The organism is Pseudomonas rhizosphaerae, from assembly GCF_000761155.1.
Classification (GTDB): domain Bacteria; phylum Pseudomonadota; class Gammaproteobacteria; order Pseudomonadales; family Pseudomonadaceae; genus Aquipseudomonas; species Aquipseudomonas rhizosphaerae.
Window position 1 is genome coordinate 3,520,001 of record NZ_CP009533.1, and the last position, 114,497, is coordinate 3,634,497.

The 114,497-nt window shown below is 60.6% G+C and carries 103 protein-coding genes and 1 pseudogene; 49 read left to right on the top strand and 55 right to left on the bottom strand.

Features of this window, described 5'->3' with window-relative positions:
* Positions 1-560 precede the first annotated feature (560 nt).
* Both LT40_RS15545 and LT40_RS15550 read right to left on the bottom strand, forming a co-directional pair.
* Entirely contained in the window at positions 561-1,781 is a 1,221-nt protein-coding gene (locus LT40_RS15545) for a CaiB/BaiF CoA transferase family protein (protein WP_043191868.1), read from the bottom strand.
* Between the two features lie 12 nt (positions 1,782-1,793).
* Complete coding sequence (locus tag LT40_RS15550; protein WP_043191870.1) at positions 1,794-2,966, bottom strand: acyl-CoA dehydrogenase; 1,173 nt, start codon at positions 2,964-2,966, stop codon at positions 1,794-1,796.
* A gap of 149 nt (positions 2,967-3,115) precedes the next feature.
* Between LT40_RS15550 and LT40_RS15555 the strand changes: the two genes are divergently transcribed.
* The 14 genes from LT40_RS15555 (at position 3,116) to LT40_RS15620 (ending at position 17,992) form a co-directional block, all read left to right on the top strand.
* Positions 3,116-4,039: a LysR family transcriptional regulator gene (locus tag LT40_RS15555; protein ID WP_043191872.1), complete on the top strand. Its 924-nt coding sequence runs from the start codon at positions 3,116-3,118 to the stop codon at positions 4,037-4,039.
* A 408-nt stretch (positions 4,040-4,447) separates the two neighbouring features.
* Positions 4,448-5,569, top strand: coding sequence for a Re/Si-specific NAD(P)(+) transhydrogenase subunit alpha (locus LT40_RS15560; protein WP_043191873.1), 1,122 nt, complete (start codon positions 4,448-4,450; stop codon positions 5,567-5,569).
* Positions 5,570-5,580: 11 nt separating this feature from the next.
* On the top strand, positions 5,581-5,907 hold the full coding sequence (locus tag LT40_RS15565) for an NAD(P) transhydrogenase subunit alpha part 2 (RefSeq protein WP_043191874.1): 327 nt from the start codon (positions 5,581-5,583) through the stop codon (positions 5,905-5,907).
* On the top strand, positions 5,904-7,337 hold the full coding sequence (locus tag LT40_RS15570) for an NAD(P)(+) transhydrogenase (Re/Si-specific) subunit beta (RefSeq protein WP_043191875.1): 1,434 nt from the start codon (positions 5,904-5,906) through the stop codon (positions 7,335-7,337). The genes LT40_RS15565 and LT40_RS15570 overlap by 4 nt, the downstream gene beginning before the upstream one ends.
* 188 nt (positions 7,338-7,525) lie before the next feature.
* A complete protein-coding gene (locus tag LT40_RS15575) occupies positions 7,526-9,019 on the top strand; it encodes an acetyl-CoA hydrolase/transferase family protein (protein WP_043191876.1) in 1,494 nt (497 codons plus the stop codon).
* 319 nt (positions 9,020-9,338) lie between these two features.
* Positions 9,339-9,551, top strand: a complete 213-nt coding sequence (locus tag LT40_RS15580) for a DUF1127 domain-containing protein (protein WP_043191878.1) — start codon at positions 9,339-9,341, stop codon at positions 9,549-9,551.
* Between the two features lie 258 nt (positions 9,552-9,809).
* Positions 9,810-10,127, top strand: a complete 318-nt coding sequence (locus tag LT40_RS15585; protein WP_043191880.1) for a DUF2388 domain-containing protein — start codon at positions 9,810-9,812, stop codon at positions 10,125-10,127.
* Between the two features lie 128 nt (positions 10,128-10,255).
* Positions 10,256-10,543, top strand: coding sequence for a DUF2388 domain-containing protein (locus LT40_RS15590; RefSeq protein WP_043191882.1), 288 nt, complete (start codon positions 10,256-10,258; stop codon positions 10,541-10,543).
* Between the two features lie 25 nt (positions 10,544-10,568).
* On the top strand, positions 10,569-10,889 hold the full coding sequence (locus LT40_RS15595; protein WP_043191885.1) for a DUF2388 domain-containing protein: 321 nt from the start codon (positions 10,569-10,571) through the stop codon (positions 10,887-10,889).
* Complete coding sequence (locus LT40_RS15600) at positions 10,886-12,847, top strand: DUF7844 domain-containing protein (RefSeq protein WP_043191887.1); 1,962 nt, start codon at positions 10,886-10,888, stop codon at positions 12,845-12,847. Before LT40_RS15595 ends, LT40_RS15600 begins: the two co-directional genes overlap by 4 nt.
* Positions 12,848-13,170: 323 nt before the next feature.
* Positions 13,171-14,478, top strand: a complete 1,308-nt coding sequence (locus LT40_RS15605; protein WP_043191890.1) for a CitMHS family transporter — start codon at positions 13,171-13,173, stop codon at positions 14,476-14,478.
* A gap of 110 nt (positions 14,479-14,588) precedes the next feature.
* Positions 14,589-15,332 carry a TerC family protein gene (locus tag LT40_RS15610; RefSeq protein ID WP_043191892.1) on the top strand — a complete coding sequence of 248 codons (744 nt, stop codon included), beginning with the start codon at positions 14,589-14,591 and terminating at the stop codon, positions 15,330-15,332.
* 130 nt (positions 15,333-15,462) lie between these two features.
* The gene (locus tag LT40_RS15615; protein ID WP_148308569.1) at positions 15,463-16,896 is read left to right on the top strand and encodes a M16 family metallopeptidase; all 1,434 of its coding nucleotides are present in this window, start codon (positions 15,463-15,465) and stop codon (positions 16,894-16,896) included.
* A gap of 55 nt (positions 16,897-16,951) precedes the next feature.
* Positions 16,952-17,992, top strand: a complete 1,041-nt coding sequence (locus tag LT40_RS15620; RefSeq protein WP_043193742.1) for a DUF5924 family protein — start codon at positions 16,952-16,954, stop codon at positions 17,990-17,992.
* Here LT40_RS15620 and LT40_RS15625 read toward each other — a convergent pair.
* From LT40_RS15625 to LT40_RS15650, 6 genes are all read right to left on the bottom strand, one after another.
* On the bottom strand, positions 17,962-19,203 hold the full coding sequence (locus LT40_RS15625; protein ID WP_043191893.1) for a nucleoside recognition domain-containing protein: 1,242 nt from the start codon (positions 19,201-19,203) through the stop codon (positions 17,962-17,964). The two genes, LT40_RS15620 and LT40_RS15625, sit on opposite strands and share 31 nt — an antisense overlap.
* A gap of 153 nt (positions 19,204-19,356) precedes the next feature.
* Positions 19,357-20,670: a glutamate/aspartate:proton symporter GltP gene (gene gltP / locus LT40_RS15630; protein ID WP_043191895.1), complete on the bottom strand. Its 1,314-nt coding sequence runs from the start codon at positions 20,668-20,670 to the stop codon at positions 19,357-19,359.
* Between the two features lie 654 nt (positions 20,671-21,324).
* Positions 21,325-21,795 carry an inhibitor of vertebrate lysozyme family protein gene (locus LT40_RS15635; protein WP_043191897.1) on the bottom strand — a complete coding sequence of 157 codons (471 nt, stop codon included), beginning with the start codon at positions 21,793-21,795 and terminating at the stop codon, positions 21,325-21,327.
* 2 nt (positions 21,796-21,797) lie between these two features.
* Entirely contained in the window at positions 21,798-21,962 is a 165-nt protein-coding gene (locus LT40_RS21360; RefSeq protein WP_043191899.1) for a DUF1328 domain-containing protein, read from the bottom strand.
* A 60-nt stretch (positions 21,963-22,022) separates the two neighbouring features.
* Entirely contained in the window at positions 22,023-22,307 is a 285-nt protein-coding gene (locus LT40_RS15645) for a hypothetical protein (protein ID WP_043191901.1), read from the bottom strand.
* 182 nt (positions 22,308-22,489) lie between these two features.
* Entirely contained in the window at positions 22,490-23,335 is an 846-nt protein-coding gene (locus LT40_RS15650; protein WP_043191903.1) for a BON domain-containing protein, read from the bottom strand.
* 210 nt (positions 23,336-23,545) lie between these two features.
* Here LT40_RS15650 and algB point away from each other — a divergent pair, with 210 nt between their 5' ends.
* Positions 23,546-24,892 carry a sigma-54-dependent response regulator transcription factor AlgB gene (gene algB / locus LT40_RS15655; protein ID WP_043191905.1) on the top strand — a complete coding sequence of 449 codons (1,347 nt, stop codon included), beginning with the start codon at positions 23,546-23,548 and terminating at the stop codon, positions 24,890-24,892.
* Complete coding sequence (locus LT40_RS15660; protein ID WP_043191908.1) at positions 24,889-26,676, top strand: KinB sensor domain-containing domain; 1,788 nt, start codon at positions 24,889-24,891, stop codon at positions 26,674-26,676. The genes algB and LT40_RS15660 overlap by 4 nt, the downstream gene beginning before the upstream one ends.
* A 41-nt stretch (positions 26,677-26,717) precedes the next feature.
* Here LT40_RS15660 and LT40_RS15665 read toward each other — a convergent pair whose 3' ends face one another.
* The 5 genes from LT40_RS15665 to LT40_RS15685 form a co-directional block, all read right to left on the bottom strand.
* On the bottom strand, positions 26,718-28,337 hold the full coding sequence (locus LT40_RS15665) for an EAL domain-containing protein (protein ID WP_043191910.1): 1,620 nt from the start codon (positions 28,335-28,337) through the stop codon (positions 26,718-26,720).
* Positions 28,338-28,425: 88 nt separating this feature from the next.
* The gene (locus LT40_RS15670) at positions 28,426-29,199 is read right to left on the bottom strand and encodes an N-acetylmuramoyl-L-alanine amidase (protein ID WP_043191911.1); all 774 of its coding nucleotides are present in this window, start codon (positions 29,197-29,199) and stop codon (positions 28,426-28,428) included.
* A 120-nt stretch (positions 29,200-29,319) separates the two neighbouring features.
* Positions 29,320-31,299: a diguanylate cyclase gene (locus LT40_RS15675; RefSeq protein ID WP_043191913.1), complete on the bottom strand. Its 1,980-nt coding sequence runs from the start codon at positions 31,297-31,299 to the stop codon at positions 29,320-29,322.
* Between the two features lie 83 nt (positions 31,300-31,382).
* Positions 31,383-32,018: a thiol:disulfide interchange protein DsbA/DsbL gene (locus LT40_RS15680; RefSeq protein WP_043191915.1), complete on the bottom strand. Its 636-nt coding sequence runs from the start codon at positions 32,016-32,018 to the stop codon at positions 31,383-31,385.
* A gap of 240 nt (positions 32,019-32,258) precedes the next feature.
* Positions 32,259-32,867 carry a c-type cytochrome gene (locus LT40_RS15685; RefSeq protein WP_043191917.1) on the bottom strand — a complete coding sequence of 203 codons (609 nt, stop codon included), beginning with the start codon at positions 32,865-32,867 and terminating at the stop codon, positions 32,259-32,261.
* Between the two features lie 178 nt (positions 32,868-33,045).
* Here LT40_RS15685 and yihA point away from each other — a divergent pair, with 178 nt between their 5' ends.
* Complete coding sequence (gene yihA / locus LT40_RS15690) at positions 33,046-33,684, top strand: ribosome biogenesis GTP-binding protein YihA/YsxC (RefSeq protein WP_043191920.1); 639 nt, start codon at positions 33,046-33,048, stop codon at positions 33,682-33,684.
* A 362-nt stretch (positions 33,685-34,046) separates the two neighbouring features.
* On the opposite strand, the gene polA is transcribed toward yihA, so the two are convergent.
* Positions 34,047-36,812, bottom strand: a complete 2,766-nt coding sequence (gene polA, locus LT40_RS15695) for a DNA polymerase I (RefSeq protein ID WP_043191922.1) — start codon at positions 36,810-36,812, stop codon at positions 34,047-34,049.
* 104 nt (positions 36,813-36,916) lie between these two features.
* Between polA and LT40_RS15700 the strand changes: the two genes are divergently transcribed.
* Positions 36,917-37,204, top strand: a complete 288-nt coding sequence (locus LT40_RS15700; RefSeq protein WP_043191924.1) for a DUF2782 domain-containing protein — start codon at positions 36,917-36,919, stop codon at positions 37,202-37,204.
* Between the two features lie 64 nt (positions 37,205-37,268).
* Positions 37,269-38,219 (top strand): homoserine kinase, encoded by a 951-nt coding sequence (locus tag LT40_RS15705; protein ID WP_043193743.1) that lies wholly within the window; start codon positions 37,269-37,271, stop codon positions 38,217-38,219.
* 16 nt (positions 38,220-38,235) lie between these two features.
* Here LT40_RS15705 and LT40_RS15710 read toward each other — a convergent pair whose 3' ends face one another.
* Entirely contained in the window at positions 38,236-39,111 is an 876-nt protein-coding gene (locus LT40_RS15710; RefSeq protein WP_420329696.1) for a zinc ABC transporter substrate-binding protein, read from the bottom strand.
* A gap of 111 nt (positions 39,112-39,222) precedes the next feature.
* On the opposite strand from LT40_RS15710, the gene zur reads away from it, so the two are divergent.
* From zur to LT40_RS15730, 4 genes are all read left to right on the top strand, one after another.
* Positions 39,223-39,705 (top strand): zinc uptake transcriptional repressor Zur, encoded by a 483-nt coding sequence (gene zur, locus LT40_RS15715; RefSeq protein ID WP_043191925.1) that lies wholly within the window; start codon positions 39,223-39,225, stop codon positions 39,703-39,705.
* On the top strand, positions 39,705-40,475 hold the full coding sequence (gene znuC / locus LT40_RS15720; RefSeq protein WP_043193745.1) for a zinc ABC transporter ATP-binding protein ZnuC: 771 nt from the start codon (positions 39,705-39,707) through the stop codon (positions 40,473-40,475). The genes zur and znuC overlap by 1 nt, the downstream gene beginning before the upstream one ends.
* Complete coding sequence (znuB, locus tag LT40_RS15725) at positions 40,468-41,250, top strand: zinc ABC transporter permease subunit ZnuB (protein ID WP_043191926.1); 783 nt, start codon at positions 40,468-40,470, stop codon at positions 41,248-41,250. The genes znuC and znuB overlap by 8 nt, the downstream gene beginning before the upstream one ends.
* Before the next feature lie 157 nt (positions 41,251-41,407).
* The gene (locus LT40_RS15730; protein ID WP_043191927.1) at positions 41,408-42,115 is read left to right on the top strand and encodes a PA5502 family lipoprotein; all 708 of its coding nucleotides are present in this window, start codon (positions 41,408-41,410) and stop codon (positions 42,113-42,115) included.
* Here LT40_RS15730 and katE read toward each other — a convergent pair.
* The gene (katE, locus tag LT40_RS15735; protein ID WP_043191928.1) at positions 42,112-44,250 is read right to left on the bottom strand and encodes a catalase HPII; all 2,139 of its coding nucleotides are present in this window, start codon (positions 44,248-44,250) and stop codon (positions 42,112-42,114) included. The two genes, LT40_RS15730 and katE, sit on opposite strands and share 4 nt — an antisense overlap.
* A gap of 285 nt (positions 44,251-44,535) precedes the next feature.
* On the opposite strand from katE, the gene LT40_RS15740 reads away from it, so the two are divergent.
* The 3 genes from LT40_RS15740 to LT40_RS15750 are packed head-to-tail and all read left to right on the top strand — an operon-like array spanning position 44,536 to position 47,026.
* Positions 44,536-45,543, top strand: coding sequence for a methionine ABC transporter ATP-binding protein (locus LT40_RS15740; RefSeq protein ID WP_043191929.1), 1,008 nt, complete (start codon positions 44,536-44,538; stop codon positions 45,541-45,543).
* A complete protein-coding gene (locus LT40_RS15745) occupies positions 45,543-46,214 on the top strand; it encodes a methionine ABC transporter permease (RefSeq protein WP_043191930.1) in 672 nt (223 codons plus the stop codon). The genes LT40_RS15740 and LT40_RS15745 overlap by 1 nt, the downstream gene beginning before the upstream one ends.
* Before the next feature lie 38 nt (positions 46,215-46,252).
* The gene (locus tag LT40_RS15750; protein ID WP_043191931.1) at positions 46,253-47,026 is read left to right on the top strand and encodes a MetQ/NlpA family ABC transporter substrate-binding protein; all 774 of its coding nucleotides are present in this window, start codon (positions 46,253-46,255) and stop codon (positions 47,024-47,026) included.
* Between the two features lie 38 nt (positions 47,027-47,064).
* Here the strand turns inward: LT40_RS15750 and LT40_RS15755 are convergent, their stop codons facing one another.
* A complete protein-coding gene (locus tag LT40_RS15755) occupies positions 47,065-47,697 on the bottom strand; it encodes an SCO family protein (protein WP_043191932.1) in 633 nt (210 codons plus the stop codon).
* Positions 47,698-47,869: 172 nt separating this feature from the next.
* Between LT40_RS15755 and LT40_RS15760 the strand changes: the two genes are divergently transcribed.
* Positions 47,870-48,541 carry a hypothetical protein gene (locus LT40_RS15760; protein ID WP_043191933.1) on the top strand — a complete coding sequence of 224 codons (672 nt, stop codon included), beginning with the start codon at positions 47,870-47,872 and terminating at the stop codon, positions 48,539-48,541.
* 31 nt (positions 48,542-48,572) lie between these two features.
* Here the strand turns inward: LT40_RS15760 and LT40_RS15765 are convergent, their stop codons facing one another.
* From LT40_RS15765 to LT40_RS15780, 4 genes are all read right to left on the bottom strand, one after another.
* Positions 48,573-50,102 (bottom strand): SulP family inorganic anion transporter, encoded by a 1,530-nt coding sequence (locus LT40_RS15765; RefSeq protein ID WP_043191934.1) that lies wholly within the window; start codon positions 50,100-50,102, stop codon positions 48,573-48,575.
* A gap of 185 nt (positions 50,103-50,287) precedes the next feature.
* Complete coding sequence (locus LT40_RS15770) at positions 50,288-50,995, bottom strand: carbonic anhydrase (RefSeq protein ID WP_043191935.1); 708 nt, start codon at positions 50,993-50,995, stop codon at positions 50,288-50,290.
* 399 nt (positions 50,996-51,394) lie between these two features.
* Positions 51,395-52,729, bottom strand: coding sequence for a glucarate dehydratase (gudD, locus tag LT40_RS15775; RefSeq protein WP_043191936.1), 1,335 nt, complete (start codon positions 52,727-52,729; stop codon positions 51,395-51,397).
* A gap of 75 nt (positions 52,730-52,804) precedes the next feature.
* Positions 52,805-54,151 (bottom strand): MFS transporter, encoded by a 1,347-nt coding sequence (locus LT40_RS15780; protein ID WP_420329697.1) that lies wholly within the window; start codon positions 54,149-54,151, stop codon positions 52,805-52,807.
* Positions 54,152-54,414: 263 nt separating this feature from the next.
* On the opposite strand from LT40_RS15780, the gene LT40_RS15785 reads away from it, so the two are divergent.
* On the top strand, positions 54,415-55,101 hold the full coding sequence (locus tag LT40_RS15785; RefSeq protein ID WP_043191938.1) for a FadR/GntR family transcriptional regulator: 687 nt from the start codon (positions 54,415-54,417) through the stop codon (positions 55,099-55,101).
* A 145-nt stretch (positions 55,102-55,246) separates the two neighbouring features.
* Here LT40_RS15785 and LT40_RS15790 read toward each other — a convergent pair whose 3' ends face one another.
* The 4 genes and pseudogenes from LT40_RS15790 to LT40_RS15805 form a co-directional block, all read right to left on the bottom strand.
* The gene (locus LT40_RS15790; RefSeq protein ID WP_043191939.1) at positions 55,247-56,560 is read right to left on the bottom strand and encodes a cytochrome c; all 1,314 of its coding nucleotides are present in this window, start codon (positions 56,558-56,560) and stop codon (positions 55,247-55,249) included.
* Positions 56,561-56,571: 11 nt separating this feature from the next.
* Positions 56,572-58,356, bottom strand: coding sequence for a GMC family oxidoreductase (locus LT40_RS15795; RefSeq protein WP_043191940.1), 1,785 nt, complete (start codon positions 58,354-58,356; stop codon positions 56,572-56,574).
* 1 nt (position 58,357) lies between these two features.
* Positions 58,358-59,089 carry a gluconate 2-dehydrogenase subunit 3 family protein gene (locus LT40_RS15800; protein WP_043193747.1) on the bottom strand — a complete coding sequence of 244 codons (732 nt, stop codon included), beginning with the start codon at positions 59,087-59,089 and terminating at the stop codon, positions 58,358-58,360.
* A 253-nt stretch (positions 59,090-59,342) separates the two neighbouring features.
* Positions 59,343-60,308: pseudogene (locus tag LT40_RS15805) on the bottom strand (M3 family metallopeptidase); the annotation flags it as partial.
* 107 nt (positions 60,309-60,415) lie between these two features.
* Here LT40_RS15805 and LT40_RS21365 point away from each other — a divergent pair.
* The gene (locus LT40_RS21365) at positions 60,416-61,459 is read left to right on the top strand and encodes a DNA cytosine methyltransferase (protein ID WP_084139828.1); all 1,044 of its coding nucleotides are present in this window, start codon (positions 60,416-60,418) and stop codon (positions 61,457-61,459) included.
* On the opposite strand, the gene LT40_RS21370 is transcribed toward LT40_RS21365, so the two are convergent.
* The 7 genes from LT40_RS21370 to prlC form a co-directional block, all read right to left on the bottom strand.
* Entirely contained in the window at positions 61,449-61,853 is a 405-nt protein-coding gene (locus LT40_RS21370) for a very short patch repair endonuclease (protein WP_084139829.1), read from the bottom strand. The two genes, LT40_RS21365 and LT40_RS21370, sit on opposite strands and share 11 nt — an antisense overlap.
* Positions 61,853-62,524 carry a hypothetical protein gene (locus LT40_RS15810; protein WP_043191941.1) on the bottom strand — a complete coding sequence of 224 codons (672 nt, stop codon included), beginning with the start codon at positions 62,522-62,524 and terminating at the stop codon, positions 61,853-61,855. The genes LT40_RS21370 and LT40_RS15810 overlap by 1 nt, the downstream gene beginning before the upstream one ends.
* A 15-nt stretch (positions 62,525-62,539) precedes the next feature.
* On the bottom strand, positions 62,540-63,745 hold the full coding sequence (locus tag LT40_RS15815) for a hypothetical protein (RefSeq protein ID WP_158497450.1): 1,206 nt from the start codon (positions 63,743-63,745) through the stop codon (positions 62,540-62,542).
* On the bottom strand, positions 63,738-65,924 hold the full coding sequence (locus tag LT40_RS15820) for an ATP-binding protein (RefSeq protein WP_158497451.1): 2,187 nt from the start codon (positions 65,922-65,924) through the stop codon (positions 63,738-63,740). The genes LT40_RS15815 and LT40_RS15820 overlap by 8 nt, the downstream gene beginning before the upstream one ends.
* A 1,339-nt stretch (positions 65,925-67,263) precedes the next feature.
* Positions 67,264-68,502: a M3 family metallopeptidase gene (locus LT40_RS15825; RefSeq protein WP_043191944.1), complete on the bottom strand. Its 1,239-nt coding sequence runs from the start codon at positions 68,500-68,502 to the stop codon at positions 67,264-67,266.
* A gap of 120 nt (positions 68,503-68,622) precedes the next feature.
* Positions 68,623-68,880 (bottom strand): YheV family putative zinc ribbon protein, encoded by a 258-nt coding sequence (locus tag LT40_RS15830; RefSeq protein WP_043191945.1) that lies wholly within the window; start codon positions 68,878-68,880, stop codon positions 68,623-68,625.
* Positions 68,877-70,925, bottom strand: coding sequence for an oligopeptidase A (prlC, locus tag LT40_RS15835; RefSeq protein ID WP_043191946.1), 2,049 nt, complete (start codon positions 70,923-70,925; stop codon positions 68,877-68,879). The genes LT40_RS15830 and prlC overlap by 4 nt, the downstream gene beginning before the upstream one ends.
* Positions 70,926-71,017: 92 nt before the next feature.
* Between prlC and LT40_RS15840 the strand changes: the two genes are divergently transcribed.
* Positions 71,018-71,563, top strand: a complete 546-nt coding sequence (locus LT40_RS15840; RefSeq protein WP_043191947.1) for a gamma carbonic anhydrase family protein — start codon at positions 71,018-71,020, stop codon at positions 71,561-71,563.
* Positions 71,564-71,567: 4 nt separating this feature from the next.
* Entirely contained in the window at positions 71,568-72,224 is a 657-nt protein-coding gene (locus tag LT40_RS15845; RefSeq protein WP_043191948.1) for an HAD family hydrolase, read from the top strand.
* Positions 72,225-72,336: 112 nt separating this feature from the next.
* Here LT40_RS15845 and LT40_RS15850 read toward each other — a convergent pair whose 3' ends face one another.
* Entirely contained in the window at positions 72,337-73,422 is a 1,086-nt protein-coding gene (locus LT40_RS15850) for an aminopeptidase (protein WP_084139831.1), read from the bottom strand.
* Positions 73,423-73,505: 83 nt separating this feature from the next.
* Here LT40_RS15850 and LT40_RS15855 point away from each other — a divergent pair, with 83 nt between their 5' ends.
* Together LT40_RS15855 and LT40_RS15860 are read left to right on the top strand one after the other, a co-directional pair.
* Complete coding sequence (locus tag LT40_RS15855; protein ID WP_043191949.1) at positions 73,506-73,919, top strand: PA0061/PA0062 family lipoprotein; 414 nt, start codon at positions 73,506-73,508, stop codon at positions 73,917-73,919.
* Positions 73,920-74,027: 108 nt separating this feature from the next.
* On the top strand, positions 74,028-74,441 hold the full coding sequence (locus LT40_RS15860) for a PA0061/PA0062 family lipoprotein (RefSeq protein ID WP_043191951.1): 414 nt from the start codon (positions 74,028-74,030) through the stop codon (positions 74,439-74,441).
* Between the two features lie 43 nt (positions 74,442-74,484).
* Here the strand turns inward: LT40_RS15860 and LT40_RS15865 are convergent, their stop codons facing one another.
* Positions 74,485-74,718, bottom strand: a complete 234-nt coding sequence (locus tag LT40_RS15865; RefSeq protein WP_043191952.1) for a DUF1161 domain-containing protein — start codon at positions 74,716-74,718, stop codon at positions 74,485-74,487.
* Positions 74,719-74,771: 53 nt separating this feature from the next.
* Positions 74,772-75,197: an OsmC family protein gene (locus LT40_RS15870; protein ID WP_043193753.1), complete on the bottom strand. Its 426-nt coding sequence runs from the start codon at positions 75,195-75,197 to the stop codon at positions 74,772-74,774.
* Positions 75,198-75,408: 211 nt separating this feature from the next.
* Here LT40_RS15870 and LT40_RS15875 point away from each other — a divergent pair, with 211 nt between their 5' ends.
* Positions 75,409-76,410: an LLM class flavin-dependent oxidoreductase gene (locus LT40_RS15875; protein WP_043191954.1), complete on the top strand. Its 1,002-nt coding sequence runs from the start codon at positions 75,409-75,411 to the stop codon at positions 76,408-76,410.
* A 152-nt stretch (positions 76,411-76,562) separates the two neighbouring features.
* Here LT40_RS15875 and LT40_RS15880 read toward each other — a convergent pair whose 3' ends face one another.
* Together LT40_RS15880 and LT40_RS15885 are read right to left on the bottom strand one after the other, a co-directional pair.
* Positions 76,563-76,787, bottom strand: coding sequence for a DUF1161 domain-containing protein (locus tag LT40_RS15880; protein ID WP_043191956.1), 225 nt, complete (start codon positions 76,785-76,787; stop codon positions 76,563-76,565).
* Positions 76,788-76,919: 132 nt separating this feature from the next.
* Positions 76,920-77,135, bottom strand: a complete 216-nt coding sequence (locus LT40_RS15885; RefSeq protein ID WP_043191958.1) for a dodecin — start codon at positions 77,133-77,135, stop codon at positions 76,920-76,922.
* Positions 77,136-77,278: 143 nt separating this feature from the next.
* Here LT40_RS15885 and LT40_RS15890 point away from each other — a divergent pair, with 143 nt between their 5' ends.
* The gene (locus tag LT40_RS15890; protein WP_043191960.1) at positions 77,279-77,602 is read left to right on the top strand and encodes an ElaB/YgaM/YqjD family protein; all 324 of its coding nucleotides are present in this window, start codon (positions 77,279-77,281) and stop codon (positions 77,600-77,602) included.
* On the opposite strand, the gene LT40_RS15895 is transcribed toward LT40_RS15890, so the two are convergent.
* Positions 77,599-78,495, bottom strand: a complete 897-nt coding sequence (locus tag LT40_RS15895) for a LysR family transcriptional regulator (RefSeq protein WP_043191962.1) — start codon at positions 78,493-78,495, stop codon at positions 77,599-77,601. The two genes, LT40_RS15890 and LT40_RS15895, sit on opposite strands and share 4 nt — an antisense overlap.
* Before the next feature lie 107 nt (positions 78,496-78,602).
* Between LT40_RS15895 and trpB the strand changes: the two genes are divergently transcribed.
* Both trpB and trpA read left to right on the top strand, forming a co-directional pair.
* The gene (gene trpB, locus LT40_RS15900) at positions 78,603-79,829 is read left to right on the top strand and encodes a tryptophan synthase subunit beta (protein WP_043191965.1); all 1,227 of its coding nucleotides are present in this window, start codon (positions 78,603-78,605) and stop codon (positions 79,827-79,829) included.
* Positions 79,826-80,638 carry a tryptophan synthase subunit alpha gene (trpA, locus tag LT40_RS15905; RefSeq protein ID WP_043191967.1) on the top strand — a complete coding sequence of 271 codons (813 nt, stop codon included), beginning with the start codon at positions 79,826-79,828 and terminating at the stop codon, positions 80,636-80,638. Before trpB ends, trpA begins: the two co-directional genes overlap by 4 nt.
* Before the next feature lie 282 nt (positions 80,639-80,920).
* On the opposite strand, the gene LT40_RS21620 is transcribed toward trpA, so the two are convergent.
* From LT40_RS21620 to LT40_RS15915, 3 genes are all read right to left on the bottom strand, one after another.
* On the bottom strand, positions 80,921-81,229 hold the full coding sequence (locus LT40_RS21620) for a hypothetical protein (protein ID WP_148308570.1): 309 nt from the start codon (positions 81,227-81,229) through the stop codon (positions 80,921-80,923).
* A gap of 313 nt (positions 81,230-81,542) precedes the next feature.
* Positions 81,543-81,902 carry a hypothetical protein gene (locus LT40_RS21625; protein ID WP_148308571.1) on the bottom strand — a complete coding sequence of 120 codons (360 nt, stop codon included), beginning with the start codon at positions 81,900-81,902 and terminating at the stop codon, positions 81,543-81,545.
* Between the two features lie 155 nt (positions 81,903-82,057).
* Positions 82,058-82,966, bottom strand: coding sequence for a choline sulfate utilization transcriptional regulator (locus LT40_RS15915; RefSeq protein ID WP_043191971.1), 909 nt, complete (start codon positions 82,964-82,966; stop codon positions 82,058-82,060).
* 114 nt (positions 82,967-83,080) lie between these two features.
* Here LT40_RS15915 and betC point away from each other — a divergent pair, with 114 nt between their 5' ends.
* Both betC and choX read left to right on the top strand, forming a co-directional pair.
* Positions 83,081-84,598: a choline-sulfatase gene (betC, locus tag LT40_RS15920; protein WP_043191973.1), complete on the top strand. Its 1,518-nt coding sequence runs from the start codon at positions 83,081-83,083 to the stop codon at positions 84,596-84,598.
* Between the two features lie 33 nt (positions 84,599-84,631).
* Positions 84,632-85,552: a choline ABC transporter substrate-binding protein gene (gene choX, locus LT40_RS15925; RefSeq protein ID WP_043193755.1), complete on the top strand. Its 921-nt coding sequence runs from the start codon at positions 84,632-84,634 to the stop codon at positions 85,550-85,552.
* A gap of 43 nt (positions 85,553-85,595) precedes the next feature.
* Here the strand turns inward: choX and aroE are convergent, their stop codons facing one another.
* Both aroE and hemF read right to left on the bottom strand, forming a co-directional pair.
* Complete coding sequence (gene aroE / locus LT40_RS15930; RefSeq protein ID WP_043191975.1) at positions 85,596-86,420, bottom strand: shikimate dehydrogenase; 825 nt, start codon at positions 86,418-86,420, stop codon at positions 85,596-85,598.
* 17 nt (positions 86,421-86,437) lie between these two features.
* A complete protein-coding gene (gene hemF / locus LT40_RS15935; protein WP_043191977.1) occupies positions 86,438-87,361 on the bottom strand; it encodes an oxygen-dependent coproporphyrinogen oxidase in 924 nt (307 codons plus the stop codon).
* Between the two features lie 165 nt (positions 87,362-87,526).
* Here hemF and LT40_RS15940 point away from each other — a divergent pair, with 165 nt between their 5' ends.
* Positions 87,527-88,501: an NADPH:quinone reductase gene (locus LT40_RS15940; RefSeq protein ID WP_043191979.1), complete on the top strand. Its 975-nt coding sequence runs from the start codon at positions 87,527-87,529 to the stop codon at positions 88,499-88,501.
* Positions 88,502-88,555: 54 nt separating this feature from the next.
* On the opposite strand, the gene tsaC is transcribed toward LT40_RS15940, so the two are convergent.
* The 3 genes from tsaC to LT40_RS15955 all read right to left on the bottom strand — a co-directional run bounded on the left by tsaC (position 88,556) and on the right by LT40_RS15955 (position 91,397).
* Positions 88,556-89,110: an L-threonylcarbamoyladenylate synthase type 1 TsaC gene (tsaC, locus tag LT40_RS15945; protein WP_043191980.1), complete on the bottom strand. Its 555-nt coding sequence runs from the start codon at positions 89,108-89,110 to the stop codon at positions 88,556-88,558.
* 37 nt (positions 89,111-89,147) lie between these two features.
* Entirely contained in the window at positions 89,148-90,254 is a 1,107-nt protein-coding gene (gene dprA / locus LT40_RS15950; protein ID WP_043191983.1) for a DNA-processing protein DprA, read from the bottom strand.
* 117 nt (positions 90,255-90,371) lie between these two features.
* Entirely contained in the window at positions 90,372-91,397 is a 1,026-nt protein-coding gene (locus LT40_RS15955) for a LysM peptidoglycan-binding domain-containing protein (RefSeq protein WP_043191984.1), read from the bottom strand.
* A gap of 71 nt (positions 91,398-91,468) precedes the next feature.
* Between LT40_RS15955 and def the strand changes: the two genes are divergently transcribed.
* The 4 genes from def (at position 91,469) to trkA (ending at position 95,732) form a co-directional block, all read left to right on the top strand.
* Complete coding sequence (gene def, locus LT40_RS15960; RefSeq protein ID WP_043191985.1) at positions 91,469-91,975, top strand: peptide deformylase; 507 nt, start codon at positions 91,469-91,471, stop codon at positions 91,973-91,975.
* A 127-nt stretch (positions 91,976-92,102) separates the two neighbouring features.
* Positions 92,103-93,035 carry a methionyl-tRNA formyltransferase gene (fmt, locus tag LT40_RS15965; protein ID WP_043191987.1) on the top strand — a complete coding sequence of 311 codons (933 nt, stop codon included), beginning with the start codon at positions 92,103-92,105 and terminating at the stop codon, positions 93,033-93,035.
* Positions 93,032-94,345 (top strand): 16S rRNA (cytosine(967)-C(5))-methyltransferase RsmB, encoded by a 1,314-nt coding sequence (gene rsmB / locus LT40_RS15970; protein ID WP_043191989.1) that lies wholly within the window; start codon positions 93,032-93,034, stop codon positions 94,343-94,345. Before fmt ends, rsmB begins: the two co-directional genes overlap by 4 nt.
* 13 nt (positions 94,346-94,358) lie before the next feature.
* Positions 94,359-95,732, top strand: a complete 1,374-nt coding sequence (gene trkA / locus LT40_RS15975; protein WP_043191990.1) for a Trk system potassium transporter TrkA — start codon at positions 94,359-94,361, stop codon at positions 95,730-95,732.
* A gap of 83 nt (positions 95,733-95,815) precedes the next feature.
* Here the strand turns inward: trkA and LT40_RS15980 are convergent, their stop codons facing one another.
* On the bottom strand, positions 95,816-96,703 hold the full coding sequence (locus LT40_RS15980) for a lysophospholipid acyltransferase (protein WP_043191993.1): 888 nt from the start codon (positions 96,701-96,703) through the stop codon (positions 95,816-95,818).
* Positions 96,704-96,740: 37 nt separating this feature from the next.
* On the bottom strand, positions 96,741-97,292 hold the full coding sequence (locus LT40_RS15985; protein ID WP_043191994.1) for a DNA-3-methyladenine glycosylase I: 552 nt from the start codon (positions 97,290-97,292) through the stop codon (positions 96,741-96,743).
* An 83-nt stretch (positions 97,293-97,375) separates the two neighbouring features.
* Between LT40_RS15985 and glyQ the strand changes: the two genes are divergently transcribed.
* The 4 genes from glyQ to LT40_RS16005 are packed head-to-tail and all read left to right on the top strand — an operon-like array spanning position 97,376 to position 101,702.
* Complete coding sequence (glyQ, locus tag LT40_RS15990; protein ID WP_043193756.1) at positions 97,376-98,329, top strand: glycine--tRNA ligase subunit alpha; 954 nt, start codon at positions 97,376-97,378, stop codon at positions 98,327-98,329.
* Positions 98,326-100,380 carry a glycine--tRNA ligase subunit beta gene (gene glyS, locus LT40_RS15995; RefSeq protein ID WP_043191996.1) on the top strand — a complete coding sequence of 685 codons (2,055 nt, stop codon included), beginning with the start codon at positions 98,326-98,328 and terminating at the stop codon, positions 100,378-100,380. Before glyQ ends, glyS begins: the two co-directional genes overlap by 4 nt.
* Positions 100,381-100,395: 15 nt before the next feature.
* The gene (gene gmhB / locus LT40_RS16000; RefSeq protein ID WP_043191998.1) at positions 100,396-100,917 is read left to right on the top strand and encodes a D-glycero-beta-D-manno-heptose 1,7-bisphosphate 7-phosphatase; all 522 of its coding nucleotides are present in this window, start codon (positions 100,396-100,398) and stop codon (positions 100,915-100,917) included.
* Between the two features lie 14 nt (positions 100,918-100,931).
* Entirely contained in the window at positions 100,932-101,702 is a 771-nt protein-coding gene (locus tag LT40_RS16005; RefSeq protein ID WP_043192000.1) for a lysophospholipid acyltransferase family protein, read from the top strand.
* Positions 101,703-101,867: 165 nt separating this feature from the next.
* Here the strand turns inward: LT40_RS16005 and LT40_RS16010 are convergent, their stop codons facing one another.
* Both LT40_RS16010 and LT40_RS16015 read right to left on the bottom strand, forming a co-directional pair.
* Positions 101,868-103,487 carry an MFS transporter gene (locus LT40_RS16010; protein ID WP_043192002.1) on the bottom strand — a complete coding sequence of 540 codons (1,620 nt, stop codon included), beginning with the start codon at positions 103,485-103,487 and terminating at the stop codon, positions 101,868-101,870.
* Between the two features lie 67 nt (positions 103,488-103,554).
* Complete coding sequence (locus LT40_RS16015; RefSeq protein ID WP_043192004.1) at positions 103,555-105,207, bottom strand: GMC family oxidoreductase; 1,653 nt, start codon at positions 105,205-105,207, stop codon at positions 103,555-103,557.
* Positions 105,208-105,345: 138 nt separating this feature from the next.
* Here LT40_RS16015 and LT40_RS16020 point away from each other — a divergent pair, with 138 nt between their 5' ends.
* The gene (locus tag LT40_RS16020) at positions 105,346-106,233 is read left to right on the top strand and encodes a LysR family transcriptional regulator (protein WP_043192006.1); all 888 of its coding nucleotides are present in this window, start codon (positions 105,346-105,348) and stop codon (positions 106,231-106,233) included.
* A 10-nt stretch (positions 106,234-106,243) separates the two neighbouring features.
* Here the strand turns inward: LT40_RS16020 and LT40_RS16025 are convergent, their stop codons facing one another.
* From LT40_RS16025 to dnaA, 5 genes are all read right to left on the bottom strand, one after another.
* Positions 106,244-107,581 (bottom strand): MFS transporter, encoded by a 1,338-nt coding sequence (locus LT40_RS16025; protein WP_043192009.1) that lies wholly within the window; start codon positions 107,579-107,581, stop codon positions 106,244-106,246.
* A 226-nt stretch (positions 107,582-107,807) separates the two neighbouring features.
* Positions 107,808-110,225, bottom strand: a complete 2,418-nt coding sequence (gyrB, locus tag LT40_RS16030) for a DNA topoisomerase (ATP-hydrolyzing) subunit B (RefSeq protein WP_043192011.1) — start codon at positions 110,223-110,225, stop codon at positions 107,808-107,810.
* A 4-nt stretch (positions 110,226-110,229) separates the two neighbouring features.
* Positions 110,230-111,333: a DNA replication/repair protein RecF gene (gene recF / locus LT40_RS16035; protein ID WP_043192013.1), complete on the bottom strand. Its 1,104-nt coding sequence runs from the start codon at positions 111,331-111,333 to the stop codon at positions 110,230-110,232.
* Between the two features lie 11 nt (positions 111,334-111,344).
* Positions 111,345-112,448, bottom strand: a complete 1,104-nt coding sequence (dnaN, locus tag LT40_RS16040) for a DNA polymerase III subunit beta (RefSeq protein ID WP_043192015.1) — start codon at positions 112,446-112,448, stop codon at positions 111,345-111,347.
* Between the two features lie 38 nt (positions 112,449-112,486).
* On the bottom strand, positions 112,487-113,995 hold the full coding sequence (gene dnaA / locus LT40_RS16045; protein WP_043192017.1) for a chromosomal replication initiator protein DnaA: 1,509 nt from the start codon (positions 113,993-113,995) through the stop codon (positions 112,487-112,489).
* Positions 113,996-114,497: the final 502 nt, after the last annotated feature.

The window sequence follows — 114,497 nt, forward strand, 5'->3', positions numbered from 1 at the left end:
TACTGCAATCGGGTTTTGAGAAAACCCTATAAACTTGGCTCAGCAATCGCAAACTCGAACCCGAAGGATCGAGGTAACTCTTTGATTTCTCGCGGAGTCTTTGTGATGCTGATAATCTTGTTGACTAACAGTCTTAACTCACAAGCACCCACACGAATTGCTTGATTCAATTGTTAAAGAGCGGTGGGTTGATTCTTTCGTCTCAACCGAGGCGCGCATTCTACGCCAGCCTCACATCCTGTCAAGCGTTTATTTCGAAGTGTTTTTCCAGAAACCTGAACAACTTCAAACACTTGACTCGCTTCGATCACTCGTCAGCGGGAGGCGAATTCTACAGCGTTTCAAACCGCTGTCAACCACCTTTTCTCACCGCTTCCGACCTACAAGACCGAAGCACTTCTTCACTGCCTGAACGACTAACTCATTGATTAACAAAGCGTTTATCGTTTCGGCTGCGCCGGAAGTGGGGCGAATTATAGACACTGGAAATCTGCCGTCAACCCCCAATTCAAAAAACCGTCACAAACTTGTCTCCGCCGTTCTTCTATATAGAAGAACGGCTACACCACGCCTGCGGCGTGGAGTTGGTTATAGGTGCGCGCGTCCATATTCAGCAGTTGCTCCAGCACTTCCTGGGTATGCTCGCCTAGCAGAGGGGGTGCATGTCGGTACTCCACAGGGCTGGCACTCAGCCGTAGTGGGCTGGCAACCATGGGAACGGTTCCGGCCAAAGGATGCTCCATGTGCAAGGCAAGCCCCCTGGCGAGCACCTGGGGATCGGCGAATACCTGAGACAAGTCGTTTATCGGACCACAGGGCACACCGACCCCTTCGAGCTCGGTCACCCACTGCTGGGTGGTCTTGAACACCGTTGCCTGCCGGATCAAAGGAATCAGTTGCGCGCGGTTGGCGACCCGCTGCCGATTGGAGACGAAGCGGGGGTCGGTGGCCCACTCGGCATGGCCGGCCACTTGGGCGAACTTGGCGAACTGGCTATCGTTGCCCACCGTCAGGATGAAGTCGCCGTCGGCTGTAGGAAAGTCCTGATAGGGCACGATGTTTGGATGGGCATTGCCCAAGCGTCCAGGCGCTACACCTGTAGTGAGGTAATTCATGGCCTGATTGGCCAGGCAGGCCACTTGGACGTCCAGCAGCGCCATGTCGATTTGTTGCCCACCGCCGCCTTCATCGCGATGCGCCAAGGCGGCCAACACGGCAACAGTGGAATACAGACCAGTAAGAATGTCGGTCAGGGCGACACCGACCTTGGCGGGCCCGGCACCCTGCTCGCCATCGGCCTTGCCCGTGAGGCTCATCAGGCCGCCCATGCCTTGCACCATGAAGTCGTACCCCGGGCGGGTCGCATAGGGGCCGGTCTGGCCGAACCCGGTGATCGAGCAGTAGATCAGTTGCGGATTCACGGCACTGAGTGATGCATAGTCCAGACCATAGGCGGCCAGACCGCCGACCTTGAAGTTCTCGATGAGAATGTCGCTGCCTGCGGCCAGCTCGCGAATCAGCTGTTGCCCCTCGGGCCGGGTGAAGTCGATGGTGACCGAGCGCTTGTTGCGATTGGCCGCCAGGTAATAGGCGGCCTCACCGGTGCTGTTGCCTACCTGGTCGGCGAGAAACGGGGGACCCCAGGCCCGGGTGTCGTCACCCCGGCCTGGACGCTCGACCTTGATGACCTCGGCGCCGAGGTCGGCGAGAATCTGGCCCGCCCATGGCCCGGCGAGTACTCGCGACAGATCGAGTACTCGAAGATGAGAAAGTGCACCCATGACCACCTCCTATCAATAGAAGGCTTGCAAGCCGGTTTGCGCACGACCCAGGATCAAGGCGTGCACGTCGTGAGTGCCCTCGTAGGTATTGACCACCTCGAGGTTGACCAGGTGGCGAGCGATGCCGAATTCATCGGAGATGCCGTTGCCGCCGAGCATGTCTCTGGCCATGCGTGCGATATCCAGGGATTTGCCGCACGAATTGCGCTTCATGATCGAGGTGATCTCCACCGCCGCTGTGCCTTCATCCTTCATACGGCCCAGGCGCAGGCAGCCTTGCAGGGCGAGGGTGATTTCGGTCTGCATGTCGGCCAGCTTTTTCTGAATGAGCTGATTGGCGGCAAGAGGGCGGCCGAATTGTTGGCGATCCAGGGTGTACTGCCTAGCGGTGTGCCAGCAGAACTCCGCTGCACCCAGCGCACCCCACGAGATGCCGTAACGCGCCGAGTTCAGACAGGTGAACGGCCCCTTCAGACCACGCACGTCGGGAAACATGTTTTCCTCCGGGACGAACACGTTGTCCATGACGATTTCACCGGTGATGGAAGCGCGCAGGCCGACCTTGCCGTGGATCGCGGGCGCGCTGAGGCCGGCCCAGCCTTTTTCCAGAATGAAGCCGCGGATGTCACCGGCGTCGTCCTTGGCCCACACCACGAACACGTCGGCAATCGGGCTGTTGGTGATCCACATCTTGCTGCCGCTCATGCGGTAGCCGCCGTCGACCTTGCGCGCCCGTGTAACCATGGCGCCCGGGTCGGAGCCATGGTCGGGCTCGGTCAGGCCGAAGCAGCCGATCCACTCGCCGCTGGCCAGTTTGGGCAGGTATTTCTGCTTTTGCGCCTGGGTACCGAATTCGTTGATAGGAACCATGACCAGCGAAGACTGCACGCTCATCATCGAGCGGTAGCCGGAATCCACCCGCTCGACCTCGCGAGCAATCAGGCCGTAGCACACGTAGTTGAGGCCGCTGCCGCCGAACTCTTCTGGAATCGTCGCACCCAGCAGACCCATCTCGCCCATTTCGCGAAAGATGGCAGGGTCGGTGGTTTCATGACGAAAGGCTTCCAGGACGCGAGGCATGAGCTTGCCCTGAGCGTATTGCTGCGCGCTGTCGCGCACCATGCGCTCTTCCTGCGTGAGTTGTTGGTCCAGAAGCAGCGGGTCGATCCAGTTGAAGCTTGCCATGTGTCCGTCCTCGTGAAATCGATATGACCGCAGACTAGGCCGCCGCGGCTCGGCAGACAAAGCAGGATTACGCATGGGCTTGTGATAATTTCTCACTTCGTAAGCGCTCGGTTTAACGCGACACTGGGACTTGAGTGAGGAACAGCCACATGCGTAGACGAATACCCAGCACAGCCGCATTGATCTGCTTCGAGGCGGCAGCACGTCACGAGAGCTTCACCAAGGCTTCTACGGAGCTGTTCCTGACACAAGGCGCGGTGTGTCGACAGATCGCCAACCTCGAGGCGTTTCTCGATGTGCGTCTGTTCCGACGTTCCAAACGTGGCGTGAAACTGACCGAGGCAGGGCTCTCCTATAGTCGTCGAGTAGCCGCGCAACTCGATGCGGTCGAGCGCGAGACGTTGGCGGTGATGGGGCAACAGGGTGCCAGCACATTGGAGCTGGCCGTGGTGCCGACTTTCGGCACCCAATGGTTGCTGCCACGGCTCAAGGACTTCCAACGGCATAACCCGCAGATCACTGTCAATTTGACCAACCGCACACGACCCTTCCTGTTTGCCGACACCGATTTCGATGCGGCGATTTACTTCGGTGACGGCGACTGGCCAGGCACACAGACCAGCAGGCTGATGGGGGAGCATCCCGTGCCGGTGTGCAGTCCCGTGCTTCTGGAGGGGGAGCGTGTGCTGACGCCTGCGCGTATTGCCGAGTTGGCGCTGCTGCAGCAGAGCACACGGCCCTATGCATGGCGGCAGTGGTTCGCCAGTCTGGATATGAATGTACCTCGCGATCTTGGCGGTCCTCGCTATGAACTGTTCTCCATGCTGGCCCAAGCCGCAGTGCATGAAATGGGGCTCGCGCTGATTCCGCCATTTCTGATCCAGCGCGAGTTGCGCGAGGGCAGCCTGGTCGTTGCCAACGCGCATGAGCTGATCAGCTCCAAGGCCTACTACCTTGCCGTTCCAGAACGGCATCGCGAGCTTGGCGCATTGCGGATTTTTCAGGACTGGCTGATGCAACAGGCGCATGAGTACCACGACCTCACAGGCCTCGCCCTGGCCAAAGTCACGTAGTGATGTTGTTTAAAACCCTACATATATACGTTTTTGGCGCGTTTATGACAGCAGGCGGCACTCCGGTTATTTTCAGCGCCAAGCACCGTATTGCCTGACTATGGCGTGTTTTTGACGCTTCTGGGGCTATGGCTCACAAATATTTCGCAAAATATTTCACTGCAGCCCGTGACCGCTCAAACGCCCGTCCTAGAAGGCCAGGAGCCCTGGCGCTGTGACATTCGGTCACAGCGTGACTTGTAGTGCTTTGCGTGTATCGCTCCACAACCTGTTGATGCCACTCGTCGGGGCCTGCAAAATGCTGCGGCCCGCCGGTTTCAGGCGGTATCGTGCTGATGGGCCATCGCAAGATGAGCCATAGCCAGTGCTCGGGTACGACCAGGAAGAAGATCCAGCAGGAGATATAACGTGCACATTGGTGTTCCTCTCGAAATGCAGCAGGGCGAGACACGTGTAGCCGCTACCCCGGAAACCATCAAGAAGCTGGTCGCTCAAGGCCATGCGGTCACGGTGGAAAGTGGTGCGGGCGTACGCGCGAGTGTGACCGACAGCGCTTATCAGGCGGTCGGCGCGACTATTGGCAGCGCGGCTCAGGTGTTTGCCACTCAGCTGGTGCTCAAGGTCAACGCCCCCAGTGACGAGGAGCTGTCGCAGATGAGCGCCGGTACGGTGCTGCTGGGCATGCTCAATCCGTTCAACAACGAATTGATCGCCAAGATGGCCGAGCGCGGGATCAGTGCCTTCGCCCTTGAGGCGGCGCCTCGCACCTCGCGTGCGCAGAGCCTGGACGTGCTGTCGTCGCAAGCCAACATCGCCGGCTACAAGTCGGTGTTGCTGGCAGCCCATCACTATCCGCGCTTCATGCCGATGCTGATGACCGCAGCTGGCACCGTGAAGGCAGCCCGCGTGCTGATTCTGGGTGCTGGCGTGGCGGGCCTGCAGGCCATTGCCACGGCCAAGCGCCTGGGCGCAGTGATCGAAGCCTCGGACGTGCGTCCGGCGGTCAAGGAGCAGATCGAATCGCTGGGTGCGAAGTTTCTTGATGTGCCGTACGAAACCGACGAGGAGCGCGAATGCGCCGTAGGCACTGGCGGTTATGCCCGGCCCATGCCTGCTAGCTGGATGCAGCGTCAGGCGCAGGCGGTTCACGAACGTGCCAAGCAGGCTGACATCGTCATCACCACCGCGCTGATTCCGGGGCGCAAGGCACCTACATTGCTCAGTGCCGAAACGGTGGCACAGATGAAGCCTGGCTCGGTGGTGATCGACCTCGCAGCCCTGCAGGGCGGTAACTGTCCGTTGACCGTGGCCGATCAGGTAGTGGTGCACAACGGCGTGACCATTGTGGGTCCGACCAATCTGCCGGCGCAGGTGGGCGCCGACGCCTCTGCGCTGTATGCCCGCAACCTGCTCGATTTCATGAAGCTGCTGTTCGACAAGGAAGGGCAGTTCACCATCAACCTGGACGACGACATCGTCGCCGCGTGCCTGATGTGCCGCGATGGCCAGATCGTGCGCAAGAACGGCTGAGGACTATAGAAATGGAAGACATGCTGATCTCCCACGGTATCTACAACCTGATCATTTTCGTGCTGGCCATCTATGTCGGCTATCACGTGGTCTGGAACGTGACACCTGCGCTGCATACCCCACTGATGGCCGTGACCAATGCCATTTCGGCCATTGTCATCGTCGGTGCCATGCTCGCCGCGGCGCTGACCGTGACGCCTCTGGGCAAGACCATGGGCACCCTGGCTGTTGCACTGGCGGCGGTGAACGTATTCGGCGGGTTCCTGGTGACCCGGCGGATGCTGGAGATGTTCAAGAAGAAAGCCCCGAAAGTGAAGGATGAGGCGTCCAAACAATGAGCATGAATTTGGTAACGCTTCTTTATCTGGTGGCATCGGTGTGCTTCATACAGGCATTGAAGGGCCTTTCGCACCCGACCACGTCGCGACGCGGCAATCTATTCGGCATGCTGGGCATGACGCTTGCGGTGCTCACCACCGTCGGCCTGATCTACAAGCTGGGCGCAGAGCTGGCAACCGCCGGTATCGGCTATGTGCTGGTCGGCCTGCTGGTCGGTGGTACTGCCGGTTCGATCATGGCCAAGCGTGTCGAGATGACCAAGATGCCGGAGCTGGTGGCCTTCATGCACAGCATGATCGGCCTAGCGGCGGTGTTCATCGCCATTGCCGCAGTGGTCGAGCCGCAATCGCTGGGCATCGTCGCGCAACTGGGTGACCCGATCCCGACCGGCAACCGCCTGGAGCTGTTCCTGGGCGCGGCCATCGGCGCCATCACTTTTTCCGGCTCGGTGATCGCCTTCGGCAAGCTGTCCGGCAAATACAAGTTCCGCCTGTTCCAAGGCGCACCCGTGCAGTTCGCCGGGCAGCACAAGCTCAACCTGCTGATCGGTCTGGGCACCTTGCTGTGCGGTCTGATCTTCATGTTCACGGGCAGCTACGCCGCCTTTGGCCTGATGCTGGCCCTGGCGTTCGTGCTGGGCGTGCTGTTGATCATCCCAATTGGCGGGGCCGACATGCCGGTGGTGGTGTCGATGCTCAACAGCTATTCGGGCTGGGCAGCGGCGGGCATCGGTTTTTCGCTGAACAACTCGATGCTGATCATCGCTGGCTCGCTGGTGGGTTCCAGCGGTGCGATTCTGTCCTACATCATGTGCAAGGCGATGAACCGTTCGTTCTTCAATGTCATCGGCGGTGGCTTCGGCGCCGTTGCGGACGCAGGCCCGGCGGGTGCCAAGGAAGCACGGCCAGTGAAATCAGGTTCGGCGGACGATGCCACGTTCCTGCTGACCAACGCCGATACCGTGATCATCGTGCCCGGCTATGGCCTGGCCGTGGCCCGCGCGCAGCATGCGCTCAAGGAGCTGACGGAGAAACTGACCCACGCCGGCGTGACCGTCAAATATGCGATCCATCCGGTGGCCGGACGTATGCCGGGGCACATGAACGTGCTGTTGGCCGAGGCCGAAGTGCCTTATGACCAGGTTTTCGAAATGGACGACATCAACTCCGAGTTCGGCCAGGCCGACGTGGTGTTGGTGCTGGGTGCCAACGATGTGGTCAACCCGGCGGCCAAGAACGATCCGAAATCGCCTATTGCCGGTATGCCTATCCTGGAGGCTTTCAAGGCCAAGACCATCATCGTCAACAAGCGCTCGATGGCCAGTGGCTACGCCGGCCTGGACAACGAGCTGTTCTACCTGGACAAGACCATGATGGTCTTTGGCGATGCCAAGAAAGTCATCGAAGACATGGTCAAAGCTGTGGAGTAAAAGCCGCGCCAAGCGCTGCGCTGTAAACTGCAAACCCCGCTCATGGCGGGGTTTTTTGCATCTACTGTAAAAGTGTTTTGCGAGAAAAGGCCCGGAATAGAGCGGTTGATGCGACTTTGGTCGCAGGACGCGACTGCCCGCATTCACTAGACTGCGCAGCACGCGTTTCGCTTCTCGGGATAATGAACATGTACGCTGACCGTATTCGCCTGGCTTCTTTGCAGGACAAGATAATGAGCGCCGCCCAAGCGGCTGAACTGATCGAAGATGGCATGACCGTGGGCATGAGTGGCTTCACCCGCGCCGGGGAGGCCAAGGCCGTTCCCCAGGCGCTGGCGGAACGCGCGCTGCGCACACCGCTCAAGATCAGCCTGATGACTGGCGCAAGCCTGGGCAATGACCTGGACAAGCAGTTGACCGAAGCCGGCGTGCTGGCTCGGCGCATGCCATTCCAGGTCGACAGCACCTTGCGCAAGGCCATCAATGCCGGCTCGGTGATGTTCATCGACCAGCATCTGTCCGATACCGTGGAACAGCTGCGCAACCGCCAGATCAAGGCCGTCGACCTGGCCGTCATCGAATGCGTCGCCATTACCGAGGAAGGGCATCTGGTGCTCAGTACATCGGTGGGCAACTCGGCAAGTTTCGCGATCCTGGCCGAACAGGTGATCGTCGAGATCAACCTGGCGCAGCCATTGGAGCTGGAAGGCCTGCACGACATCTATATTCCCAGCTATCGGCCCACACGCCTGCCGATCCCGGTGTTGAGCGCCGATACCCGCATCGGTCGCTGCGCGGTACAGATCGACCCGGCGAAGATCAGCGCCATCGTCATCAGCCAGCAGGCCGACTCACCGTCGACTGTGCTGCCACCGGACGACGATACCCAGGCGATCGCGGGCCATCTGGTGGACTTTTTCAAGAGCGAGGTCGATGCAGGGCGTTTGACCAACAGCCTCATGCCGTTGCAGGCGGGCATCGGCACCATTGCCAATGCGGTGATGCACGGCCTGCTGGATTCACCGTTCGATAACCTGACGATGTACTCTGAAGTGCTGCAGGATTCCACCTTCGACTTGTTCGATGCCGGCAAGCTGGCGTTCGCTTCGGGCAGTTCCATGACCTTGTCGGCACGCAAGCATGCGCAAGTCTTCAGCCACTTCGAACGCTACAAGTCACGTCTGGTGCTGCGTCCGCAAGAGATTTCAAACCATCCGGAAGTAATCCGGCGCCTCGGCATCATCGGTATCAACACTGCGCTGGAGTTCGACCTGTACGGCAATGTGAACTCTACCCATGTCGGCGGCACCCGGATGATGAATGGCATCGGCGGGTCTGGCGATTTCGCGCGCAATGCCCACTTGGCCATCTTCGTTACCAAATCGATTGCCAAGGGCGGGGCGATTTCAAGCGTCGTACCCATGGTCAGCCACGTCGACCATACCGAACACGACGTCGATATCCTGGTGACCGAGCAGGGCCTGGCGGATCTGCGCGGCCTGGCACCACGGGAGCGGGCGCAGGCGGTCATCGATAACTGTGTTCACCCACAGTATCGCGAAGCACTCCAATGCTATTTCGATCAGGCGTGCCTGCGTGGCGGGCACACCCCCCATGTTCTGCAAGAAGCACTGCAATGGCACATCAATCTGGAGGAGACCGGGCGCATGCTGGCGTGCTGAAGCGTACAGTTTCGCGGTGTTGCAACACAGTTTGTGCGAACGGGTTCTGCATGAGGTAGCCAAAATTATAAACTGTACTACTGTACCGGTTGCTTTGACCGTCAAAGCGCTTGGAGTGGGTGTCCTTCAACCAAAAATGCACTACTTGGGGGCAGACCCGTACAGTTGCCTCATTCGGGAGCGAGACAGTTGGGTTTGACAGTCAACTGACCGCACACAATACAGGTGAACTGTGCCTACTGTTCTGGACACCAAGCATGGAAAATGGGTACCAGATAAACCACTACTCAGCCCCGCCACAAGCGGAAGGATGTACATCATGGAACGTACCCTCAGTTCCGACCTGTTCCAGGCCAACACTCAAACCACCCAAACTTCGGCTCCTCTGCGCTTTTTCGCCAACCTGATGCTTTGGCAGCGCCGCATTGCCAGCCGTCATCAACTGGCCCGTCTGGATGCTCGTCTGCTGGCCGATGCCGGTATCAGCGAAGCCCAGCGTTGCGAAGAGTTGAGCAAGCCGTTCTGGCGTTGATGCAACGCCCTGCTGGTGACAGCGCCTGAAGGCAACGAAGCCTGAAGGTCGAACCAGCAACTGATTTCAAGAAACCCGTCGCGGTCAACGCTGACGGGTTTTTTTTCGTCCATGCAAAGGTACTTAGATACAGTTATATACTTATGAATAATGACCATAACAGTTGAGTCATTACGCACACTCGGTGGTCGGAGTGCTGGCGCCCGAGGCTTCTAGGCGCTCTAATAAGCTCACTTCGCCCTGATCTGGAGATTCATCATGTCCCGTAACCATCTGTTGGGTGCCGCCGTACTGCTGGCTCTGGCCAGCGGCGCCCAGGCCTCAAGCTTCGTCGTTACCACCGATGCGCTGGTACGTGGAGTCAATGCATCGACCAATGCAACCTCTGACCTGTCTTCCTCGTTGCGCGACAACAAGATCGTGCGTGAAGCGCGGGACGACGCGGCAAGCTTCGTCGCCAGCCAGGGCGATATCCGCGGTGCCAAGCTGGAAAGCGCTTTTGCCCATATCCGCAAGGTCGCCCCGCAGATGCAGGCCAGCGACGCGCAACTGGCCCAGGCCATTCTGGCCATCTGATGCTCTGCAACGGGTACCTCCCGCAGATGAAGAATGCGACAGGCTGCTGCAGCCTGCGCATCGCGGGTGGTTCTCGGACCCACGTTGGGCTAGCCTTGCCGGCCCAATCGCTCGACATCTGAAGCCTGATGCGTTATTTGCCACTGATTCTCGTCATCTGGGCGTCGTCGGCTGCGGCCTTCGACGTGAGTCTGCAGTCCTCGGTGATCACCCTGTATGTAACCAGCAAGGTCACGACGGCCCCCTTCGATCGCAAGTTGATCCTGTCTGCCCGTGACGATGCTGCCTGCTTCGTCGCCAGCAGCGGGCGATGCCGTGGGGCACGACTGCAGGCAGCTCTGGCGAGCATTCGCCAGAAGCACCCACAAATTGCTGCCAGTGACCTTGAACTGGCGCAGGCGATACTCGTCCAATAGATACCTTGTATTACGGAGAAGCTCCATGCGTACCCCGCTGATTGCCGCTACCCTCGGCCTGTTTCTGCTGGCCGATTTGGCCCAGGCCCAAACCGTCGTGGCCACCAGTAATATCATCGTTCGCGCGTTCGGCCGTTCGATCGATTTCACCTCAGACACCACGACCTCCATCCGTGACGCCAAGGTAGTCCGGGAAGCGCGGGACGATGCGGCCAGCTATGTAGCAAGCCAGGGCGACATCCGTGGCGCACAACTGGAGGCAGCCTTCAATACGTTGCGCGAGCGTGTTCCACAAGCTCGCAGCGCCAGTGACCAGGACCTTGCCGAAGCCATTCTCGCGCTGTGAAACGATTGGCCAGCTGGCTGCTGGCGGCAGGCTTTCTGCTGACGACGATGCAGGCCTCTGCCGGTTTACAGCTGGTCCTTGACCGCAGTGGGCTGAATGCTCGGCAGGCCGAGGCAAGCCAAGTGCTGTTGAACGACGCGATGGCTGCCTTGCCGCCGCGCTTCGTCGAGCAACTGGACCGGCGGATCGACGTCAGCTGGTCCTCGCGCATGCCCGACAATGCCTATGGCCAGGCTTCGCTGGTATCGAGCCTGGAGCTGAACCTGAATCAGTTGCAGGGGTTGGCCGACGGCTCTTCCGCGCAAAGGCGGACCAACCGACCCCATGGAACGGTACGCGAGGAACTGCTGGCCACCGTGCTTCACGAGCTGACCCATATCTATGATCGGGCGCGGTTGTGGACACCTGCCGAGCGAACGCTGGCCAATCGCTGCAGCCGGCAGAGCGCCAGCCTGGGCCAGGTCGGCTTGCCCGACGAGTGTCGTGGCCAGGTGACCCGTCGCTTCACCTTGAGCGACGATCCGCGTCTGTTGGACCTGGCCGGCTGGCAGCAATATGTCGGGCGGCGTGGCGAGCGCGAAGAGCAGAACCGTCAGATCGTGCGCAGCCCTGATATCTATGAGGTGAGCAGCCCCAAGGAATTCGTCGCGGTCAACATGGAGTATTTTCTCCTCGACCCGACCTATGCCTGCCGTCGTCCGGCACTGTTCGAATATTTCAAGGCGCGGTTCGACTGGGCGCCCGCACGCCAGCAAAGCTGTGCTCAAGGCCTGCCGTATCTGAATGCGGGCAGCGACTTTGCCAAGACGCCGCTGGGCAAGATCGATCCCGAACGGGTCTATGCGGTGGACTACCTGCTGGCCGAGGCCAATCAGAACCTGGCCAGCCGCTGGGGGCACAGCATGCTGCGCTTGGTCATCTGCGCACCGGGGCGGCCGCGCGGGCCTGACTGCCGGCTGGATCTGGAACAGCACTTGGTGCTGTCGTACCGCGCGTTCGTCAACGACGTGCAGTTGTCTACCTGGGGTGGTTTGATGGGGCAATACCCATCGCGGCTGTTCGTGCTGCCGTTGTCCCAGGTGATCGACGAATACACCAAGACCGAACTACGTAGCCTGGCTTCGGTACCACTGAAGCTGGACCGCCCCGAGATCGAGTCGCTGGTGCGCCATGCCGCCGAGATGCATTGGAGCTACGACGGCAGCTACTACTTCCTGTCCAACAATTGCGCAGTGGAAAACCTCAAGCTGTTGCGCAGCGGGACCCATGACCCGCGTTTGCAGGGCATCGACAGCATCTTGCCCAACGGCTTGCTCGAAGTGCTGGAAGGGCGCGGGCTGGCCGATGGCAGCGTACTGGATGATCCGCGTGAAGCGCTGCGCCTAGGTTATCGATTCGATTCGTATCGCGATCGTTATCAGGCGATGTTCGATGTGCTGCGCAAGCATCTGCCGATTCCGCAACAAACCGTCGAAGCGTGGTTGGAACAAAGCGCGCAGCAGCGTCAGCCTTGGTTTGCCCAAGCCGATCTGCGCACCAGCGCCGCGCTGCTGCTGCTGGAGCAAGCCAGTTACCGACGCCAGTTACTGTTGGCCCAGGAAGAGGTGAAGCAACGCTACCTGGGTGCCCGCGAGCTGGGTGACGGCAGCGTGGCCAATGCCAACCAGATGTTGCAGGAAATATTGGCCAACAGTGGATTTCTCAGCCGACCGGCGGAGTTGCTCGACAATGGTGGCTACGGGTTGCCGCAGACGGCGGAGTGGCAGCGGTTGGAATCGGAAAGCAGTCAGCGTCAGCAACAGTTGCAGCGGTTGAGCACCGACCTGGACAAGGAGGTGAGGGCGCTGCTGACACCTGAGCGGGCCAGGGAAATTGCGGCCAGCGAAGCCAACCTAAAGCAGGTGGGGGAGCATCTGCGAGAGTTGCACAAGGCGGCGGGGGGGTTGGTGTTGCCCTAGGTGGCGCAGTTGGATCTTGGGTGATCTGCCTGGCCTCTTCGCGGGCAGAGCCCGCTCCCACAAGGTCAATTGTATCGTTTTGAATGGCGAAAGGTTGTTGAAAGCTTGCCGACTTAGCATCGACTCACCCCCGGCGTAAGACCGGCCGGCCAGAAGGCAGCACTCCAGTGCGCTTTCGGCCTCTTGAACAACAACAATGGTGAAACCGATGTCCTTGATTATCCCTACCCGCAGTGCCTCCCTCTACCTACTCCCGGCTTGTGCCATTCCTCGCTGAACCTTTCGTTCTTCGTCCCTAGCCACGCCGTGCCCGGAGTATTCCCATGCTGACATTCCTTGGCTTTGCCATGGTCATCACGTTCATGTTCCTGATCATGACCAAGCGCCTTTCCGCGCTGATCGCCTTGATCATCGTGCCTATCCTGTTCGCCTTGTTCGGTGGTTTCGCACCGGAAATCGGCCCCATGATGCTTGCGGGCATCACCAAGCTGGCGCCGACCGGCGTGATGCTGATGTTCGCCATCCTGTATTTCGCCCTGATGATCGATTCGGGTTTGTTCGACCCGGCGGTGCGCAAGATCCTCAAGCTGGTCAAGGGCGACCCGCTGAAAGTCTCGGTCGGTACCGCCGTGCTTGCGCTGATCGTCTCGCTGGACGGTGACGGCGCGACCACCTACATGATCTGCGTGGCCGCCATGCTGCCGCTGTACCAGCGCATCGGCATGAGCCCGAGGATCATGGCCGGCTTGATCATTCTGGCAGGCGGGGTCATGAACATGACGCCGTGGGGTGGTCCCACCGCACGTGCCGCCAGCGCCTTGCATGTCGACCCTTCGGACATCTTCGTACCGATGATCCCGGCCATGGCCTTCGGCGTCATCGCCATCCTGGTGATTGCCTACATGTACGGCAAGCGCGAGCGCGTTCGCCTGGGCGAGCTGCATTTGCAAGGCGATGAAATAGACCACAGCGAGATCAGCGTCTCGCAGTACCCGGACGCGCGCCGGCCCAAATTGATCTGGTTCAACGGCGCTTTGACCCTGCTGTTGATGGTGACCTTGATCATGGGCCTGCTGCCGCTGCCGGTGCTGTTCATGATCGCGTTCAGTATCGCCATGATCGTCAACTACCCGTGCCTGGAAGCGCAGAAGGCACGTGTTGCCGCTCACTCCGGCAGCGTTCTGGCAGTGGTCGGGCTGATCTTCGCCGCCGGTATCTTCACCGGCATCCTGACCGGCACCGGCATGGTCGACGCCATGTCCAAGAGCCTGCTGGCGGTGATTCCCGATGCCATGGGGCCGTACCTGGCCGTGATCACAGCGCTGGTCAGCATGCCGTTCACCTTCTTCATGTCCAACGACGCGTTCTACTACGGCGTCTTGCCGGTCCTCGCCGAAGCCGCTTCGCACTACGGTATTTCGCCAGTGGAAATGGCCCGTGCCTCGATTGTCGGACAACCGGTACACTTGCTCAGCCCCCTGGTACCCTCGACTTACCTGCTGGTGGCACTGGCTGGCATCGAGTTCGGTGACCACCAGCGCTTCACCCTCAAGTGGGCAGTACTGGTTTGCCTGTGCATAATGTTCGCCGCACTGGCCATGGGGATTTTTCCTCTGTTCAGCAGTCTATAAATCTTATTCGCGAGACAGGCCGGATGTCGTCGCGCCGCTGCCATCGATGAGCAGCGGCGCCATGGCATCCGGCTTTGCGCCGCCTTGGCCTCCAACACGAAGGACTTCACATGGAATGGTTCACCAACCCGGAAATCTGGGTTGCTTTCTTGACCCTGACAGCACTGGAAATCGTGCTGGGCATCGACAACATCATCATGATCTCGATCCTGGTGAGCCGCATGCCCAAGCACATGCAGGCGCGCACACGAATCTTCGGCCTGGCGCTGGCGATGGTCACGCGCATTCTGCTGTTGCTCTCGATCACTTGGGTCATGCGCCTGACCGCCGACCTGTTCGTGGTCTTCGGCCAGGGCATCTCCGGGCGTGACCTGATTCTGTTCTTCGGTGGCCTGTTCCTGTTGTGGAAAAGCTCGCAAGAGATCTACCACGGCATGGAAGGCGAGGAAGAGGGCGGTGACGAGGTTTCGGGCAAGGGTGGCAACTTTATCTACACCATCATTCAGATCGCCATCATTGACATCGTGTTCTCGCTGGACTCGGTCATCACTGCCGTCGGCATGGTCTCCCATGTACCGGTCATGGTCGCGGCCATCGTCGTTGCGGTGCTGGTCATGATGGTCGCCTCGGGCACCATCAGTCGCTTCATCGACCAACACCCGTCGCTGAAGATGCTGGCGCTGTCGTTCCTGCTGGTGGTCGGTACCGTATTGATCGCAGAAGCCTTCGATGTGCATGTACCCAAGGGCTACGTGTATTTCGCCATGGCCTTCTCCCTGGCCGTCGAAGCCGTGAACATCAAGATGCGTACCGCCATCGCCCGCAAGCGTCGTGAGGCTCAGGAAGAGTCCTGAGCCTTCGAGCCGCGCGCTGCCGCTGTGGCTCGAACAGCGGCACGCGGTAGTGGCCAGCAATGTGCTATGAACGACTGGCGGGTCAGAGAGTCTGTTCCATTGACTTGGCCGATTTCGATGGAAGGGATTCATGCACGAGCGGGTGAAAAGCGCTCCCGGCACACAGCCCCGCCTGCTGTGCCTGTGGCTTCTGGCGGCGACGCTGTTGTGCGCCGGCCGTGAAGCCGTGGCGCTGGACCGCTTCCAGGTCGAGGGTTATCTGCTGCCCAATGGCCTGCAACTGTTGCTCAAGCCTGGCGACGAGCGCGCCCATGTGTCGATCCGCCTAGTCGTTGGAGTAGGGTTCGACGACTTCTCCTGCACCGATCAAGAACTGCCCCACCTGCTCGAGCATCTGCTGTTCAGTGGTATCGACGAGCATGGCGAAGGCGGTCTCGAAGAGCGCATGCAAGCCTTGGGCGGCGAATGGAATGCGTTCACCAGCAGTGCCGACACCACGTTCGTGATCGAAGCACCCGCGCGCAATCAGCGCAAGGTGCTCGACCTGCTGCTGGCTGCCGTCACCCAGACCGTCATCGACGAAAAAGCCCTCGCCAGTGCCAAGCGCATCATCGAGCACGAAGACGGCGGACATCACTCCCATCTGCAACGGTTGCTCGACAAGCCCACCCAGAACGACGTCAGCAGTCAGCTGGCTGTCGAACTGGGGCTCAAGTGCCCGCAGGCGGCCGAGGTCGCCGACCTGACCCTGGAGCAGGTGCGTGAGGTGCGGCAGAACTGGTATGCGCCGAACAACATGAGCCTGATCGTGGTGGGGGGCCTGGACAAACTGTTGCCGGCTTATCTGGAGCGTACCTGGGGTGCGCTGGATGCGGTCGAGCCCAGCGATCATCAAGACCTGCGTTCCGTCACCCACGAAGCCGAGCCCCAGGCCGAAGCAATACGCGGTTGGCTGGGCGACAACGCCACACTGCACCTGTATTTCCTCGAGCCAGTGCTGGACACCGCGCACCCGGCCACCCTGGACCTGCTGCAGAGCTATCTGGAGTGGGAGCTGTACCGCGAGCTGCGGCTTGCCCATGGATTGTCGTACGGGCCTTGGGTCGCACGCGAGTCGTATGGCGACAGCGGCCTGCTGAGCCTGAACGCCGATGTCGACCTGGCCGATATCGGTCAGACCGGCCTGGTCATGGGGCAGATGATCGCGCGCTTGCGCGAGGAGGGGGTGGACCCGGCGACGTTCAAGCGTCTCAAGAACCTGGCGATCACCCGGCAGGCGTGGGCGGCTCAAGGCAACATTGCCTTGGCCGACTACTATTGGGGAGCACTGGCTGACTACACCGATGGCCGCTTCGCCAGTCCCGCGCGGCAGTTGGGGCAAGTTACCCTGGACGACGCCAATACGGCTTTGCGCCAGCTGGTGAGCCAACCGGGGTATATACGGGTGGAAAAACCCCTGCTCAGCTACGACCAGCTCTATCAGATCGCCTGGGCGGTATTGATCGGCCTGGCGGCCGTGCTGGTTGGCTTGATGCTATGGCGCCGACGCGCCAGGGGACGCTGAACCCTTCAGACCAGAACCTTGGTTGTCGTTCGATTGCCTTTTCATGTGGAAGACCATGCCGTACTTCGTTCAGCGCCTCATCGACCTTATCAAACGCTACCCGGGAGTGATCGCCCTGGGCGGTTTCCTGTCCGGGATCGGCAGCTTCGTACTGGTCGATCGGCAAGCGGGGCTGGCCAGTTGGATCGCCGTGGGGATGCTGCTGACCTGGGTCTGGCTGATGCTGGAGAACACCTTCACCCAGCTGTTCACACGCGTGTTCAAGCGTGAGATACCGACGCCGGTGCTGCGCTACGCCACGCAGATGATCCACCAGGAAAGCCTGTTCTTCGTTCTGCCTTTCTTCTACATCACCACCACGTGGAACAGCGGCCAGTGGGTGTTCACCGGCTTGCTGACCCTGGCCGGACTGGTGTCGATCATCGATCCGCTGTACTACAAATGGGTCGCGCCCAGACGCTGGCTGTTCATGGCGTTGCATACCTTTACGCTGTTCGCGGCGCTGCTCACGGCGCTGCCGATCATCCTGCATCTGACCACCGATGAAAGTTTCAAGCTGGCGCTGGCCACGGCCATGTTGCTGGCGTTTCCAAGCCTCGCCGTGAGTATCCCGATCAACAATTGGCGCCGGGGCGTGGCGCTGGTACTGGCGACGCTGATGATCGGCGGCGCGGGCTGGCTGCTGCGCTCCTGGGTGCCGCCGGCCACGCTATGGCTGACCGAGGTTGCGGTGACCATCGAACTGGACAACCGCAGCCGCACCCACGGTGAAAGCCTGGAGACGGTCAGCGCGGCGCAAATGCGCAGCAGTGGCCTGTATGCCTATACCGCAATCAATGCGCCGCGTGGGCTGGATGAACGTATCTACCATGTGTGGCAGCACAACGGTAAGGAAGTCGACCGCATCGCCCTGGACATCCACGGCGGGCGCAAGGAGGGTTACCGCGCCTGGACCCACAAGCAGAATTTCCCCGGTGACGTCGCGGGGAGATGGCAGGTGCGGGTGCTGACCGAAGATGGCCAGATCGTCGGCGTGTTGCGCTTCAAGGTAACCGACGATGCCACTCAGGCGGCAGTGGCGCCGAAGAACCAGTAGCACACGATAATGGCCGCAATCACGCCGGCCAGGTCCGCCAATAGCGCACAGCCCACGGCATGGCGAGCGCGCTGGATGCCTACGGCGCCGAAATACACGGCCAGCACATAGAAGGTGGTTTCGGTACTGCCCTGGATGGTGGCCGCGACCAAGGCTGCGAAGCTGTCCACGCCGTGGGACTGCATGGTTTCGATCAGCATCGCCCGTGCTGCACTGCCGGAGAACGGCTTGACCAGTGCGGTTGGCAGGGCGTCGACGAAGCGGGTGTCCATGCCCAGCCATTGGACCAGATGGCGAATGCCGTCCAGGCCAAGCTCCAGAGCGCCGGAAGCGCGCAGCACGCCGACCGCACAGAGCATGGCGACCAGATAGGGCAGCAGGCTCTTGGCGACGTCGAAACCTTCCTTGGCGCCCTCGACGAATGCTTCGTAGACTTGCACCTTGCGCAGCGCCCCGATGGCCAGAAAGAGGATGATCAAGCCGAACAGGGTGAGGTTGCCCAGAATCGACGACAGCCCTGCCAGGGCGGTAGCCGACAGGGTGCCCAGGAATGCCATGAACAGGCCCAGCAGCAGCGCACCGGGAATCAGGTAGGCCAGCACGACTGGATCCCAGAGCCGCAGGCGCTGCATCACCGCCACTGCGAGCAGGCCGACGAGTGTGCCGGCAGAGGTGGCCAGCAGGATCGGCAGGAACACCAGGGTCGGGTCGACGGCACCTTGCTGGGCGCGGTACATGAAGATCGACACCGGCAGCAGGGTCAGCGACGAGGCGTTGAGCACCAGGAAGAGGATCTGCGCGTTGCTCGCGGTGGTGGCGCTGGGGTTGAGTTCCTGCAGCGAGCGCATGGCCTTGAGGCCAATGGGCGTCGCAGCGTTGTCCAGGCCAAGGCCGTTGGCGGCGAAGTTCATGGTGATCAGACCCAGGGCCGGATGCCCGCGCGGGACCTCGGGCATCAGCCGGCTGAACAACGGCCCGAGGATCTTGGCCAGCCAATCGACGATGCCGGCCTTTTCGGCGATCTTCAGGAAGCCCAGCCAGAGGGTGAGGGTACCGAACAACAGGACCATGACTTCCACCGACAGCTTGGCCATGGCGAACAGGCTTTCGACCATGGCTGCGAAAATGCCGGCGTTGCCCCCCACCAGCCATTGGCCAAAGGCCGAGATCGCGGCGATCAGAAAGAAGCTGAGCCACAGGCCGTTCAGCATGGGTATTCCCTCATTCGAAGATGCGCGGATGATAGCCCAAAGCGAGGTTGGATTCTGCCCCGCAGGGCAGCGTGGTGTGTCAGGGTTTTCGCGTGAGGCCGGACGCGGCTTGCACCGCTGCTACAGGGTGATGTAGCAGCGGCGCGAGCCGCGTCAGGGGGCGACGCGGTCCTTGCTGCGCCAGTGCGGCAGGGAGTTCCAGTAGCGCTCGCCCTTGGCGTCGTCGTACATGCCTTCCCAGCGCGAGATCACCAGCACGGCCAAGGCGTTGCCGATCACGTTGAGCGCGGTGCGGGCCATGTCCATGATGCGGTCGACGCCGGCGATGAAGGCCAGGCCTTCGAGGGGAATGCCGACGCTGCCCAAGGTGGCCAGCAACACCACGAACGACACGCCTGGCACCCCGGCAATCCCTTTGGAGGTGACCATCAAGGTCAGCACCAGCATCAATTGTTGCCCGATCGACAGGTCGATGCCGTACAGCTGGGCAATGAACAGCGCAGCAATGCTTTGATAAAGGGTCGAGCCATCGAGGTTGAACGAGTACCCGGTCGGTACCACGAAGCTGCTGATGGCCTTCGGCGCGCCATAGGCTTCCATCTTCTCGATCACCCGCGGCAGGACGGTTTCCGAACTGGCGGTGGAATACGCCAGCACCAGGTCATCCTTGAAGATCCGGAACAGCTTGAAGACCGAGAAGCCGAACAGGCGTGCGATCAGGCCCAGCACGACGATGGCGAAGAACAGGATCGCCACGTAGACCAGTACCACCAGCTTGGCCAGGGGCAGCAGCGACGCGAAGCCGAAGTTGGCGACCGTTACGGCAATCAGCGCGAAGACGCCGATAGGGGCGTAGTTCATGATCATGTGGGTGACCTTGAACATGGTTTCCGACACGCCCTGGAAGACTTTCACCAAGGGCTCGCGGGTCTCGCTCGGCAGGCTCGACAGGCCCAGGCCGAACAGCACCGAGAAAAAGATGATCGGCAGCATGTCGCCGCGCACGATCGAGGCGAACACATTGGAGGGAATCAGGTTGAGCAGGGTGGCCACGAACGCATGGTCATGCTGCACTTCGACCGTGGTTTTCTGATACTGGGAAATGTCCACGGTACCCAGGGTACTCATGTCGATACCCAACCCGGGCTGGAACAGATTGGCCAGGCCCAGGCCGACCAAGATGGCAATCGTCGTTACCACTTCGAAATAAAGGATGGTCTTCACGCCGATGCGACCCAGCTTTTTCGCATCGCCTACGCCGGCTATCCCTACGATCAGCGAAGAGATCACAATGGGGATCACGATCATTTTGATCAGGCGGATGAAGATATCGCCTGCAGGCTGCAGGATGTTGCTGATCCACCAGGCCTTCTCGGCACTGAAGTGATTGAGCAATGCACCCAAGGCGATGCCCAGTACCAGGCCGATGAGTATCTGCCAAGCGAGGCTCAGTTTTGCCTTCTTCATGTCGTTACCCTTTTTCCAAGTCAACTCGTGAGAGCCGCCCGAAAACCAGGCAGCCCTCCGTAGAGGCTTCGCCGCCCATAGCGAAGCGCTTTGGCGAACGAAAAAAGGCGCAACTATTCCGATGCGTTGCGGCAGCGTCTAATGCCGGAAACGACTACCCTATGCAAGATCGGCATAATGTAATTGAGTGGGTTTTCCAGCCGAAAGTCTTCGTTCGGATAGGCGACCTCTCATGGCGAGCGATTCTGGGGTTCTACTCAGGCAACACGGGGGGAATGACTTCAAGTGTTCGAGAAACCGAACAGGGGAATAGGAATGTGCATAAAAGATGAAACAAGATGGAAGGCAGCTCAATGCTACGCGTAGAAGCTGTATGGGAAGCTCTATGAATAGGCTTCGCGATCGATAGGCTCTGCGCAAGCCGGGGTACGTAATGATCGTACACCGCTTGCGCAGCAGCTGTTGCCTGACCCGGCCCGGTTCGGAGGTCCTCCCTGTACCCCTAGGTCACTCCGAACCAGCTGCATTCAGAACAACCCGACCCCTTGGTCATGATCGGCACCTTCTGAGTGCCGAGCATTCGGGCCGGGTTAACCTGGCCCAATCTGTAGATCGATGATGCATGACTGCACCCACGCAAAACGCCACGAGGGGTCAATACCAGTTGGGATCTTTCTTCAACTGTTCCATGAGCATCTGTTGCATGCCTTCATCAGGCTTTCCGAGAAAGCGAAAGGTGGCGTGACGCGAAGGTGACTTGTCCGTAGGCAGGCCAGCGGGTACCTGGACATACAATGCGTAGGCATCTTCCTTGTCCAGACTCACGGCTACCAACAAGCGTCCGCTCTTGCAGCTCTCGGCGGTTTCACACAATGGACCGGCCAGATAGTTATCACCGTCTTCGGAGACGGCAGTCATCTGTTCTGGCGAGTGACCTGACAGGTTGATGATCCAGTCCGGTAAACGCTCCTCGGATTGGACCACTGACTGCCAAGTGTCGCGGTATTCGGTGCTCGAGCCTAAAAGGCCGCTGACTCGAGCCTGACCGTCGTTGGCGGCCACCGCCATGGTGCTGCCAAACAGCGACAGCGCCATGGCCATACCCTTGAAGGTCATGCAGGTCATGGTCAGCCTCGACCGCGACGGCCGAAAATGAACGAAACCACGAACAATACCAGGAAGACTACGAACAGGATCTTGGCGATGCCTGCCGCGGTGCCGGCGATACCACCGAAGCCCAGAACGGCGGCGATGATGGCGATGATCAGGAATGTGACTGCCCAACTCAGCATGGTGTATCTCCTTTACGATTTGTCGTGTTTGATCGGTCGATCGAATGCGTTACCAGTACCTCAGAACACCCAACTGCGAATGTGTTCAACCGGTTCACTTGCTTGTACGCGTTCGATGTTTCCGGATTGGCGATGACCCACCCAATGAGCGCTGGCAGGATTGAGGTGAGCGGTGTCCACCAGACGCTCCTGAGGTGGCAGAAGAAGCTCCTGCTGCTGGGAGGAAGCCCAGTTCGCATACTGCTGAACCGCCAGCATTGTCACGAGCGCAGCCAGCACCACAAACAATGCTTGGCGCATCGATTGGGACAGGGCGAACGCTTGAGCAGCTTGGGGACGGTTCATGGGGAAGCTCCTTGCACTTGAGTAGCGACTGTAGATGTGTTCTCAAGACAGATATTGCAGCCTGCATGCCAATCTTCTTATCTGATAAATTCCTTATAAATCAAAAGCTTATTTAAGAGTCGATCACGCTTTGGGTAGCAACCTGCACGATGGACATCCAATGGGTCGGGCTATTTGCACGATCAGATTATCGGCTTGGATACTTTCAGCAGATCGGCGTCCACACCACGAACGCCGCGAATGTTGCGCGCCACTTCTACCGCAAGGGTTTTTTGCTCGGAACTGGAGACATCGCCTTTGAGCGTCACCATGCCGGTGCGCGTCTCGACGTCGATGCTCAGGCCGTCCAGATCGCGATTCAGCAGCAGGCTCGCCTTGATCTTGCTGGTGACCCACGTATCGCTCAAGGCCTCCTCGGTTTTCTTGGCCTGGGTTTCAGCGCGGGTGGTTGCCGTATCCGCTGCACCCAGGCTGATGAGGTTGTTCACTTGATAAACGCCATCAGTATTGGTGGCCAGTGTGCCAGCGAGCTGCTTGGCATCCGCGGTCTGTGCTTGGCCCTTGAGCGTAACGACACCGTCGGCAGTGGTGACCACGATGTCCAGTGCTTGCGTACTGGTGTTCCACAGCAACTTGGACTTGATGATTGCCGTGAGGGTGGCGTCTTCGAGGTGCTGGGCGAACTGCTGTCGCTGATTGACGTGCTCGACCAGTTCCGGATTCACGGTCAGACGGTTATCGACCTTGCCGATGCCTTGAGTGTTGAGTGCCACTTGCTCGGCGAGCTCGCGATCGACCTCATCCTCCACGGCGCCGGTCAGGATAGCTGTGCCGTCATTGACCTCCACGCCGAACTCGAAGCCGTTGAGTTGGCGATTCAAGGCCAATGCTGTCCAGATCGAGCCCTCCTGACGCGCCGCTTGCAGTTGCTGCTCGAGACTGCCGGGAGTGGCCGCCGTGGCCAGTGAAGACAGGCCTACCAGACCTGCGATAACGCTCGCCAGGGTGAGTCGTTTTATACCGTGCATTCGTGTGCTCCTCCGATTCAAGACAAACCATCGGTAGCGCAAGGCACATGCCAAACTTTTTTCCTGCTAAAAGCTCAGACATTTCATACAGTTAGAAATGTAATGAGCTAATAGCTACCATGCAGCCTGCCGAATCAATCAGAATTGACCATGCAAGCTGCCCGATTTTTCCGGGACTAACCAAGAAATTTCTCTGAGGAGCGTAGGAACATGGAATCTGGCACGGAGCATAAGGGCCGCATTCTGCTGGTCGACGATGAGTCCGCCATCCTGCGTACCTTTCGCTATTGCCTGGAAGACGAGGGCTACAGCGTGGCGACGGCCAATAGCGCCCATCAGGCAGATACGCTGATGCAGCGCCAGGTATTCGACCTGTGCTTCCTCGACTTGCGCCTTGGCGAAGACAACGGCCTGGACGTGTTGGCCCAGATGCGCGTGCAGGCGCCGTGGATGCGCGTGGTGATCGTCACCGCACATTCGGCGGTGGACACCGCGGTTGATGCGATCCAGGCCGGGGCCGCTGACTATCTGGTCAAGCCCTGCAGCCCCGATCAACTGCGTCTGGCAACCGCCAAGCAGTTGGAAGTACGCCAGTTGTCGGCACGGCTCGAAGCCCTCGAGGGCGAGGTCCGCAAGCCCAAGGACGGTCTGGACTCGCACAGCCCGGCGATGATGGTCGTACTGGAAACCGCGCGCCAAGTAGCGGTCACCGACGCCAACATCCTGATTCTGGGCGAATCAGGTACCGGCAAGGGCGAACTGGCACGGGCCATCCATGGCTGGAGCAAGCGCGCCAAGAAAAGCTGCGTGACCATCAATTGTCCGTCCCTGACGGCCGAGTTGATGGAAAGCGAGCTGTTCGGCCACAGCCGCGGCGCGTTCACCGGCGCCAGTGAAAGCACCCTTGGGCGAGTCAACCAAGCCGATGGCGGCACCTTGTTTCTTGACGAGATCGGCGACTTTCCCCTGACTCTGCAACCCAAGTTGCTGCGTTTCATCCAAGACAAGGAATACGAGCGGGTCGGTGACCCGGTAACGCGGCGCGCCGACGTGCGCATCCTGGCGGCGACCAACCTCAACCTCGAAGACATGGTCCGCGAAGGTCGTTTTCGTGAGGACCTGCTGTATCGCCTGAACGTGATTACCCTGCACCTGCCACCGCTGCGCGAGCGCAGTGAAGACATTCTTACCCTGGCCGACCGCTTTCTGGCGCGCTTCGTCAAGGAATACGCGCGGCCCGCGCGTGGCTTCAGCGAGGAAGCCCGCGCGGCGCTGCTCAACTACCGCTGGCCGGGTAACATCCGCGAACTGCGCAACGTGATCGAACGGGCCAGCATCATCTGTCCCCAGGAGCGCGTCGAGGTCAGCCATCTGGGCATGGCCGAGCAGCCTGCCAACAACGCACCGCGCATCGGTGCCGCGCTGAGCCTGGACGAATTGGAAAAGGCTCACATCGGCGCCGTTCTGGCCACCAGCGACACCCTGGATCAAGCCGCCAAGACCCTGGGGATCGATGCGTCGACGCTTTACCGCAAACGCAAACAGTACAACCTATGAAGCTGGCCATGAAGCTGCATACCCGACTGTTTCTCAGCATATCGGCGCTGATTACCGTCGCGTTGCTGGGTTTGGTCCTGGGTCTGGTGACCGTGATGCAAATGGCTGCCTCGCAGGAGAGCATGCTGCGCAGCCATTTCACCACACTGGATTTGGGGCTCAAGATGCGCCAGAACCTGGGTGATCAGCTGATCATGATGCTCGACCCGCAGCCCGATGCTGCTGGCATCGAACAGGCACAGGGGCAGCTCAAGGCATTGCTCGACGAGGGCATCGCGCACGAACAAAGCCACAGTGCCCACTATGGGTTTCTACAGTCTGCCGAGCACTTCCAGGCTTTCGTCGAGCAATACCGCGCCACGGCCTCGCAACACCTGCCGTTGAGTCACAACCCACCCTTGAGCCAGGCATTCAATACCCTGCGCACGGGGCTGATCGACTCCTACAAGGGCACCTTGGAAAGCATCAGTGCGCTGGAGCACGAGTCCCACCAACGGGCGATGTGGGTGTCGGGCTTGCTCGGGCTGGTGGGTCTGGCGGTGCTGATCGTCGGTTACTTCACGGCGCACGGTATCGCGCGGCGCTTCGGTGGGCCCATCGAAGCCTTGGCCAAGGCCGCGGACGACATCAGTCAAGGCAACTACGATGTGCAGCTGCCGGTTTCTCCGGCGGCCGAACTGAACCGGCTGGCCAGCCGTTTCGGTACCATGGCCCACGCACTGCGCCAGCACCAGGCGACCAACGTCGATGAGCTTCGCGCCGGCCAGCAGCGTCTGCAGGCGGTGCTGGACAGCATCGACGACGGCCTGCTGATGATCGACCGGCAAGGCCATCTGGAGCACTTGAACCCGGTTGCACAACGCCAGTTGGGTTGGGAAGACCATCGCCTGGGCTTGGGTCTGGGCGAGGCACTGGGCAGGCCGGACCTGGACGAGCAGCTGAATCTGATCCTGCGCGGCGGCAGCATGGAGCGCGCGCTGGACGACCTGAGCTTCGAGGTCGACGGCGAGACGCGGCTGCTGTCGTACAGCCTGACTCCGGTGACCCATACCCAAGGCAATATTCTTGGGGCAGTCATGGTGCTGCACGATGTGACCGAACAGCGTGCCTTCGCCCGCGTGCGCAGCGAGTTCGTCTTGCGTGCCTCCCATGAGCTGCGTACGCCGGTAACAGGCATGCACATGGCCTTCGGGTTGTTTCAGGAGCGTGTGCATTTCCCCGAGCAGAGCCGCGAGGCCGATCTGCTGATGACGGTGAACGAAGAGATGCAGCGCTTGATGCAGTTGATCAACGACCTGCTCAACTTCTCGCGCTATCAGAATGGTCTGCAGAAATTGGTCCTGGCACCTTGTGCGCTGGATGATCTGTTGCAGCGCGCCTACGAGCGCTTCGCCAGCCGCGCCCATGAGCTGGGCATCGAGCTGACCATCGAACTGGCCGAAGGGCTGCCACGCCTGCACGTGGATGCCGGGCAACTGGACCGAGTCCTGGACAACTTGCTGGAAAATGCGCTGCGACACACGTCGGAAAACGGCCATATCCGCTTACAGGCCCGTCGGCATGCCGACCGGGTGATCATCAGCGTCGAAGACAACGGCGAGGGCATCGCCTATGGTCAGCAAGGGCGGATCTTCGAGCCTTTCGTCCAGGTGGGACGCAAGAAGGGCGGCGCTGGTCTGGGCCTGGCCCTGTGCAAGGAAATCGTGCAGCTGCACGGTGGGCGCATGGGTGTTTATTCAAGACCGGGGCAAGGCACGCAGTTCTACATGACCCTGTCGGTCTAGACCCGGCCGATCCAGCTGGGCGGCCTGGGTGCTGCGTGCACTCAGGCTTCGTCACCGGCGCGCCGACCCGCACGGCGTCGGCCCTTGGTGATCAGTTCCTTGAACTGGCGGGCATTCAACGCCTGGGCGAACAACCAGCCCTGACCATAGTCGACGCCCTCGCTCTCGAGCAGCAGCGCCTGGGCTTCGTGCTCGATGCCTTCGGCGATCACCCGCAGATCCAGGGCATGGGCCATGCGAATGATATGGGGCGCCACGCCACTGCTTTCGACGTCATCGCCCAGGGCGTCGATGAACGCCTTGTCGATCTTCAGGCAGTCCACGGGCAAGCTCTGCAGGTAGGCCAGGCTGCAGTAACCGGTACCGAAGTCATCGATCAATACCGTGTGGCCCACGTCGCGAAGAGCCTGGAGGTTTTCACGGGCCACGTCGACGTCGATCAGGGACCGCTCGGTGACCTCGAACGCGATCTGTTCGGGCGCCACTCGATAGATGGACAGCAGCCGGGCCACCACCTCACCGATGCGCGGCACGGTGACATCACATGCCGCCAGGTTCACCGAAATGTACAGGTGCGGGTTGGCCCGCAACAGATGACTGAGCTGCTCCAGCGACTGTTGCAGGACGAAGTCGGTGATCTGGCGGATCTGCCCGCTGTGCTCGGCTAACGGAATGAACAGCTCCGGACTGGTGAGCGTGCCGTCGGGGCGGCGCCAGCGCACCAACGCCTCGGCACCGACGCAGCGACGATTGCTCAGATCGAAGATCGGCTGGTAGAGCACTTGCAGTTCGCCGCGACGCAACGCGCCATGCAACTCGCCGCCCATCGAGCGGCGCTGGGTGATCAGTTGCAATACCAGCCAGCCAATGCACAGGGCCACTACCAGGCTGACGGGGAACAATAGCCACAGCGGGGTGTTGAACAGGGGCAGTTCCTTGCTGCGTGGAGCGATCAGCACCAGCTGGAAATCAGGGGACTTGGTCGACATGCGGTAGATCAGCCGGTCCGACGTCACCTGCAGGGCATCGACCGCGTCGGCACGCCAGCCCGACGCTGGCGGCCATGGCTGCTCGGAGCCAAGCACCGGGATCGCCCGACGTCCCTGGTCGAGTACCACCAGCAGGCTGCCGCCGGCAGGCAGATCGACCACATCGCTCAGATGCCCTCGGGACGTCGATACCCGGAACGGCCCGCGCCCCAACATCAATGCAGCCCAGTTGTCGTTGCGCTGGGTGGTGGTGTTGAGCCAATAGCTGTAGGTGGAGCCCTGGATGTCCGGTGGTCGGCCCAGGCTGGCGACGTCCTTGCCGCGGCGATTGGAGCAGCGCTGGGCGCCGTCGATGAACGCCGCTTCGAAAACGAAGCGGTTGTCGAAACCGATCTTCTCCAGGGCATCCATCATCTGCGGGCCGCAATGGCGCACCGGTTGCGCCTGCAAGGCATCGACCCCCTCGCGCAACTGACCGAAGACCTGCTCCAGGCGGACCAGAAAGCGTTCGCCGCTGGCATTCATCTGCTGCCGTTCGCTGAGCTGAACTTGATGCATGATCAGCGCGAAACTGGCCGCGAACAGCAACAATGCGCTGGCCAGCGCGGCAAGCATGGCCAGCGCCCAGGGGCGGTACAGCAGACTGCGGAGCTGGGGGAAAACGGCGGCCATCGAGAATCATCCAGTCGGGGGCATCAATGTATAGCAACAAGATGGCGATTGGCCCGCGCTTTCGGCCCTATCGACGTGAAATCCGTGGTTACTGACTGTTGAGCGCCTGCAGGATCGCGGCGCTTTGCGCATCGGGCTCGCCGTCGAAGCGTTGCGGCCGGAAATGCATCTGGAAGGCTGCGATCACATGCCGCGTGGCGACGTCCAACTCGCCGCTCTGGACCACTTCGTAACCCAATCGGGCCAGTTGCTGTTGATACCACGCGATGCTGGGTGGGCTGACCTGGAACCGCGCCTGATTGCGTGCTACCGCCTGCGCATTGGGCCAGATGCCCAAGCCGTGCTCGGCCAGGCGCTGCCAGGGAAACATCGGCCCCGGATCGGTCTTGCGCAGTGGGGCAATGTCGCTGTGGCCGATGATGTTGCGCGGGGCGATGCCGTTGCGCTGAACGATGTCCTTGAGCAGCGCGATCACGGCCTGGATCTGCGCCTCGCTGTAGGGGTACCAGACACGACCGCTGGGGGTGTCCTTGTAACCGGGGTTGACGATTTCGATGCCGATGGAGCTGGAGTTGAGCCAGGTGCGGCCGTCCCACTGGCTCTGGCCGGCATGCCAGGCGCGGCGGCTCTCGTCCACCAGCTGGTAGACGGTGGCCGGCTCGTCGCCGATCAGGTAGTGGCTGCTGACTTCACCGTGGGTCAGCAACTGCAACGAACGCGGCAAATCCGCCGAGGTGTAGTGCAGCACCACGAACTGCACGCGGTTGTCTTGGTTCGCGGAGGGGTAACTGCGGTCGATGCTCAAGCCATTGGAGCAACCGGCCAGCACCAGCAAGGAAAGGGCGACAAGGAACAACTTCATAGGAATGCCATATGCAGGTTGTAGGAAAAGAGCGTGAGCATAGCCTAGCGGGTTGTCCCGATTCAGCTGGCATGCGGGACGCCACGTTGCCAAATGTTGCCTGTTACGGTCGAGGACGCTTCAGGGAGCCTGTTCGATCTGGTTGCGTCCGGCTTCCTTGGCGCGATACAGCGCCTGATCCGCACGCTTGAGTACCTGACTGGCATTCTCTCCAGGCTTGAACACCGCCACGCCGGCTGACAGGGTCACGGTGACGCGCTCGCCCTTGAAATGGAAAGGACATTGCTCCACCGCAGCGCGCAGACGTTCGAGCAGGCGGCTGCCACCGCTCAAGTCGCTGCCTGGCATCAGCAGGGCGAACTCCTCGCCACCGAAGCGGGCGATGAAATCGTCGCCACGCAGCCCCTTGCGCAGGACGTTGGCGATGATTTTCAGGACCTTATCGCCGGCCTGATGGCCATAGGTGTCGTTGATCGACTTGAAGTGGTCCAGATCCAGGATGGCCAGCAGCAGGCTAGCACCGGTTTGTTGCAGGCGCCCATGTTCAAGGGCCAGCCGCTCGCTCCAGGCGGCCCTATTGGGCAAGCCGGTGAGCGGGTCGAGCAACGCCTTGTTGCGCTGCTGTTCGAGCTTGTCGCGGTAATCGAGCGCTTCACGCTCCATGCTCGTCACGCGCTCGCCCAGGCCTTGCAGACGTGCGGCGATTTCCGCTTCGCGTGCTTCGCGCTGCACGCGGTGCTGCTCCATGCTGGCCAGCAGCCTTTCCAGACGGCCTTCCAGCACCTGCTTGAGGCCATCGATATCGACGGCGCCGCGCATGCTGGTCTGCAGGCCGTCGACGTGCTCGCGCAGCACGTCGTCCAAGGCCAGGGCGGCGCTGCGCGAGTCGGCATGGTCGCCGTGGGTGAGCTGCAACTGGCGCTGGAAGTTTTCCAGACGCTGGTTGAGCTGCTGCAGGTAGCGTTCGAACTCCTGCTGGCTGCCGTCGTTGACGGCCAGCATCAACACGGCGAGTTCATCCAGTACCGGCAACAGCTCGTACCAGTTCAGCCCGCGCTGGATGCGCGCATGCATGGCCTGGGCCTGGGCCATGTAGCGCTCGGGCAGGGTCAGCTCGCTGAGCAGCTCGAGCAGGGTGGTTTCGATATGGCTGGCGACGCTGCTGTAGGGCGGCTCCAGGCTGGCGGGCAAGGCGTAGAACGCGTGCTCGTCGGTTGGGATGCTGTCGAGCACCTGCACGGCTTCGGTGGGCGCTTCGGACGTCTTGACGACGAAGGACGACGCCAAGGCATCGACGTCGCTGGCCGCAGGCTCGGGTTCGGGTTCGGGTTCGGGTTCGGGTTCGGGCTCGACGGTGACAGAGCTACTCGCTGGCGGCATCGGAGCGGATTCAATGTGTGGCACAGGAACGGGAACGGGAACAGGAACAGGCTCGGCGACGAATGGCAGCGAACCCGGATGTACGTCCGATTCTGCAGCGGCAGGTTGCGCAGCCACGCTTGGCACCGGCGGCACATCTTGTGGCTGCACAGGCTGCGCGGACTGCTCAGGCTGAATGGGGCTAGGGTCGCCAGGCTCGGGACTGCCAAACAAACGCTGCAACAAACCTGCGCGCTGCGCTCGCAGCGGACGGTCCAGGGTATTGAGCGCCTGTTCCTGCAAACCGCTCAGTTCGCTGAGCAGCAAGGGCATCTCGCGCGCTTGACCTGCGCGTTCCTCCAGGCCATGGGCGAGCTTTTTCAACGGCTTGCTGATGTCGCGCGGCAGCGGCAGCGACTGCAACTGGGTCACCAGCGCCCCCAGGGCACTGCCCACTTGCTGGACACGGGACTGCCGACGCTTTTCGGATTCGAGGACGGCGATTTCCAGCCGCGGGATCAGCGCCGCCAGACGGGCATCCATGTCGTCGCCACGCAGCACTTCGCGCATTTCCTTCATGCACTCGTCCACGGCTCGATCGCTGCCTTCAGCCGCCAGGCTGCTGCGCACCAGGCCACGGCGCAGCAGGTCGAGACGAGCGTTCCAGCGCCGCTCGAGTTTTTCCTGCTGGTCGATGCTGTGCAGGTATTTCTCTTTCCAGCGCTGGGTGTCGTCGCTCATGGCAAGGGCTGCTCGTTGACCTGCAGCTCACACCTACCCGCGATGGGCGCGCTGCGAAAACGTCGTATCGCGGGGGGCGCCGCCTACTTGGCAGCGCGTTCCTTGGCGATCAGCTGATCGGCCACGTTCAGCGTCTGCTCAGGACCACCGGCGGTACCCAGATCGAAGCGGTACTTGCCGTTGACGATCATGGTTGGGACGCCGGAGATTTCATACTTCTTGGCCAATTCCTTGGCTTTGGCAATCTGACCCTTGATGGCGAACGAGTTGAAGGTCTGCAGGAATTTTTCCTTGTCCACACCCTGGGTGACGAGGAAATCAGCCATGTCTTCAGGCTTCACCAGGGGCTTGTGTTCCTTCTGGATGGCGTTGAACACCGCGTTGTGGACCTCGTGCTCCACGCCCATGGCTTCCAGGGTCAGGAACAGCTGGCCGTGGGCATCCCATGGGCCGCCGAACATGGCGGGAATGCGGACGAAATTGACGTCGGCCGGCAGCTTCTCGACCCAAGGGTTGATGGTCGGTTCGAACGCGTAGCAGTGTGGGCAGCCGTACCAGAACATTTCGACGACTTCGATCTTGCCGGGCTCGGCCACGGCAACGGGGCTGTTCAGTTGAACGTAGGTCTTGCCGGCTTCCAGCGGCACATCCGCCGCCTGAGCGGTGACGCCCATGGCACTGGCGACAACGAGGAAGGCGCCGAAAATCAGATTACGCATGCGTGACTCCTGAGCAGTTCGTACATTTTCATACAGGGGACGGATCGGTGACGGCACCAGACCTGCCTGATCGAGGTGGCTAGTGTAACGGCAGTGATGTCAAAAAAGGGTAGGCGGCGAGGGCCTTGACGCTAATTTCATCGCGCAATAGATGTAACCAGGCGTAAGCAGCCTGCGGATGGCGGGCGCGTGGCTCACGCTCGACCCGGCCAGGGTCGGCATTGGCGCAGTGCCTGGATATCAACGCAGTGCCTGGATATAGGCGGCCAGGGCCGCGATGTCGTCGTCGTTCAGTTTGGCCGCAATCCGATGCATGATCGGCGCCGCAGCGTCGTCACCCTGACGGAAATCGGTCAAGCGCTTGATGAGGTAGGGTGCGTGCTGCCCGCCCAGCCGGGGAAAGCCGGCCAGCGCAGCGCCGGCGCCGTCCGGGCTATGGCAACCGCTGCAGGCGGGCAGCCCCAGAGCAAGATCGCCTCCACGATAGAGGTCCTGACCACGCCGCGGCGCGGCGGCCTGGGCTTCGCCAGGGGTCGGCTTCTGGCTGGCGTACCAGGTGGCGATATCGAGCAGATCCTGATCGCCGAGCTCGGTCAGCATGCCGGCCATCTCCGGGACTACGCGGCGGTCCTCTCGGATGTCCAGCAACTGCTGGTTCAGGTAGCGCTCGCCCTGGCCGGCCAGCGTCGGAAAGATCGGCACCAGGCTGTTGCCATTCGGACCGTGGCACGCTGCGCAGAGGGTCGTCAGCGGCTGCCCTCGGGCGCTGTCGCCAACCAGGCCGGCCGCACTCGTCGCGCCGCTGGCCAACAGGGCGCAGAGCAGGCCCATCACACGTATCGCGCTCATCGACGGATCCCATCAGGGTTAGGTTCGCAGGCTGACGCAGCGTACGGCAGGCCCGGGCGCATTATGCCTGTACGCACGCCATTGCCGGCAAAATCACCCACATATTGCCCAGCCCTATATACTTCGCTGCATCGTTCTTGCGGCCCCTGCATCGGGCCCTGCCTCTACCGGAAATCACATGCAACTCAAAAACCCGATCCTGGGCCTGTGCCAACAGGCTACCTTTTCGCTCAGTGCCGCCAAGGTCGACCAGTGCCCCGACGACGAAGGGTTCGAAGTCGCGTTCGCCGGCCGTTCCAACGCCGGCAAGTCCAGCGCCTTGAACACCCTGACCCACGCCAGCCTGGCGCGCACGTCGAAAACCCCAGGGCGCACACAACTGCTCAACTTCTTCAACCTGGACGAAGAACGCCGCCTGGTCGACTTGCCCGGCTATGGCTACGCCAAGGTGCCGATCCCGCTCAAGCAGCACTGGCAGCGCCACCTGGAAGCGTATCTGGGCAGCCGGGAAAGCCTCAAGGGGCTGATTCTGATGATGGACATCCGCCATCCGATGACCGACTTCGACCTGTTGATGCTGGACTGGTCGGTGGCCAGCCACATGCCTATGCACATCCTGCTGACCAAGGCCGACAAGCTGACCTACGGTGCGGCCAAGAATACCCTGCTCAAGGTTCAGGCCGAGATCCGCAAGGGTTGGGGTGACGCCGTCAGCATCCAGTTGTTCTCCGCGCCCAAGCGCCTGGGCCTGGAAGACGCCTACACGGTGCTTGCGCGCTGGATGGAGCTGCCGGACAAGGACAGCGCCGAGGCCTGAACAGAAAATCCAGGCAAAAAAAACCCCGGACTTCGTATGGGGAGGGGGAAGTCTGGGGCTCAAGGTCCGAACCGCTGAGGGTCCGGATATCTGCCAACACTTAACACAACATAGGAGCATCGAAAGGCTTCACTAGCCAATCCCGATATCTGACTGGGAATGGCCGGGGGAGTTCCTTCGCAGATGCAAACTATTTGCGATAACTCGTTGGTTTCATGTGAAGTTCAGGGTTTCATGATTGCTGGCATTAGGCCGGGTCTGTTCGCGGCCACTGACCGCTCCTACGAGAAACAGGTCTGTTCGCGGCCACTGACCGCTCCTACGGGAAACAGGTCTGTAGGAGCGGCCGACACGGTGTCGAATCAGTGCGCCTCGTCCCAGTTCGAACCCACGCCCACTTCCACCAGCAGGGGTACGTCGAGCTGCGCAGCGCCGCTCATATGCGGACGAATCTCAGTGCCGATCTGCTCGACCAGGTCTTCACGCACTTCCAGCACCAGTTCATCGTGCACTTGCAGGATGACCCGCGCATCCAGCCCGCTGTCGGCCAGCCAGGTATCCACGGCGACCATGGCGCGCTTGATGATGTCCGCCGCCGTACCCTGCATCGGGGCGTTGATCGCGGTGCGTTCGGCACCCCGACGCAGGGCCGGGTTCTTCGCATTGATGTCCGGCACATACAGACGACGGCCGAACAAGGTCTCGACGAAGCCCTGCTCGGCGGCCTGGGCGCGGGTGCGCTCCATGTACTCGAGCACGCCGGGGTACTGGGCGAAGTAGCGATCGATGTAGGCCTGCGATTGCTTGCGGTCGACACCGATCTGCTTGGCCAGGCCGAACGCGCTCATGCCGTAGATCAGACCGAAGTTGATCGCCTTGGCGCTGCGCCGCTGGTCGGTAGTGACCTGGGCCAGCTCGACACCGAACACTTCGGCCGCCGTGGCCCGGTGCACATCCAGATCGTTCTGGAAGGCATGCAGCAGGCCTTCGTCCTTGGCCAGGTGGGCCATGATGCGCAGCTCGATCTGCGAGTAGTCGGCAGCCAGCAGGCGATACCCGGGCGCGGCGATGAACGCCTGACGGATGCGTCGGCCTTCGGCAGTGCGAATCGGGATGTTCTGCAGGTTCGGATCACTGGACGACAGGCGCCCGGTGGCGGCGACCGCCTGATGGTACGAGGTATGGATGCGCCCGGTGCGCGGGTTGATCTGCTCGGGCAGGCGGTCGGTGTAGGTGCTCTTGAGCTTGCTCATCGAGCGGTACTGCATCAGCACCTTGGGCAGCGGGTAATCCTGCTCGGCCAATTCGGCGAGCACCGCTTCGGCTGTGGAAGCCTGGCCCTTGGCCGTCTTGGAGATGATCGGCAGGCCGAGCTTCTCGTACAGGATCACACCCAACTGTTTGGGCGAACCCAGATTGAATTCCTCACCGGCGATCTCGAATGCTTCGCGCTCCAGAGCGACCATCTTTTCGCCCAGCTCCACGCTCTGGATACCCAGCAGCTTGGCATCGACCAGTGCGCCCTGGCGCTCGATACGCGCCAGCACCGGGACCAGCGGCATTTCGATGTCTTGCAGCACCGGCATCAGGCTGGGGACGGCGTCCAGCTTGGCCTGGAACAGCTGGTGCAGGCGCAGGGTGATGTCGGCGTCTTCGGCGGCGTAGGGGCCAGCCTGCTCCAGGGCGATCTGGTCGAAGGTCAGCTGCTTGGCGCCCTTGCCGGCGATGTCGGCGAACTTGATGGTGGTGTGGTTCAGGTACTTGAAGGCCAGGCTGTCCATGTCGTGCCGCGTCGCGGTGGAGTCGAGCACGTAGGATTCGAGCATCGTGTCGAAGGCCACGCCGCGAACCTCGATGCCGTTTTCCTGCACACCGCCAATGGCACAGTTGGCCAGGATGTTCATGTCGTACTTGGCGTGCTGCCCGACCTTGAGCTTGCGCGGGTCTTCGAGCAGCGGCTTGAGCGCCAGCAGTACGGTGTCGCGGTCGAGCTGCTCGGGCACGCCCATGTAGGAATGGGTCAGCGGAATGTAGGCCGCTTCATGGGGCTCAACCGCGAAGGAGATGCCCACCAGCTGCGCGCGCTGTGCGTCCAGGCCGGTGGTCTCGGTGTCGAAGGCGAACAGGCTGGCCTGTTCGAGCTTCTCCAGCCACACATCGAAGCGGGCCTGGTCGAGGATCGTCTCGTAGCGCACTTCAATGGCGGCCACCGGCTCCTGCACCGGGGCCAGCTCCTCGCCAGCGCGGCGGGCGTCGCGCTCGACGTCTTCGATCCAGCTGCGGAATTCCAGCTCAGTGTAGATTTCCACCAGCGCGTCACGATCCGGTTCGCTGCACATCAGTTGATCGACTTCGACGTCCAGCGGCACGTCGATCTTGATGGTCGCCAGTTCGTACGACAGGAAGGCCATCGCCCGATGCTCTTCCAGCTTGGCTGGCAATGACTTGGCACCGCGAATGGCCAGGGCCGGGACCTTGTCGAGGTTCTCGTAGAGTTCCTTGAGGCCGCCACCGATGCCGGTCAGCAGGCCCTGGGCGGTTTTCTCGCCCACGCCTGGAACACCGGGAATGTTGTCGACCTTGTCGCCCATCAAAGCCAGGAAGTCGATGATGTGCTCGGGGCCGACGCCAAATTTCTCCTTGACCCCGGGGATGTCCAGCACGCTGCCGGTCATGGTGTTGACCAGCGTGATGTGGCCATCGACCAGCTGCGCCATGTCCTTGTCACCAGTGGAAATGACCACCGGCCGGTCGGCGGCCGCGCTGCTGCGGGCCAGGGTGCCGATCACGTCGTCCGCCTCGACATTGTCCACGCACAGCAACGGATAGCCCAGCGCGCGGACCGCCGCGTGCAGCGGCTCGACCTGCACCCGCAGGTCGTCGGGCATGCTCGGCCGATTGGCCTTGTAGTCGCCGTACAGGGCGTCGCGAAAAGTCCCGCCCTTGGCGTCGAAGACCACTGCGAAAGGGCTGTCCGGATACTGCCGACGCAGGCTTTTGAGCATGTTCAGCACGCCCTTCACGGCACCTGTGGGCATGCCCTTGGAGGTGGCCAGCGGCGGCAATGCGTGGAATGCGCGGTACAAGTAGGAAGAACCGTCCACCAGGACGAGAGGAGCTTTGCTCATGAGCAGAATCAACCTTTTCGGCGAGCCCGGCGTTAGAATGCCCCGAGCTATGACAACAAGAACCGTGTCAACAACATCTGTGACAACAAAGGGACAAGGTTATCATGCGCAACGTAAAACGCCTGTTGCTTGCGACTCTGCTGCTCGGCAGCCCGCTGATGACCCAGGCTGCGGACGACGCGCCTTCGGCCGATCCGGACGTGACCATTCGCCAGGACGGCGACAAGACCATCCAGGAGTACCGCCAGAACGGCTTCCTGTACGCCATCAAGATCACCCCGAAGCACGGCAAGCCGTACTTCCTGGTGCGCGCCGATGGCACCGATGACAATTTCATCCGCTCCGACCAGCCGGACATGTTGATCCCGGCCTGGAAGATCTTCGAGTGGTGAGGCTGTAATTTTCAATTCAACCGGGCGCTGCCCCTTGCGGCGCCAGTATGGGCAAATCTACGACATGTCTGTGTTTACACCCTTGACCCGCGCCGAGCTCGAAACCTTTCTGGCCCCCTATGGCCTTGGCCGTCTGCGCGACTTCCAGGGGATTGCCGCGGGTACCGAGAACAGCAACTTCTTCATCAGCCTGGAGCAGGGTGAATACGTACTGACGCTGGTCGAGCGCGGGCCGTCCCAGGATTTGCCGTTCTTCATCGAGCTGCTCGACGTGCTGCACGATGCGCAGCTGTCGGTGCCCTATGCACTGCGCACCACCGACGGGGTAGCGCTGCGCACCCTCGCCGGCAAGCCGGCCCTGTTGCAACCGCGTCTGGACGGCCGCCACGTGCAGGCGCCGAACAACCAGCACTGCGTGCAGGTGGGCGAGCTGCTGGGGCACATTCACACGGCGACCCTGGACGCACCGCTGGTACGTCGGACCGACCGTGGCCTGGACTGGATGTTGGAGGAGGGTGAGAAGCTGGTCACCGGCCTCGACGCGGCGGCTGCCGCATTGCTGCGTCCAGCCCTGGCCGAGATCCAGGCGCATCACGCGCAGATCCTGGCGCTGCCGCAGGCCAACCTGCACGGCGATCTGTTCCGTGACAACGTGATGTTCGAAGGCACGCACCTGACCGGCGTGATCGACTTCTACAATGCCTGCTCGGGGCCGATGCTCTACGACCTGGCGATCACCGTGAACGACTGGTGCTCGGACGAGCAGGGTGCGCTGGATGCGCCACGGGCGCGGGCGTTGCTGGGTGCCTATGCGGCGCTGCGGCCGTTCACCGCAGCCGAAGCGCAGCTCTGGCCGCTGATGTTGCGCGTGGCCTGTGTGCGCTTCTGGCTGTCACGCCTGATCGCAGCGCAGTCGTTTGCCGGGATGGACGTGTTGATTCACGACCCCAAGGAGTTTCAGGATCGCTTGGGGTTGCGGCAGAAGGTTGGGGTGGCGTTGCCGTTTGCTTTTTAGGGCTTGAGATGAAGTGTCAAAGCTTTTCCAGGCAGCCGGCGAGGTTGTCGGCCAGGTTGTCGAGCAGGGTCTCATAACCGGTCGCTGTGGCCTCGTCGAAACCGCCCAGGGCGTCCAGTTCGGCCAGGGTCACTGGCAGGCCGGCGGTCAGGGTTTGCGCCAGTTTGGGGCGCATCGGCGGCTCGCTGAACACACACGTCTTGCCCACTTCCTGCAGCCGCTGGCGCATTGAGGCAACGTGCTGCGCGCCCGGTTGCACTTCGGCGGCGACGGCAAACACCCCTGTATGCTTCAGGCCGTAGGCCTCCTCGAAATAGTCGAAGGCTTCGTGGAAGACGAAATACGGCTTGCCCTTGATACCCGCGACCCGCGCTGTCAGGCGCATGTCCAGTGCCTGCAGGCGTTGGGTGAACGCCGTCAGGTTGGACTGGTAGCGGGGCGCATTGGCCGGATCGGCCGCGGACAGGTCGGCGGCCATGCGCGTGGCGATCACCCGGGCATTGACGGTGGAAAGCCACAGGTGGGCGTCCAGCGTGCCTGGTCGATGGTCGTGATCGTGGTCCGATGCTTCCTCGGCATGGGAATGACTGTCTTCGGCAAAGTGACGCAAGTGCAGCCCCGGCAGCTCCTGAATCGTCACCGTCGGCTTCTGGCGGGTCTGCAGCACACGTGGCAGAAAGCCTTCCATGTCCGGGCCGATCCAGTACAGCAGATCGGCATCGGCAACCCGGCGCACGTCCGATGGCCGCAGCGCGTAATGATGCGGTGAGGCGCCGGGCGGCAGCAGTACTTCAGGCTGGCCAACACCGTCCTGTACAGCGGCTGCGATCAATTGCACCGGTTTGATGCTGGTCAGTACACGCACCTGGGCCTGTGCCGGCAGGGCGGTCATGAACGCGGCGAGCAAACCGATGGAAAGAGCAAAAATACGAACCACAATGGACACTCTCGAGGGCAAGAACAGGTAACATAATAACGTCTCCATCAGAATTCGTCGCCGCTCATGTCTGAAACCCCGCTGGCCAGCCGTCCTCACGACCACTCGCATTGCGTGCATACCGCGCTGAGCGAGGCCGATGCCATTTGCCTCAAACAGGGCCTGCGCCTGACCGCCCTGCGCCGTCGTGTGCTGGAGCTGGTCTGGCAAAGCCACAAGCCGCTGGGCGCCTACGACATCCTTGCCGTGCTCAGCGAACAGGATGGCCGTCGCGCGGCACCGCCCACGGTCTATCGCGCCCTGGACTTCCTGCTCGACAACAACCTGGTACACCGCATTGCCTCGCTCAACGCGTTCATCGGCTGCAACCATCCCGAGCACGCACACCAGGGCCAGTTTCTGATCTGTCGCACCTGCCATGTCGCCGTGGAGCTGGAGCACAAGACCATCAGCGACGCCATCGTCCAGAGTGCGCAGGGCGTCGGCTTTGCGGTCGAGGGGCAGACCGTGGAAGTGGTCGGGCTGTGCGCGGCCTGCCGGGGGGCGTGATGAGCGAAGCCTTGATTCGCCTGGACCAGGTCACGGTCGAGTTCGCCGGCCAACGGGTGCTCGACGACATCCACCTGTGCGTGCAGCCTGGCGAAATCGTCACCTTGATCGGCCCCAACGGCGCCGGCAAGACCACCCTGGTGCGCGCCGTGCTCGGCTTGCTCAAGCCCGATTCGGGCAGCGTCTGGCGCAAGCCTCGGCTGCGTATCGGCTACATGCCGCAGAAGCTGCACGTGGACCCGACCCTGCCGCTGTCGGTGCTGCGCTTCCTGCGCCTGGTGCCGGGCGTGGACCGCGCGCGGGCGCAGGCGGCACTGGCAGAGGTGGGCGCCGCGCAGACCCTCGACAGCCCGATCCAGACGGTGTCCGGCGGTGAAATGCAGCGCGTGCTGCTGGCCCGAGCGCTGTTGCGCGAGCCCGAACTGCTGGTGCTCGACGAGCCGGTGCAAGGCGTCGATGTGGCCGGCCAGGCCGAACTGTATGCATTGATCACACGCCTGCGCGAACGCCATGGCTGCGGCGTGCTGATGGTGTCCCACGACCTGCATCTGGTCATGAGCACCACCGACCAGGTGGTCTGTCTCAACCGCCATGTCTGCTGCTCCGGTCATCCCGAGCAGGTCAGCGGCGATCCGGCCTTCGTCGAGCTGTTTGGCAGCCACGCGCCCAGCCTGGCGATCTACCACCATCATCACGACCACGCCCATGACCTGCATGGCAGCGTAGTCAGTGACACTCACGTACACGGAGACAGCTGCAAGCATGGCTGATTTTTTACTGTATGCCTTGCTGGCAGGCCTTTCCCTGGCAGTGGTAGCGGGACCGCTGGGTTCGTTCGTGGTTTGGCGCCGCATGGCCTATTTCGGCGACACCTTGTCCCATGCGGCCTTGCTGGGCGTAGCCCTGGGTTTCGTTCTGGATGTAAGCCCGGCGCTGGCAGTCACGGTGGGCTGCCTGCTGCTGGCGATCCTGCTGGTGACGCTGCAGCAACGCCAGCCACTGGCCTCGGACACCCTGCTGGGGATCCTGGCGCCGAGCACGCTGTCGCTGGGCCTGGTGGTGCTGAGCTTCATGCGCGACGTGCGCATCGACCTGATGGGTTATCTGTTCGGCGACCTGTTGGCGATCAGCCCGACCGATCTGTATTGGATCATCGGTGGCAGCGTGGCCGTACTGGCACTGTTGATCGCCCTGTGGCGGCCGTTGCTGGCGATCACCGTCCATGAAGAGCTGGCACGCATCGAAGGCTTGCCCGTGGCCGGCCTGCGCATGGCCTTGATGCTGCTGATCGCCGTGGTGATCGCAGTGGCGATGAAAATCGTCGGGGTCTTGCTGATCACCTCGCTGTTGATCATTCCGGCGGCAGCCGCCCAACGCCATGCACGCTCGCCCGAGCAGATGGCAGTGGGCGCCAGCGTGCTGGGGGTGATCGCGGTGTGTGCCGGGTTGGCGCTCTCATGGTTCAAGGACACTCCGGCCGGGCCATCGATCGTGGTGAGTGCGGCGGTGTTGTTTCTGCTGAGTTTTGCGTTGCCCAAGCGGTAGGGATTTGTCAGCAAGGATTTTTTCAAAGGCGAGGGCTTGCCGCCGCTCCGATACTACCTGGAAGAGGCGGATCAGCGATTTTCAGCGTTCATATTTTCGCCGACACCCCCCACGGTGTAGACTTGGCCGTTTTTTGGGCAAATAGAGAGTCGCAGCAATGAAGCCGTTCGCCTCCCGTTATCTGCTAGTTGCCACACTTTCCCTGCTGTTGACCGCTTGCCAGACATCGTCGCGCGACCCTGCCGCTGACGCAGGTCCGGATGCGTGGCAGCAGCTGGAAATCAACATCGCCAGCAGCGAGCTGGCCACGGCTGAAGATCAGCTGGTCAAGCTACAGGCCCAGGCTCCGCAGGATCCGCGCGTCAACGAGGCGCAGCGGCAGTTGGCCGAAGCCTACTTGCAGCGCAGCCAGGTGATGCTGCAGAAGGGTGACGTCAATGCGGCGGCCACCGCGCTGGGCCGTGCTCGCGTGTTGATGCCCCAGGCACCGGCCCTCATCGGTGGGGTCAATGGCGCGATCGCCCAGGCGCGCAAGGCCGAGCTGGAAAAAGCCGAAGCGGCCCTGAAAGCGGCCGAAGCTCGGCCCAAGGCCTTGGTGCTGGATCCGAACGCCAGTGTTTCAGCGGTACCGTTGAAGATGCGCAGCGCGCCTCAATTGCGCGCACAGATGCGCGACATCGCGACCGACGTCGTTCATTACCAATGCGATGTGATCATTCAGGTGGCCCAACCAGGCGAGTATCGCCGGCTGGAAGCGCTGCTCAAGCAGCGCGTCAGCGAACAGTTGCCAGAAATGCAACTGAAGGTCGGTCGCCGTGTGGTTCACGGACAACCGACCCAGGTAGTGCTTATACCGCGCCGTTAAGCCGGAATCGCCTTGGCGGCCGGCTCACGGTCCCAGACACGGTGCTTGGCGATGGCAGCGATGAACGCCTTGATGGTGCTGTCATCGTCGCCCACCAGCAGACCGGCATCTTCCTTCAGGCGCAGCGCTTCGAGCAGCGCCTTGCCATCCTTGCTGATACCGATCGCCTTGAGGTGCTTGTAGGCCTCAAGCAGATAGTGCAAGGCCACGCCATCGGCGCTCAGCGCCTTGATCGAATCGGCGCCACCTGGCACCCATACTGCATCGAAGGCCACCGAAGGCAAGCCTTCCTGGGAAGCGTCGACAGCCAGAGTCTGACCGTCGGCCGTCTTCACCGGGGCGCTGGTAGGGCCCAACACCTTAGCATGAGCGCCTTCGGCCTTGAGGGCCTTCTGCAGCGCCGCGACCGCTTTGCCATCCACACCGTTGGCAACCAGGATCGCCACCTTGCGGCTCTTGATATCACCCGACAGCAGGTTCATCTGGCTCAGCGCAGGCGATTCCTTCAGCGAAGAAGGCTTGACCGACACGGTGCCCTTGGTGGGCGCCGGCAGACCCAGGTTGGCGGCAACGCGCGACGCCAGTTCCAGATCGATGTTCGCCAGGATCTCGTTGACCTGACGGGCACGAATGTATTCGCGCTCGACCTTGCCCAACTCGAAGCTATAGGCCGCGATGATGTGCTCTTTCTCGGCATGGCTCATGCTGTTGAAGAACAGCGTGGCTTGCGAGAAATGGTCGGAGAACGATTCGCTGCGCTCGCGGACCTTGTGCGCGTCGACACGCTCCGGATAGGTTTCGAAGCCGCCATCGATCGGTGCCGATGGGGTTTCTTTCGGCCAGCCGCCGTCGATCGAATTCGGCTCGTAGGAAGCACGGCCTTTGTCGATGCGGGTGCGATGCTGGGCGTCACGCTGACCGTTGTGGTTCGGCGCGATCGGACGGTTGATCGGGATCTCGTGGAAGTTCGGCCCACCGAGACGGCTGATCTGGGTATCGGTGTAGGAGAACAGACGGCCTTGCAGCAGCGGGTCGTTGCTGAAGTCGATACCTGGAACGATGTGGCCAGGGCAGAAGGCGACCTGCTCGGTCTCGGCAAAGTAGTTGTCCGGGTTGCGGTCCAGGACCATGCGGCCCAGCGGAGTGACCGGAACCAGCTCTTCGGGAATGATCTTGGTCGGGTCGAGCAGGTCGAATTCGAACTTGTGCTCGTCTTCTTCCGGCACGATCTGCACACCCAGTTCCCATTCCGGGTAGTCACCCATCTCGATGGATTCCCACAGGTCGCGGCGGTGGAAGTCGGTGTCCTTGCCGGCCAGTTTCTGCGCTTCGTCCCACACCAGCGAGCAGGTGCCGAACTTGGGCTTCCAGTGGAACTTGACGAACGTGCCCTTGCCTTCGCCGTTGACGAAGCGGAAGGTGTGGATGCCGAAGCCCTGCATGGTGCGCAGGCTTTTCGGGATCGCACGGTCGGACATGGTCCACAGCACCATGTGCGCCGATTCCGGCACCAGCGAGACGAAGTCCCAGAAGGTGTCGTGGGCGGAGCCGCCGGTAGGGATCTCGTTGTGCGGCTCAGGCTTCACCGCGTGGACGAAGTCGGGGAACTTGATCGCGTCCTGGATGAAGAAGATCGGCATGTTGTTGCCGACCAGGTCGAAGTTGCCTTCGTCGGTGTAGAGCTTGACGGCAAAACCACGCACGTCGCGCACGGTGTCGCCCGAACCACGTGGGCCTTGCACGGTAGAGAAACGCACGAAGACCGGAGTCTTCTTCGACGGGTCGCGCAGGAAGCCGGCCTTGGTCAGGGCCGAATGGTCTTCGTAGGTCTCGAAGAAACCGTGGGCCGCGGTACCACGGGCGTGGACGATACGCTCCGGGATGCGCTCGTGGTCGAAGTGCGTGATCTTCTCACGCATGATGAAGTCTTCGAGCAGCGACGGGCCGCGCGGGCCAGCCTTCAAGGTGTTCTGGTTGTCGCTGATTTTCACGCCATGGTTGGTGCGCAGCGCTTGTCCGGTGCCATCGGCACGGAACTGCTCGAGCGATTCGAGCTTGGCGTTGGTGTTCTGACGATCCAGGGTGTCGGTGCCAGCCGCTTCGCTCTTGCCGGCAGGGGGGGTCTTGTTGCTCATCGGGCCTTAACTCCTTGGTTCACGGCAGTCCGTGGACGGACTTTGATAAGTACCCTCACCTGATCACGGCAGGCATGGGTCAGGAATACTCAGCAAGAGACCGGACAGATCACGTGGGCGTTCCTTTTTTTTCACGAACGGTAGGGGTGTCGACCTTTAGTCGCGTTATTGCCAAATCGCAGGTTGCGACGAAAATAAATGCTAAATACGGCTGGACGCCTGGGCTAAAATGCGCGCCCGGCTATCAGCTGCTCCCCTATTCATGCGCCCCACAAGGTTCGCTACGTGATCGAGTTCCAAGATGTCCACAAGACCTACCGCGTGGCCGGTAGGGAGATCCCCGCGCTGCATCCCACCCGGCTCATCGTGCCGGCAGGCCAGGTGTTCGGCCTGATCGGCCACTCCGGCGCAGGCAAAAGCACGCTGCTGCGCCTGATCAATCGCCTGGAAAACCCCAGCGGTGGCACGATCATCGTCGACGGTGAAGACGTCACCGCGTTCGACGCCGACGCCCTGCGCGGCTTCCGCCAACAGGTCGGCATGATCTTCCAGCATTTCAACCTGCTGGCCTCCAAGACCGTTGCCGACAACGTGGCGATGCCGCTGAACCTGGCCGGTCGCCTGTCGCGCAAGGAAATCGACCAGCGCGTGGCCCAACTGCTCGAGCGCGTCGGTCTGTCCGACCATGCGCGCAAGTACCCGGCGCAGCTGTCGGGCGGGCAGAAGCAGCGCGTGGGCATTGCCCGTGCGCTGTCGACCAACCCGAAGATCCTGCTCTGCGACGAGGCCACCAGCGCCCTGGATCCGCAGACCACCGCTTCGGTGCTGCAACTGCTGGCCGAGATCAACCGCGAACTGCAACTGACCATCGTGCTCATTACCCATGAAATGGACGTGATCCGCCGGGTCTGCGATCAGGTGGCGGTGATGGACGCCGGACGCATCGTCGAACAAGGTCCTGTGGCCGACGTATTCCTGCACCCACAGCATCCGACCACGCGCCGCTTCGTCCAGGAAGACGAGCAGGTCGACGAGAACGAGCAGCGCAGCGACTTCGCCCACGTGGCGGGCCGCATCGTGCGCCTTACCTTCCAGGGAGAGCCCACCTACGCGCCGCTGTTGGGTACCGTGGCGCGCGAGACCGGCGTCGACTACAGCATCCTGGCCGGTCGCATCGACCGCATCAAGGACACCCCCTATGGCCAGTTGACCCTGGCTATCACCGGCGGCGACATGGAAGCGGCATTCGCCCGCTTCACTGCCGCGGACGTTCACATGGAGGTGCTGCGCTGATGGACCTGATCAACTTCTTCGCCAGCGTCGACTGGAGCGAAATCTGGCAGGCAACCCTCGATACGCTGGTGATGCTCGGCACTTCGCTGCTGTTCACCATCCTCCTGGGCCTGCCACTGGGCGTCGTGCTGTTCCTCACCAGCCCGCGGCAGATGTTTGAGAAACCCCGGCTGTATGCGGTGCTGTCATTCGTCGTCAACGTGGTGCGCTCGCTGCCGTTCATCATCCTGATCATCCTGCTCATTCCCACCACGGTAGTACTGGTGGGCACTTCGCTGGGGGTGGCCGGGGCGATTCCGCCGCTGGTCATCGGTACCGTGCCGTTCTTCGCACGCCTGGTGGAAACCGCACTGCGTGAGGTCGATCGCGGCATCATCGAAGCGACCCAGGCCATGGGCGCCTCGACGCGGCAGATCATCACCCGGGCGCTGGTGCCCGAGGCCATGCCGGGCATCATCGCCGCCGTCACCGTGACGACCATCACGCTGGTGTCGTATACCGCCATGGCCGGCGTGGTGGGGGCTGGAGGGCTGGGTGACCTGGCGATTCGCTACGGCTACCAACGCTTCCAGGACAACGTGATGTACGTCACGGTGATCATCCTGATTCTGATGGTCCAACTGCTGCAGATGCTGGGCGACCGCCTGGTCGTGCACTTTTCGCGCAAATAATTGATGGTCTGGCCCACGGGCCGAAAAGGAAATCGAAAATGAAAAAACTACTGGCCGCCATGGCCGCCGTCGCTGCACTGTCCGCCCAGGCCAACGAAAGCCTGAACGTGGCGGCCACTGCCGTACCGCACGCCGAGATTCTCGAATTCGTGAAGCCGCAGTTGGCCGAGCAGGGCGTGGACCTCAACGTCAAGATCTTCACCGACTACATCCAGCCCAACGCTCAAGTGGCGCAGAAGGCCATGGATGCGAATTTCTTCCAGCATCAGCCTTACTTGGATGAGTTCAACAAGGGCCGCGGCACCGACCTGGTCGCGGTCACTGGCGTTCACCTGGAGCCACTGGGTGCCTACTCGAGCAAGATCAAGTCGCTTGACGAGCTTGGCAACGGCGCCAACGTAGTGGTGCCCAACGACGCCACCAACGGCGGTCGTGCCCTGTTGCTGCTGCAGAAATACGGCCTGATTCGCCTCAAGGACCAGAGCAACATCCTGGCCACCACCAAGGACATCGTCGAGAACCCCAAGGGCTTGAAGATCCGTGAGTTGGAAGCGGCGACCATCCCGCGCGTACTGACCCAGGTCGACCTGGCGCTGATCAACACCAACTACGCGCTGGAAGCCAAGCTGGATCCGTCCAAGGATGCGCTGTTCATCGAAGGCAACGACTCGCCCTATGTGAACATTCTGGTAGCCCGCCCGGACAACAAGGACTCACCGGCCATGCAGAAACTGGCCGCCGCGCTGCACAGCCCCGAGCTCAAGCAATTCATCACCGAGAAATACAAGGGCGCGGTGCTGCCGGCTTTCTAAGCCAGTGACACGTCGAGTGTAAGCTCGACCCTCATCTGTTAATCGCCCGCGACCAGCCCTGGAAGCTGGGCGATCATCTTCGCATTGTCGATCGGCCCGCGAATGAACCCCCTTTGTCGCCCATCCGGACCGATCAATGCCAGGTTGGCACTGTGCTCCACCAAGTAATTAGGCTTGCGCGTGTCGGCGGGGATGAACGGAATGCTGATGGCGCTGGCCAGCGTCTGCAGGGTTTCAACCGGTGCGACCCACCCTTCGAAGCCTGCCTTGAAATAACCCAGGTACTGCTTGAGCCGCTCGGGCGTGTCGCGGTGCGGGTCGACACTGATCAGCACCACCTGCAGGCGCTCGCGCGTGACGTTGGGCAGCTGTTGCTGCACGTCGCGCAGGTTGGCCAGGGTGGTCGGGCAGATGTCCGGGCAGAACGTGTAGCCGAAGAACAGCAGCGACCATTTGCCTTGCAATTGATCCATGTGGACCACTGCCCCGTTCTGGTCGGTCATCTGCAGCGCAGGCATCGCCCGGCTTTGAGCCAACAGAATGATGCCCGCATCGACCAGCCCGGCGCGGTCGGGCTGCTTTTGTCCATCGAGCAGACGGTGCACGCTCAATCCGATCAGCAAGGCAAGGGCGCCGGCAACGGTGAAGACGATTTTCTGCGCTTTGGTCATGGGTCTAGGTCGATGCACGTAGGAAGGGGCGACGTTATCAGGCGAGTCGCCAGGACGGTAGTGATTCGCAGCGTTATGAAATGTGCCCTGACTATGACAAATGCGTCTTAGCCTTCCCGATGGGCCAGCTATCGTTCCCATTTCACCTGCGTTACACCCGCCTGGAGCGTTCATGAACACCGCCGCATTGCGCGAGCAGATCCAACGTGCCACCGACCACGAGGCTGTTACCGGCCACCTGCATCAACGACTGGAAAAACAGTTGCCCCAGCTGCACCCGGCCATCGACCTGGCCGACGGCGGCGGCGCCGCTTTGTGGCGCTTCGTCAGCGCCTACATCGATGAAGTCCCGCAGTTGCTGGATGCCGCCAGCGAAGTCGCAGGCAAGGCCGGGATCGAGTCGCAGATCAAGCCGGTGCTGAAGATCGCCGAAGACTACTTTCTGCGTCCGCCCGGGATTCTGGCCAGCCAGCAAGGCTTGGATGGCCTGCTCGACGAAGCCTACCTGGCGCATCGCCTGGTCGAAGAGGTCAACGACCTGTACATCCGCCACTTGGGCCAGCCGCTGATACCGCTGGACATGACCGTGGCCAACCTGATCGCCCACCAGTTGATCGGCGAAACCTTCGCCAACCAGCTGGATGAAGTGGTGCACCATTCGGTGGATCAGATGCTCTGCGACGAAAGCTTCGAGTTGCCCTCGGTGCAGGCCTATCGCGACAGACTGATCAGCCCCGAGACCGGGGAGGCGTGGAAACAGTGGCCGTGCATGTCACGACGCCTGGGCATTGGCCTGGACTTGAGCGCAGCCTCGGAGGCTGCCACAGGGCCTGGCGAGCACTAGTCGCCAAGCCCCGCGCTTGCCGATTGCCGGGCTAGCTGCCGAAACCTGCGCTGGTCCGCAGCCGACCTTCGATACGCCGCTTCAGACCTCGGCTTTCGATGATCATCCGCGAGCCCTTGCTCTGGTTCGCTCGTCCCCAGTCTTCCAGCAATTCCAGGCACGAATGGTCGATGTAATTCAGACCGGCGAGGGGCACATGCACGGTCGTGCCTTCTGGAATGCTGGCCAACGTCTTGGTCAGGGCCGGGACCTTGAGAAAGGTTGCCGAACCCACCATGCGCAGCTCTACCTCGCCCGGTGCCTGGTCGACCAGGGTGATCTTCAGACGTGCAGCCTTGAAGGCCAGCTTCAGCAGCGTCAGGGCGAAGCCCAGCAGCACACCGGTGAGCAGGTCGGTGAAGACGATCGCCAGGGCCGTGGCCGCGTAGGTGAACATCGGCATGCGACCGTAGCGACCCAATCCCTTGAACGCCTTGAAGTCGACCAGCTTGACGCCGGTGAAGACCAGCACGCCCGCCAGGCTGGCAACCGGGATGCTCTGCAACAAGCTGGACAGCAGGACGACGAAGCCGAGCAGCCAGACACCGTGCAGGATCGCCGACAGACGGGTCTGTGCGCCGGCCTGGACGTTGGCCGAGCTGCGTACGATCACGCCGGTCATGGGCAGGGCGCCGAGAATGCCGCAGAGCATGTTGCCAACGCCCTGGGCCGATAACTCGCGGTCGAAATCCGAACGCTGGCCGTTGTGCATGCGGTCGACTGCAGCCGCCGAGAGCAGGGTTTCGGCACTGGCGATGAAGGCCACGGCAATGGCGGCGATCAACAGGGTCGGATCGGCCAGGTTGAGCAGGTCGGCGGGGCGTAGCCAGTCGATGGCTTCGGCCAGGTTGGCCGGCACCTCGACGCGCTTGACCGGCATGGCGAAGAACAGGCTCAAGCCCGTCGCCAGGCCGACGCCCAGCAATGCGCCGGGTACGAAGCGCAGCTTTTGTGGGCGCAGCTTCTCCCAGGCGTACATGACGGCGATGGTCAGCAGGCCCAGCAGGCCGGCTTGCCAGCCCAACCCGCCGCCGATGCTGGGAATGGCCTGGCCAACGACCGCAGGGAATTCGATCAGGTTGCTCAGGCCCGAGGGCTGCGGCGCCTGGTCGAGCATGACATGGATCTGGGACAGCACGATCAGTACGCCGATGCCGGCCAGCATGCCGTAGACCACAGCCGGTGCCGTGACGCGGAACCAGCAGCCGAGCTTGAAACGCCCGGCCAACAGCTGCAGCAGACCGGCCAGCAGCAGGATCGGCCCAAGCATGGCCATGCCATGCTGTCTAACCAGCTCGAAGACCAGCACGGCCAACCCGGCGGCCGGGCCGCTGACCTGCAACGGCGAGCCGGCCAGAAAGCCGACCACGATACCGCCGATGATGCCGGTGATCAGGCCCTTGGAAGGCGGCATTCCCGAAGCGATGGCAATACCCATGCACAACGGCAGCGCGACCAGAAACACCACGACCGAGGCGAGCAACTCGCGCGGCAACACTGCTTTTATCTGTGCAATATTCACGTTCAATCTCCTGCAAGCATTCCAGCGCGCCGGGCCACACTTTTCGACAGGCAACAACATGCCCGCCCCATCCCATGTAGCCCAGCCAGTGCGGCTGGGTACAAGTGGATCAGGCAAGCAGTTGATAAGGGTGCTGTCGACAGGTTATGGCCGGACGGGCCCTGTCATACGGACGACACGGCGACCTAGAAACGGCCCTTGGGCGTGGCGCTAGGCGTGGTGGTCATTCTGTCGAGCGGACGGAAACAATCCTGCTCGGCGTCGTAGGCTTTGATCTCGCTGGTTTCGATGTTGTAGATCCAACCATGGATGAACAACTGGCCGCTGGCCATGCGCGAGGCCACCGACGGGTGAGTGCGCAGGTGCTGCAGCTGGGAGATAACGTTTTCTTCGGTCAGCACTTTCATGCTTTCCGCTTCGTTGGCGCAGTTGCAGTTGTCTTCGACCACGGTACGGGCCACTTCCGAATGGCGCAGCCAGGCCTTGACCGTCGGCATCTTTTCCAGCGAAGCGGGGTTGAGTACGGCGCGCATTGCGCCGCAGTCGGAGTGGCCGCAGACGATGACGTGTTGCACGCCCAGCGCCAGGATGGCGTATTCCAGGGCGGTGGAAACGCCGCCGTTCATCTGGCCATAAGGCGGCACGACGTTGCCGACGTTGCGGGTCACGAACAGGTCGCCGGGAGAGCTTTGGGTGATGAGTTCGGGGACGATGCGTGAGTCGGCGCAGGTGATGAACATGGCCCGCGGTGCCTGCGCGGTGGCAAGCTTTTTGAACAATTCTTGTTGCTGGGGGAAGACGTCATGATGGAAATGCAGGAAGCCGTCGACGATCTGCTTCAGGGAGGCTTCAGCCGTATCAGCGTGGCTCGGTGTAGGATCCTTGTCGCTCATGATTCATCCTCTTGCTGGATTTGAGATGGTTCCCAGTTTACCGGGTAAAAATTCCCACAGCTCATGGCTGGACGAGATGATTTACATAGGATTATGACTTGTGAGTCATTTGTCACTAACGTTACCGGTGAAAACTTAACTGAACCTGAATCGAGCGCTCTATTGCGCGGGGGTGGGGGTTTGCCAAGACGATGGGCGGCGTCCCTGTAGCAGCGGCGCGAGTCGCGTCCGGCTTCACCGTGTTCTCTCAGATGCACTGCATAAACCACCGACGCGGCTTGCGCCGCTGCTACAGGAATCGTGAAATTCATAACAACGGCGCAGGCCGCGTCATGGGCCACGCAATCTTTGTAGCAGCGGCGCGAGCCGCGTCATGGGCGATGCGGTGAAGCAGGCGGATCAGCGCACCAGGCAGGGACGCTTGTTATCGAATTTCCAGTCTGAAATCAGGTATTGCATGGCAATACCGTCGTCCCGCGCGCCCAGGCCCTTGGTCTTGTACAGCTCGTGGGCCTTGGCCACTTCGTCCATGTCGATGTCCACACCCAGGCCCGGCTTGGCGGGCACTTTGACGAAACCGTCGACGATCTGCAAAGGCTCCTTGGTCAGGCGCTGTCCATCCTGCCAGATCCAATGCGTGTCGATCGCGGTGATCTCGCCCGGTGCCGCAGCGGCCACCTGGGTGAACATCGCCAGCGAAATATCGAAATGGTTGTTGGAGTGCGAGCCCCAGGTCAGCCCCCAATCGTTGCACATCTGCGCCACCCGCACCGAGCCCTGCATGGTCCAGAAATGCGGGTCGGCCAGTGGGATGTCCACCGACTGCAATTGAATCGCGTGACCCATTTCGCGCCAGTCGGTGGCGATCATGTTGGTGGCAGTAGGCAGGCCCGTGGCGCGGCGGAACTCGGCCATGACTTCACGCCCCGAATAGCCGTTCTCGGCGCCACAAGGGTCTTCGGCATACGCCAACACATGATGCTGATCGCGGCACAGGCCGATCGCCTCCTTCAACGACCAGGCCCCGTTGGGGTCCAGGGTGATGCGCGCGTCGGGAAAACGCTCGGCCAGCGCGGTCACCGCCTCGATCTCCTCGGCGCCGCGCAGCACGCCGCCCTTGAGCTTGAAGTCGTTGAAGCCGTACTTGGCCTTGGCCGCTTCGGCCAGGCGCACCACCGCCTCTGGGGTCATCGCCTTTTCGTGACGCAGGCGGCTCCAGTCGTCAGAGGCGTCCGGCTCGCTGCGGTAGGCAAGGTCGGTCTGGCTGCGATCACCCACGTAGAACAGGTAGCCGAGCATCTTCACCGCATCGCGTTGCTGGCCCTCGCCCAGCAGCGCCGCCACCGGCACTTCGAGAAACTGCCCGAGCAGGTCGAGCAGGGCGGCCTCCATGGCCGTCACGGCGTGGATGGTGATGCGCAGGTCGAACGTCTGCAGACCGCGACCGGCGCTGTCGCGAGCCGCGAAGGTGGTGCGCATGCGGTTGAGGATCTGTTGGTACTGGCCAATGGGCTGGCCCACCACCAGGCTGCGGGCATCTTCCAGGGTTTCGCGAATGCGCTCGCCCCCGGGCACCTCGCCGACCCCGGTGTTGCCGGCGCTGTCCTTGAGAATCACGATGTTGCGGGTGAAGAACGGGCCATGGGCACCGCTGAGATTGAGCAGCATGCTGTCGTGCCCGGCAACCGGAATGACTTGCAGGCTGGTGACGATGGGGGCGTTGTGCGTGGTCATGTGGTTTTCCTTGTCATTGAATCCACGCCAGGCGCCGCAGGGGCCTGGCGAAAACGGTACAGGGGATCGCGCTCGTCAGAGCGGTCGCGCCTGCACGGGTTCGGCAATGCCGCTGGCGGGTTTGCCAGGCTTGGGCTGCGTACGGGCGAAGAACACCACGATCGCGGCGAGCACCGAGGTGCCGGCCAGGCCGTACAGTCCGCCCTGGATCGAGCCAGTGCTCTGCTCCAGGAAACCGAAGGTGGCCGGCGCAACGAAGCCACCGAGGTTGCCCACCGAGTTCACCAGTGCGATTACCGCCGCCGCAATGCGGGCATCCAGGTAAGCCTGGGGAATGGGCCAGAACAGCGAGGACGCCGACTTGAAGCCGATCGCGGCGAAACACACGGCCACGAAGGCGAACACCGGTCCGCCCGTGGTGGACAGGAACATACCGGCGGCGGCGATCAGCAAGGCCGTGGCGACCCACGCCTGCTGGAACTTGAACTTGCCCGACAGCGCCGCGAATGCATACATGGCAATGATCGAGATCAGCCAAGGGATTGAATTCAGGAAACCCACCTGCAGGTCGTCCAGGCCGCCCATTTTCTTGATGATGCTGGGCAGCCAGAAGGTCGCGGCGTAGATGGTCAGCTGGATGCAGAAGTAGATCAGGCAGAACAACAGGATCTGGCGATCCTTGAGCAGCGTGCCCAGGGTCGGCTTGACGGTGTGCATGGCGTCGCGTTCGCGCTGTTCGCGGTCGATCTCGCCCACCAGTGCGTCTTTCTCTTCCAGGGTCAGCCACTTGGCATCGTGAACCTTGGAGTCCAGCCAGAACCAGACGAAGAAGCACAGCAGCACCGAAGCCATACCTTCGATCAGGAACATCCACTGCCAGCCGTGCATGCCCAAGCCTTCGATCTGCAACAGCGCACCGGCCAGGGGCCCGGAAATCAGGGAGGCCAGGGCCGAGCCACTGAGGAAGATGGCAATCGCCTTGCCGCGCTCGACGCCAGGCAACCAGCGCGTGAAGTAGTAGATCACGCCCGGGAAGAAACCGGCTTCGGCGATCCCCAGCAGGAAGCGCAGGATGTAGAAGTGGGTTTCGTTCTGGATGAACGCCATCATCGTGGCGACGATGCCCCAAGTGAACATGATCCGCGTCAGCCAGATACGTGCGCCGACTTTCTGCAACAGCATGTTGGACGGCACTTCGAACAGCGCATAGCCGATGAAGAACAAGCCGGCACCGAAGCCATAGGCAGCCGCACCGATACCCAGGTCATGCTCCAGGTGCGTGCGCACGAAGCCGATGTTGACCCGGTCAATGTAGTTGACGATGAACATGATGACGAACAGCGGGAGTACGTGACGCTTTACTTTCGAGATGGCGCGGGCCAGGACGGCATCGCCGGTTGCAACGTTTGAATTGCTCACAATTCAAATCTCCCACTGATTGTTTTTATGCGGGTAGTTTGTGTATCGATCGGCAGCTGACTGCTCGGCCGGAAGACATCATACAACTCGGCCGTGCTGAAACTCAACGCTTGTGATGCTTTTGCATGCACCATCCGTCGTTGTCATACATCTCCAGTGATGCAGGCCGTGTTGTTGCGTCAGCGCATCGCAATGGGCGCGTGCCCATCGCAGCGCCTGGAGGGTGCACGCAAGGTATGATCGGATTTTTCGTCAGGGGCTCATCGATGTCGAAGCGACCCAACAGCCTGGCCCATGGGCTGGTCGAGGCCTTGAGCCAGCAAATCCGTCTGGGCACTCTGGCGCCAGGCGTCAAGCTGCCTTCGGAAGGCGCAATCGTTGCCGAACACGGGGTTAGTCGAACTGTGGTGCGCGAAGCCTTGTCGCGGTTGCAGGCATCAGGTCTAGTGGAAACCCGGCATGGGGTGGGGACGTTCGTGCTGGAGCGCGAGCCGGCCCATGGTCTGCGCTTGAACGTCGACACCGCGCTCAGTGTGCGCGGCATCCTCGAGTTGCGCCTGGGATTGGAGACCCAGGCGGCCGCCCTGGCCGCCAAGCGCCGCAGCGAGTCTCAACTGCAACGCATGCGCAAGGCACTGGACGACTATCAACGCTCGCTGGCCAACAACGACAGCTGCGTGGAGGAAGACAAGCGCTTTCACCTGCTGATCGCCGAGGCGACCGGCAACACGTATTTCACCGACATCATGCAGCACCTGGGCGATGCGATGATTCCGCGTACCCGGCTCAATGCGCTGGAGAAGGGCGATGCTGATCTGTCCCAGCTGGGGCAGGTGGCGAACCTGGAGCATGAGGCGATCTACCAGGCGATTCGCAAGCAAGATGCCGATGCGGCGCGGGCGGCGATGTGGCTGCATCTGAGCAACAGCCGTGATCGTTTCAATGCGGATTGAGGGGGGCTTTTTTTACTGGAGGGTGTCAGTGAGGGCCTCTTCGCGGGCAGAGACCCGCTCCCACAAGGCCGGTTGAGAATTAACCCCACTGTGGGAGCGGGGCGGGCGGCGAGCCCTCTGCCCGCGAAAGGGCCAGCAGCCATGATCAATGGCTGGTGGACTGCCCCAAGTCATCGCCGGAGGTGTGTTTCATGTCGTCGCCGCGCATCTGCTTGACGTCGTCGGCCGACACCGTCGAACCCCGGTTGCCCCAGCTGGTGCGGATGAAGTTAACCACGTCGGCCACTTCCTGATCGGACAGGCGCCAGGCGAAGCCGGGCATGGTGAAGGTCGACGGCGCCGTGTGCGTGGCCGGCAACGTGCCACCTGCCAGCACGATGTGGATCAGCGAACTGGCATCCTCGGTCTGCAGCACCGGGTTGCCAGCCAAGGCCGGGAACACCCGGGTGTAGCCCTGGCCATCGGTGCGATGGCAAGCCGCGCAGTTGTCGATGTACACCCCGGCGCCGACCTTGCTGTCGTCTCCTTTCCACAATGCGTCGGACACACGTGCATCGTATTGATGGGGCTTGTCGGCACGGTCCACTGCCGGCAGCGTCTTCAGGTAGCGAGCGATGGCGGTCAGGTCTTCGTGGGTCATGTACTGCATGCTGTGCTCGACCACATCGCTCATGCCACCGAACACCGCGCTGCGATCGCTGCGGCCGGTCTTGAGAAATTGCACCAGTTGCTCTTCGCTCCAGCTGCCCAGGCCGTCCTTGTGATCGCCGCGCAGGCTCTTGGCGATCCAGCCTTCGAGCGGTGCGCTGCCCGCCAGGAAGTCGGCGTTGTCGGCGGCGCTCAGGGCCTTCTCCTGCATCGTGATCGCCCGCGGAGTATGGCAGGCGCCACAGTGCCCCAGCCCCTCGACCAGGTAGGCGCCGCGACTGATCACCGGATCGGAGCCCGGCGGCGCCTGATAGGCGCTGACCGGGGGTGCGAACAGCCCACGCCAGATCGCCAGCGGCCAGCGCATGCTCAGTGGCCAGGGAATGTCGGTGGGCTTGTTCGGTTCGGCCACCGGCGCCACGCCTTTCATGAAGTAGGCGTACAAGGCGCGCATGTCGGCGTCGCTGACCCGTGCATACGAGGGATAGGGCATGGCCGGATACAGGCTGCTGCCGCTCTTGCCGATGCCGTGGCGCACAGCCTTGTCGAAGTCTTCGAAACTGTAGTTGCCGATGCCGTCGCTGTGCGGCGTGATGTTGGTCGAGTAAACCGTGCCGATCGGCGTCTCCATACCCAACCCGCCGGCGAACGGCGCACCGCCCTTGGCGGTATGGCAGGCCACGCAGTCACCGGCGCGGGCCAGGTAACGGCCCTGCTCGATCAGGGCGTCGTCGGACTCCGCGGCCCTGGCCGGCAGACTGGTCAACAAACTGGCGAGCAGGGTCAGCGCAGCGATCTGGATAACGTTCATCTCTGCGCTCCTTATGCCTGCACCAGCGGGCCGGGGTTTTTCAGGTATTGCTCGCGAATGGCCCGTGCCGACCAGTAGGTCAGTGCCGCCACCAGGCCGGTGGGGTTGTAGCCCAGCCCTTGGGGAAAGGCCGAGGCGCCTGGAACGAAGACGTTGTGCACGTCCCAGCACTGCAGGTAGCGGTTGATCGCACTGGTCTTGGGATCGGTGCCCATGATCGCGCCACCGTTGAGGTGGGTGGTCTGGTAGGAAGCGGTATTGAAATGCTCGCCGACCTTCTTGCCCAGCAAGGCAATGGTCTTGGGGTTCATGGCCTGGGCGACCTTGCTCATTTTCTCGACCATGAAGCGGTTCATCTTGATGTCGTTTTCCTGCCAGTCGAAGGTCATACGCAGCAACGGCAGGCCATAGGCATCGCGGTACACCGGATCCAGGTCCAGGTAGTTGCCGCGATAGGATTGATGGGCGCCGTGGGCGTCCATCGACACCTGATGGGTGTAGTAGTCGGCAGTGGCCTTCTTCCAGGCGCTGCCCCAGGCTGGCGTTCCTGGCGGGTTGGCCGTGCCGGCAATGGGCCGGCTGCCGGCCTGGTTGACCCACATCGGCGAGCCGCCGACGAAACCATGGGGGCCGTGGTCGAAGTTGTCAGCATTGAAGTCGTCGAACGCCACACCGTTGCCACCGGCGCCGATGAAGTTGTTGGTGTGGGTGTCCTTGTCGAAGAAGGCCTTGATGGTGGCCATGTTCTGGTAGGCGAAGTTCTTGCCGACCACACCTTCGCCGGTCTTGGGATCGTAGGGCTGGCCGATGCCGGAAAGCAGCATCAGGCGCACGTTGTTGAACTGGAACGCACCGAGAATCACCAGGTCCGCCGGTTGCTCGACTTCACGCCCCTGGGCATCGACGTAGGTCACGCCGGTCGCCTTGCGCTTGGTGCTGTCCAGATTGACCCGCAGTACGTGGGCGTTGGTGCGCAGCTCGAAGGTTTCGACCTGGCGCAATGCCGGCAGGATGTTCACGTTCGGTGACGCCTTGGAATACATGTAGCAGACATAGCCGCTGCAGAAGCCGCAGAAGTTGCAGGGGCCCATCTGCGCGCCATAGGGGTTGGTGTACGGCCCCGAGGTATTGGCCGACGGCAGGTTGTACGGCTTGTAACCAACTTCGGCAGCCGCCTTCTGGAACAGCTGCGCCGAAACGGTGTTCTTCTGCGAAACCAGCGGGAACGGGTTGGAACGGTCCGGTGCATAGGGGTTGCCGCCCTTGCCCTCGCCGACGCGCACGCCGTTCACCGTCCAGGCCTGGCCCGAGGTGCCGAAGACTTTTTCGGCGAAATCGAAGAACGGCTCCAGCTCTTCATAGCTGACGCCGAAATCCTGGATGGTCATGTCCTTGGGAATGAACTGCTTGCCGTAGCGCTCCTCGTAGTGGCTGCGCATGCGCAGCTCCATGGGATCGACCCGAAAATGCACGCCCGACCAGTGCAGACCGGCGCCGCCGACACCTTTGCCCGGCAGAAACGCGCCCAGCTGGCGGTTGGGCAGCGCAACGTCGTTGACGCTGTGGCGGATGGTCACGGTTTCCTTGGAGATGTCCTGGAACAGCTTCTTGCGCACGCTGTAGGTCAACTCGTCGATCACCTGTGGATAACTGCCGTCTGGGTAGGTGTCCTGCATCGGGCCGCGCTCCAGCGCCACCACGTTGAGACCTGCCTCAGTGAGTTCCTTGGCCATGATCGCGCCCGTCCAGCCGAACCCGACGATGACCGCGTCGACTTTCTTCATTACCGTTGTCATGTCAGGCCCTCTCGCCGCGAATCGATACAGCGGGGAAGGGGTATTGCTCGTTGCGCTCCACCCAATCCATGAAGTCGGCGCGTGCGCCCGGAAAACCGATCTGGGTCCAGCCGACCATGCCCTTGTTACCGCCGTGCACGGGGTCACAGAAGAAACCTTCGCGAGTGTTCTGCAGGATCAGACTGAAGAAAGCAGTGGCGGGCAGTTCGTCGAAAACCAGCTCTCCGGCTTCGATCTTGCCGAGAATATGGTCTTGGGTAGCGCTGTCTTGCTCAGCGAACACTTTGCCCGATTGAGCCTTGCACCAAGCGTCGGTGGCGGCAATGCCCAGGCGGTAGATCTGCTGGGGCACCAGCTGCAGTTGATAGCCCATCTGGGGCGGGGCATCGGTCACGAACGGACCCTGCATGTACCACAGCGCACCCGTGGCATAGGGCGTGTTCATCTGCCGATCAATGAATTCTGCTGCGCCCGCTTCCAGGGCGCCGGGGCCCAGGTCGTCCGCTGGAATCAGCCGGGCCACCGCGGCCTGTACGAAAGCCCACTCTTCGGCGGTGAAGAACGACGGCTGGTAGTCGGCGGCGGGCGCTGATGCAGGGGCTTGCGGGCGTGTCTCTGCATGAGCAGTGAGGGCGCCGATGCCCAGGCCGCTGCTGGCGACAGTCACCACTGGAATCAAGGTCAGGGTTTTGCGCAGAAAATCCCGGCGCGGGTTGTTTTCTTGCTCGGACATCAGGGTTCTCATCAGCTGTTCGATACGGTTTTTATCGATGCGCAGCTCAGCGGTACGTGTTCGTTGCACCACGCGGCCAGAGGCGGGCAGTGCTTTGTGGAAGGCGCAGACGCGACACATTCGGCACGAAGCCAGGCGCGGCAAAATGCCGCCCTGGCGCTTCAACCGACAAATGTATCTATTTGTGACGCCAAATGAAACCGGTTTCAGTCTTGCAGTGTATCGGTTGGCTCGGTGCATCTGCTCGAACAGGTCAAGCCTCGATCCCCAGATCCGCCAGCAATGCCTCGACACCCGGCTTGCTCCCGGCGAAGCTTTCCACCAGTTCGGCGAAGGGCCGAGTCCCACCCGATGCCAGAATCAGGCGTTGGAAATCCTTACCGGCCCGATTCGCCAACAATCCTTCGCGTTTGAAACGAGTGAACAGGTGAGCTGCGAGCACCTGCGACCAGACATAGGTGTAATACCCGGCCGCATAATCTTCGTTGGTGAACAAATGAGCGAAGGTGTTGAGCCAACGTACATAGGGTGGATGGCGGACCACTTGGGTCTTCTCCAGCACCTGCTCGCCGATCTGTTGCGCCGACAGGCCATCGCTCGTGCTGTGCAGGCGATAGTCCACCAGGGCGTATTCGAGCTGCCACAACAGCGCCTGAGCCCGGAAGCGGGCCTGGGCTGCGAGCGCCTGTTCGACGAACGCGCTGCCGATCTGCTCGCCGGTCCGATGATGGCGCGACAACGATTGCAGGATTTCCGGCTGCATGGCCCAGTGCTCGAACACGCCGCTGGGCAGTTCCACCGCGTCTTCGGCCACGCCCTTGATGCCCGAGACACTGCCATGGTCGATGCGGGTCAGCACGTGGTGCAACGCATGGCCCAACTCGTGGAAAAACATCTGGATCTCGCCCAGGCTCAGCAGGCAGGGAAACGCCGGTGTGTCGGCGGCGAAATCACACCCCACATGGGCAATGGGCAATTGCAGGCGTCCGTCGGCGAAGCGGTGGCGGTCACGCAGCGCTTCCATCCAGGCGCCCGCCCGCTTCTTTGGCCGGGTGTGCAGGTCCAGGTAGATGTAGCCCAGCACTTGGCTCTCTTCGCTGATCTGGAACAACCGCACCGAAGCCGGTTGGCGCGGTGCTGGAGGGCATTCGTGCCACTGCACGTCGAACAATTGGGCAAGCAGGTGTTGCATGCCGTCCATCACCGCCTGCATGGGGAAATTGAAGCTTAGGTAGACGTGTTAACAGGTGTCCACCATAAAAGCGCCTAGCGGCCTCGATGCGCACGTGAAAACAGGGTAAACTGGAGGGACTTGGGAGATTTTTAATGATCGACGCTGTTGACCTTTTCTGTGGCGCTGGTGGCCTTACTGCAGGCCTATCAAAAGTTAAAATCACTGTTAGAGCAGGCTATGACAATGATGGCAATTGCGAGCACGCTTACACAGTAAATAATAAAGCCAAGTTTATCAAAAAAAGTGTTGAAGAGGTTACAGACGACGAAGTTCGAGCTTGGTACCGTGAAGGCAACATAAAACTTCTTGCTGGATGCGCGCCTTGCCAACCGTTTTCTACTTACAATCAGGGAAAAGATGCAAGTCTAGATAGGAAGTGGCCCTTACTGTATGCATTTCAGCGGCTGATCAAAGACGTATCGCCTGAACTTGTGACAATGGAAAACGTTCCTGATGTTACGAAACATCAGGTGTACCATGATTTTGTCTCCGCACTCAAACTCCAAAATTATCACGTTTGGGAAGGTAAGGTATCGTGCGTTGAGTATGGTCTACCGCAAAAGAGGCAGCGGCATGTCTTGCTTGCGTCTAAACTAGGGCCAATTCAAATAATTCCGAAAACCCATCACCAGCATGTATCAGTCTATGAGGCAATTGGCGGTTTTCCTGCCTTAGCAGCCGGCGAACACCATCAAACTGATCCATTACATCGAGCAGCTAAATTATCACCAATCAATCTCACAAGAATTTTACTCTCGAAGCAAGGTGGTACTTGGCGTGACTGGCCGGAGACGATACGAGCGGAGTGCCACAAGAAGCCAAGTGGCAAGACATATCCTAGTGTGTACGGAAGAATGCGCTGGGATGAGCCAAGCCCGACAATGACCACATTATGCTATGGCTTCGGGAACGGAAGATTTGGTCATCCAGAGCAAAATAGAGCAATTTCACTAAGAGAAGCAGCTACTCTACAATCTTTCCCAAACGATTATGAGTTCCTCCCTCCTGAGCAAATTAATTTTCGAACTGTAGGAAGGATGATCGGTAACGCAGTGCCTGTACGCCTAGGCGAAGTCATAGGCCTTAGCCTTGTAAAACACCTGGCGGGGCTGTCAGATCAAAGTCTCAAAGATTAAAATCGCCTTTGATTCTTTCGTGGAGGCTATCTAGATCCCTGAGCTCGCATTGCCAATAGGTTAAGACTCGCCACCCCATCAACCGGAGTTTCTCAGAGCTCTCAGCATCGCGTTTGATGTTTGCAGCAAATTTCGCAGACCAAAATTCATGGCGAGTCTTTGGCATTGAGGCAAGACGACAGCCAGGATGGCGGTGCCAGAAGCAACCATTGACAAATATGACCGTCTTAAACTTTGGGAGAACTATATCCGGAGAGCCTGGCAGATCTCTACGGTGTAGCCTGAAACGAAAGCCCATGGCGTGAAGCTGCTTCCGAACCACAATTTCCGGAGCAGTATGCTCACGTTTGACGCTACGCATGATTCTGCTACGGAGTTCTTTTTCCGTATCCATTAGACAGTAAATGGGTAGGGCAGACGCGAATTAGCACCCACGCGAATTAGGTGCTTGAGCACACCATTCTCGTCGCGGCTTTTTTGCTGCAGCGTTTGGAGCGGTTCCCAGCCAGCCAACGAGTGAACTGAGAATAGAGCAAGCTCGAATGCACAACTAGCAAACATGTAAAATGTGGGAAAATTGTCAGGCAACCACGCCGCTCGCCCAGGCAATTCTGCGGCCGAACTATCGATAATAATAGGTTGAACATGAAAGAAACCGTGCTTATTGCCGTCGAATCTCTCCGGATGTTCGTAACGAAAGCCAAAACTATTAGTTACTTTTTCATCACCTGAGACAAGGACACAGATCGTCTCAGTATTAAGCTCTCCGTGATTATTACCAACAAACCTCATGAGTTTCAGCCATCCACATTTTGAGTCAATGTCGACAATCATGTAGGGCGTAGACTGGTTCGCCTGAGGCGAGATCATGAAAGTCTTAATTTTTATTCTGAGTTGATGCACGTTGCTGTCAAAGAACGACAAGGCGCCTCGTTGCGCTTTGACTCTAGTTGCCTTAAAGACACCATACTTTTTCAAATCAGACTGACTGTTTACGGCCTTAAAATTAGCCGCATGACTATTGCTTAACAATTCCGCCAGTGCTTCTGCTTGAGAAACTTCCATAGTTAGAATCCGCTGTCACATCAACAAATAAGCCTGGGGCTCGTAGCTTACGTCCTTGCCACCACATTGTAGTTCACCTACTACCCATCGCTCATTATCGAACCCAATGAGGTCGCTCGGATAACTAGAGGAATCGGATCGCGGATGAAACTTGGACGAGTCCTCACAAAACACATGATCAGGTACTTGGGATATATCGAAATCTTCAGGAACTGGAAAAGCCTGGTCGATTTCCTGAATCCAATACGCAGGGCGTGAATAAAAGAACGCCTCGCCGGCAATGTGATTTGATACGTTCTCAATCAATACATCAGCTGAGTTTAAAGTTGATAGCGCGCTCCAGGACTCCGGGCGTTGAGGGGCGGACAACAACCACGGGTAACGACTTGCAAGGTGAGGCATATCCGCCACACACTGCTGCCCTGGCAATACCACACGTTCCAGCCAGTGAGACACAATCGCACATGCTACATTAGCCAACTGCTCATCTGGCATACATTGGACAATAGGCCTGTCCTTGTCCAGTATATTGAAAACACTTAAGCCAACGCTATTAATAGCGATCTCTCTAAATGTTGAAGTCCCACCTGACTTCACACCTAAGAGCCCAGCGATGTCGTAAGTTAGGTACCTTGGCGATTCGGCATCAGCCAGTTCAAACCCGAGCGACTGGATCACGGGCAAATCCAGTTTGTCGAATATGAACTCACGAAACGTCTTAATTCGCCCAACCTCACCCACTATATTAGGCCAATGCCATGGCCTGAAACCGTCAAAATCGGATGACGCCCAAAAGCCCGGACTTGTTATTTGCAGACTTCCTACATCATAATCGGCATAGGATGACAAGGTCCGCTTCATCGTAAGGTCAAAATTACAGGTTCCATATTGATTGACAACTACAATTGGACCTACTCTCGACATAAGCCTAGCCGTGTATGCTATTTCTGCACCTGTAGACCAAGCAGCGGATGCTTCTTCGTCAAGACCGAGGAGGTCATAGTCGACTATTAATAAGTCAAACTGGTCATACCCCTTTGCATATTCATATGCACCATTTCGGGATGCAAGCCTTGAACGGTGGAGCTCCGTAATGAAGTCTGAAACTTCTTTCTTTGGCAGTACGGTAATATCGGCATGCATGAACGTCAAAATCTCATCCCGCCAGCCGCATGCACGATCATACTCATCATCAAGCACCAATATCTTAATATCACTCATCATGAGTCCACTCTAATTTAAATGCGGTGCTAAATCCCACCGGGGGCGGAACAAAAGATACTGTGCAGTCTAATGAGTCAGCCACCATTTTTACGATTGTCAGCCCTATACCCATACCGCCAAGCCCAAGCGCTTTGCGTTCTTCCGGGATTTCCAGCCGCCTGATGAAAGGTTTGAAGAGATCCGAACTGTCGGACAGCCGTACACCTACTCCGGTGTCGGCAATATATATACTGGACTTATTGCGGTCGATTTCTGCGAAGCAAAACATTAGCCTCCTACTTGAGTCAATCATTGCATTTACTGCATTGATTAACACGTTCTGGAATATTGCATTCCAGGCTGCAAATGTAGCGCTAGGAAGCATTATACTTCTAGAGAAGTCTATTTCAACATGAACCTGACGAAGCAACGCTTCTGAGTTTCCGACGATTCGCGCCAGGACCTTTTGCGCATTATATTGATTACGCTTTTCTCTATCATACTCATGCATTAGTGGAGAAAATAATTTGCGCGCTTTAGCAGTTCTATCAGCCCAGTTATCAATTGACGCGATAAGTTTAGGCATATCAAGCACTTTATTCTTACTTGTAAGCTGCTTACGCATATCAGACAAGACCGACAACTCTTTATGCAGCTCGTGCTCCATTGCTAGAGCAGCCATGCCCGAAGTAGCTAAAGCAGCTAGCAGAATTCTTTCCTCGTTTATTGCAGAGGTACGCTTAAGTTCTAAATCTTCTAACTCTTTAAGCTTATTGGATACAGCATCGACTTCAGCTTCAAGGGTTTGCGGAACCTTCATGGAAAGCTGAAAAAGCTGGGTCCTTATCTCAGAGACTTTTTCTTCAGTTTTAGGTACCTCTAACCTCATTGAAGCTTTGATAACATTGCGCCTTTCAAAGGAACGCATTGCGTAATAATCGATAGCCCATCGCACGCTGTGTTTGAGCTCCGCAAAAGCCTCATTATCAATCAGCCTGTCCCGGGTAACTTGGACGTTTAGATAGGCGCCACGATTTAGATCTCTGACGGATGCAGATTCACGTTCCAATGATGTAGAGATTTTGACTGCGCCGAATATTCGCCCGTTAGTAGGCAGGTCGTTCAATCCGCTAGCCACTTGCAGATTCGCTGGCAGCAGCTTAGATTTATTGATCCGGTGGGAGTGATCAATTTCTAACCCTAACCAGTCTTGTTCATCCCCGCCGTAAAATGGAAGCCTGAAACTATTATCATAAATATGGATACCGCCAAATTTACGGAAATAATCCCGGGCCTCATGTACATTTATGCCGCCCGCTTGTTTACCCGAAAGCTTAAATATGTAGATCTTAAATTCAACTTGATCTAACAGACTGGTCTCCGGCTTGTATTTGGCTCTATATTCATCACCGTTTTTAAAGGTTACGACAATCTCATTGCTACCTCCAGTCCTCCCAGATGAAAGCGACCCCTCAATAACCGCAATCCAATTTTCGAGTGCACGCTTCATTTGGTAGTTAAAGGCTTCTTTAGCTTCAGAATTCAACCCTTTCACTTGTATGTCAAAGGGATGGGACGATCTGCTATCTAAGAGCTCGGGAGGTGGCTTTAAAAACCATAATTCACCTGCAAGGTCGGTAAAATCTTCTACTAACCACTCATGCTTTAGGCCGACAATCTTTACAGAGGTGCCATGTTCGTAGAGGCCGCCAATTTTATCTTGGTTTTGAGGCGTTGATATGTACACGCCCGCCTTTACCAGGTCCGTCTCCCGGCGCGCCTCATCCCAGTTAACATCAGCCCTAAAAGTCTCGTGACTCTTGGCTTTTCTTGAGACCACTTCTAACTCATCACCAAGAAACTGGACGGAAAGTCGGCCGACACCTTTTGATCCAGTAACATTACGACCGCCGGAAGTGACGTTTTGTTTTTGCTTGTGGGTCGTGCCAACTCTCAACCAATGAGAAATGAACTCTGTTTGACTCATCCCAGAGCCGTTGTCAGTGACTGTTATGCTGTCACGCCGGAATGTAACTGTTACCTCAGTAGCATCAGCGTCGTAGCTATTCTTAACCAGCTCAGCCAGTGCTACGTAAGGCTTACCAACCAGACGTTCGCCAAGCTCACGTAAAAGGGCGGCGTCCACAGTAAATGTGTGGAATTTACGAACGGGGTTAATCCCGGATTTCGAATTCACTGGCATGGCACCTTTGACCTAGGTAGTCCTGGAGCAATAATTTTTGATGCTTAGCGTGGAGCCTATCAACTACGAGCTCAAGACCTAACTCGCGTCAATCCCGCCAAAATATGCCCTACATGTCCCGTCCGATGGGCCTCAGGACCTCACCTGTGCCATGATGCTATCACCCCGCCTGCGGCGGCATCAACTACCTGTTAGCTAGTGCGGAATCGGTGGCGGTGGCGGTTGGCGGTTGGCGGTTGGCGGTTGGCGGTTGGCGGTTGGCGGTTGGCGAGCTAAACAATCCAATTTAGAAGCGAGCGACTATAAAACCCGTGAAAAATATCTACGATCAATTAGGGATAGAAGATCCGCAGCTAACGCTAGAAAAAGCTACAATCGTAGCTCAAATTATCGACCTGATGACGAATTCAAAATTTTCCGTGCTCGACGCATCACGAATAGCAAGAGTTGGTCCAGAATTTCTCATGGAGATCATCCGAGGTCAGTTTCACAACACCAGCCTTGGGAATGGGACCTTACCCCTAGAAACCTGCACGCTCTTTTATAAGCCACTTAGTAGCATTCCCTGGTTACCGAAGCAACATTATGCTTGAGGAACAGACTGTCACTATCGCTATCTGATAACCTTCTATTTTTGCGAAGAATTTGTGGCTTTCGTTCTATTTCAACATAAGAGTATGTCTTATCCATTAGCAATTTTGGGATATAAACTTTTTGATATTCTCCACCTTTTGTAACTACGCCTATAAACCCAACACGGCCTTCATCAGGCACTTTCAGAAATGTATTCAATCTTATTCCTAGAATGGTGCCGATTCTCAAACCAGTCAAAAGCTCCCAGCTAAATATTATGTTGTGCGACGATTTTAGCCTATTATGCAGTTGTTTACATTCTGTTCAGGACAGCGCAACTGGGTATGAATGGCTCTTCTGAATAGAAAGCCTCATAGCTGAAAGCTTTTGCAGCTTCCTCAATATAGAAGCATTGCTTTCAACATCTTCTGACAAGCCGCTCAGACAATACTTCGTAAACTAACGCGATACAGTTAACCTAAGTTTTATCGTGTTTGCGCTCAAGGGTTTTATTCCAGGCCCTCTAGCAGACTTCATCGAGTTCCGGTATCATATCAGGGACTTCGGTCCCACACAGCGCCAGTTGATCTGATTCAGATTACAGAATTCAAACCATCCAATGAGACTTTCGCCGTAAGTTTCGGCCGTCTTGGTTTTAGACGCGGACCTTGAGAACATTTCTTTTTGTAATAAAAAGCCATGAGCTTCTCGAATTACTTCTCCCTTAGAATTAATTAACAACGGAATAATGTAAGGATGTTCATTCAGAAACGGATCGTATTGTCCCTTTTGTTCTTTGGTCACATCCGTGCCCAGCTTGTCTTTGTCGACGAATTTGGACTTCAGCAGCTTCATACACAGCCCTCCAGAGGGTACAACTGTAGCCCATGATTCTAAGTTCGCGCACCTTGAGTTCCATCACACCGTGATGGATCTGCAAGTATTTTTCCTGATAGTAATTGCAGTCCCAGGCCTCCAGCGTTGGCACACTGAACACCGCGGCCAGTTCCTGCACGGGGGCGAATTCCGCCTGCGCCGCCGGGCGAACCTTGTCGATCAGTTGCAGCAGCAACTGCTCCACGTCGGCGGCTTCGTCGAACATGCGCGTGGCCTGGGCCAGCGAGGCGTAGCTGCGATACCCACTCGCTTCGGCCAACTCGGCATGGGCCGCGAGGATGCGTTGCAGCACGGGCCCGTTGTCATTCTCTCCGGCGCGCGGGCCCTGGTCCGAGGCCTGGGTGTAGAAGGCCTTGTACACCTGTTCGCGCAGCGAGCGGTCGTGAGCCTGGCTCGCCACCGCCAGCACCAGCGGCAGTTCCAGCGTCAGTAGCCAACCGGAAAGGCCGGCCTCGCGTGCCCGCTGGGCCATGCTGGCGCGTACGGCAGGGGCGATACCCGCCAGGGCAGTTTCGTCATTGATGGCCAGGGTCCAGCCCTGACTGGCCGCATTCAGGTTGTCGGCGAAGGTCTGGTACAAGCCTTCCAGTTCCACATGCAGGCGTTCGATGCGTATCTGCGTGGGACGCTGGGTGCCCACCCCGGCCAATCGCGCGGCGCGCAGGGCCTGGTTCAATGCCGCCTGCTGGGTCTCATCGAACTCCAAGGCCTGCGGGCTTTGCTGCAGCAGTTGCAAGGCGGCCTGCACCGTGCGGTTGTGTTTGATGGCCGACTCATAGGCCTGTACCCGCTCGCGGCATTTCGCATAAGCCTCAATCACCGCCAGATGGTGATGCCGACTGAGCAACTGCTCGGGTTGCAGCACCGCCAGCAGGCGCTGATGCATGGCTTCCAGTGGCTTGACCAAGCCTTCCCACGTGGGTGATTCGAGCTGCTCTGGGAGCAGTTGCGCCAGCTGACGCAAGTTGCTTTCGATCACATGGGTGATGGCCGGCTCGACGTGTTCGGCCTTGATGAGGTGATAGGGGACTATCTCGTGGTTGCCCAGCAAGGGGTTGTCGGCAAGAAGCGCGGGGAGTACGGACGAGGGTGTGGTGGTCATGTTCGATTCCTTGAGTGACGCCTGAGTGGCGAGCCAGTCTAGGAAGGCGAACGATCTGCGAAGTGGTAGCCGGCTATTGCCGTCGACCTGCCCGTGCGGCAAGTCGACGGCACGCCGGGCTCAAGGCTTCTTGAGCTTGGGGTTAGGGAAGAACTGCACGGGTTGCGAGGTGGGCCGGGCGACCTTGACGGCCACCTTGTTGACCCGCGTGCCCAGCTCGCTGGGCACCGATTGGCCCTGCGCGTTGAGCGTGTCGCTGTAGCCGCAAGCCACGCACTCACGATGCGGAACCTCGTCGACGCTCCACATCATCAGCTTGTCCGGCTCGCTGCAGGCCGGGCAGACGGCCCCGGCGATGAAGCGCTTCTTGGTGATCATGCCGCCGCTTCCTCGCTCAGCCCGCTGTGGCGCAGCAGGGCATCGATGGACGGCTCGCGACCACGGAAGTCGACGAACAACACCATCGGTGCCTGCGATCCGCCGCGCGCCAGAATGGCTTCGCGGAAGGCGCGACCGGTCTCGGCATTGAGCACGCCGTCTTCCTCGAACTTGCTGAACGCATCGGCCGACAGCACTTCGGCCCACTTGTAGCTGTAATAGCCTGCCGCGTAGCCGCCGGCGAAGATGTGCGCGAAGCTGTTGGGAAAGCGGTTGTAAGCCGGCGGACGCATGACCGAAACCTCATCGCGCACACCGTCGAGCACGTCCATCACGCTGCGACCGTCACCGTGGGAGGCATGCAGCTCGAAGTCGAACAGCGAGAACTCGATCTGGCGGACCATCATCAGGCCGGACTGGAAGTTCTTCGCCGCCAGCATCTTTTCCAGCAGGTCTTGGGGCAACGGCTCGCCGGTTTCATAGTGACCGGAAATCAAGGCCAGGCCTTCGGGCTCCCAGCACCAGTTTTCCATGAACTGGCTGGGCAACTCGACCGCATCCCACGCCACGCCGTTGATACCCGACACGCCGACGTGCTCGACCCGCGTCAGCAGGTGGTGCAGGCCGTGGCCGAATTCGTGGAAAAGGGTAGTGACTTCGTCGTGGGTCAGCAGCGCCGGCTTGCCGGCATCGGCCGGAGTGAAGTTGCACACCAGGTTGGCCACCGGGCTCTGCAGCTCGCCATTCTCGGTGCGACGGCGGTCGCGGGCGCCGTCCATCCAGGCGCCGCCACGCTTGTTGGCGCGGGCGTAGAGGTCGAAGAAGAAGCGGCCCACGTGCTGGCCGTTTTCCTTGATCTCGAACAGGCGCACGTCAGGGTGCCAGGTGTCGAAACCCTTCTGCTCGGCAATCTCGATGCCGTACAGGCGCTGCACGATAGCGAACAGGCCGCCCAGCACCTTGTCGATCGGGAAGTAGGCGCGCAGGGTTTCCTGGGAAACGCTGTAGCGCTGTTCGCGCAGCTTTTCGCCATAGAAACCGCTGTCCCAGCTCTGCAGGTCGGCACAGCCCTGTTCGGCGGCATAAGCGCGCAGCTGCTCCAGGTCCTGGGCCGCGAACGGCTTGCTGCGTTGAGCCAGGTCACGCAGGAAGGTCAGCACCTGATCGGTCGACTCGGCCATCTTGGTGGCCAGGCTCAACTCGGAATAGCTGGCGTAACCCAACAGCTGTGCCAGCTCCTGGCGCAGGTCGAGGATCTCGCGCATCACCGGGCTGTTGTCGTTCTGGCCGGCATTGGGGCCCTGGTCCGAGGCGCGGGTGCAGTAGGCCGCGTAGACTTCTTCACGCAGGGCGCGGTCGTGGGCGTAGGTCATGACCGCGTAGTAGCTGGGGAACTCCAGGCTGATCAGCCAGCCGTCCAGACCCTTGGCCTGTGCTGCGGCCGCCATTTGTGCCTTGGCCGAATCGGTCAGGCCGGCCAGGGCCGTTTCGTCGGTGACGTGCTTGGTCCAGGCCTGGGTGGCATCGAGCAGCTGATTGGAGAAACGGCTGCCCAGCTCCGACAGCTTGCTCTGCACCTGGGCGTAGCGCTGCTGCTGGTCTACCGGCAGATCGATACCGGACAGGCGGAAGTCGCGCAGCGAATGCTCCAGAATGGTCTTCTGGGCAACGTCGAAATTGGCCGCTTCGGGGCTGTTGGCCAGGGTTTCAAAGGCCTGGAACAACTCGCGGTTCTGGCCCAGTTCGGTGGAATAGGCACTGAGCGCCGGCAGGCACGCTTCATAGGCCTGGCGCAGCTCGGCACTGTTGCACACGGCATTGAGGTGGCTGACCGGGCTCCAGGCGGCGCCCAGGCGGTCGTTCAGCTCGTCCATGGCCAGCACCAGGCCGGCCCAGGTAGGCTGGCTGCCCTGAGTTTGCAAAATGTGGGCAATGGCCGCGCGGTTGTCGGCCAGGATCTGTTCAATCGCCGGTTGTACGTGCTCGGCACGGATCGCCGAGAACGGCGGCAGGTCGTAGGACTGCAGAAGGGGATTCGCGCTCACGGTTAAACACCTTGGCTATTGAAGAAACACTGGGACATCTTAATTACAATTGCGACTCACCGCAGCTATCGACAACACAGAGGATGCCTATCGTGGCCATTCGCAATTTCCAGCAGCATACGCCGCGCCTAGGCGAACGCGCCTTCGTCGACCGCTCGGCGGTGGTGATCGGCGACGTCGAGATCGGCACCGACAGCTCGGTGTGGCCATTGACCGTGATCCGCGGCGACATGCACCGAATCCGCATCGGCAAGCGCACCAGCGTGCAGGATGCCAGCGTGCTGCACATCACCCACGCCGGCCCTTTCAATCCGGACGGTTTCCCCCTGCTGATCGGCGACGATGTCACCATTGGACACAAAGTCATGCTCCACGGCTGCACCCTGGGCAATCGCATCCTGGTCGGCATGGGCAGCACAGTGATGGACGGCGCGGTGGTGGAAGACGACGTGATCATCGGCGCCGGCAGCCTGGTAGCTCCGGGCAAGCGCCTGCAAAGCGGGTTTCTGTACGTGGGCAGCCCGGCTCGGCAGGCCCGACCGCTGACCGACAAGGAACGCGCATTCTTCACCTACACCGCAGGCAACTACGTGAAGCTCAAGGACCAACACCTGGCCGAAGGCTTCGACAAGGACTGAATCCGTGCACTATCAAAACATCCTGTTCGACCTCGACGGCACCCTGACCGACCCGCGCGAGGGCATCACCCGCTCCATCCAGCATGCCTTGGCCAAGCTGGGCATCGACGAGCCGGACCTGCGCAACCTGGAGCACTTCATCGGCCCACCGCTGCTGGAGCAGTTCATGCACGCCTACGGCTTCGACGAAGCCCGCGCCTGGCAGGCGGTGAATTTCTACCGCGAACGCTTCCGCGTCACCGGCCTGTACGAAAACCAGGTCTTCGCCGGCGTCATCGCGCTGCTCGAAACACTGGAGCAACAGGGCCGACATTTGTACATCGCCACGTCCAAACCCTGGGAGTTCGCCCGGGAAATCGCCCGCCACTTCGATTTCGCCAGGCACTTCAAGGTGATCTACGGCAGCGAACTCGATGGTACGCGGACCGACAAGGTGCAGCTGATCGCCCACATCCTGGAGCAGGAAGGGCTGGACCCTGCCAAGACCCTGATGATCGGCGACCGCAAGCACGACCTGATCGGTGCCCGCCGCAACGGTCTGGATTGCGCGGCGGTGGGCTATGGTTTCGGCTCGCGGGAAGAGCTGGCCCTGGAGAACCCGACGTATCACTTCGACACGTTGCAGGCGCTGCATGAGGCGTTCCTGCAAAACGGAGGATGAGTCGGTAACGATGCGGGCCATTCGCGGCCACTGGCCACTCCCACACAAGACTGCACGCAACCCTGTAGGAGCGGCCAGTGGCCGCGAATAAGCCCGCAAGCACCCTGCCAAACTACCCGCCTAACCGCACCAGTTCGGCCCTGCGCTCGTCCATCGGCAACTTGCCCAATGCGGCCGCATGCTCATAGAACGCGCGCCAATCCCCCCTTACTTGCCGGAACAAACCCGCGAACGCCGGCACCCATTGGTCATACAAGCCAAACGGCAGCAGCTTGGCATTGTTCATCGGCCCGTTGATCCAGGCATCGAAACGCTTGTCTCCCTGCCAAGGCCCATCGCGCAGTTGGCGATACTCGCGGCGCAGGCGCTTGAACTCGGCAGCCTTGCCCGTGCGCATGGCCTGTGCGGATAACGGTTGGGCGTACAGCGCAGCCAGGCGTTCGCGGGTCGCAAGCACCAGTGCGGTGAACTGGTCACGTTGCGCCATCAGCGTGCTTGCCACCGGCGGCAAGCCTCGCTGGGCAAGCCACTGCCGGGTGCCCTCCTGCTCGACGAAGGTGGCGAAGGACTCGTTGAATTCGGTGTCGTCTTTCACATACACACGCTGATGCGCCAGCTCGTGGAAGATCAGGGTGGCCAGACGCTCGTCGCCCCAACCGAGCATGGTGTTGAGAATCGGATCGTCGAACCAGCCCAGTGTCGAGTAGGCCTCGACGCCACCGACATACACGTCCCGGCCCGCCAGCTTCTGCAACGCCGCTTCGCCCCGAGCACCGGACTGACTGTAGTAACCGCGATAAGCCACGCAACCGGCAATGGGGAAGCAATGGGTCAACGGCGCCAGGGAAAACTCCGGTGTGGCGAACACGTTCCACACCACCAAGGGCCGACCGATGTCGGCGTACAGGCGATAGCTGCGGTTGTCCGGCAGATGCAAGTGCTCGCTGGCGAAGTCGCGGGCCGCCTGGGCACGCTGCAACTGCTCGCGCAGCCGCGGGTCGCGCGACGGATCGGCAAGGATCTGCACCACCGGCTCGCGTGCCTGCAACAGCTGCCACTGGCCCTGCATCAATTGGCCGTAATAGCCCGCGCTGCTGCAACCGTTGAGCAGGAACAACAGGCACAGGGGAACAAACAGGCGCAAACCGCGGTCGAGTGCGGCAAGAATGGAACGACGAACGACAACGAATTCATGCATGTGGTTTTCCATGGCCAGGCCCGCCAGCGAGCAGGTGTTATCGGCGCTGACCCTGCATCTTACGATCCCATGAGGAGAATTCCATGCGCGCATTGATCATTGCCGGCAGCCTGCTGACGCTTGCCGGCTGTGCCGGACTGCCCGATCCGGATCCAAACCAGGCCTGGATCGACCTTGCGGCCGACGATCACAACGCCCTGCACGCGACCCAGGTCGACGAGAAGGAATGGACCGACACACGTTATTTCGAAGTCGAGCCCGGCAGCCATGAGCTGACCGTACGCCTGCAATTCCCCGTGGAGCCAACCAATATCGGTCCGGTGCCGGCACCGCTGTGGCGCAACTGCGAATTGAACCTGACCTATGCAGGCTTCGATGCGGGGCAACGCTACTTCCTGGAAGCGGGCAGCGTCGGCTTCAGCCCTTGGGCCAAGCTTTATGACGAGCAGCGCAAGCTGGTCGGCCAGGCACAACCCGCCGGCTGCCAGAGCGCCTGAGCACAGGCGTGAACGCAGCCACTGGCCGGCGCCGGCTCGCGTCGCCGGCCCAAAGCTTCTAGACTCATTGCCAATTCGCCGACGGTTCTGTGCAGCCAAGGAATTCCCATGCGTGCCGTGTTCGCCTTGTTGACCTTTGCCACGCTCGCTGGCTGCGCCAACCCGCCGTTGCCCACCGTCGATCCGGGCAAAGCCTGGATCGACATGTTCACCACGACCGGGCGCCTGGTCATGGCGGAAAGTCTGGATGGCCGCAAGCTCAACGATGGGCGCTATTTCCAGGTGGATCCCGGAAGCCATGAGCTGGAAGTACGGTTTGATTACGAAATGTATGCCGGAGGCGGGCTGGTCAACGACCCGTTCGACCGTACCTGCTACCTGACCGTGCGCTATGACGGTTTCAAGGCTGGCGAACGCTACCGGTTGGAAGGCAGGGCGATTGCCATGCAAGCCAGTGCGCGGCTATATGATTCAAGCCGGCAGATCGTGGCCGAGGACCGGGCCATTCACTGTATCCCCTGACGGGGCTGCTTGAGCACGCTGCTATGCCCGCACAGCAGTGTAGTCAATCGTCATTCTTCTGATAGACGATCTTGCGGGTGCCGTTGTCGCAGGATCCTACGACCATGCTCGGGTCCTTGGCATCTAGGTTGTCGACAATTTCCAGTGTGTAGGAAGTAACGCCTTGGGCCTGGATCTTGGCCTCGATCTCAGCCTTGAGTTCCTCACACGGCTTAGGTGCGGCCATAGCCGTGGTTGCCAAAACACTGCACGCCATCGCCAAAATCAATCGTTTCATAGCTGAATTCTCCTGATGAGCTGGCAGTGTAAGGCAACCGGCAAGACGCTACCTCAAGATTCCAGAGTAGCGCTCAAGGTGATGTCGGCGTTCAATACTTTCGACACCGGGCAACCTTCCTTGGCCTTGTTGGCCAGCTCTTCGAACTTGGCCTGGTCGATGTTCGGGATCTTGGCCGACATGGTCAGCTTGATGGCGGTGATTGCAAAACCTTCGCCTTCCTTGTCCAGGCTGACTTCGGCGGAGGTCTTGATTTCATCGGGGGTGAAACCTTCGCCGCCCAGAATCATCGAGAATGCCATGGAGAAACAGCCTGCATGCGCTGCGCCGATCAGCTCTTCCGGATTGGTGCCCGGCTGGCCTTCGAAACGGGTGTTGAAGCCGTAGGGATTGCTTTTCAGAGCGCCGCTCTGAGTGGAAATCTCGCCCTTACCGGTTTTCAGATCGCCTTTCCAGACAGCCGATGCGGTTTTCTTGATGCTCATAAAAGCCTCCATGATGGGCGCGACGGGTTCGCGCGGTGTCATGTGTTCAGAGGGCAGGGCGCTGGGCAAGTTCAGCGCGATTCGGACAGCTGGCTATTGAATCCGGGCAAGATGCCCATACTGACTATTGATAAGAAATAAATATTCGGTAGCAAAGATGCGCGGGGCATCCCACCTGCCACATACCCACAGGATGCCATTGATCATGACCGTTTTGACCGATACGAAATACTCCGTCCTCGACCTTGTGCCCGTACGTGCCGACCATGGCCCGGCACGGTCGCTGCACAATGCCCTGGATCTGGCGCGCCATGCCGAAACCTGGGGCTATAACCGCTTCTGGGTGGCCGAGCACCACAACATGGACGGTATCGCCAGCTCGGCGACCTCCGTGCTGCTGGGCTATCTGGCCGGTGGCACGTCCTCGATCCGCATGGGCTCGGGCGGGGTGATGTTGCCCAACCATGCGCCGCTGGTGATCGCCGAACAATTCGGCACGCTGGAAAGTCTGTACCCGGGACGCATCGACCTGGGTCTGGGCCGCGCGCCTGGTTCAGACCAGATGACCGCGCGCGCGCTGCGCCGTGAACGCTCTGGCAGTGCCGACGATTTTCCCGACGACGTTCGCGAGCTGATGGCCTACCTGGGGCCTCGTACTCCTGATCAGAAAGTGATCGCCGTGCCGGGCAGCGGGACCAACGTGCCGATCTGGCTGCTGGGCTCGAGTCTGTTCAGTGCTCAGCTGGCAGGCATGTATGGCCTGCCCTATGCCTTCGCTTCGCATTTTGCGCCGCGTTACATGCATGAAGCGATCCGGGTCTACCGCGCTCACTTCAAGCCTTCCGAGGTGCTGGACAAGCCCTACGTGATGCTGGGCGTGCCATTGGTGGCCGCCGACAGCGACGAACACGCCGACTACCTGGCAACCTCGGTCTACCGCCGCATTCTCAACCTGATGCGTGGCCAGACCCTGGTGCAGCAGCCACCGGTCAAGAGCATGGAAGGGTTGTGGTTGCCCCATGAAAAGGCTGCGGTCGGGGACTTTCTAGGCCTGGCAGTGGTGGGGGGACCGGCGAAGGTCCGTGCCAAGCTTGAGGTGTTGCAGGAGCAGACGCAGGCGGACGAGCTGATTTTCACGTGCGATCTGTATGAACATGCCGATCGGCTCAGATCCTATGAGCTGTTGGCGCAGGTGATGAAAGGTTGAGCTTGCGGTGACCTGAGGTACTGCGTCGGCTGTTTCGCGGCCACTGACCGCTCCTACGGAGGGGGCGGTAGTGTGTCGGCTGTTTCGCGGCCGCTGACCGCTCCTACAGGGGACTGGATGTCCTGCGGGAGCGGGTCATGGCAGCGATGCCATCAGCGCTTGTAGACGATGGCCTTGGTGCCGCCTTCACATGAACCGACTACCTGGAAGCCCGCATCCGGGGTGACATTGTCGACCACTTCCAGCGTGTAACCCGACACGCCGTTGGCATCGATCTTCGCGGCGATTTCGCTCTTGAGCTCCTCGCACGGCTTGCCTGCAGCGAACACGCCGCTTGCCACGCTCAACAAACCCACAGCCAACAAAATTCGCTTCATCGCTTGCATCCTTGGTTTGGTACTGCCGCTTTAAGACAAACGGCGGATCGCCTGTGGTCAGGTCGATACGCCGGGAGTGTTTTGTAACTCAACCTATGGCATTCGGCCAGTCGGAAGATTCCGTGTTTTCTGTCAGCTATTTTGGATACGGAAGCCAACTTTCAGAGTGACCTGGAAATGAGCCACTCGACCATCCTCGATATGACCACGGGTTTCGGTCACTTCGAACCACTCCATTTTCTCGATGCTCTTGCTCGCTTCGGCCAATGCGTTGTTGATGGCGTCTTCGATGGTGGTGGTCGAGGAACCGACCAGTTCGACTTTCTTGTACGTGTGGTGATCGCTCATGGTGCTCTCCAGTGGATGGACTACGAAAGGTTGTCTACCTGTGTGGGGATTTCTGCGCTAAAAGTTCATACGCACTGCACTTTCATCCTGCCGCGCAGTCGGAATCTACACACGCTATTCACCACAACGAAGGAGAGATACCCATGGCAATTTCGACCCGCAAGGCCTCGCTGCAAAGCATGGAAGCAGAAATCGAAAGTCTGCTGCGCTCCCTGGAAAGCCTGAAGGAAGATTCCACCGAGGAGTCGCGCAAGACCCTCAAAGCGCTGAAGGCCAATGCCGAGACCGCGCTGAGCCACTCGCGTAGCCTGATCAGCGATGCGTACGAAGAAGTGAAGGTCAAGACCAAGGAAACCGGTATCGCTACCCGTGACTACGCTCAAGAGCACCCTTGGGCCGCAGCTGGCGTCGCCGTCGGCGCACTGGGCCTGATCGCCGCTTACCTGATGTGCAATCGCAGCAACTAATCGACCTGGCGCGCCAGCTCTTGCTTGAGCCATAGCGCCAGTTGTCGGGCGCGCCCATCCGAGGCGCGCCGTGGGACCCAAAGCGCCAGCCGCGCCGGGGTTTGCGTAAACCCCCAAGGCGCGGCCAAGCGCCCGGCACGCAGGTCGTCGACCACCAGCGGTTCGGGTGCGATGGCAATGCCCAGTCCGGCCACCGCCGCCTCCAGCAAATAATACAAATGCTCGAACCCTTGTCCCAGGCTCAACGTCTCGGGGTCCAGATCGTTGCGCCTTGCCCAACTGGGCCAGGCCTGTGGCCGCGACGTGGTGTGCAGCAGGGCGTGCTCGAGCAGGTCAGCGGCAGCACCTCCCTGCAATGCGTCGAATCCCGAAAAGCGCGGGCTGAGCACCGGGCCGATACGCTCTTCGGCCAGCTCGAAGACGTCCATGTCGGCAGGCCATGGCGGTTCGGCGAACATCAACAAGGCGTCCAGACCAGGACGGCGCGGATCCAGATCACCTTCACCGGCCGACAGGTGCAGGCGCAAATCCGGCAGGTCGCTGTTCAATCGACCCAGACGCGGGATGAACCAGCGCGCCAGCAGGCTTCCCGAGCAGCCCAGGACGAACGGCGCCTGAGCCTGGGCCTGACTCAATTCCGCACAGACCAGACGCAGGCGTTCGAAAGCCTCGGCGCTGGCATCACGTAGCCGACTGCCGGCATCTGTGAGTTTCAGGCCACGCCCCTGCTTGACGAACAGTGCGATGCCCAGGTGCTCTTCGAGCAACTTCAATTGGCGACTGACGGCGCCGTGGGTCACGCTAAGCGATTCAGCCGCCTTGCTGACGCTGTTGAGGCGGGCAGTGGCTTCGAATGCCTTGAGGGCATTCAGCGGGGGCAGGTCACGGCTCATGGTAATGTGAGAAATCCTGACAGGTTGCTCAGATCTTATCGGTTTTCCTGAGCGGCTGTCATGGGTACAGTAGTGACATCGCCCTTTCATTTCCCCTGGAGCTTCGCATGACCCAGAGCAATCTTCGCAGTGGCCCGGACAGCAACGGCCTGTTCGGCGCCTTCGGCGGCCGCTACGTCGCCGAGACCCTGATGCCGCTGGTGCTTGAGCTGGCTCGGGAATACGAAGCGGCCAAGGCCGATCCCGAGTTTCTCGAGCAGGTCGCCTACTTCCAGCGCGACTATATCGGCCGGCCCAATCCGTTGTATTTCGCCGAGCGCCTGACCGAACATTGCGGCGGGGCGAAAATCTACTTCAAGCGCGAAGAACTCAACCATACCGGCGCACACAAGGTGAACAACTGTATCGGCCAGGTGCTGCTGGCCAAGCGCATGGGCAAGAAGCGTCTGATCGCCGAAACCGGTGCCGGCATGCACGGCGTGGCCACGGCCACCGTGGCCGCGCGCTTCGGTCTGCCTTGTGTGATCTACATGGGTGCCACCGACATTGAGCGCCAGCAGGCGAACGTGTTTCGCATGAAACTGCTGGGCGCCGAAATCGTGCCGGTCACTTCCGGCACCGGCACCTTGAAAGACGCCATGAACGATGCCCTGCGTGACTGGGTCACCAATGTCGACGACACCTTCTACCTGATCGGTACCGTGGCCGGCCCACATCCGTATCCAGCGATGGTGCGCGACTTCCAGTCGATCATCGGCAAGGAAACCCGCGAGCAGATGCAGGAGAAGGAAGGTCGTCTGCCCGACAGCCTGGTCGCCTGCGTCGGCGGTGGTTCCAATGCCATGGGCCTGTTCCACCCCTTCCTGGATGACAGCAGCGTGGAGATCATCGGTGTCGAAGCTGCCGGCCATGGCGTGGGTTCGGGCAAGCACGCCGCCAGCCTCAACGGTGGCGTTCCCGGTGTACTGCACGGCAATCGCACCTATCTGCTGCAGGACGACGATGGGCAGATCACCGACGCGCACTCCATCTCGGCTGGCCTGGACTACCCCGGTATCGGTCCTGAACACGCCTGGTTGCACGAAATCAAGCGGGTGAACTACACCAGCATCACCGATGAAGAGGCGTTGGCTGCGTTCCATGCCACCTGCCGCCTTGAAGGCATCATCCCAGCGCTGGAAACCGCTCACGCCCTGGCCGAAGCCATGAAGCGTGCGCCGACGCTGCCTGCCGACCACTTGATGGTGGTGTGCCTGTCGGGCCGCGGCGACAAGGACATGCAAACCGTGATGAGCCATATGGGCGCCCAGGGCGCAAAGGAGACACTGGCATGAGCCGCCTCGAACAACGCTTTGCCGAACTCAAGGCCGAAGGCCGCGCTGCCCTGGTCACCTTCGTCACCGCTGGCGACCCGGGCTACGACGCTTCCCTGGCGATCCTCAAGGGCCTGCCAGCCGCCGGTGCGGATGTCATCGAACTGGGCATGCCGTTCACCGATCCGATGGCCGACGGCCTGGCCATCCAGCTGGCAACCCTGCGGGCACTGAACGCCGGTCAGACGCTGGCGAAAACCCTGCAGATGGTTCGTGAATTCCGCGTCGAAAACAGCACCACACCCATCGTGCTGATGGGCTACTACAACCCGATTCACCGCTTCGGCGTCGAAGCCTTCGTGGCCCAGGCCAAGGAAGCCGGTGTCGACGGCCTGATCATCGTCGACCTGCCGCCCGAACACGACGGCGAATTGGCCACCCCGGCGCAAGCCTCGGGTATCGACTTCATCCGCCTGACCACGCCGACCACCGACGACGCCCGCCTGCCGCGAGTGCTGGAGCGCAGCTCCGGCTTCGTCTACTACGTTTCGGTGGCCGGCGTGACCGGTGCCGGCTCGGCCACCACCGAGCACGTTGGCGGTGCCATCGAGCGACTGCGTCGCCACACCGACCTGCCGATCAGCGTCGGCTTCGGCATCCGCACGCCCGACCAGGCTGCCGCCATCGCCCGTCTGGCCGATGGCGTGGTGGTTGGCTCGGCGCTGGTGGACAAGATCGCCCATGCCCAGCACCACGGCCAGGCGGTGGAAGATGTGCTGTCGCTGTGCAGTCAACTGGCGCAGGGCGTACGTAAGGCTCGTGTCAGCTGAAGGTAAAGATTCCAATACAGAGGAATTAGCCCCTATTTCATGGGATTAATCGACAAGACGAAGGGGTATCGAACCTGTGTTCGATACCCCTTTTTGCTGTTTGCAGGGGGTTTTTAACTGATATGTAACGAGTCTGCCGTCAGATCACTGCGGCTTTAGCAATCGCACTCTCGTACCTAGTCTTTAGTGCGCGCGTGAGGCGGTGATAGTCCTCTGGATAGGTGATTCTGGGCGGCTATCTATGATGTAGGCGAGCCACATGACTTCGTCGACTCGCACTGATTACATAAACCCAGGCGGCAGCTTACCTGTGCAAGCATCATGTTGTGTGGCATGAAAGGTGAGCGTCGTCCAATGTGAACGATCCTCGATCTTTCCGGGATAACCGAATCGGTAGGTAAGTGCCACAAAACCGAGACACATGAACGCGGAGGCGTCTTTCAGGCCCCATGTGGAATAGGGCATATTTTTATACGCTGTACAAATGAGTGCAGGAGAATGACCCTCATTACGCACACAGTTGCCATTGGCATGATTGAAGATCTCTTCAATCACTGCGGGGGTGGAGATGGAGAAATACCGTTCAGCCATGCGAGCACCTTCCGCCTCATCCAAAATCCGTGGATCCGAATAGTCTCTTATCCTGATTACCGTCTCAGTAAATATATTGAAATATTCGGCTGGAATTTTAATGGGGGGAGGCAGCTCAGATAGATAGCACCCGGAAAGCGAGCTGACCAGAAGTACAAGTAGTAGAGTACGGCACATACAGGATTAGATCCATTGATTAGATAATGCTATCCTAAATTTTTTTGGTATAGAGCGAAATCGGATGATTCCTATATAACTGTCATCCAAGTCCGAAATCTGATTTCTTTATCTGCATACCTATGATAGTCAATATTCAATTCGTTGATAAAAGGTATCGAGTTAGCTGCGGCACGCCTCGGGGCATGATCTGATTGAAATCACCTGCAATAACAACCTTGCTGTACTGCCCGTCCTTATAGTACGGGCCTTGGTCAACGAGGTAGGCATCAACTCCAATTTCGCCGCTATATGTTCTAACCGCATAATGCCATGCGCGTAACGAGTGCCGCTCAGAGGTACCGATGGCGACAGCTCGTTGGGTCATTCGATCGGTGGCAAGTCCATGGAGCTCTGCCATGACTTCACCGCTTGGATGACGCAACACCCAAAAATTATGGCTCCATAACCCCAAGATGTTATGAGAGCGTGCTTCAATTGCATAGTGACCAGACATTTTTTTAAACCTAGTGAGTTCATAGAGTCACTGACTTCTTGGTTAGAGTCAGTGATTCAAGCTTCACGCTTCGGCCATTAAAAATGAGTATAGATAACTAATTTTTTGGTGCTTTCTCCTCTACCAAAATAGGATGCATATAGATAAGCGCTCCATCACCGTTGCGCCTGTTCCTCGATCACCCAATCCAGAAACCGTTGCACCATTTGCCCGCGGCGCTTGCGCTGCGGGACAACCACGTAATAGCCCAAGGCTGACGTTGCGCTGCCCTGGATGGGGCGGCACAGCAGCTCTTGATCCAGCAGCGCATCGACTAGGTGGCGCCAGCCGATGGCTACCCCCTGGCCAGCGATGGCTGCCTGGATCAGCAGGGTGTAGTTGTCGAAGCGCAGTTGACCGGGGGCGGGCACGCCCGGAATGTGCAGCGCGCGAAACAGATTGTTCCAGTCGAACCACTGGCTGCTGCTCTCACCGCGCAGGTGCAGCAATGGCAACTCGATCCAGGCGTCCAGAGCCAACGGCTGGCGGTAACCGGCCAACAGGCGCGGGCTGCACACCGGATACACCTCTTCGTTGAACAACCAATGACTTTCACCCTGGCGAAAACGACCGTCGCCGAACAACACGGCGACGTCGATATCCGGGCGCAGCAGGGCATGGCTGCGCTCGCTGGTGACCAGGCTGACATCGACCTGTGGATAACGCTGGTGAAAGCGGTGCAGCCGAGGCATCAACCAATACGCTGCGAAGGCGAAGTCGGTGGACACCTGCAACACCTCGTGCTGGGTCTGCGCGGTGATTGTCTGCAGGCCGTCGTCGATGCGTTGCAGGCCGGCCTGAACGGCTTCGAACAGCGCATGCCCGGCATCGGTGAGGGCAATGCCGCGGTAGATACGGTCGAAAAGGCGGGTGGCCAACTGTTCTTCCAGGCGCTTGATCTGCTGGCTGATGGCCGGCTGTGTCGTGCCCAATTCAACGGCCGCAGCAGTGAAGCCGCGCAGGCGCGCAGCCGACTCGAAGGCACGCAGCAGATCGAGGGACAGTGCGCCGATATTTTCATACATAAGCTGGGCTTATCCTAAGCATTGTCGATAGCGGGCTTTACCAGTCGGGGCATGGGCCGCATTCTGGATTGACGCAATCTCGCATTACTTCCGACTATGGAATGCCCTGAGCCGATGAAGCGCAAGAACATTCTTTTCATCATGGCCGATCAGATGGCCGCCCCTCTGTTGCCGATCTACGCAGCGTCTCCCATCAAGCTGCCGAACATCAACCGCCTGGCCGAAACCGGCGTGGTGTTCGATGCCGCCTACTGCAACAGCCCGCTGTGCGCGCCGTCGCGTTTCACCTTGGTCAGTGGGCAGTTGCCGAGCAAGATCGGCGCCTACGACAACGCCGCCGACTTTGCCGCCGACGTGCCCACCTACGCCCACTATCTGCGCCGCCTGGGTTATCGCACGGCGCTGTCGGGAAAGATGCATTTCTGCGGCCCTGACCAACTGCACGGTTACGAGGAACGCCTGACCAGCGATATCTATCCCGCCGACTATGGCTGGGCCGTCAACTGGGACGAACCCGACGTGCGCCCCAGCTGGTATCACAACATGTCCTCGGTGCTGCAGGCCGGCCCCTGTGTGCGCACCAATCAGCTGGATTTCGATGAAGAAGTGGTGTTCAAGGCCCAGCAGTACCTGTTCGATCACATTCGCCAAGACGGCGACCAGCCTTTCTGTCTGACGGTGTCGATGACCCACCCGCACGATCCCTACACCATTCCCAAGCCGTTCTGGGACCTGTACCGCGACGAAGACATTCCCCTGCCGCAGAACGTGCCGAGCCAGGCCGAACTGGACCCGCATTCGCAACGCTTGCTCAAGGTCTATGACCTGTGGGACAAACCCTTGCCTGTGGACAAGATCCGCGACGCACGCCGCGCCTATTTCGGCGCGTGCAGCTACATCGATCACAACGTCGGCAAGCTGATGCAGACCCTGGAAGAAACCGGGCTGGCCGACGACACCATCATCGTCTTCTCCGGCGATCACGGTGACATGCTTGGCGAGCGTGGGCTCTGGTACAAGATGCACTGGTTCGAAATGGCCGCGCGGGTGCCGCTGCTGGTTTGCGCACCAGGGCAGTTCAAGGCAGGGCGGGTGTCGGCCGCGGTGTCCACCGCCGATCTGCTGCCGACCTTCGTCGAGCTGGCCGGCGGCGAACTGGAGCCCGGTCTGCCACTGGACGGTCGGTCGCTGGTGGCCCATCTGCAAGGTGGGGCGGGTCACGACGAAGTATTTGGTGAGTACATGGCCGAGGGCACCAATAGTCCACTGATGATGATTCGCCGCGGCGCGATGAAATTCATCTACAGCGAACGCGACCCTTGCCTACTCTATGACGTGGACAACGACCCACACGAACGTGAAGACCTGAGCCAGTCACCCCCACACCGGGCACTGTTCGAGGCTTTCCTGAGCGAAGCCCGCTTTAAATGGGACATGCCGGCGATACACCAACAAGTGCTCGCCAGCCAGCGCCGACGCCGTTTCGTGGCCAGTGCGTTGACCCAGGGCAAGCTGAAGAGCTGGGATCACCAGCCACTGGTGGACGCCAGTCAGCAATACATGCGCAACCACATCGACCTCGACGACCTGGAGCGCAAGGCACGTTATCCACAACCCTGCCCATCACATTAGAAGCTCCGAGGGGAAGTCCGCATGAAGGTCACCATGAAGATATCCACAGCCCTGGCTGCCGGTTGGCTCGCCGTATCCGCTACTGCAGCGCTCGCCGACGATCAACGGTGTGCGACCGTGAAAATGGCCGATCCTGGCTGGAGCGACATTGCAGCCACCAACGCGCTTGCCAGCCTGGTGCTGGAAGGCATGGGCTACACGCCCAAGATCGATACCCTGGCGGTGCCCATCATCTTCGGCGGGCTCAAGGATGGCCAGGTGGATGTGTTTCTTGGTAACTGGATGCCGGCTCAGCAAGGCTTCTACGACAAGTTCGTGGCCAACGGCGACGTGGTGCAGTACGCCAAGAACCTGGACGGCACCGAGTTCACCCTGGCGGTTCCCGAGTACGTCTACGACGCCGGGGTCAAGGACTTCGCCGACCTGGACAAGCATGCCGACCAGTTCGGCAAGAAGATCTACGGGATCGGCTCGGGCGCGCCTGCCAACCTGTCATTGGCCGAGATCATCAAGAAGGACGAGTTCGGCCTGGGTGACTGGAAGCTGGTGGAGTCCAGCGAGCAGGCGATGCTGACCGAGGTCAATCGCAACGTGAAGAAGAAGTCGTTCGTGGTCTTCCTCGGCTGGACGCCGCACCCGATGAACGTGCAGATCAAGCTCAAGTACCTGACCGGCGGGGAGAAGTATTTCGGCTCCACCGGGACCGTGCACACCCTTACGCGCAAGGGTTATGCCGAAGCCTGCCCGAACACCGGCAAGCTGCTCAGCAACCTGGTGTTCACTCAGGAGATGGAAAACGGAATCATGGCCGATGTGGCCAACAACAAGAAAACCAGCGCGCAGGCAGCACAGGCTTGGTTGAAAGCCAATCCGGCGGTGCTGGAGAAGTGGCTGGACGGCGTGAAAACCCTGGATGGCAAGGATGCGCTGCCGGCGGTGCGCGCGAAGCTTTGATGTTGCGAGCTTTGATTTGATGGGTGTCAGTGACATCCATCAATCAACCCACCGCCATCTCCCGCCGCAGCCGGCTCAGCACCGGCGCCGTATCCACGGCTACACCGCGCCAGTAGGTGAAGGCTTCCGCCGCCTGCTCGACCAGCATGCCGAAACCATCCAGCGACAGCCGCGCGCCGTGTTCGCTGGCCCAGCGACAGAACGGCGTCGGCTCCTTGCCGTACATCATGTCGTAGCAGACCGTCACCCCAGGCTCGATCAGGCTGCTGGCAATCGGCGGCAGATCGCCTGCCAGGCTCGCCGACGTGGCATTGATGATGATATCCACAGGCTCTTCCAGCCAATCGAAGCCACTGGCTGCAACCGGGCCCAGGTCAGCGAACAACTGCGCCAGCTGTTCGGCTTTTTCGACCGTACGGTTGGCGATCACCAGCGACAGCGGTCGTTGCTCGAGCAATGGCTCGATCACCCCTCGCACCGCACCACCGGCACCCAGCAACAGAATGCGTTTGCCTTGCAAGGTCACATCGGCGTTGTCGACCAGATCGCGCACCAACCCCACGCCATCGGTGTTGTCGCCGCGCAGGCCGCCATCTGGCAGACGGCTGAGCATGTTCACCGCGCCGGCACGCTGCGCGCGTGGGGTCAGCACGCTGCACAGGCTGAAAGCCTGCTCCTTGAACGGCACAGTAACGTTGGCGCCCAGGCCTTCCTTGAAAAAGCCCAGGGCACAGCTGGTGAAGCCATCGATGGGCGCCAGCAGCGTGCTGTAGTCCAACGCCTGGCCGGTCTGCTCGGCAAACAACCGGTGAATGGCCGGTGACTTGCTGTGGCCCACTGGGTTGCCGAATACCACGTAACTGTCCATGCGAAACGGTTCCTGAATCAAAGGGCGGGGGCTGGTGCCAGCCAGTCGCGATCCTGCAGAAAATACTCGGTGAGCCGCGCTTCCTCGCTGCCGGGCTCGGCCTTCCAGTCGTAGCCCCAGCGCACTTGCGGTGGCAGCGACATGAGGATCGATTCGGTCCGGCCTCCCGACTGCAGGCCGAACAGCGTACCGCGGTCGTAGACCAGGTTGAACTCGACGTAGCGGCCGCGGCGGAATTCCTGGAATTCACGCTGCTGCGCGGTGTAGGCCATGGCCTTGCGATGCTGCACGATGGGCAAATAGGCGTCGATGAAGGCATCGCCGATGGCGCGCATGAAGGCGAAGCTTTTGTCGAAATCCCACTCGTTGAGGTCATCGAAGAACAAACCGCCGACACCGCGCGGCTCGCCACGGTGCTTGAGGTGGAAGTACCGGTCGCACCAGGCTTTGTAGCGCGGGTAGACATCGGCGCCAAAGGGCTCGCAGGCCTGCTGCGCCACGCGGTGCCAGTGGATGCAGTCTTCCTCGTGGGCGTAGTAGGGCGTCAGGTCGAAGCCACCACCGAACCACCAGACCGCTTCTTCGCCTTCCTTTTCGGCAATGAAGAAACGCACGTTGGCATGGGACGTGGGCACATGCGGGTTGTGCGGGTGAATCACCAGGGACACGCCCAGCGCCTCGAAACCACGGCCGGCCAGTTCCGGGCGATGGGCGCTGGCCGACGGCGGCAGGCCACTGCCGAACACATGGGAAAAATTGACCCCGCCTTTTTCGATCAACTCACCGTCGGCAATCACCCGGGTACGACCGCCGCCGCCCGCAGGACGCGTCCAGGCATCTTCGACGAACTGCGCGCCGCCGTCTTCGGCCTGCAAGGCGTGGCAGATTCGGTCCTGCAGATCGAGTAGATAGGCTTTTACGGCCTCGGTGCGGGTAGTCATGGCATCACCTTGGAGAAGGGCAAATACCGCCAGCGGCCTGCGTGCACGCCTGACCGGCGATCAAGTCGGCGCGTAGCATAGCATCGCTCACCGCCTGCGGCAGTTGACGCCGATCAAGCAAAGGCGTCCGATAGGCCTTCGCCCAACGACAGCAGGAGTGAACAGATGGCAAAGCGTATCCAGTTCGGTTCCACCGGCGGCCCGGAAGTGCTTGAGTTCGTCGACTTCGAGCCCAGGCAACCGGGCCCGCAGGACATTCGCGTACGCAATCACGCCGTGGGCGTGAACTACATCGACAACTATTTCCGCAGCGGCCTGTACCCCACGCCACAACTGCCATCGGGCCTGGGCACCGAGGCGGCCGGCGTGGTGGAGGCAGTGGGCAGCGAGGTAGATGGCTTCAAGGTCGGCGACCGTGTGGCCTACGCGGGCGGCCCCCTGGGCGCCTACAGCGACCTGCACGTGCTGCCGGCGGCCATGGCCGTGCACCTGCCACAGAGCATCAGCTTCGAACAGGCTGCAGCAGTGATGCTAAAGGGCCTGACCGTGCAATACCTGTTGCGTCAGACCTACAAGGTCGAGGCCGGGGAAACCATCCTGTTCCATGCCGCAGCTGGCGGGGTCGGCTCGCTGGCCTGCCAGTGGGCGGCGGCGTTGGGCGTGAAGCTGATCGGCACGGTCAGCTCGCCCGCCAAGGCCGAGCGGGCCAAGGCACTGGGGGCCTGGGAAGTGATCGACTACAGCCACGAGGATGTGGCCAAGCGGGTTATGGAGTTGACCGACGGCAAGAAATGCCCAGTGGTCTACGACGGCGTCGGCAAGGACACCTGGGAAACGTCGCTGGATTGTCTGCAGCCGCGTGGCCTGATGGTCAGCTTCGGCAATGCTTCGGGCGCGGTCAGTGGGGTCAATCTGGGCATTCTGTCGCAGAAAGGCTCGCTGTACGTCACCCGTCCGACCTTGGCCAGCTATGCGGTGCCCGGTGCGGTACAGGGCATGGCCGACGAGCTGTTCGAAATGATCGCCAGCGGCAAGCTCAAGGTCGATGTCAGCCAGCAGTACCCGTTGAGCGATGCCGCCAAGGCGCAGACGGCCCTGGCCGCACGCGAGACAGTGGGCTCGACCATCCTGCTACCGTGAAACTGCGCAGGGGGCCGCACGCTGACGGCTCCCTGGCCAGATTCAGGGCCAGAGTCAGGGCCTGATTACCTCACCGGTGATCAGGTCGCGGATCACGCTCGGGCTCTTCCGCCCGCCCAGCGCGCCTCCCAGCACCAGGTCGACTTCGCCACGGAAATACTGCTCCACGCGCAGGCGGCTGCGGGCAGCCGGACGGCCCTGGCGATTGGCCGAGGTCGAGACGAGCGGCCCTACCAGCGCACACAGCTCCCGCACCTGCGGATGATCGCTCACCCGCAGCGCCACCGACTCATGGACACCGGTGATCCATTCGGGCAGCAGGCCCTGGTGAGGCACCAGCCAGGTGTTCGGGCCGGGCCAGGTACTGGCCATGCGGTCGATCCACTCTTCGGGAAAATCCTCGAACAGAAAGTCGAACTGACGAATGTTGTCGGCGACCAGGATCAAGCCTTTGTCAGCCGAGCGCTCCTTGATGGCCAGGAGGCGATAGACCGCCTCCTCGTCCCACGGATCGCACCCCAAACCCCAGACAGCTTCGGTAGGGTAGGCAATCACCGCGCCCGCTCGGATCTCGCGCGCCGCTTGTTGCACACGCCAACTGCTCACCATCTGCTGTCACTCCCATTGGAAACTGCCGCCAGTGTACTTAGCTGGCCCGTGCAAACCAACGCCCCGCCTGACTGACAACCCGCCCCTGCAGTTCCAGCTCGGTGAGTTGCGCCATTACCCGCGGTAATGGCCATCCCAGGGCGATGGCCAGGCCTTCGGTGGTGTGCGCTGCTGCCACCAACGCGGCCAGTAGCGGATCCTGGGATCGTTGCGGTGCCGGCGACGAGGCGGGCGGCAGGCGCTGCCAACCCTGCAAGCCTTCGAGGATGTGATCGATGGTCTCGACCAACTGGGCACCGTCGCGGATCAACTGGTGGCAGCCGCGCGCGCCAGGATGATGAATCGAACCCGGCAGCGCCCACACCTCGCGGCCATGTTCGGCGGCCAGCCGCGCGGTAATCAGCGAGCCGCTGGCCGGGCTGGCCTCTATCACCAGCACGCCCAGCGACAAGCCACTGATGATGCGGTTGCGGCGGGGAAAGTTGCCCGGCTGCGCCTGTGCGTGGAGGGGAAACTCTGAAACCAGCGCGCCACCGGCCTCGACAATGGCCTGAGCCAGCGCGCGATGCTTCTGTGGATAAAGTTTTTCCAGGCCGGTGCCCAGTACTCCGACCGTGTGCCCGCCCACGTCCAGCGCACCTTGATGGGCAGCACCATCCACGCCCAGGGCAAGGCCGCTGGTGATCGTGAATCCCGCGCCTGCCAGGCTGCGAGAGAAGGCCCGGGCATTGTCCAATCCCGGCGGCGAAGCGCGGCGACTGCCCACCACGGCGACCTGCGGCTTTTCCAGTACGCTGGGGTCGCCGCGCACGAACAACAGTGGTGGGGGATCGGCGATTTCCTTGAGCAGGGCGGGGTAGTCAGGCTGGTCCCACATCAACAAATGCTGGTGCGGATGCTCTAGCCAGGTCATTGCAGCGGCTGCATCGCGATGGATGGCAGGGTCGCGACGCGCCTGGGCGCTGGCATCGCTGCAGCCTGCACCGCGCCATTGCGCGACCGAGGCATCGAGTGCCGAACGTGCGCTGCCGAAGTGCGCGACAAGCGTGTGGAAGCGTTGCGAGCCGATGTCCGGGAGCAATTGCAGGCGCAGGCGCGCCTCGAGTTCGGAACAGGTGTACGGGTTTGTATCGAAGAGCGGCATCCGATCATCCTTGAATCGGCAGGCCCGCAGACAGCTGGACAAGCTGTGGATAACTCTGTGCACAAAAGTATCGGAGCATGCCTGGGCAATATTGCGCGCCCAGGTACCGGCTTTCGACTACGGGTTGCCTACCTTGTCCATCACTGCCAACGAGCGGTTGGCGTTGAGGATCAAACCATAGCTCAGCTTTTCGTAAGTGCGGAACACCATGAGCAATCCGGAACGCTCGTCGGGGACCTTGACCTGCTCGCCGGTAATACGATCGCGCACTGTCTCGCCGGTCTTGTACACCGCCAGGACGTTGCCCTCGCGCAGCCCGTCGCGGGTTCCGCGGTTCAAGGTGACCACATCGTACTTGCCGATCTGTGTAACACCCCGTGGCACATCAATGATCACGCCATGGATGTCAGACTGCGGCGCGCTGGGGAAAAATGTCGAATTGACCGCTCGTTGTTCATCGCTGAACAGCCGGTCGCCCAAGCGGACCTCTTCGCGCGAGCGTTGCAGGACCAGCGTAGAGATATCGCCTTCGGTGGCGACGATTTCGCCACCGCCGATATTGTCGGCGTTGATGCCCAGAAACTCTTGGGTATCAGGGTCGGTGTAGACCTTGCCCTGGCGGAAGATGCCGTAGACCGACTGCGCCGGATCGAATGCGCCACGCGCATAGATGCGGTCGCCGATGCCGCTGAGTACGCGCTCGGCGTTGCCCGCCACGATGTAGGGTGCGGCATTGAATGCCTCAGCCGAATCCATGATGCGGTTGGTCAGCAGGAAGCTGTTGATCGATTCCAACGGAATACTGGGAATGGCTTCTGCCACGGGTGTGGTGCGCACCTTGGGCGAAAGCTTGATGGTGCCGCGCGAGGCGCCACGCTCGATCATCAGCTGCGGCTGGCCGTCGACGAAGCCGAGCACCAGCGAGTCGCCGGGGTAGATCAGGTCGGGGTTGGCGATCTGCGGATTGGCGTGCCAGAGCTGCGGCCACTGCCACGGCTGGCGCAGAAACTTTCCGGAAATATCCCACAACGTATCGCCACGGACCACGGTGTAGCGCTGCGGGTAGCCGTCCTTGAGCTGCACCTGCGCCTGCGCCAGGCCGGCCATTGCCAGCATCAGCAGGGCGAGTAGTGATTTCCTCATGCCGTGAATCCCTTTATCATGTCTGCTCACGCGAAATAACGACTTTACCTCACAGTGCAGCACATACGCATATGGCTATTTTAAACATCCTCGAATTTCCAGACCCGCGCCTGCGTACCGTCGCCAAGCCGGTCACGGTGGTGGACGACAGCGTTCGCCAGCTCGTCGATGACATGTTTGAAACCATGTACGACGCGCCTGGCATCGGTTTGGCCGCTACCCAGATCAACGTGCACAAGCGCATCGTGGTCATGGACCTGTCCGAAGATCGCAGCGAACCGCGGGTGTTCATCAACCCCGAGTTCGAATCGCTGACCGACGAGATGGACCAGTATCAGGAAGGGTGCCTGTCGGTGCCCGGCTTCTACGAGAACGTCGATCGTCCGCAGAAAGTCAAGGTCACGGCGCTGGATCGCGACGGCAAGCCCTACGAGTTGATCGCCGAAGGCCTGCTGGCCGTGTGCATTCAGCACGAGTGCGATCACCTCAACGGCAAGCTGTTCGTCGACTACCTGTCCAACCTCAAGCGCGACCGCATCAAGAAAAAGCTGGAAAAACTGCACAAGCAGCAAGCCTGACTTCGGTGCCCCTGTAGGAGCGGCCAGTAGCCGCTAACAACGCACCCCGGTGCGTCAGGAAGGGCCCCTTGCGGCTGCTAGCCGCTCCTACCAAGGGTTGCGGCCCACCTCCAACAGCGAGAACTCCATGCGCATCGTCTTCGCGGGCACTCCCGAGTTTGCCGCCGAACACCTCAAGGCCCTGCTGGCCACCTCCCACGATATCGTCGCCGTGTACACCCAGCCGGATCGCCCGGCGGGACGCGGGCAGAAACTCATGCAAAGTCCGGTCAAGCAATTGGCCCTGGAGCACGGCATCCCCGTGCTGCAGCCAGCGACGCTGCGCGACCCGCAGGCACAGGCCGAACTGCGTGAACTGGCACCGGACCTGATGGTGGTGGTCGCCTACGGACTGATCCTGCCGCAGGCGGTGCTGGATATTCCGCCGCTGGGCTGCATCAACAGTCATGCCTCGCTGCTGCCACGCTGGCGCGGTGCAGCGCCGATCCAACGGGCGGTGCAGGCTGGCGATGCGCTGAGCGGCGTCACCGTGATGCGCATGGAGGCCGGTCTGGATACGGGCCCGATGCTGCTCAAGGTCAGTACCCCGATCGATGCCCACGACACCGGCGGCAGCCTGCACGATCGGTTGGCGCAGCTGGGTCCGCCGGCTGTGGTCCAGGCCATTGCCGAGCTGGCCGCCGGCACTTTGCACGGCGAGATCCAGGACGACAGCCTGGCCAACTATGCGCACAAGCTGGACAAGAACGAAGCACGCATCGATTGGAGCCAGCCGGCCGAAGTACTCGAGCGCCTGGTACGGGCGTTTTTTCCCTGGCCGATCTGCCACAGTACCCTGAACGGCGAGGCACTCAAGGTCTTGGCCGCCGAGGTGGACGAGGGCAGTGGCCAGCCGGGTGAAATTGTCCAAGTCAACAAGGACGGGCTGACCGTCGCCTGCGGTGTACAGGCGTTGCGCCTGACCCGCCTGCAGTTGCCGGGCGGCAAGCCGTTGAACTTCAGCGATCTGTTCAACAGCCGCCGCGATCGCTTCGTGGTCGGCACGGTACTGGGCCAATGAACCCGCGTCTGGCGGCCGCCCGCGCCCTGGCGACGGTGCTCAGCGGCAAGGCCTCGCTCAACAGCTCTCTGCCCAAGGAGCTGGACAAGGTCGAGGCCCGCGACCGTGGCCTCGTCCAGGACCTGGCCTTCGGCACGGCGCGCTGGCAGCCACGTCTCGATGCGCTGGCGGAACGCTTGCTGCAAAAGCCGTTCAAGGCCGCCGATGCCGATGTGCATGCCTTGCTGCTGGTAGGCCTCTACCAACTGCTCTATACCCGTGTGCCGGCCCATGCGGCGATCGGTGAAACGGTCGGCTGTGCCGACAAGCTGAAAAAACCTTGGGCCAAGGCGCTGCTCAATGCCGTGCTGCGACGCGCCCAACGCGAGAGCGACGCGATTCTGGCCGAACTCGAACGCGATCCGGTAGTGCGCACCGCCCACCCGCGCTGGTTGCAGAAATCGCTGAAAGCCTTCTGGCCAGAGCAGTGGGAAGCCATCTGCGCTGCCAACAACGCCCATCCGCCGATGATCCTGCGGGTCAACCGCCGCCAGCATGACCGCGATGCCTACCTGGGCCTGCTGGCCGAGCAGGGCGTAGCCGCGCAGGCCTGTGTCCACAGCCGTGATGGCATCGTTCTGGCGGAAGCCTGCGATGTGCGCGGGCTACCCGGTTTCAGCGAAGGCTGGGTCAGCGTGCAGGATGAAGCTGCGCAGTTGGCCGCCGAGCTGCTCGACCTGGCGCCTGGTCAACGGGTGCTCGACGCCTGCTGCGCGCCAGGTGGCAAGACGTGCCATATCCTGGAAGCCGAACCGGCCCTGGCCGGTGTGGTGGGGATCGATCTCGAAGCAAAACGCCTGGTCCGGGTTCGCGAAAACCTGCAACGGCTGGGTCTTGAAGCACAGCTGATCGCCGCCGATGGCCGCGATACCTCCGCATGGTGGGATGGCAAGCCGTTCCAGCGCATCCTGCTCGACGCGCCGTGCTCGGCCACCGGCGTGATCCGCCGCCACCCCGACATCAAGCTGACCCGCCAACCCGATGACATCCATGCCCTGGCCGTGCTGCAAGGCCAGTTGCTCGATGCCATGTGGCCGACCCTGGAGGTCGGCGGCGTGCTGCTCTATGCCACCTGCTCGACCTTGCCCACGGAAAACACCGAGGTCATCGAAGCGTTCCTGGCACGTACCCCTGGCGCCCGCGAACTGGACCTGGCCACGGCTGCCGGGATCAAGCAGACCCATGGCCGCCAGTTGCTGGCACAAGAGGGCGGTCATGACGGCTTCTACTATGCCAAGCTGATCAAGATCGCCGCCGTGCGCGGCCAATGACAGGGAATAACGGATGAAGATCATCATCCTCGGCGCAGGGCAGGTGGGTGGCACCCTGGCCGAGCACCTGGCCAGCGAAGCCAATGACATTACCGTGGTCGATACCGACGCCGAGCGTCTGCGCAACCTCGGTGATCGCCTGGACATCCGCACCGTGCAGGGCCGCGGCTCGTTTCCGACCGTGTTGCGCCAGGCCGGTGCCGACGACGCCGACATGCTGGTGGCGGTGACCAACAGCGACGAGACCAACATGGTCGCCTGCCAGGTCGCCTACACCTTGTTCCACACGCCGACCAAGATCGCCCGGGTGCGCGAGTCGGCCTACCTCACCCGCGCCGGCCTGTTCCACAACGATGCCATTCCGGTGGATGTGCTGATCAGCCCGGAACAGGTGGTGACCAATTACATCAAGCGCCTGATCGAATACCCCGGCGCCTTGCAGGTCATCGACTTCGCGGGTGGCAAGGCGCAACTGGTCGCGGTCAAGGCCTATTACGGCGGCCCGCTGGTGGGTCAGCAGTTGCGTCAGATTCGTCACCACATGCCCAAGGTCGATACCCGCGTGGCGGCCATCTTCCGCCGCGACCGGCCGATCCTGCCTCGCGGCGACACGGTCATCGAAGCGGACGATGAGGTATTTTTCATCGCGGCCCGCGAAGACATCCGCGCAGTGATGAGCGAACTGCGCCGGGTCGACCAGAGCAACAAGCGCGTGGTCATCGCCGGCGGCGGGCAGATCGGCGAGCGCCTGGCCGAAGCCATCGAAAGCCGTTACCAGGTGAAGATCATCGAGATGAATCCGGCGCGGTGTCGCTATCTTTCCGACACCCTGGACAGCACCGTGGTGTTGCAAGGCAGCGCCTCGGACCGCGACCTGATGCTCGAAGAGAACATCGCCCAGGCCGATATCTTCCTGGCCCTGACCAACGACGACGAGGCCAACATCATGTCCTCGTTGCTGGCCAAGCGCCTGGGTGCGCGCAAGGTCATGACCATCATCAACAACCCGGCCTACGTCGACCTGGTCCAGGGCGGCGAGATCGACATCGCCCTGAGTCCACAACTGGCGACCATCGGTACGTTGCTTGCGCATGTCCGGCGTGGCGATATCGTCAGTGTGCATTCGTTGCGGCGCGGCGCGGCCGAAGCCATCGAGGCCATTGCCCATGGCGATGCGCGCTCGAGCAAGGTGATCGGCAAGCCCATCGAGACCATCGACCTGCCACCAGGAACCACGATCGGCGCGATCATTCGCGATGACCAAGTGATCATCGCCCACAGCGATACGGTGATCGAAGCCGGTGACCACGTGATCCTGTTCGTTGTGGATAAAAAATACATCCGCGACGTGGAGAAGCTGTTCCACGTGGGCCTGAGCTTCTTCTGACCCGGCCCCCCGCTCTTCGTAGGAGCGGGCAGCCTGTAGGAGCGGTCATTGGCCGCGAAGGAGTCCCTGCAGCTCCACCAGCCTTAATACCACTTCGCCTCACCCGCCGGCCGCTTCTTGAAGCGCTTCATGCTCCACATGTACTGGCTGGGATAAGCGCGCACGTACTTCTCGACCACAGCGCTCATCGCCGCGACCGAGGTGTGCGTATCGGTGCTGTACATCGCTTCGGGCGCCGCTTCCAGAATGACCTTGTAGCCCGAACCGTCCGGCAGGCGCAGCGCATGCAGGAACACACCGACGGCCTTGCCGCCGGCCAGCATGTTGGGCACGAACTTGCTGGTCAGGGCCAGCGTACCGAGGAAGGGCACGAACATCCCCGCCGATTCGGCCGGTTCCGGGTCCGCTGGAATGCCCACCTGGCCCCCCTTGCGCACTTCCTTGATGACACTGAGGATGCCTTCCTTGGTCGAGGCCGCCACGCGGTTGCCCAATTGCACCCGCTGCTTCTGCAGCAACTCGTCCACCGCCTTGAGCTTGGGCGGTCGGTAGAAAATGATCGGCTTGCACTGGTTGCAATAGAAGTGATTGAGCACTTCCCAGTTGCCCAGGTGGCTGGTGATGCCGACCACGCCCTTGCCCGAGGCCAGCGCCTGCGTGAGCACCTCCAGGCCCTCGACCTCGCGTACCAGGTCAAGCGAGCGCTGGGCCGGCCAGATCCACGCACAGGCGCTCTCGGTCAGGGTCTTGCCGATGTCCATCAGGCTGCGTCCCACCAGACGCTCGCGCTCGGCAGCGTCCATCTCCGGAAAACACTTGGCCAGATTGATACGCACCACATCGCGCGATCGGGTCGGCAGCTTCCACATCAGCCAGCCAATGGCGGTGCCGACCCGTTGCACGGTGCGCCACGGCAGCAGCGCGAACAACCGCAAGGCACCAACCATCAGCGCCCCTTTGAACTTATCCACAGATCACTCCTTAATTGCCCAGGCGCTCATTCTAGCCTCAGCCGGCCAGCGCGGCGTAGCGGTCGCAGTCCCGGGTATGGTCCATGACCATGCCCGAGGCCTGCATGAAGGCGTAACAGATGGTCGGGCCGACGAAGGTGAAGCCGGCTTTCTTCAAGGCCTTGCTCATGGCTCGGGCCTCGTTGGTTTCCGTGGGGATGTCGCTGCGATCGCGGGCGTGATTGATCTTCGGCCGTCCACCGACGAACGACCAGAGAAAACCCACCGGGTCTTCAAGCTGCAGCCAGGCGCGAGCATTCTTGCGCACCCCATTGAGCTTGAGGCGATTGCGCACGATGCCCGGGTCCTGCATCAGCACCTCGATCTCCCCGTCACTCAGCTGCGCGAGGCGCTGCGGCTCGAAGCCGTGGAGCACCTGTCGATAGCGTTCACGCTTGCGCAGCACGGTGATCCACGACAGGCCGGCCTGGAACCCTTCCAGCGAAAGCAACTCGAACAGGGCGCCCGCCTCGCGCAGCGGCACCCCCCATTCAAGGTCGTGGTAGGCCTGGTACAACGGGTCTTGGGTACACCAAAAGCAGCGAGGCATTGGGGCTCCATGGGTAGAGGCGCCGCGGAATCGCGGTATACTCCCGCTCTTTATATTCGCAGCCCTAGAAACAGGTGAATTTCGTGAGCCAGCCTACGCCAGCCGTGCGTACCTTCCAAGACTTGATCCTCGCCCTCCAGCAATACTGGGCCGAGCAAGGTTGTGTGGTGCTTCAGCCCTACGATATGGAAGTGGGCGCCGGCACTTTTCATACCGCCACGTTTCTGCGCGCCGTCGGCCCGGAAACCTGGAACGCCGCTTACGTGCAACCCAGCCGCCGTCCGACTGACGGCCGCTATGGCGAGAACCCCAACCGCCTGCAGCACTACTACCAGTTCCAGGTCGTTCTGAAGCCCAACCCGGACAACTTCCAGGAACTGTACCTGGGTTCGCTCAAGCACATCGGCCTCGATCCGCTGGTGCACGACGTGCGCTTCGTCGAAGACAACTGGGAGTCGCCGACCCTGGGCGCCTGGGGCCTGGGCTGGGAAGTCTGGCTCAACGGCATGGAAGTCACCCAGTTCACCTACTTCCAGCAGGCCGGCGGCATCGAATGCTACCCGGTCACCGGCGAAATCACCTATGGCCTCGAGCGCCTGGCCATGTACCTGCAGGGCGTCGACTCGGTCTACGACCTGGTCTGGGCCGATGGCCCGTTCGGCAAGGTGACCTACGGCGACGTGTTCCACCAGAACGAGGTGGAGCAGTCCACGTACAACTTCGAGCACGCCAACGTCGACAAGCTGTTCGAGCTGTTCGATTTCTACGAGAGCGAGGCCAAGCGCCTGCTCGAACTGGACCAGCCCCTGCCGCTGCCCAGCTATGAAATGGTCTTGAAGGCATCCCACACCTTCAACCTGCTCGATGCCCGCCGCGCCATTTCGGTCACCGCGCGCCAGCAGTACATCCTGCGCGTGCGGACCTTGGCCCGCGGCGTGGCACAGGCCTACCTGATGGCCCGTGCCAAGCTGGGTTTCCCCATGGCGACCCCCGATCTGCGTGATGAAGTATTGGCCAAGCTGGAGGCTGCGCAATGAGTGCTCAAGATTTCCTGGTCGAGCTGGGCACCGAAGAGCTGCCACCCAAGGCCCTCAACACCCTGGCCGACGCTTTCCTGGCCGGCATCGAGAAAGGCCTGCAGGCCGCCGGCCTGAACTACAGCGCCAAGAACGTCTATGCCGCGCCTCGTCGCCTGGCCGTGCTGATCACCGGCCTGGACACCCAGCAGCCGGACCGCAGCATCAACCTCGACGGCCCGCCGTTGCAAGCCGCGTTCAATGCCGAAGGCGAGCCGACCCAGGCCGCGCTGGGCTTCGCCAAGAAGTGCGGCGTGGACCTCAGCGAAATCGACCGCAGCGGTCCCAAGCTGCGCTTCAGCCAGAACATCGTCGGCAAGCCGACGGCCAGTCTGCTGCCGACCATCGTCGAAGACTCGCTCAACGACTTGCCGATCCCCAAGCGCATGCGCTGGGGCGCACGCAAGGAAGAGTTCGTACGTCCGACCCAATGGCTGGTCATGCTGCTGGGCGACGATGTCATCGACTGCACCATCCTGGCTCAGAAAGCCGGACGCGAGTCGCGTGGCCACCGCTTCCATCATCCAGAGAACGTGCGCATCAGCTCGCCCGCTGGCTACCGTGAAGACATGCGTCGCGTCTACGTACTGGCCGATGCCCATGAACGCCGTGAATTGATCGCCCGGCGCACCGCCGAGCTGGCCACCCAGCAGGAAGGCAGTGCCATCGTGCCGCCGGCCCTGCTCGACGAGGTGACGGCGCTGGTCGAATGGCCCGTGCCGCTGGTGTGCTCGTTCGAAGAGCGGTTCCTGGAAGTCCCGCAGGAAGCACTGATCACCACCATGCAGGACAACCAGAAGTATTTCTGCCTGCTGGATGCCGACGGCAAGCTGCTGCCGCGCTTCATCACCGTTGCCAACATCGAGAGCAAGGATCCGCGCCAGATCGTCGAGGGCAACGAGAAAGTCGTGCGCCCACGCCTGACCGACGCCGAATTCTTCTTCAACCAGGACAAGAAGCAGCCGCTGGAAGCGTTCAACGCGCGCCTCGAGAACGTGGTGTTCCAGGCGCAGTTGGGCAGTGTCTACGACAAGGCCGTGCGGGTGTCCAAGCTGGCGGCCTACATCGCCTCGCGCATTGGTGGCGACCCTCAACGCGCCACCCGCGCCGGGTTGCTGTCCAAGTGCGACCTGGCCACCGAGATGGTCGGCGAATTCCCCGAGATGCAGGGCGTGGCCGGCTATTACTACGCGCTCAACGCGGGCGAGCCCGAAGACGTCGCCCTGGCGCTCAACGAGCAATACATGCCCCGTGGCGCCGGCGCCGAGCTGCCCAGTACCCTGACCGGTGCGGCCGTGGCCATCGCCGACAAGCTCGACACCCTGGTCGGCATCTTCGGCATCGGCATGCTGCCCACCGGCAGCAAGGACCCCTATGCCCTGCGCCGTGCCGCACTGGGCGTGCTGCGCATCCTGATCGACAAGCAGCTGGACCTGAACATCAACGATGCCGTGGCCTTCGCTGTCTCCGCGTTCGGCAGCAAGGTGAAGTCCGCCGGGCTGGCCGAGCAGGTGCAGGAGTTCATCTTCGACCGCCTGCGTGCTCGCTACGAAGACGAAGGCATCGATGTGGCCACCTACCTGTCGGTACGTGCCTTGCAGCCAGGTTCGGCATTGGACTTCGACCAGCGCGTGCAGGCCGTCCAGGCTTTCCGCCGACTGCCCGAAGCCGCTGCCCTGGCGGCCGTCAACAAGCGCGTCTCGAACCTGTTGAGCAAGGCCGACGGCAAGATCGCCGCCACCGTGGAGCCCAAGTACTTCGACAACGCCAACGAGTTCTCGCTGTACTCGGCCATTACCCAGGCTGACCAGGCCGTAGGGCCCATGGCCGCCGAACGTCGCTACAACGAAGCGCTGACTCGCCTGGCCGCCCTGCGCGAGCCGGTTGATGCGTTCTTCGAAGCGGTGATGGTCAATGCCGAGGATGCCAATGTGCGGGCCAACCGCTATGCCTTGCTGGCACGGCTGCGTGGTCTGTTCCTGGGCGTTGCCGACATTTCCTTGCTGGGGTAAGCCTTGAAACTGCTGATGCTCGATCGCGACGGGGTCATCAACCATGACTCCGATGCCTACATCAAATCGGTCGCCGAGTGGCTGCCGTTGCCCGGCGCGATCGAAGCCATTGCGCAGTTGCACCAGGCCGGCTGGACGGTGGCGGTGGCCACCAACCAGTCCGGCCTGGCGCGCGGATACTACGACCTGGCCACCCTCGATGCCATGCACGAGCGCTTGCGCTCGCTGGTGGCCGAGCAGGGCGGCGAAGTCGGCCTGATCGTGCATTGTCCCCATGGCCCGGATGACCACTGCACGTGCCGCAAGCCGCTTCCCGGCTTGTTGCAGACCATCGCCAGCCACTATGGCGTGCCCCTGTCCGGCGTCTGGTTCGTCGGCGACAGTTTGAGCGACCTGCAAGCCGCCACGGCAGTGGCCGCTCAGCCTGTGCTGGTGAAAACCGGCAAAGGCCCACGTACCCTGACCCGCGAACTGCCCGAAGGGACGCTGATTTTCGATGACCTGGCGGCAGTTGCCAGGCACCTCATCCACACTTGACGGTATTCGCCGCTATGTCGATCCTGCGGGCAATCAGAATCTTTGCCTTTTATCTGCTGCTGGGCAGCAGCGCCTTGCTGTGGTGCACCTTGAGCTTCTTCATCGCGCCTTTCCTGTCGTTCAAGGCACGCTATCGTTTCATCAACGTCTACTGGTGCCGGTGTGCGTTGTGGCTGACGCGCGTCATGCTGGGCATCGACGTTCAGGTCAAGGGTGCGAACAACGTGCCCGAAACGCCATGCGTCATCGTTTCCAATCATCAGAGTACCTGGGAGACCTTCTTCCTTTCCGCCTACTTTCAGCCTTTGAGCCAAGTGCTCAAGCGCGAGCTGCTGTTCGTGCCGTTCTTCGGCTGGGCCATGGCCATGCTGCGTCCCATCGCCATCGATCGCGACAACCCCAAGTCGGCGCTCAAGGAAGTGGCGAGCAAAGGAGACACACTGTTGAAGGACGGGGTGTGGGTATTGATCTTCCCGGAAGGCACACGCGTGCCCTACGGCCAGATCGGCAAATTCACCCGCAGCGGCAGCGCTTTGGCGGTGAACGCGGGATTGCCGGTATTGCCCATTGCCCACAACGCCGGACGCTACTGGCCCAAGGAAGGCTGGAACAAACATCGTGGCACCATCGAGGTTGTCATCGGTGCGCCGATGTACGCCGAAGGCACGGGTCCGCGAGCCATTGCGGCGCTGAACGAACGCGTGCAAGCGTGGAATGAGCAGGCGCAACAGGCCATGGGAGCGCTTCCCGAGCAACCGGAAATCGCCTCCACGCCGGTGATCTGATTTCTGTGGATAAGTTGTGTATGGTTTTTCGTGTAGAGTATTTAAAAGCTGCGTAACCCTCTGTTGGGTATACAGTTTTCAAAACCCGTCAAAACCCGGCCATTGGTGCATAAGTTTTTTGCACGACGGTGAAAGGCTCGCTGTCAGAGCCTCTCACCGCTGGCTTCAAACCTTGTCCAGATCCACGTGCCGCGTCTCTTTCAAACAGAACATTCCCACCACGAAGCTGATGCCGGTCACCAGGACCGGATACCACAGCCCGTAGTAGATATCCCCCGTGTACACCACCAACGCAAACGACACCGTCGGCAGAAATCCGCCAAACCAGCCGTTACCAATGTGGTAGGGCAGGGATAGCGAGGTATAGCGGATCCGGGTAGGGAAGAGTTCTACCATCACCGCAGCCAGTGGCCCATAGGTCATGGTTGCGATCAGTATCATCGCCACGATGATCACCACCACCATCGTCTTGTTCACCAGGCTGGAGTCGGCCTTGGCCGGGTAGCCTGCCTGGGCGATGGCTGCACGCAGCGCCGGCTCGTCGTAGCCATTGATGCGCTGATCGCCAATCGTCACCGCCACGTCAGTCGCATCGCTCGCTGCCGCCGAGGTGTAAGGCACACCCGACTTCACCAGCAGTGTCTTGACCTTGTCGCAAGGGCTGTCGAATTTGGCCTTGCCCACCGGATCGAACTGGAAGGTACAGGTGCTTGGATCCGCCATTACCGTAACCGGCGAGGTACGGGTCGCTTGGTCGATCTGTGGATTGGCGTAATGGCTCAAGCTCTTGAACAACGGAAAATAGGCGAAGGTTGCGAGCAGCAGCCCCAGCATCAGAATCAGCTTGCGCCCGACTCGGTCAGAAAGCCAGCCGAAGAACACGAAAAAGGGTGCACCGATGATCACGCTGATGATCAGCAGCTGGTTGGCCAGCGCCGGGTCCATCTTCAGAAACTGCGTCAGGAAGAACAGCACATAGAACTGCGCACAATAGAATGTCACCGCTTGACCTGCGTTGATACTGAACAGGGCGGTCAGTACGATCTTAAGGTTCTGCCACGACCCGAACGACTCACGAATCGGCGACTTGCTGGTCTTGCCTTCGGACTTCATTTTAGTGAAAGTCGGCGACTCACTCAGGCTCAAGCGGATCCAGGTCGAGATGCCGAGCAGCACGATCGACAGCAGGAACGGCAGGCGCCAGCCCCAGACTTCGAACTGATCGCCGCTGATGTAGCGGCTGCCCAGCACCACCAGCAATGACAGCAGCAGACCCAAAGTAGCGGTCGACTGGATCCAACCGGTGTGGAAGCCACGCTTGTGTTGCGGTGCGTGCTCGGCCACGTAGGTCGCCGCACCGCCGTACTCGCCGCCCAAGGCCAAGCCCTGCAGCATGCGCAACAACACCAGAATGATCGGTGCCGCGATGCCGATGCTGGCGTAGGTGGGCAGCAACCCCACTGCAAAGGTCGACACCCCCATCAGAATGATGGTCATCAGAAAGGTGTACTTGCGCCCGATCATATCGCCCAGGCGTCCGAACACCAAGGCGCCGAAAGGTCGTACCAGAAAGCCCGCCGCAAACGCCATCAAGGCGAAGATGAAAGCGGTAGTGTCGTTCACCCCGGCAAAGAACTGCTTGCTGATCACCGCCGCCAGGGCGCCGTACAGGAAGAAGTCATACCATTCGAATACGGTCCCCAGGGATGAGGCGAAGATGATCTTCTTCTCGTCCCGGTTCACCGCAGGCACTGCTGCCGCGCCGTGTTGCAGATAATCCGTCATGTTCGCATCCTCAGTGATTATTGTTGTTGTTCCACTGTTGCCTTTCCCGAGTACTGCCTGTGCTCGGTCAAATCGTTTCCGGCATCTGCAGCGATGTCACCGGTACGGCCTCCAACGGCTGCGGGTCAAGAATCATCTGCGCCGCCTTTTCAGCGATCATCACGGTCGGCGAGCAGGTATTGCCCGAGACGATTTCCGGCATGATCGACGCGTCCGCCACACGCAGGCCTTGAACACCGCGTACCTTGAGTTGTGCATCCACCACCGCGAGCGTGTCGTTGCCCATGCGGCAGGTGCCTGCTGGATGAAAGATAGTCGTTCCTATGCGTCCTGCCGCTGCGCGCAGCGCTTCTTCACTCTGCACGTCCACGCCCGGCAGGTATTCCTGCGGCGCGAAGCCTTGCAGAGCTGCGCCCTGGACGATCTTGCGAGTCAGGCGAATGGCATCCACGGCCACCTGCACGTCGTCGGGATCGCTGAGGTAGTTGGGATCGATCAGCGGCGGCGAATCGGGATCGGCCGAGCTGATATCGACCCGTCCCCGACTTTTCGGCCGCAGGTTGCACACCGAAGCAGTGAATGCCGGGAACCGGTGCAGCGGCTCGCCGAAGCGCTCTAGCGACAGCGGCTGCACGTGATATTGCAGGTTGGGGGAGGGCTGCTCCGGGCTTGATCGCACGAAAGCTCCCAACTGGCTGGGCGCCATGGCCAACGGCCCACTGCGGTCGTACAGGTAGCGCACACCCATGCCGAATTTGCCCCACAGGCTGTTGGCTACCTGGTTGAGCGTGCGCGCATTGCTGACCTTGTACACCAGCCGCAGTTGCAGGTGGTCCTGCAAGTTGCCGCCCACGCCGGGCAGCTCATGTTGCACCGTGATGCCCAGGCGCTCGAGCAATGGCCGCGGGCCGATTCCAGAGCGCTGGAGAATGTTCGGCGAGCCGATCGCCCCTGCACACAGGATGATCTCACCGCGCGCCTGAAACGGGTGATCTTCACCCTGCCAGCGAGCAACCACGGCGTGGGCACGACCCTCTTCCAGCAACACCTTGTCCACTCGTACTCCTGTGTGGATCGTCAGGTTCGCTCGTGTGCGCGCCGGCCGCAGGAAGGCCTTGGCCGAATTCCAGCGCACCCCGGATTTCTGATTGACCTGGAAGTAACCGCAACCCTGGTTGTCCCCGGTGTTGAAGTCGTCGATGCTGGCAATCCCGGATTCAGCCGCAGCCTCGCGGAAGGCGTCGAGAATCGGCCAGCGATAACGCTGCTGCTCCACGCGCCACTCGCCGTCGGCACTGTGGAATTCGGACGTACCGGCGTGATGGTTTTCGCTCTTGCGAAACAGCGGCAGCACGTCTTTCCAGCCCCAGCCCGGATTGCCTAAGGCTTCCCAACGATCGTAGTCGCTGGACTGGCCACGCATGTAGATCATGCCGTTGATCGACGAGCAGCCACCCAGGACCTTGCCTCGCGGATAGTTCAGGCTGCGGCCATCCAGGCCTGGCTGGGGCTGGGTCTTGAAGCACCAATCGGTGCGGGGGTTGCCGATGCAGAACAGATACCCGACAGGAATATGGATCCAGGCATAGTTGTCCTGGCCACCGGCTTCGAGCAGCAGCACCTTGACCGAGGGATCGGCAGACAGGCGATTGGCGAGCAGGCAACCTGCAGGGCCGGCGCCGACAACGATGTAGTCGTAGACGGATGAGACTATTGGCATGGTGTACCCCGCGCCGTTTTATTGTTCTTGTCGTTCTCCATGTTATTGATTAGCTTCGTGGTGAAAACCAAAGATTTCACCCAGGGGCTGAGCGTTTTCGCACAGCGTTAGGCGCAGTTGATTAACAAGGGAAAATCAATGTTCGACTGGAACGACCTGCGCTTCTTTCTCGAGCTGCAACGCAGTGGTCGTCTGCTGACCGCGGCCAAGCGTCTGCACACGACACACAGCACGGTCGCCCGGCACATCGAAAGCATCGAGGGCCATCTGGGAACGCCGCTGTTCGTGCAGAACGCCCACGGCTACGAACTGACCCCGGCAGGGCAGACCCTGCTCAAGCACGCGGAAGCCATGGAGAACCTCGCCCTGCGCGCGCAGGAAGACATCACCCAGTCGTTCAACCCGCTGGGCAAGATCCGCCTGGGGGTGACCGAAGGCATCGGTATCGCCTTCATCACACCTCGCATCGGTGAACTGTTCAGGCGTTATCCCGGCCTGGAAGTTGAGCTGGTGGCCGTTCCGCGCTTCGTCAGCATCCTCAACCGTGAAGCCGAAATCAGCGTGCACCTGGAGCGCCCCAACGCCGATCTGCTGATCACCCGCAAGCTCACCGACTACAACCTGGCGCTGTATGCCAGTGCCGACTACCTGGCCGCCGCCGCACCCTTGCGCAACCGTGAAGACCTGGCGCAACACCGCTGGATCGGCTATGTCGACGATCTGCTGTTCAGCCAGGAACTGCTGTTGCTCAACAGCTTCTGCCGCAGCCCGGTCGTGGCGTTTCGCAGCACCAGCGTGCTGGCCCAACAGGAAGCCGCTGGCATCGGTCTGGGTATCGCCGTGCTGCCCGTGTACATGGGCGCGCACGACCCGCGACTGGTTCGCGTACTGCCCACCGAGACCATTCAGCGCAGTTACTGGATCAGCACACGGCGTGAACTGCACAAGTCGGTCCGCCTGCGCGTGGTCTGGGATTTTCTCCTGCAACTGTGCGCCGACGAACAAGCCACATTATTGGCAACTTGAATACGGCTGTTCAAACAGCTACCGGCTGCCCTTCATGAACAGCTTCGCCTGCATCGCCGTGTAGGGAGATCTTCGACGTCTCGGGTAACGCCAATCCGCCTGCCAGCGCCAGCACCGAGACGACCATCAGGTAGAACGCCGGCGACAGATTGCTCCCGGTCATACCGATCAACCAGGTAGCCATCAAGGGCGCCGTGCCACCAAACAGCGTATAGGCGAGGTTGTAGGTAATTGCCGACGCTGTGTAGCGGGTCCGCGTCGGAAAGGTCTCTGACAGCAGCGCGGCGGTCACCACGCCACTGAGCACGGCGCCCACTGCCAGCATCATCACACCGAGTACGGACGCTGCGAATGAGCCCGAACTGGCCAGGAGAAACGATGGGTACACCACCATGATCATCAGCACGCCAGTTGTAGCCACGGTTGCGCGGCGCCCGACCTTGTCGGAAAACGCACCTGCCACGGGGCACATCAATGCAGCGAATACCAAGGCAATCACTGAAATCAACAACGCCGTGGCCCGACTCAATCCACCCACCACTTGCAGGTAGGTCGCAAAGTAGGTGGTGAATGCATAGAAGGAGAGGGCGGTCAGGGACACGAATGCGCCCAGGCAAAGAATCGCACCGCCATGACTGCGCAGGGTGTCCTTCAGCGGCGAGTGGGCCACGTCATGCTCTTGCTTGACTGCCTGGAACGCCGGCGTCTCATCCAACCGCCAACGCAGGTAAAGACCGACCAGGCCCAGTGGCGCAGCAATCAGGAAAGGCACCCGCCAACCCCAGCTGGCCATCGCCTCAGCCGACAATGATGCATCCAGTGCATAAGCCATCACCGCAGCACAGGCGAACGCGCTGAAGGTCGACACCGGGATGAAGCTGCCATACCAGGCTCGTTGCGTACGCGGCGCGTGCTCCATCAGGTAGGCACAGGCTCCGGCATATTCACCCCCCGCAGAAAACCCCTGAGCACAGCGAATCAAGGTCAGCATGATAGGCGCGGCAATGCCGATGGCGGCATAGGTAGGCAGTAAGCCGATGAGCGTCGTTGCACCTGCCATGAGCAGAATGGTCATGGCCAGCACCTTCTTGCGCCCGATTCGGTCACCGAGCATGCCGAAAACGATGCCGCCCAGTGGTCGGAAGGCGAAGGCCACGGCGAACACAGCGAATGTCTTCAACAACCCCGTAGTGGCATCCCCACTGGGGAAGAACTGCTGGGCGATCGCAGTGGCCAGAAAACCATAGACCGCGAAGTCGAACCATTCCACGAAGTTGCCTACGGCCGCCGCGCAGATCACCTTTTTCAACGTTGCGGGGGATACCCGCCCTTCCATTGCCTGGCTCATGATCTTTACCCCTGCACAGTCGTATCGAGCGATCGATTATCCGGTGCGCGCCGCGCCACTCCTGCCGGAAAGCGGCATTGGCGTAGTCATGCCCGCAACGCACCGTCGGCAAGTCTTCGCAAGATCCACGCCAGCGTCCTGTTGGCGATGCACGCGCGAGGTGACCAATAGCCATAAAAAAACCCCGGGCCAAAGGCACCGGGGTTTTATTGGAGACATCGGCCTGTCAGAAATCCAGGTTCGACACCGCCAGTGCGTTGCTTTCGATGAACTCGCGACGAGGCTCAACCGCATCACCCATCAGGGTGTTGAAGATCTGGTCGGCGCCGATCGCGTCCTCGATGGTGACCTTGAGCATGCGACGCACGCTCGGGTCCATCGTGGTTTCCCACAGCTGATCCGGGTTCATTTCACCCAGACCTTTGTAGCGCTGGATGGTGTGGCGCTTGGTGCTCTCAGTCATGAGCCAATCTAGGGCTTCCTTGAACTCGACCACGGCCTTCTTGCGCTCGCCACGTTTCACGTAGGCACCTTCGTCCAGCAGACTGGCCAACTGCGCGCCCAGGGCGGTCACGGTCTTGTAGTCGTTGCTGCCGAAGAAATCGCGGTTGAAGGTGATGTAACTAGCCAAGCCGTGGGAAGTGATCTCCACTTCCGGCAACCACACGTTGCGCTCGCGGTCTTCACGCAGGCTGGCTTTGTACACCAACCCCGACTTCTCGCTGGTACGCAGGCGAGCATCGAACTTGGCCAACCAGGCCTGCATGGCTTCATGGTCACCCAGCTGCTCGAGAGTAACCGCCGGCAAGTAGACGAAGTGCTCGGTGAGCTCCTGTGGATACAGGCGCGACAGACGCTTGAGCGTCTTCATGACCATGCGGAAATCGTTGACCAGACGCTCCAGCGCTTCACCGGAAATTCCAGGCGCCGAGTCGTTGAGGTGCAGGCTCGCATCTTCCAGAGCCGACTGCGTCATGTATTCTTCCATGGCGTCGTCGTCCTTGATGTACTGCTCCTGCTTGCCTTTCTTGACCTTGTACAAAGGCGGTTGGGCAATGTAGATGTAGCCACGCTCGATCAGCTCCGGCAACTGGCGGAAGAAGAACGTCAACAACAGGGTACGAATGTGCGAACCGTCGACATCGGCATCGGTCATGATGATGATGTTGTGATAGCGCAGCTTGTCGATGTTGTACTCTTCGCGACCGATACCGCAGCCCAGCGCAGTGATCAGCGTGCCGACTTCCTGCGATGAGATCATCTTGTCGAAGCGGGCCTTCTCGACGTTGAGGATCTTGCCCTTGAGCGGCAGAATCGCCTGGGTCTTGCGGTTACGACCTTGCTTGGCCGAACCACCGGCCGAGTCACCCTCCACCAGGTACAGTTCGGAAAGGGCAGGGTCCTTCTCTTGGCAGTCTGCCAATTTGCCTGGCAAGCCAGCGATGTCCAATGCACCTTTGCGGCGGGTCATCTCGCGTGCCTTGCGCGCAGCTTCGCGAGCCCGCGCAGCGTCGATCATCTTGCCGACCACGGCCTTGGCTTCGTTCGGGTTTTCGAGAAGGAAGTCCGAGAAGTACTTGCCCATTTCCTGCTCGACTGCAGTCTTCACTTCGGACGAAACCAGCTTGTCCTTAGTCTGCGAGCTGAACTTGGGATCTGGAACCTTGACCGAAATGATCGCGGTCAAACCTTCACGCGCATCGTCACCGGTGGTCGAGACCTTGTTCTTCTTGGCCAGACCTTCCTGCTCGATGTAGTTGTTCAGGTTGCGTGTCAGCGCCGAACGGAAACCCACCAAGTGAGTACCACCATCGCGCTGCGGAATGTTGTTGGTAAAGCACAACAGGTTTTCATTGAAGCTGTCGTTCCACTGCAATGCGACTTCCACGCCCACGCCATCGTCGCGTTGCACATTGAAATGGAAGATCTGGTTCACGGGTGTCTTGTTGGTATTCAAGTATTCAACGAAGGCACGCAAACCACCTTCGTACTTGAACAGCTCTTCTTTACCGCTGCGCTCATCCTTCAGCAGAATGCCGACGCCGGAGTTCAGGAACGACAACTCACGGATTCGCTTCGCCAGGATGTCCCAGCTGAAGTGAATATTCTTGAACGTTTCGGCCGACGGCTTGAAGTGGATCTTGGTGCCAGTGGTCTCACTTTCGCCAACGATTTTCATCGGCTCCTGCGGCACACCGTGCACATAGAACTGTTCCCACAACTTGCCAGCGCGGCGCACGGTCAGTTGCAAGCCTTCGGACAACGCGTTCACTACGGACACACCTACGCCGTGTAGCCCGCCAGACACCTTGTACGAGTTGTCATCGAATTTACCGCCAGCGTGCAGCACGGTCATGATGACCTCTGCCGCAGACACGCCTTCTTCCTTGTGCACATCCACTGGGATGCCACGACCGTTGTCGGTCACGGAAATGGATTCGTCCGGATGAATGGTGACGGTAATCTCGTCACAATGGCCGGCGAGTGCTTCGTCGATGGAATTGTCCACCACTTCGAAAACCATGTGGTGCAAGCCGCTACCATCATCGGTGTCGCCGATGTACATACCGGGACGTTTGCGTACGGCATCAAGCCCTTTCAACACCTTGATGCTGGAGGAGTCGTACGTTTGATTCTCGCTCATGCCTTCACTCCCGATGATCGTGGGTCTGGGTAATACTGCCGTGTTCCACGTGGAACAAGGCAACTGGCGTTTCCGTTTGCCAGCCTTCCCTCAATAATTCTTGATCTACACAAGTGATAAACACCTGGCAGCGTAATTCTTCAAGCAAGCGGCATAATGCGCGACGGTGATGCTCGTCTAGCTCGGACGGCAAATCGTCAACTAGATAGATGCACTGGCCTCGACGGGCCTGACCGACTAGATGGCCTTGGGCAATACGCAGCGCGCACACTACGAGTTTCTGCTGACCGCGCGACAAGATGTCAGCTGCGTTATGAGCGCCCATTCGTAATCGAAGGTCAGCGCGCTGAGGTCCAGCCTGGGTATGACCCATTTGCTGATCTCTCAACAAGGAACCTGCCAGCACATCGGCGAGTTCGCGATCCCTATCCCAGCCCCGGTAATAGCTCAACGTCAGACCGTCAAGCTTCACCAGCTCAGCGAGTGTCTCTTCGAACACTGGCTTGAGTGCCTTGATATAGGCACGTCGGTATTCATCAATCTCGGCGCTGGCAAGGCAGAGCTCACGGTCCCACGCCGCTTGCGACGGAACGTCAAGTGTACCATGCCGTAGCCACGAGTTCCGTTGCTTCAGGGCCTTCTGCAAGCGCTGCCAAGTGGACATGAACCGTGGTTCCACGTGGAACACTCCCCAGTCGAGAAACTGCCGACGAATCTTGGGAGCGCCTTCAAGTAACCGAAAGCTATCGGGATTGATCAATTGCAATGGCAGGATCTGCGCAAGCTGGGCCGCGCTGCGGGCATTCTGACCATCGATACGGATGGTGAAGTCGCCCTGTCTCTCTCGTGATATCCCCAGATTGCTGTGCCCACCCTCGGCCAGTTCAACTTGACCGAACACCGTGGCGGTAGCTTGCTCATGCTGGATGATTGGCACCAGGCGAGTACTTCGAAACGATCGGGCGAGGCCCAGCAAGTGAATGGCTTCCAGCACGCTGGTCTTGCCGCTGCCGTTGGCACCGTAAAGGATATTGATACGCGGGGAGGGGGAGAAGGTCACCGGGTGCAGATTGCGCACCGCGGTGACTGTGACGCGAGTCAGGGACATTCAGGCAGCGATCAGAGACGCATCGGCATGACGACGTATGCCGAATCGTCGTTGTCGGATTCCTGTACCAGTGCGCTGCTGTTGGAATCGGACAGGATCAGGCGAACCTGTTCGGTCGTCATCACACCCAGCACGTCGAGCAAATAGCTGACGTTGAAGCCGATTTCCAGCGCGCCGCCGTTGTAGTCCACGGCCACTTCTTCTTCCGCTTCTTCCTGCTCAGGGTTGTTGGCCTGAATCTTCAGCTGGCCAGCGGCGAGCTGCAGACGGATGCCGCGGTACTTTTCGTTGGACAGAATAGCGGTACGGCTGAACGCTTCACGCAACGCCTGGCGGTCGCCCAGGACCAGCTTGTCGCCACCCTTGGGCAATACACGTTCATAGTCGGGAAACTTGCCGTCGACCAGTTTCGAGGTAAAGGTAAATTCGCCCGTAGTCGCGCGGATATGATGCTGGCCCAGCACGATGCTGACGTTGCCATCGGGCTCGGTCAGTAGACGGGCCAGCTCCAGGATACCTTTGCGCGGCACGATGACCTGATGCCGGTCGGCTTGGCCAATGTCAGCCTGCATCGAGCACATGGCCAGGCGATGGCCGTCGGTCGCGACCGCTCGAATGATACCTGACGAGACTTCCAGCAGCATGCCATTGAGGTAGTAGCGGACGTCCTGCTGGGCCATGGCGAAGCTCGTGCGCTCGATCAAGCGGCGCAGCTTGCTCTGTACCAGGCTGCAGGTCAGGGAACCCGGACCTTCCTCGACCGTTGGGAAATCGTTGGCCGGCAGCGTCGACAAGGTGAAACGACTGCGCCCGGCCTTGACCACGACTTTCTGTTCATCGACCTTGATGTCGATCAAGGCGTCGTTGGGCAGGCTCTTGCAGATGTCCATCAGCTTGCGCGCAGGGACGGTGATCTCGCCAGGCTCGGCCGGCTCTTCCAGCTGCACGCGGCCAACCAGTTCGACTTCCAGGTCGGTACCGGTCAAGGACAGCTGCTGCCCCTGGACCACCAGAAGCACGTTGGACAGCACAGGCAAGGTCTGGCGGCGTTCGACGACGCCGGCGACCAGCTGCAGGGGTTTCAACAGGGCTTCGCGTTGAATGGTGAAATGCATGGTCTAGTCCCTTGCCTCAAAAGCTGCGTAGTGAATGTTCACGTGGTCAGTGTACGCAGCAGGTTCTTGTAGTCCTCGCGGATATCCGCGTCGGATTCCTTGAGTTCGTTGATCTTTCGGCAGGCGTGCAGCACGGTGGTGTGGTCGCGCCCGCCAAACACGTCGCCGATTTCCGGCAAGCTGTGGTTGGTCAGCTCCTTGGAAAGTGCCATGGCCACCTGTCGTGGTCGGGCCACCGAGCGCGAACGGCGCTTGGAGAGCAGATCGGAAATCTTGATCTTGTAATACTCGGCAACCGTTCGCTGGATGTTATCCACACTCACCAGCTTGTCCTGCAGTGCCAGCAGGTCCTTGAGCGATTCACGGATCAACTCGATGGTGATCTCGCGACCCATGAAGTGAGAGTGCGCGATGACGCGCTTGAGTGCACCTTCCAGCTCACGCACGTTGGAGCGGATTCGCTGGGCGATGAAAAACGCAGCGTCGTGAGGCAGCTCGACCTTGGCCTGGTCGGCTTTCTTCATGAGGATGGCGACACGGGTTTCAAGCTCTGGCGGCTCGACCGCAACGGTCAGGCCCCAGCCGAAACGTGACTTCAGTCGCTCCTCGAGTCCTTCGATTTCCTTGGGATAGCGATCGCTGGTGAGGATGACCTGCTGGCCACCTTCAAGCAAGGCATTGAAGGTGTGGAAGAACTCCTCCTGGGAGCGCTCCTTGCGCGCGAAGAACTGAATGTCGTCGATCAGCAACGCGTCTACCGAACGATAGAAACGCTTGAATTCGTTGATTGCATTCAGCTGCAGCGCCTTGACCATGTCAGCGACGAACCGCTCGGAATGCAGGTAAACGACCTTGGCATTCGGATTCTTCTTGAGCAGGTGGTTACCCACAGCGTGCATCAAGTGCGTCTTACCCAAACCAACACCACCATAAAGGAACAGCGGGTTGTAGCCATGCTTGGGATTATCCGCCACCTGCCAGGCAGCCGCGCGTGCCAACTGGTTGGATTTACCTTCCACGAAGTTTTCGAAGGTAAAGGTGCGGTTAAGGTAACTGGTGTGCTTGAGCGCACCTTCTACCTGGACAGTGCGTTGCTCGGAGCGCACAGGTGCCGGCTGCGAGCTGGCGCCGGCCATGGGGTCGAAACTGTCACGCGAAGGCTCTTCACTGGCCACTGAAGGCTTGGCAACCGCTTCCACAGGCGCTGCCGCAGGTACGGCCGCCACCGGGGCAGCCTGCACCTGATTCGCGGCTGCGGCGGCTGCCAGCGGCGCGTTGGGGGCTGCACGGGGCGTCGAACTGCGACGGCTGCCGATCAGCAACGAGAGTGCCGGTGCCAGACCATTGCCGTGCTCACCCAACAATTCGAGAAGCCGGGTCAGGTATTTCTCGTTGACCCAGTCCAGCACGAAGCGATTAGGCGCATAGACGCGCAACTCGTCGCCTTCGGCTTCGACCTGTAGCGGACGGATCCAGGTGTTGAATTGCTGGGCAGGCAGTTCATCGCGCAGGAGTTCCACGCACTGCTGCCAAAGTTCCACTGACACAGGTATCCCCTGAATTGAAAGCCGGCAAGGCAAAAACATCGGCCATTGTACCGACGCTCCGCACACTTATCCACATGTAGGTCTGGTCCGCTGCTTTCCAGCCGTTGAAAACGCCAAAAGAACGCATCGAAAGCCTACCTGTGAGCCCTGTGGATAACCCACCCTGAGATCTATGCACAAGTAGGGGTCGAGCTCTGTGCATAACTAGCCTGTGGATATCATGCGATTCCATCCACAGGTTGTCCGACGCATTGACACAGGCGCAGCACGTCTTCTGGACAGGGTTACGGATCTCCAGGAGGCCCTGTGAATAAGCCCTACAGGAGGTTATCCACAGATATCGGCCTCTCTAAGATCTATAAGCATTACAGAAAAGCTTTAAATAAGTCCCTTCTCTATTTTTATATCTGATCGCCTGAATCGTCCAACCCGGACTCTCGAGAAGACGTCAGCGATGGGAGCTCAAAATGACTGCCCTTCATTCCTCAGCCACCCTCGATCC

Excerpts from the sequence above, each read along its gene's own strand:
- LT40_RS15675 (WP_043191913.1), bottom strand. The coding sequence starts at position 31,299 with ATGAGCGACGACACCCAGCGCTGGAAAGAGAAATACCTGCACAGCATC.
- LT40_RS15825 (WP_043191944.1), bottom strand. The coding sequence starts at position 68,502 with ATGACCACCACACCCTCGTCCGTACTCCCCGCGCTTCTTGCCGACAAC.
- choX (WP_043193755.1), top strand. The coding sequence starts at position 84,632 with ATGAAGATATCCACAGCCCTGGCTGCCGGTTGGCTCGCCGTATCCGCT.
- LT40_RS15795 (WP_043191940.1), bottom strand. The coding sequence starts at position 58,356 with ATGACAACGGTAATGAAGAAAGTCGACGCGGTCATCGTCGGGTTCGGC.
- LT40_RS21370 (WP_084139829.1), bottom strand. The coding sequence starts at position 61,853 with ATGGATACGGAAAAAGAACTCCGTAGCAGAATCATGCGTAGCGTCAAA.
- LT40_RS21625 (WP_148308571.1), bottom strand. The coding sequence starts at position 81,902 with ATGTCTGGTCACTATGCAATTGAAGCACGCTCTCATAACATCTTGGGG.
- gyrB (WP_043192011.1), bottom strand. The coding sequence starts at position 110,225 with ATGAGCGAGAATCAAACGTACGACTCCTCCAGCATCAAGGTGTTGAAA.
- LT40_RS15620 (WP_043193742.1), top strand. The coding sequence starts at position 16,952 with ATGCCGTACTTCGTTCAGCGCCTCATCGACCTTATCAAACGCTACCCG.
- LT40_RS15710 (WP_420329696.1), bottom strand. The coding sequence starts at position 39,111 with ATGACCGCCCTGCCGGCACAGGCCCAGGTGCGTGTACTGACCAGCATC.
- recF (WP_043192013.1), bottom strand. The coding sequence starts at position 111,333 with ATGTCCCTGACTCGCGTCACAGTCACCGCGGTGCGCAATCTGCACCCG.
- betC (WP_043191973.1), top strand. The coding sequence starts at position 83,081 with ATGAAGCGCAAGAACATTCTTTTCATCATGGCCGATCAGATGGCCGCC.
- LT40_RS15705 (WP_043193743.1), top strand. The coding sequence starts at position 37,269 with ATGTCTGTGTTTACACCCTTGACCCGCGCCGAGCTCGAAACCTTTCTG.
- gmhB (WP_043191998.1), top strand. The coding sequence starts at position 100,396 with ATGCTCGATCGCGACGGGGTCATCAACCATGACTCCGATGCCTACATC.
- glyS (WP_043191996.1), top strand. The coding sequence starts at position 98,326 with ATGAGTGCTCAAGATTTCCTGGTCGAGCTGGGCACCGAAGAGCTGCCA.
- LT40_RS15750 (WP_043191931.1), top strand. The coding sequence starts at position 46,253 with ATGAAAAAACTACTGGCCGCCATGGCCGCCGTCGCTGCACTGTCCGCC.
- LT40_RS15700 (WP_043191924.1), top strand. The coding sequence starts at position 36,917 with ATGCGCAACGTAAAACGCCTGTTGCTTGCGACTCTGCTGCTCGGCAGC.
- trkA (WP_043191990.1), top strand. The coding sequence starts at position 94,359 with ATGAAGATCATCATCCTCGGCGCAGGGCAGGTGGGTGGCACCCTGGCC.
- LT40_RS15865 (WP_043191952.1), bottom strand. The coding sequence starts at position 74,718 with ATGAAACGATTGATTTTGGCGATGGCGTGCAGTGTTTTGGCAACCACG.
- LT40_RS15875 (WP_043191954.1), top strand. The coding sequence starts at position 75,409 with ATGACCGTTTTGACCGATACGAAATACTCCGTCCTCGACCTTGTGCCC.
- LT40_RS15745 (WP_043191930.1), top strand. The coding sequence starts at position 45,543 with ATGGACCTGATCAACTTCTTCGCCAGCGTCGACTGGAGCGAAATCTGG.
- LT40_RS15615 (WP_148308569.1), top strand. The coding sequence starts at position 15,463 with ATGCACGAGCGGGTGAAAAGCGCTCCCGGCACACAGCCCCGCCTGCTG.
- LT40_RS15800 (WP_043193747.1), bottom strand. The coding sequence starts at position 59,089 with ATGTCCGAGCAAGAAAACAACCCGCGCCGGGATTTTCTGCGCAAAACC.
- LT40_RS16015 (WP_043192004.1), bottom strand. The coding sequence starts at position 105,207 with ATGCCAATAGTCTCATCCGTCTACGACTACATCGTTGTCGGCGCCGGC.
- polA (WP_043191922.1), bottom strand. The coding sequence starts at position 36,812 with ATGAGCAAAGCTCCTCTCGTCCTGGTGGACGGTTCTTCCTACTTGTAC.
- dnaN (WP_043192015.1), bottom strand. The coding sequence starts at position 112,448 with ATGCATTTCACCATTCAACGCGAAGCCCTGTTGAAACCCCTGCAGCTG.
- gltP (WP_043191895.1), bottom strand. The coding sequence starts at position 20,670 with ATGAAGAAGGCAAAACTGAGCCTCGCTTGGCAGATACTCATCGGCCTG.
- LT40_RS15890 (WP_043191960.1), top strand. The coding sequence starts at position 77,279 with ATGGCAATTTCGACCCGCAAGGCCTCGCTGCAAAGCATGGAAGCAGAA.
- znuB (WP_043191926.1), top strand. The coding sequence starts at position 40,468 with ATGGCTGATTTTTTACTGTATGCCTTGCTGGCAGGCCTTTCCCTGGCA.
- LT40_RS15610 (WP_043191892.1), top strand. The coding sequence starts at position 14,589 with ATGGAATGGTTCACCAACCCGGAAATCTGGGTTGCTTTCTTGACCCTG.
- LT40_RS15665 (WP_043191910.1), bottom strand. The coding sequence starts at position 28,337 with ATGGCCGCCGTTTTCCCCCAGCTCCGCAGTCTGCTGTACCGCCCCTGG.
- LT40_RS15660 (WP_043191908.1), top strand. The coding sequence starts at position 24,889 with ATGAAGCTGGCCATGAAGCTGCATACCCGACTGTTTCTCAGCATATCG.
- LT40_RS15815 (WP_158497450.1), bottom strand. The coding sequence starts at position 63,745 with ATGAGTGATATTAAGATATTGGTGCTTGATGATGAGTATGATCGTGCA.
- LT40_RS15770 (WP_043191935.1), bottom strand. The coding sequence starts at position 50,995 with ATGAGCGACAAGGATCCTACACCGAGCCACGCTGATACGGCTGAAGCC.
- LT40_RS16010 (WP_043192002.1), bottom strand. The coding sequence starts at position 103,487 with ATGACGGATTATCTGCAACACGGCGCGGCAGCAGTGCCTGCGGTGAAC.
- LT40_RS15755 (WP_043191932.1), bottom strand. The coding sequence starts at position 47,697 with ATGACCAAAGCGCAGAAAATCGTCTTCACCGTTGCCGGCGCCCTTGCC.
- aroE (WP_043191975.1), bottom strand. The coding sequence starts at position 86,420 with ATGGACAGTTACGTGGTATTCGGCAACCCAGTGGGCCACAGCAAGTCA.
- trpB (WP_043191965.1), top strand. The coding sequence starts at position 78,603 with ATGACCCAGAGCAATCTTCGCAGTGGCCCGGACAGCAACGGCCTGTTC.
- yihA (WP_043191920.1), top strand. The coding sequence starts at position 33,046 with ATGCAACTCAAAAACCCGATCCTGGGCCTGTGCCAACAGGCTACCTTT.
- LT40_RS15625 (WP_043191893.1), bottom strand. The coding sequence starts at position 19,203 with ATGCTGAACGGCCTGTGGCTCAGCTTCTTTCTGATCGCCGCGATCTCG.
- znuC (WP_043193745.1), top strand. The coding sequence starts at position 39,705 with ATGAGCGAAGCCTTGATTCGCCTGGACCAGGTCACGGTCGAGTTCGCC.
- LT40_RS16020 (WP_043192006.1), top strand. The coding sequence starts at position 105,346 with ATGTTCGACTGGAACGACCTGCGCTTCTTTCTCGAGCTGCAACGCAGT.
- LT40_RS15650 (WP_043191903.1), bottom strand. The coding sequence starts at position 23,335 with ATGCACGGTATAAAACGACTCACCCTGGCGAGCGTTATCGCAGGTCTG.
- LT40_RS15685 (WP_043191917.1), bottom strand. The coding sequence starts at position 32,867 with ATGAGCGCGATACGTGTGATGGGCCTGCTCTGCGCCCTGTTGGCCAGC.
- LT40_RS15860 (WP_043191951.1), top strand. The coding sequence starts at position 74,028 with ATGCGTGCCGTGTTCGCCTTGTTGACCTTTGCCACGCTCGCTGGCTGC.
- LT40_RS15855 (WP_043191949.1), top strand. The coding sequence starts at position 73,506 with ATGCGCGCATTGATCATTGCCGGCAGCCTGCTGACGCTTGCCGGCTGT.
- LT40_RS16005 (WP_043192000.1), top strand. The coding sequence starts at position 100,932 with ATGTCGATCCTGCGGGCAATCAGAATCTTTGCCTTTTATCTGCTGCTG.
- algB (WP_043191905.1), top strand. The coding sequence starts at position 23,546 with ATGGAATCTGGCACGGAGCATAAGGGCCGCATTCTGCTGGTCGACGAT.
- LT40_RS15645 (WP_043191901.1), bottom strand. The coding sequence starts at position 22,307 with ATGAACCGTCCCCAAGCTGCTCAAGCGTTCGCCCTGTCCCAATCGATG.
- dprA (WP_043191983.1), bottom strand. The coding sequence starts at position 90,254 with ATGCCGCTCTTCGATACAAACCCGTACACCTGTTCCGAACTCGAGGCG.
- zur (WP_043191925.1), top strand. The coding sequence starts at position 39,223 with ATGTCTGAAACCCCGCTGGCCAGCCGTCCTCACGACCACTCGCATTGC.
- LT40_RS15595 (WP_043191885.1), top strand. The coding sequence starts at position 10,569 with ATGCGTACCCCGCTGATTGCCGCTACCCTCGGCCTGTTTCTGCTGGCC.
- LT40_RS15850 (WP_084139831.1), bottom strand. The coding sequence starts at position 73,422 with ATGCATGAATTCGTTGTCGTTCGTCGTTCCATTCTTGCCGCACTCGAC.
- LT40_RS15830 (WP_043191945.1), bottom strand. The coding sequence starts at position 68,880 with ATGATCACCAAGAAGCGCTTCATCGCCGGGGCCGTCTGCCCGGCCTGC.
- fmt (WP_043191987.1), top strand. The coding sequence starts at position 92,103 with ATGCGCATCGTCTTCGCGGGCACTCCCGAGTTTGCCGCCGAACACCTC.
- LT40_RS15810 (WP_043191941.1), bottom strand. The coding sequence starts at position 62,524 with ATGGAAGTTTCTCAAGCAGAAGCACTGGCGGAATTGTTAAGCAATAGT.
- katE (WP_043191928.1), bottom strand. The coding sequence starts at position 44,250 with ATGAGCAACAAGACCCCCCCTGCCGGCAAGAGCGAAGCGGCTGGCACC.
- LT40_RS15550 (WP_043191870.1), bottom strand. The coding sequence starts at position 2,966 with ATGGCAAGCTTCAACTGGATCGACCCGCTGCTTCTGGACCAACAACTC.
- hemF (WP_043191977.1), bottom strand. The coding sequence starts at position 87,361 with ATGACTACCCGCACCGAGGCCGTAAAAGCCTATCTACTCGATCTGCAG.
- LT40_RS15730 (WP_043191927.1), top strand. The coding sequence starts at position 41,408 with ATGAAGCCGTTCGCCTCCCGTTATCTGCTAGTTGCCACACTTTCCCTG.
- LT40_RS15940 (WP_043191979.1), top strand. The coding sequence starts at position 87,527 with ATGGCAAAGCGTATCCAGTTCGGTTCCACCGGCGGCCCGGAAGTGCTT.
- LT40_RS16025 (WP_043192009.1), bottom strand. The coding sequence starts at position 107,581 with ATGAGCCAGGCAATGGAAGGGCGGGTATCCCCCGCAACGTTGAAAAAG.
- LT40_RS15985 (WP_043191994.1), bottom strand. The coding sequence starts at position 97,292 with ATGCCTCGCTGCTTTTGGTGTACCCAAGACCCGTTGTACCAGGCCTAC.
- LT40_RS15915 (WP_043191971.1), bottom strand. The coding sequence starts at position 82,966 with ATGTATGAAAATATCGGCGCACTGTCCCTCGATCTGCTGCGTGCCTTC.
- LT40_RS15680 (WP_043191915.1), bottom strand. The coding sequence starts at position 32,018 with ATGCGTAATCTGATTTTCGGCGCCTTCCTCGTTGTCGCCAGTGCCATG.
- LT40_RS15580 (WP_043191878.1), top strand. The coding sequence starts at position 9,339 with ATGGAACGTACCCTCAGTTCCGACCTGTTCCAGGCCAACACTCAAACC.
- LT40_RS21620 (WP_148308570.1), bottom strand. The coding sequence starts at position 81,229 with ATGGCTGAACGGTATTTCTCCATCTCCACCCCCGCAGTGATTGAAGAG.
- LT40_RS15570 (WP_043191875.1), top strand. The coding sequence starts at position 5,904 with ATGAGCATGAATTTGGTAACGCTTCTTTATCTGGTGGCATCGGTGTGC.
- LT40_RS15880 (WP_043191956.1), bottom strand. The coding sequence starts at position 76,787 with ATGAAGCGAATTTTGTTGGCTGTGGGTTTGTTGAGCGTGGCAAGCGGC.
- LT40_RS15605 (WP_043191890.1), top strand. The coding sequence starts at position 13,171 with ATGCTGACATTCCTTGGCTTTGCCATGGTCATCACGTTCATGTTCCTG.
- LT40_RS15885 (WP_043191958.1), bottom strand. The coding sequence starts at position 77,135 with ATGAGCGATCACCACACGTACAAGAAAGTCGAACTGGTCGGTTCCTCG.
- LT40_RS15555 (WP_043191872.1), top strand. The coding sequence starts at position 3,116 with ATGCGTAGACGAATACCCAGCACAGCCGCATTGATCTGCTTCGAGGCG.
- LT40_RS15895 (WP_043191962.1), bottom strand. The coding sequence starts at position 78,495 with ATGAGCCGTGACCTGCCCCCGCTGAATGCCCTCAAGGCATTCGAAGCC.
- LT40_RS15575 (WP_043191876.1), top strand. The coding sequence starts at position 7,526 with ATGTACGCTGACCGTATTCGCCTGGCTTCTTTGCAGGACAAGATAATG.
- LT40_RS15590 (WP_043191882.1), top strand. The coding sequence starts at position 10,256 with ATGCGTTATTTGCCACTGATTCTCGTCATCTGGGCGTCGTCGGCTGCG.
- tsaC (WP_043191980.1), bottom strand. The coding sequence starts at position 89,110 with ATGGTGAGCAGTTGGCGTGTGCAACAAGCGGCGCGCGAGATCCGAGCG.
- LT40_RS15760 (WP_043191933.1), top strand. The coding sequence starts at position 47,870 with ATGAACACCGCCGCATTGCGCGAGCAGATCCAACGTGCCACCGACCAC.
- LT40_RS15545 (WP_043191868.1), bottom strand. The coding sequence starts at position 1,781 with ATGGGTGCACTTTCTCATCTTCGAGTACTCGATCTGTCGCGAGTACTC.
- LT40_RS15635 (WP_043191897.1), bottom strand. The coding sequence starts at position 21,795 with ATGACCTGCATGACCTTCAAGGGTATGGCCATGGCGCTGTCGCTGTTT.
- LT40_RS21365 (WP_084139828.1), top strand. The coding sequence starts at position 60,416 with ATGATCGACGCTGTTGACCTTTTCTGTGGCGCTGGTGGCCTTACTGCA.
- LT40_RS15585 (WP_043191880.1), top strand. The coding sequence starts at position 9,810 with ATGTCCCGTAACCATCTGTTGGGTGCCGCCGTACTGCTGGCTCTGGCC.
- LT40_RS15790 (WP_043191939.1), bottom strand. The coding sequence starts at position 56,560 with ATGAACGTTATCCAGATCGCTGCGCTGACCCTGCTCGCCAGTTTGTTG.
- trpA (WP_043191967.1), top strand. The coding sequence starts at position 79,826 with ATGAGCCGCCTCGAACAACGCTTTGCCGAACTCAAGGCCGAAGGCCGC.
- def (WP_043191985.1), top strand. The coding sequence starts at position 91,469 with ATGGCTATTTTAAACATCCTCGAATTTCCAGACCCGCGCCTGCGTACC.
- LT40_RS15565 (WP_043191874.1), top strand. The coding sequence starts at position 5,581 with ATGGAAGACATGCTGATCTCCCACGGTATCTACAACCTGATCATTTTC.
- LT40_RS15670 (WP_043191911.1), bottom strand. The coding sequence starts at position 29,199 with ATGAAGTTGTTCCTTGTCGCCCTTTCCTTGCTGGTGCTGGCCGGTTGC.
- rsmB (WP_043191989.1), top strand. The coding sequence starts at position 93,032 with ATGAACCCGCGTCTGGCGGCCGCCCGCGCCCTGGCGACGGTGCTCAGC.
- LT40_RS21360 (WP_043191899.1), bottom strand. The coding sequence starts at position 21,962 with ATGCTGAGTTGGGCAGTCACATTCCTGATCATCGCCATCATCGCCGCC.
- gudD (WP_043191936.1), bottom strand. The coding sequence starts at position 52,729 with ATGACCACGCACAACGCCCCCATCGTCACCAGCCTGCAAGTCATTCCG.
- LT40_RS15785 (WP_043191938.1), top strand. The coding sequence starts at position 54,415 with ATGTCGAAGCGACCCAACAGCCTGGCCCATGGGCTGGTCGAGGCCTTG.
- LT40_RS15955 (WP_043191984.1), bottom strand. The coding sequence starts at position 91,397 with ATGAGGAAATCACTACTCGCCCTGCTGATGCTGGCAATGGCCGGCCTG.